This window comes from Pseudomonas sp. TWI923 (assembly GCF_039673365.1).
Taxonomy (GTDB): domain Bacteria; phylum Pseudomonadota; class Gammaproteobacteria; order Pseudomonadales; family Pseudomonadaceae; genus Aquipseudomonas; species Aquipseudomonas sichuanensis.
Genome location: NZ_JBDJLM010000004.1, coordinates 55,933 through 171,275 on the forward strand (window position 1 = coordinate 55,933; position 115,343 = coordinate 171,275).

The 115,343-nt window shown below is 65.0% G+C and carries 89 protein-coding genes and 1 pseudogene (2 of these 90 only partly in view); 41 read left to right on the forward strand and 49 right to left on the reverse strand.

Going from position 1 to position 115,343, the window contains the following annotated elements; translation table 11 throughout:
• A protein-coding gene (locus ABE459_RS03090; protein WP_125465905.1) for a NirD/YgiW/YdeI family stress tolerance protein crosses the window boundary here: on the forward strand, positions 1-21 show its end. Its footprint begins 327 nt before the window's first position; 21 of the gene's 348 nt are visible here — the last part of the coding sequence; the start codon falls outside the window, past its left edge; the stop codon is at positions 19-21.
• A gap of 98 nt (positions 22-119) precedes the next feature.
• On the opposite strand, the gene ABE459_RS03095 is transcribed toward ABE459_RS03090, so the two are convergent.
• The gene (locus ABE459_RS03095; protein ID WP_323830776.1) at positions 120-1,361 is read right to left on the reverse strand and encodes an MFS transporter; all 1,242 of its coding nucleotides are present in this window, start codon (positions 1,359-1,361) and stop codon (positions 120-122) included.
• 111 nt (positions 1,362-1,472) lie between these two features.
• On the opposite strand from ABE459_RS03095, the gene ABE459_RS03100 reads away from it, so the two are divergent.
• On the forward strand, positions 1,473-2,375 hold the full coding sequence (locus tag ABE459_RS03100) for a LysR family transcriptional regulator (protein ID WP_125465903.1): 903 nt from the start codon (positions 1,473-1,475) through the stop codon (positions 2,373-2,375).
• A 5-nt stretch (positions 2,376-2,380) separates the two neighbouring features.
• On the opposite strand, the gene ABE459_RS03105 is transcribed toward ABE459_RS03100, so the two are convergent.
• From ABE459_RS03105 to ABE459_RS03195, 19 genes are all read right to left on the reverse strand, one after another.
• Entirely contained in the window at positions 2,381-3,184 is an 804-nt protein-coding gene (locus tag ABE459_RS03105) for a hypothetical protein (RefSeq protein WP_110995351.1), read from the reverse strand.
• A gap of 25 nt (positions 3,185-3,209) precedes the next feature.
• A complete protein-coding gene (locus ABE459_RS03110; RefSeq protein WP_125860865.1) occupies positions 3,210-4,436 on the reverse strand; it encodes a beta-ketoacyl-ACP synthase in 1,227 nt (408 codons plus the stop codon).
• Positions 4,436-5,164 carry a 3-oxoacyl-ACP reductase FabG gene (fabG, locus tag ABE459_RS03115; RefSeq protein ID WP_125465901.1) on the reverse strand — a complete coding sequence of 243 codons (729 nt, stop codon included), beginning with the start codon at positions 5,162-5,164 and terminating at the stop codon, positions 4,436-4,438. The genes ABE459_RS03110 and fabG overlap by 1 nt, the downstream gene beginning before the upstream one ends.
• Positions 5,157-5,627, reverse strand: coding sequence for a hotdog family protein (locus ABE459_RS03120; protein WP_258705280.1), 471 nt, complete (start codon positions 5,625-5,627; stop codon positions 5,157-5,159). Before ABE459_RS03120 ends, fabG begins: the two co-directional genes overlap by 8 nt.
• A complete protein-coding gene (locus ABE459_RS03125; RefSeq protein ID WP_125465899.1) occupies positions 5,624-6,817 on the reverse strand; it encodes a beta-ketoacyl-[acyl-carrier-protein] synthase family protein in 1,194 nt (397 codons plus the stop codon). Before ABE459_RS03125 ends, ABE459_RS03120 begins: the two co-directional genes overlap by 4 nt.
• A complete protein-coding gene (locus tag ABE459_RS03130; protein ID WP_323830775.1) occupies positions 6,814-7,299 on the reverse strand; it encodes a hypothetical protein in 486 nt (161 codons plus the stop codon). Before ABE459_RS03130 ends, ABE459_RS03125 begins: the two co-directional genes overlap by 4 nt.
• On the reverse strand, positions 7,296-8,036 hold the full coding sequence (locus ABE459_RS03135; RefSeq protein ID WP_323830774.1) for a class I SAM-dependent methyltransferase: 741 nt from the start codon (positions 8,034-8,036) through the stop codon (positions 7,296-7,298). The genes ABE459_RS03130 and ABE459_RS03135 overlap by 4 nt, the downstream gene beginning before the upstream one ends.
• Positions 8,033-10,354 carry a hypothetical protein gene (locus ABE459_RS03140; RefSeq protein WP_323830773.1) on the reverse strand — a complete coding sequence of 774 codons (2,322 nt, stop codon included), beginning with the start codon at positions 10,352-10,354 and terminating at the stop codon, positions 8,033-8,035. The genes ABE459_RS03135 and ABE459_RS03140 overlap by 4 nt, the downstream gene beginning before the upstream one ends.
• Positions 10,344-10,937, reverse strand: a complete 594-nt coding sequence (locus ABE459_RS03145) for an outer membrane lipoprotein carrier protein LolA (protein WP_323830772.1) — start codon at positions 10,935-10,937, stop codon at positions 10,344-10,346. The genes ABE459_RS03140 and ABE459_RS03145 overlap by 11 nt, the downstream gene beginning before the upstream one ends.
• A gap of 89 nt (positions 10,938-11,026) precedes the next feature.
• Complete coding sequence (locus tag ABE459_RS03150) at positions 11,027-11,452, reverse strand: acyl-CoA thioesterase (RefSeq protein WP_323830771.1); 426 nt, start codon at positions 11,450-11,452, stop codon at positions 11,027-11,029.
• On the reverse strand, positions 11,445-12,989 hold the full coding sequence (locus ABE459_RS03155; protein WP_323830770.1) for an aromatic amino acid ammonia-lyase: 1,545 nt from the start codon (positions 12,987-12,989) through the stop codon (positions 11,445-11,447). The genes ABE459_RS03150 and ABE459_RS03155 overlap by 8 nt, the downstream gene beginning before the upstream one ends.
• Positions 12,970-13,902, reverse strand: a complete 933-nt coding sequence (locus ABE459_RS03160) for a glycosyl transferase (RefSeq protein WP_323830769.1) — start codon at positions 13,900-13,902, stop codon at positions 12,970-12,972. The genes ABE459_RS03155 and ABE459_RS03160 overlap by 20 nt, the downstream gene beginning before the upstream one ends.
• Complete coding sequence (locus ABE459_RS03165) at positions 13,899-14,633, reverse strand: glycosyltransferase family 2 protein (protein WP_323830768.1); 735 nt, start codon at positions 14,631-14,633, stop codon at positions 13,899-13,901. Before ABE459_RS03165 ends, ABE459_RS03160 begins: the two co-directional genes overlap by 4 nt.
• Positions 14,626-16,305, reverse strand: a complete 1,680-nt coding sequence (locus ABE459_RS03170; RefSeq protein WP_323830767.1) for an AMP-binding protein — start codon at positions 16,303-16,305, stop codon at positions 14,626-14,628. Before ABE459_RS03170 ends, ABE459_RS03165 begins: the two co-directional genes overlap by 8 nt.
• A complete protein-coding gene (locus ABE459_RS03175; protein ID WP_125860845.1) occupies positions 16,302-16,847 on the reverse strand; it encodes a hypothetical protein in 546 nt (181 codons plus the stop codon). Before ABE459_RS03175 ends, ABE459_RS03170 begins: the two co-directional genes overlap by 4 nt.
• Positions 16,844-17,098, reverse strand: coding sequence for an acyl carrier protein (locus ABE459_RS03180; protein WP_110995337.1), 255 nt, complete (start codon positions 17,096-17,098; stop codon positions 16,844-16,846). Before ABE459_RS03180 ends, ABE459_RS03175 begins: the two co-directional genes overlap by 4 nt.
• Before the next feature lie 9 nt (positions 17,099-17,107).
• Positions 17,108-17,380 carry a phosphopantetheine-binding protein gene (locus ABE459_RS03185; RefSeq protein WP_125860843.1) on the reverse strand — a complete coding sequence of 91 codons (273 nt, stop codon included), beginning with the start codon at positions 17,378-17,380 and terminating at the stop codon, positions 17,108-17,110.
• Positions 17,349-18,167 carry a lysophospholipid acyltransferase family protein gene (locus tag ABE459_RS03190; protein ID WP_258643537.1) on the reverse strand — a complete coding sequence of 273 codons (819 nt, stop codon included), beginning with the start codon at positions 18,165-18,167 and terminating at the stop codon, positions 17,349-17,351. The genes ABE459_RS03185 and ABE459_RS03190 overlap by 32 nt, the downstream gene beginning before the upstream one ends.
• Positions 18,143-18,859: a beta-ketoacyl synthase chain length factor gene (locus ABE459_RS03195; protein ID WP_125465888.1), complete on the reverse strand. Its 717-nt coding sequence runs from the start codon at positions 18,857-18,859 to the stop codon at positions 18,143-18,145. Before ABE459_RS03195 ends, ABE459_RS03190 begins: the two co-directional genes overlap by 25 nt.
• Before the next feature lie 314 nt (positions 18,860-19,173).
• Here ABE459_RS03195 and ABE459_RS03200 point away from each other — a divergent pair, with 314 nt between their 5' ends.
• Complete coding sequence (locus ABE459_RS03200; protein WP_110995334.1) at positions 19,174-19,947, forward strand: ParA family protein; 774 nt, start codon at positions 19,174-19,176, stop codon at positions 19,945-19,947.
• A 347-nt stretch (positions 19,948-20,294) separates the two neighbouring features.
• On the opposite strand, the gene trxC is transcribed toward ABE459_RS03200, so the two are convergent.
• The 7 genes from trxC to betI all read right to left on the reverse strand — a co-directional run bounded on the left by trxC (position 20,295) and on the right by betI (position 31,750).
• On the reverse strand, positions 20,295-20,729 hold the full coding sequence (gene trxC / locus ABE459_RS03205; protein WP_125860837.1) for a thioredoxin TrxC: 435 nt from the start codon (positions 20,727-20,729) through the stop codon (positions 20,295-20,297).
• Positions 20,730-20,839: 110 nt separating this feature from the next.
• On the reverse strand, positions 20,840-22,300 hold the full coding sequence (locus tag ABE459_RS03210; RefSeq protein ID WP_323830766.1) for a protein adenylyltransferase SelO: 1,461 nt from the start codon (positions 22,298-22,300) through the stop codon (positions 20,840-20,842).
• Positions 22,301-22,461: 161 nt separating this feature from the next.
• Complete coding sequence (mscK, locus tag ABE459_RS03215) at positions 22,462-25,770, reverse strand: mechanosensitive channel MscK (RefSeq protein WP_258705270.1); 3,309 nt, start codon at positions 25,768-25,770, stop codon at positions 22,462-22,464.
• 35 nt (positions 25,771-25,805) lie between these two features.
• Entirely contained in the window at positions 25,806-27,548 is a 1,743-nt protein-coding gene (locus ABE459_RS03220) for a potassium/proton antiporter (RefSeq protein ID WP_110995330.1), read from the reverse strand.
• 259 nt (positions 27,549-27,807) lie between these two features.
• The gene (gene betA, locus ABE459_RS03225) at positions 27,808-29,505 is read right to left on the reverse strand and encodes a choline dehydrogenase (protein WP_323830765.1); all 1,698 of its coding nucleotides are present in this window, start codon (positions 29,503-29,505) and stop codon (positions 27,808-27,810) included.
• Between the two features lie 77 nt (positions 29,506-29,582).
• Positions 29,583-31,055 (reverse strand): betaine-aldehyde dehydrogenase, encoded by a 1,473-nt coding sequence (betB, locus tag ABE459_RS03230; RefSeq protein ID WP_125465883.1) that lies wholly within the window; start codon positions 31,053-31,055, stop codon positions 29,583-29,585.
• A 38-nt stretch (positions 31,056-31,093) separates the two neighbouring features.
• Positions 31,094-31,750, reverse strand: a complete 657-nt coding sequence (gene betI, locus ABE459_RS03235) for a transcriptional regulator BetI (protein WP_125465882.1) — start codon at positions 31,748-31,750, stop codon at positions 31,094-31,096.
• A 533-nt stretch (positions 31,751-32,283) separates the two neighbouring features.
• Here betI and ABE459_RS03240 point away from each other — a divergent pair.
• From ABE459_RS03240 to ABE459_RS03250, 3 genes are all read left to right on the forward strand, one after another.
• A complete protein-coding gene (locus tag ABE459_RS03240) occupies positions 32,284-34,230 on the forward strand; it encodes a BCCT family transporter (RefSeq protein ID WP_223277233.1) in 1,947 nt (648 codons plus the stop codon).
• A 168-nt stretch (positions 34,231-34,398) separates the two neighbouring features.
• Complete coding sequence (locus tag ABE459_RS03245) at positions 34,399-39,081, forward strand: DUF6543 domain-containing protein (RefSeq protein WP_346647913.1); 4,683 nt, start codon at positions 34,399-34,401, stop codon at positions 39,079-39,081.
• Between the two features lie 195 nt (positions 39,082-39,276).
• On the forward strand, positions 39,277-43,977 hold the full coding sequence (locus ABE459_RS03250; protein ID WP_346647914.1) for a DUF6543 domain-containing protein: 4,701 nt from the start codon (positions 39,277-39,279) through the stop codon (positions 43,975-43,977).
• Between the two features lie 17 nt (positions 43,978-43,994).
• Here ABE459_RS03250 and ABE459_RS03255 read toward each other — a convergent pair whose 3' ends face one another.
• From ABE459_RS03255 to gpmI, 4 genes are all read right to left on the reverse strand, one after another.
• Entirely contained in the window at positions 43,995-44,762 is a 768-nt protein-coding gene (locus ABE459_RS03255; RefSeq protein WP_323830763.1) for a divergent polysaccharide deacetylase family protein, read from the reverse strand.
• A gap of 9 nt (positions 44,763-44,771) precedes the next feature.
• The gene (locus ABE459_RS03260) at positions 44,772-46,106 is read right to left on the reverse strand and encodes a S41 family peptidase (protein ID WP_323830762.1); all 1,335 of its coding nucleotides are present in this window, start codon (positions 46,104-46,106) and stop codon (positions 44,772-44,774) included.
• A gap of 87 nt (positions 46,107-46,193) precedes the next feature.
• On the reverse strand, positions 46,194-47,498 hold the full coding sequence (locus ABE459_RS03265) for a murein hydrolase activator EnvC (protein WP_125465876.1): 1,305 nt from the start codon (positions 47,496-47,498) through the stop codon (positions 46,194-46,196).
• A gap of 225 nt (positions 47,499-47,723) precedes the next feature.
• Complete coding sequence (gpmI, locus tag ABE459_RS03270; protein WP_323830760.1) at positions 47,724-49,259, reverse strand: 2,3-bisphosphoglycerate-independent phosphoglycerate mutase; 1,536 nt, start codon at positions 49,257-49,259, stop codon at positions 47,724-47,726.
• Between the two features lie 206 nt (positions 49,260-49,465).
• On the opposite strand from gpmI, the gene ABE459_RS03275 reads away from it, so the two are divergent.
• The 3 genes from ABE459_RS03275 to secB are packed head-to-tail and all read left to right on the forward strand — an operon-like array spanning position 49,466 to position 50,658.
• Positions 49,466-49,879, forward strand: coding sequence for a rhodanese-like domain-containing protein (locus ABE459_RS03275; protein WP_110995320.1), 414 nt, complete (start codon positions 49,466-49,468; stop codon positions 49,877-49,879).
• 1 nt (position 49,880) lies between these two features.
• Complete coding sequence (gene grxC, locus ABE459_RS03280) at positions 49,881-50,135, forward strand: glutaredoxin 3 (RefSeq protein WP_110995319.1); 255 nt, start codon at positions 49,881-49,883, stop codon at positions 50,133-50,135.
• A gap of 40 nt (positions 50,136-50,175) precedes the next feature.
• Entirely contained in the window at positions 50,176-50,658 is a 483-nt protein-coding gene (gene secB / locus ABE459_RS03285) for a protein-export chaperone SecB (protein WP_125465874.1), read from the forward strand.
• Between the two features lie 167 nt (positions 50,659-50,825).
• Here the strand turns inward: secB and trmL are convergent, their stop codons facing one another.
• Complete coding sequence (trmL, locus tag ABE459_RS03290; RefSeq protein ID WP_054884254.1) at positions 50,826-51,287, reverse strand: tRNA (uridine(34)/cytosine(34)/5-carboxymethylaminomethyluridine(34)-2'-O)-methyltransferase TrmL; 462 nt, start codon at positions 51,285-51,287, stop codon at positions 50,826-50,828.
• Between trmL and ABE459_RS03295 the strand changes: the two genes are divergently transcribed.
• Complete coding sequence (locus tag ABE459_RS03295) at positions 51,286-51,723, forward strand: hypothetical protein (RefSeq protein ID WP_125465873.1); 438 nt, start codon at positions 51,286-51,288, stop codon at positions 51,721-51,723. The genes trmL and ABE459_RS03295 overlap by 2 nt on opposite strands.
• Before the next feature lie 448 nt (positions 51,724-52,171).
• Here ABE459_RS03295 and ntrC read toward each other — a convergent pair whose 3' ends face one another.
• The 3 genes from ntrC to glnA all read right to left on the reverse strand — a co-directional run bounded on the left by ntrC (position 52,172) and on the right by glnA (position 56,563).
• A complete protein-coding gene (ntrC, locus tag ABE459_RS03300) occupies positions 52,172-53,608 on the reverse strand; it encodes a nitrogen regulation protein NR(I) (RefSeq protein ID WP_125465872.1) in 1,437 nt (478 codons plus the stop codon).
• Positions 53,605-54,690, reverse strand: coding sequence for a nitrogen regulation protein NR(II) (glnL, locus tag ABE459_RS03305; RefSeq protein WP_258705261.1), 1,086 nt, complete (start codon positions 54,688-54,690; stop codon positions 53,605-53,607). The genes ntrC and glnL overlap by 4 nt, the downstream gene beginning before the upstream one ends.
• Positions 54,691-55,156: 466 nt before the next feature.
• Positions 55,157-56,563, reverse strand: a complete 1,407-nt coding sequence (glnA, locus tag ABE459_RS03310) for a type I glutamate--ammonia ligase (protein ID WP_110995313.1) — start codon at positions 56,561-56,563, stop codon at positions 55,157-55,159.
• 585 nt (positions 56,564-57,148) lie between these two features.
• Between glnA and thiI the strand changes: the two genes are divergently transcribed.
• The 3 genes from thiI to ABE459_RS03325 all read left to right on the forward strand — a co-directional run bounded on the left by thiI (position 57,149) and on the right by ABE459_RS03325 (position 61,317).
• Positions 57,149-58,603, forward strand: a complete 1,455-nt coding sequence (gene thiI, locus ABE459_RS03315) for a tRNA uracil 4-sulfurtransferase ThiI (RefSeq protein ID WP_346647915.1) — start codon at positions 57,149-57,151, stop codon at positions 58,601-58,603.
• Positions 58,604-58,730: 127 nt separating this feature from the next.
• A complete protein-coding gene (gene typA, locus ABE459_RS03320) occupies positions 58,731-60,551 on the forward strand; it encodes a translational GTPase TypA (RefSeq protein WP_110995311.1) in 1,821 nt (606 codons plus the stop codon).
• A gap of 166 nt (positions 60,552-60,717) precedes the next feature.
• The gene (locus ABE459_RS03325; RefSeq protein WP_323830759.1) at positions 60,718-61,317 is read left to right on the forward strand and encodes a hypothetical protein; all 600 of its coding nucleotides are present in this window, start codon (positions 60,718-60,720) and stop codon (positions 61,315-61,317) included.
• A gap of 176 nt (positions 61,318-61,493) precedes the next feature.
• On the opposite strand, the gene ABE459_RS03330 is transcribed toward ABE459_RS03325, so the two are convergent.
• The gene (locus ABE459_RS03330; RefSeq protein ID WP_016712459.1) at positions 61,494-61,898 is read right to left on the reverse strand and encodes a YkgJ family cysteine cluster protein; all 405 of its coding nucleotides are present in this window, start codon (positions 61,896-61,898) and stop codon (positions 61,494-61,496) included.
• 185 nt (positions 61,899-62,083) lie between these two features.
• On the opposite strand from ABE459_RS03330, the gene ABE459_RS03335 reads away from it, so the two are divergent.
• From ABE459_RS03335 to ABE459_RS03345, 3 genes are all read left to right on the forward strand, one after another.
• A complete protein-coding gene (locus ABE459_RS03335) occupies positions 62,084-64,549 on the forward strand; it encodes a glycogen/starch/alpha-glucan phosphorylase (RefSeq protein WP_323830758.1) in 2,466 nt (821 codons plus the stop codon).
• A 233-nt stretch (positions 64,550-64,782) separates the two neighbouring features.
• Positions 64,783-65,793 carry a class 1 fructose-bisphosphatase gene (locus tag ABE459_RS03340; protein WP_125465868.1) on the forward strand — a complete coding sequence of 337 codons (1,011 nt, stop codon included), beginning with the start codon at positions 64,783-64,785 and terminating at the stop codon, positions 65,791-65,793.
• Positions 65,794-65,796: 3 nt separating this feature from the next.
• On the forward strand, positions 65,797-66,393 hold the full coding sequence (locus ABE459_RS03345) for a DUF924 family protein (protein WP_323830757.1): 597 nt from the start codon (positions 65,797-65,799) through the stop codon (positions 66,391-66,393).
• A gap of 96 nt (positions 66,394-66,489) precedes the next feature.
• Here ABE459_RS03345 and ABE459_RS03350 read toward each other — a convergent pair whose 3' ends face one another.
• Complete coding sequence (locus ABE459_RS03350; RefSeq protein ID WP_125465866.1) at positions 66,490-68,382, reverse strand: methyl-accepting chemotaxis protein; 1,893 nt, start codon at positions 68,380-68,382, stop codon at positions 66,490-66,492.
• A gap of 229 nt (positions 68,383-68,611) precedes the next feature.
• Between ABE459_RS03350 and bamE the strand changes: the two genes are divergently transcribed.
• Positions 68,612-68,866 (forward strand): outer membrane protein assembly factor BamE, encoded by a 255-nt coding sequence (gene bamE, locus ABE459_RS03355; RefSeq protein WP_125465865.1) that lies wholly within the window; start codon positions 68,612-68,614, stop codon positions 68,864-68,866.
• Positions 68,863-69,435, forward strand: coding sequence for a lipocalin family protein (locus tag ABE459_RS03360; protein WP_125465864.1), 573 nt, complete (start codon positions 68,863-68,865; stop codon positions 69,433-69,435). Before bamE ends, ABE459_RS03360 begins: the two co-directional genes overlap by 4 nt.
• 177 nt (positions 69,436-69,612) lie before the next feature.
• On the opposite strand, the gene ABE459_RS03365 is transcribed toward ABE459_RS03360, so the two are convergent.
• The gene (locus tag ABE459_RS03365) at positions 69,613-70,977 is read right to left on the reverse strand and encodes a formimidoylglutamate deiminase (RefSeq protein WP_323830756.1); all 1,365 of its coding nucleotides are present in this window, start codon (positions 70,975-70,977) and stop codon (positions 69,613-69,615) included.
• 145 nt (positions 70,978-71,122) lie between these two features.
• On the opposite strand from ABE459_RS03365, the gene hutC reads away from it, so the two are divergent.
• The 11 genes from hutC to mdoH all read left to right on the forward strand — a co-directional run bounded on the left by hutC (position 71,123) and on the right by mdoH (position 85,984).
• A complete protein-coding gene (gene hutC, locus ABE459_RS03370; RefSeq protein ID WP_189654580.1) occupies positions 71,123-71,833 on the forward strand; it encodes a histidine utilization repressor in 711 nt (236 codons plus the stop codon).
• On the forward strand, positions 71,830-72,402 hold the full coding sequence (locus tag ABE459_RS03375) for a HutD family protein (RefSeq protein ID WP_323830755.1): 573 nt from the start codon (positions 71,830-71,832) through the stop codon (positions 72,400-72,402). The genes hutC and ABE459_RS03375 overlap by 4 nt, the downstream gene beginning before the upstream one ends.
• Before the next feature lie 201 nt (positions 72,403-72,603).
• Complete coding sequence (hutU, locus tag ABE459_RS03380) at positions 72,604-74,277, forward strand: urocanate hydratase (RefSeq protein ID WP_038706939.1); 1,674 nt, start codon at positions 72,604-72,606, stop codon at positions 74,275-74,277.
• A gap of 108 nt (positions 74,278-74,385) precedes the next feature.
• A complete protein-coding gene (hutH, locus tag ABE459_RS03385; RefSeq protein ID WP_258705257.1) occupies positions 74,386-75,918 on the forward strand; it encodes a histidine ammonia-lyase in 1,533 nt (510 codons plus the stop codon).
• 151 nt (positions 75,919-76,069) lie between these two features.
• Positions 76,070-77,473: an amino acid permease gene (locus ABE459_RS03390; RefSeq protein ID WP_258705256.1), complete on the forward strand. Its 1,404-nt coding sequence runs from the start codon at positions 76,070-76,072 to the stop codon at positions 77,471-77,473.
• A 15-nt stretch (positions 77,474-77,488) separates the two neighbouring features.
• Positions 77,489-78,694 carry an imidazolonepropionase gene (gene hutI / locus ABE459_RS03395; protein ID WP_323830754.1) on the forward strand — a complete coding sequence of 402 codons (1,206 nt, stop codon included), beginning with the start codon at positions 77,489-77,491 and terminating at the stop codon, positions 78,692-78,694.
• Positions 78,695-78,704: 10 nt separating this feature from the next.
• Entirely contained in the window at positions 78,705-79,520 is an 816-nt protein-coding gene (hutG, locus tag ABE459_RS03400) for an N-formylglutamate deformylase (RefSeq protein WP_346647916.1), read from the forward strand.
• Positions 79,521-80,030: 510 nt separating this feature from the next.
• Positions 80,031-81,002, forward strand: a complete 972-nt coding sequence (pip, locus tag ABE459_RS03405) for a prolyl aminopeptidase (RefSeq protein WP_125465856.1) — start codon at positions 80,031-80,033, stop codon at positions 81,000-81,002.
• On the forward strand, positions 80,999-81,436 hold the full coding sequence (dtd, locus tag ABE459_RS03410) for a D-aminoacyl-tRNA deacylase (RefSeq protein ID WP_323830752.1): 438 nt from the start codon (positions 80,999-81,001) through the stop codon (positions 81,434-81,436). The genes pip and dtd overlap by 4 nt, the downstream gene beginning before the upstream one ends.
• A 263-nt stretch (positions 81,437-81,699) precedes the next feature.
• Positions 81,700-83,424 carry a glucan biosynthesis protein G gene (locus ABE459_RS03415; RefSeq protein ID WP_309474906.1) on the forward strand — a complete coding sequence of 575 codons (1,725 nt, stop codon included), beginning with the start codon at positions 81,700-81,702 and terminating at the stop codon, positions 83,422-83,424.
• A complete protein-coding gene (mdoH, locus tag ABE459_RS03420; protein ID WP_323830751.1) occupies positions 83,417-85,984 on the forward strand; it encodes a glucans biosynthesis glucosyltransferase MdoH in 2,568 nt (855 codons plus the stop codon). Before ABE459_RS03415 ends, mdoH begins: the two co-directional genes overlap by 8 nt.
• Positions 85,985-86,047: 63 nt before the next feature.
• Here the strand turns inward: mdoH and treS are convergent, their stop codons facing one another.
• Positions 86,048-89,365 carry a maltose alpha-D-glucosyltransferase gene (treS, locus tag ABE459_RS03425; RefSeq protein WP_125463531.1) on the reverse strand — a complete coding sequence of 1,106 codons (3,318 nt, stop codon included), beginning with the start codon at positions 89,363-89,365 and terminating at the stop codon, positions 86,048-86,050.
• 129 nt (positions 89,366-89,494) lie between these two features.
• On the reverse strand, positions 89,495-91,513 hold the full coding sequence (locus tag ABE459_RS03430; protein WP_323833721.1) for an alpha-1,4-glucan--maltose-1-phosphate maltosyltransferase: 2,019 nt from the start codon (positions 91,511-91,513) through the stop codon (positions 89,495-89,497).
• Between the two features lie 139 nt (positions 91,514-91,652).
• Between ABE459_RS03430 and ABE459_RS03435 the strand changes: the two genes are divergently transcribed.
• Positions 91,653-91,820, forward strand: coding sequence for a hypothetical protein (locus ABE459_RS03435; RefSeq protein ID WP_323833719.1), 168 nt, complete (start codon positions 91,653-91,655; stop codon positions 91,818-91,820).
• A gap of 164 nt (positions 91,821-91,984) precedes the next feature.
• The gene (locus ABE459_RS03440; RefSeq protein WP_258706166.1) at positions 91,985-92,251 is read left to right on the forward strand and encodes an acyl carrier protein; all 267 of its coding nucleotides are present in this window, start codon (positions 91,985-91,987) and stop codon (positions 92,249-92,251) included.
• On the opposite strand, the gene ABE459_RS03445 is transcribed toward ABE459_RS03440, so the two are convergent.
• Positions 92,226-93,896 carry an AMP-binding protein gene (locus ABE459_RS03445; protein ID WP_323833716.1) on the reverse strand — a complete coding sequence of 557 codons (1,671 nt, stop codon included), beginning with the start codon at positions 93,894-93,896 and terminating at the stop codon, positions 92,226-92,228. The two genes, ABE459_RS03440 and ABE459_RS03445, sit on opposite strands and share 26 nt — an antisense overlap.
• A gap of 281 nt (positions 93,897-94,177) precedes the next feature.
• On the opposite strand from ABE459_RS03445, the gene ABE459_RS03450 reads away from it, so the two are divergent.
• From ABE459_RS03450 to ABE459_RS03465, 4 genes are all read left to right on the forward strand, one after another.
• Positions 94,178-95,341 (forward strand): isovaleryl-CoA dehydrogenase, encoded by a 1,164-nt coding sequence (locus ABE459_RS03450; protein ID WP_125858161.1) that lies wholly within the window; start codon positions 94,178-94,180, stop codon positions 95,339-95,341.
• A 114-nt stretch (positions 95,342-95,455) separates the two neighbouring features.
• Complete coding sequence (locus tag ABE459_RS03455) at positions 95,456-97,063, forward strand: carboxyl transferase domain-containing protein (protein ID WP_323833714.1); 1,608 nt, start codon at positions 95,456-95,458, stop codon at positions 97,061-97,063.
• A gap of 3 nt (positions 97,064-97,066) precedes the next feature.
• Positions 97,067-97,882 (forward strand): gamma-carboxygeranoyl-CoA hydratase, encoded by an 816-nt coding sequence (locus ABE459_RS03460; RefSeq protein ID WP_125858160.1) that lies wholly within the window; start codon positions 97,067-97,069, stop codon positions 97,880-97,882.
• Entirely contained in the window at positions 97,879-99,834 is a 1,956-nt protein-coding gene (locus ABE459_RS03465; protein ID WP_323833712.1) for an acetyl/propionyl/methylcrotonyl-CoA carboxylase subunit alpha, read from the forward strand. The genes ABE459_RS03460 and ABE459_RS03465 overlap by 4 nt, the downstream gene beginning before the upstream one ends.
• A gap of 354 nt (positions 99,835-100,188) precedes the next feature.
• Here the strand turns inward: ABE459_RS03465 and ABE459_RS03470 are convergent, their stop codons facing one another.
• Entirely contained in the window at positions 100,189-100,842 is a 654-nt protein-coding gene (locus ABE459_RS03470) for a S24 family peptidase (RefSeq protein WP_125463520.1), read from the reverse strand.
• Positions 100,843-100,972: 130 nt separating this feature from the next.
• On the opposite strand from ABE459_RS03470, the gene ABE459_RS03475 reads away from it, so the two are divergent.
• The 3 genes from ABE459_RS03475 to ABE459_RS03485 all read left to right on the forward strand — a co-directional run bounded on the left by ABE459_RS03475 (position 100,973) and on the right by ABE459_RS03485 (position 103,613).
• The gene (locus tag ABE459_RS03475; RefSeq protein ID WP_125463519.1) at positions 100,973-101,287 is read left to right on the forward strand and encodes a hypothetical protein; all 315 of its coding nucleotides are present in this window, start codon (positions 100,973-100,975) and stop codon (positions 101,285-101,287) included.
• A 432-nt stretch (positions 101,288-101,719) separates the two neighbouring features.
• On the forward strand, positions 101,720-102,235 hold the full coding sequence (locus ABE459_RS03480; RefSeq protein ID WP_323833710.1) for a DUF4880 domain-containing protein: 516 nt from the start codon (positions 101,720-101,722) through the stop codon (positions 102,233-102,235).
• 229 nt (positions 102,236-102,464) lie between these two features.
• Positions 102,465-103,613 (forward strand): M14-type cytosolic carboxypeptidase, encoded by a 1,149-nt coding sequence (locus ABE459_RS03485; RefSeq protein WP_323833708.1) that lies wholly within the window; start codon positions 102,465-102,467, stop codon positions 103,611-103,613.
• A gap of 108 nt (positions 103,614-103,721) precedes the next feature.
• On the opposite strand, the gene ABE459_RS03490 is transcribed toward ABE459_RS03485, so the two are convergent.
• From ABE459_RS03490 to ABE459_RS03520, 7 genes are all read right to left on the reverse strand, one after another.
• Positions 103,722-104,654 carry a spore coat U domain-containing protein gene (locus ABE459_RS03490; protein ID WP_258706599.1) on the reverse strand — a complete coding sequence of 311 codons (933 nt, stop codon included), beginning with the start codon at positions 104,652-104,654 and terminating at the stop codon, positions 103,722-103,724.
• Between the two features lie 38 nt (positions 104,655-104,692).
• Positions 104,693-107,026 (reverse strand): fimbria/pilus outer membrane usher protein, encoded by a 2,334-nt coding sequence (locus ABE459_RS03495; RefSeq protein WP_346647918.1) that lies wholly within the window; start codon positions 107,024-107,026, stop codon positions 104,693-104,695.
• Positions 107,027-107,094: 68 nt separating this feature from the next.
• Positions 107,095-107,832 carry a molecular chaperone gene (locus ABE459_RS03500; protein WP_258706597.1) on the reverse strand — a complete coding sequence of 246 codons (738 nt, stop codon included), beginning with the start codon at positions 107,830-107,832 and terminating at the stop codon, positions 107,095-107,097.
• 79 nt (positions 107,833-107,911) lie between these two features.
• The gene (locus tag ABE459_RS03505) at positions 107,912-108,415 is read right to left on the reverse strand and encodes a spore coat U domain-containing protein (RefSeq protein WP_323833706.1); all 504 of its coding nucleotides are present in this window, start codon (positions 108,413-108,415) and stop codon (positions 107,912-107,914) included.
• A 3-nt stretch (positions 108,416-108,418) separates the two neighbouring features.
• Positions 108,419-108,952 (reverse strand): spore coat U domain-containing protein, encoded by a 534-nt coding sequence (locus ABE459_RS03510; protein ID WP_125463515.1) that lies wholly within the window; start codon positions 108,950-108,952, stop codon positions 108,419-108,421.
• 17 nt (positions 108,953-108,969) lie between these two features.
• The gene (locus ABE459_RS03515; protein ID WP_125466171.1) at positions 108,970-109,503 is read right to left on the reverse strand and encodes a spore coat U domain-containing protein; all 534 of its coding nucleotides are present in this window, start codon (positions 109,501-109,503) and stop codon (positions 108,970-108,972) included.
• 29 nt (positions 109,504-109,532) lie between these two features.
• The gene (locus ABE459_RS03520) at positions 109,533-110,060 is read right to left on the reverse strand and encodes a spore coat U domain-containing protein (RefSeq protein WP_323833725.1); all 528 of its coding nucleotides are present in this window, start codon (positions 110,058-110,060) and stop codon (positions 109,533-109,535) included.
• 261 nt (positions 110,061-110,321) lie between these two features.
• On the opposite strand from ABE459_RS03520, the gene ABE459_RS03525 reads away from it, so the two are divergent.
• The 3 genes and pseudogenes from ABE459_RS03525 to ABE459_RS03535 form a co-directional block, all read left to right on the forward strand.
• A complete protein-coding gene (locus ABE459_RS03525; protein ID WP_323833704.1) occupies positions 110,322-112,568 on the forward strand; it encodes an ATP-binding protein in 2,247 nt (748 codons plus the stop codon).
• A 14-nt stretch (positions 112,569-112,582) separates the two neighbouring features.
• A complete protein-coding gene (locus ABE459_RS03530) occupies positions 112,583-113,032 on the forward strand; it encodes a response regulator (protein ID WP_125463512.1) in 450 nt (149 codons plus the stop codon).
• 10 nt (positions 113,033-113,042) lie between these two features.
• Positions 113,043-115,343, forward strand: a pseudogene (locus ABE459_RS03535) (response regulator) (it continues 108 nt past the right edge of the window).

Below are 115,343 nucleotides of genomic sequence, written 5' to 3' on the forward strand. Positions count from 1 at the left end.
ATCGTCGAGATCATCAACTGATCTGCTGGCCTTTTCGCGGGTAAACCCGCTCCCACAGGGATCGCGCCTCACCCGAAGTCGGCGCCGTACCTGTGGGAGCGGGTTTACCCGCGAAGGCTTCACACCGATTTCGGCGGTAACTTGCTCAAATGCACCGCCACCAGCAGCGCCACCGCCAGTAGGCTGCCGATGAACAGCCCGATCCCATTCCAGCCCCACTGGTGCCAGAACACCCCGCCCGCCGTCCCCGCCACGCTCGACCCTGCGTAATAGCAGAACAGGTACAGCGACGACGCCTGCCCCTTGGCCTTCAGCGCCCGCCGGCCAATCCAGCTGCTGGCCACCGAATGCGCGCCGAAGAAACCGAAAGTGAACACCAGCATGCCGATGATGATCAGCGTCAACGGGCTGGCCAGGGTCAGCAGCAGGCCGCCGGCCATCACCAGGATGCTGGCCCAGAACACTTTGCGCCTGCCCAGTTTGTCGGCCAGCGCGCCGACCTGCGCCGAGCTGTAGATCCCCGACAGGTAGACCACCGAGAGCAAGCCGACCAGCGCCTGGTTCATGTGATAAGGGCCGGCCAGCAGGCGGTAGCCGATGTAGTTGAACAGGGTGACGAAGGCGCCCATCAGCAGGAAGGCTTCGAGGAACAGCCAGGGCAGCCCGGCGTCCTTGAAATGCATGACGAAGCCGTCCAGCAGGCTGCGCGGGTTCATGGCCTGGGGGCGGAAGTTGCGCGACTCGGGCAGCACCTTCCAGAACACCACCGCCGCCGCCAATGCCAGGCCACCGATCACCAGCATCGCCGTGTGCCAGCTGACGAAGTCGATCAGCACCCCGGTGATCAGCCGCCCGCTCATGCCGCCGATGGCGTTGCCGCCGATGTACAGGCCCATGGCCAGGCCGATGTGCTGGGGGTGGATCTCCTCGCTCAGGTAGGTCATCGCCACCGCCGCCAGGCCACTCAGCGCCAGGCCCACCAGCGCGCGGCTGGCCAGCACCAGCTCCCAGCTCGGCATCACCGCGCTGGCGAGGGTCGCCAGGGCCGCGCAGAGCAGCGCGCAGACCATCACCGGCTTGCGCCCGATACGGTCGGAAATCGGCCCGGTCACCAGTAGCCCGATGGCCAGCATGGCGGTGGACACCGACAGCACCAGGCTGCTCTGCGCCGCGTTGATGGCGAACTCCTGGGACAGCAGCGGCATCATCGGCTGCACGCAATACAGCAGGGCAAAGGTGGCGAAGCCGCCGCTGAACAGCGCCAGCACGGTTTTCATGAAGGCGGGCGTGCCTTTCTCGATCCAGATGTCGTTGCAGGCAGGTTCGGGTTCGACGGGCAGGGGGGCGACGGCGGATCTCACGGAAGGTACCTCGGGGCGTTGCGATGGAAAAATCATATAGCTGGCTAATGATTACATCCAATATATTGTTCGACCTGTTTAAGACGTTTAACGACCTGTTCGGAGCCGATCATGGAGCTGCGTCACCTGCGTTATTTCATCGCCGTGGCCGAAGAGCTGCACTTCGGCCGCGCCGCCCAGCAACTGGGTATCTCGCAACCGCCGCTGAGCCAGCAGATCCAGGCCCTGGAGCAGGAACTGGGCGCGCGGCTGTTCGAACGCACCAACCGTCGGGTCGAGCTCAGCGAGGCCGGGCGGCTGTTCCTCGACGAAGCCCGCCAGGTACTGGCCCAGGTGGAAAAGGCCGCCGACGTGGCCCGGCGTGCGCAGTTAGGGGAACTGGGGGAGCTGAAGATCGGCTTCACCTCCTCGGCGCCCTTCACCTCGAAGCTGCCCAAGGCGTTGCACGCGTTCCGCCAGCAGTTCCCGGCGGTGCACCTGAACCTCAAGGAAATGAGCAGCCGCGATGTCGCCGAAGCGGTGCTCGACGAGTCCATCGAAGTCGGCCTGATGCGGCCGATGCCCTTGCCCCCGGGGCTGGAGGTCAACGAATTGCTGCGCGAGCCGTTGGTGGCGGTGATCAATGCCTCGCACCCGCTCGCCGCAGGCAGCGAGCAGGGCCTGTACATGCAGGCGCTGGCCGACCAGCCGTTCGTGTTCTTCCCGCGCAGCTATGGCAGCGGCCTGCACGCCCAACTGCTGAGCCTGGCGCGCCAGGCCGGCTTCAGCCCGCACTTCGCCCAGGAAGCGGGCGAGGCGATGACCATCATCGGCCTGGTGTCGGCGGGGTTGGGGGTGTCGGTGCTGCCAGCGTCGTTCCAGCGCATGCGCATCGACGGGGTGGTCTACAGGACCTTGCTGGATGAGGGCGCCGACACCGCCGTGTGGCTGGTACGGCGTGCTGGCGAGGGCTCGGCGATGGCGCGCGCCTTCGCCGAGCTACTGGGCGGGCAGCGGATCACGCCGCCCGCCTGAGCCGGTCAGTCGACGTGGGCCAGCTCGCCGCGCAGGGCCACCGCGCTGACCAGCATGCCGGCGCGGCACTGGAACTTCTCCGGGTCCTTGTACAGGTCGCGCTGGTCGACGCTGGCGATGTTCACCACGGCGTTGGCGTCAGCCTCCTGGGCGGCACGCTGCAGGGTGGCCAGCGCCGATTGCAGGGCCCAGAAGCAGGCCTCGCTGTCGCTCTTGTTGCTGCCGTTGGTCTTGCGGCTGCTGCTTACCGTGCGCAGGGTGCGCACCGAGGTCGGCAGTGCTTCGCCGGCCAGGTAGAACTTCACGCTGCCATCAAGCAGCCCGGCTTCGGTGGCGCGTTTCACACCCTCGCGAAAGCTCAGGTAGGTCGGACCGTCGACGCCCTGGTTGACGATGCCCAGCGCGTTGACCGCCTCGATGTCAGGGTTGAACGACAGCTCCTTGAGCACGTTGTCGCGCAGGCGGTTGATCCAGCGGTTGTAGTTGCCGTGGATCTTGCCGTCCTTGTAGTCCAGGCCCCAGCTGCTGCGGTAGACGATCTGGAACTCGGTGGGGCTGTAGGGGATGTCGACCTCGGCGTGGTGGCGCCCGCGCACGGTGATGGCCGCCTTGACCATGCCCGGGCGCACCGACTGGACGATCCACTGGCGGTCGTTGAGCGCGGTGACGATCGCCCGTTTCATCTGGTCGTCGCTGAAATTCAGGCTGCTGGCGAAGTCTTCCTTGGCGTTGTACACCGGCTTGCTGGTGCACCCGCTGAAGACCAGGGCCATGGCCAGCAAGGCGAGGGTGCGGTGGATCCGAGTCATTCCTTTCACTCCGTGGTTTTGCGTGTCAGGGCCAGCGGCGGAAGATCAACGAGGTGTTGACCCCGCCGAAGGCGAAGTTGTTGTTCATCACGTATTCGTGGCTCATGGCGCGGAAGGCGCCTTGCAGGTAGTCGAGTTCGCCGCACTGCGGGTCGACATTGTCGAGGTTGAGCGTGGGGGCGTACTGCTCGCGGTTCATCATCTCGATGCTGAACCACGATTCCAGGGCGCCGCAGGCACCCAGGGTGTGGCCCAGGTAGCTCTTCTGCGAGCTGATCGGCATATGCGGGCCGAACAGGCCGCTGGTGGCCAGGGTCTCGGCGATATCGCCTTGCTCGGTGGCGGTGCCATGGCCATTCACATAACCGATCGCCTCGGGCGCCAGGCCCGCGTCCTCCAGCGCCAGCTCCATGGCCCGGCGCATGGTCACTTGCTCTGGCCGGGTGATGTGCTGGCCGTCGGCGTTGCTGCCAAAGCCCACCACTTCGGCGTGGATCCGCGCGCCACGGGCCAGGGCATGCTCCAGCTCTTCGAGCACCAGCATGCCGCCGCCCTCGCCGATCACCAGGCCGTCGCGGTCCAGGTCGTAGGGGCGTGGGCTCAGGTGCGGGGTGTCGTTCTTCAGGCTGGTGGCATAGAGCGCGTCGAACACCATGGCCTCGGTGGGGCACAGCTCTTCGGCGCCACCGGCGAGCATCAACGGCAGGCGCCCGAACTTGATCGCTTCATAGGCGTAGCCGACGCCCTGGCTGCCGCTGGTGCAGGCGCTGGACGTAGGGATCAGGCGCCCGGTCAGGCCGAAGTAGATGCTGATGTTGGCCGCCGTGGTGTGCGGCATCATGCGCACGTAGGAGTTGGCGTTGAGGCCCTCCGAGGTGGAGTTGAGCAGCATGTTGCCGAAGGTCTTGATCTCGTCGGTGCTGCCGGTGGACGAACCGCAGGCCACGCCCATGCGCCCATCACGGATGCTCGGGTCGTCGAGCAGCCCGGCGTCGGCCAGTGCCCGCTCGGCGGCGGCCACCGCCAGGCGCGACACCCGGCCCATGCTGCGCAACTGCTTGCGGGTCCAGTGCGCGGGCACCTGGAAGTCATCGATGGGGCCGCCCAGGCGGGTGTTGAGTTCGCTGTAGCGGTCCCATTCGTCCATGCGCCGAATGCCGCTGCGCCCGGCGGCGAAGTGCGCGGCGATGCTGGCCCAGTCGTTGCCCAGGGCGGTAATGCCGGCCATGCCGGTGACCACGACGCGGCGCATCAGCACAGCCCTCCGTTGACCGCCAGCACCTGGCGGGTGATATACGCCGCCTCAGGCGACATCAGGAAATTCACCGCGCCGGCCACTTCTTCCGGGGTGCCCATGCGCCCGGCCGGGATCATCTTCAGCAGTTCATCGACCGGCACGTTTTCGTCGAGCATGGCCGTGTCGATCAGGCCAGGGGCCACGCAGTTGACCGTGATGCGGCGCTTGCCCAGCTCGATCGCCAGGGCCTTCGCGGCACCGATCAGGCCGGCCTTGGAGGCGCTGTAGTTGACCTGGCCACGGTTGCCGATCAGCCCCGACACCGAGGTGATGCAGACGATGCGCCCCGGCGCGCGGCGGCGGATCATCGGCATCGTCAGTGGGTGCAGGACGTTGTAGAAGCCGTCGAGGTTGGTGCGCATCACCTGGTCCCAGTCGTCCTCGGTCAGCGCCGGGAAGGCGCCGTCGCGGGTCAGCCCGGCATTGCACACCACGCCGTAGTAGGCGCCGTGGGCTTCGACATCGGCTTCAAGCACCGCCTTGCAGCTGGCGCGGTCGGCCACGTCGAACTGCAGCACCCGGGCCTGCTGGCCAAGTGCGCGCACTTCGGCGGCCACGGCATCGGCCTCGGCACGGCCGCTGCGGCAGTGCAGCACCAGGTCGAAGCCGGCCTGTGCCAGGCGCAGGGCAACGGCCCGACCGATGCCACGGCTGGAGCCGGTAACGAGAATGCTGTCAGTCATGCTGGGGTTCCTCTGGGCCGGCTTCGGCCAGGTAGCGGTCGGGCTGTGGCGGGCGGTACACATTCAGGCGGGCCGTGGCATGGATGCCGGGGCCACGCAGGTGGCATTCGAACACGCCCATGCCGTTGTCGTCTTCCAGGGAGCGCTGCGCGTGGATCAACAGTTCGGCGCCGGCGGGGAAGTGCTCGACGGCGCATTCGAACTTGCGCGTGCCCAGCAGAAAGCCCAGCTCCACCGGCAGGCCCTGGCGACGGGCGCGGCAGCCGGCGAAGGCGGCCACGCTCTGGGCCATCAGCTCCAGGCCCAGCCAGGCCGGCAGGCTGCCATCGGCGCGGTTGAACAGGCCGCCCGGGCGCACCGTGGTGCGGGTGTGGATCTGCTCGTCGTCGCAGCTGTCGATCTGCTCGATGAGGATCATGTCACCGGCATGGGGCAGCAGCTCGGCCAGGGGCCAGGGGATCATGGGGCGTCTCCGAGAATCAGGCTGACATTGTTGCCGCCAAAGGCGAACGAGTTGCTCATCAGGTAGCGCGGGCGTTGCGCGGTCAGCCGCTGGCTGCCATCGACCAACGCCAGGGCCGGCAACGCCGGGTCCTGCTGGCCATCCCAGGCATGTGGCGGCAGCAGGCCCTGCGGGTTGTGCCCGCTCAGGGCCAGCCAGCAGAACGCCGCTTCCAGCGCGCCGGCGGCGCCCAGGGTATGGCCGGTCATGGGCTTGCTCGACGAACAGGGCAGGCCGGCGCCGAACAGGCTGTGCACGGCCAGGGCTTCCATGGCGTCGTTGTGTACGGTGGCGGTGCCGTGCAGGTTCAGGTAGCCGATCTGCGCGGGCGCAAGGCCAGCATTGTCCAAGGCTTTGCCCATGGCCTGCAAGGCGCCTTTGCCGGTGGGCTCCGGCGCCGAGATATGGTGGGCGTCGGAGCTGGCGCCAGCGCCCAGCAGGGCGATGCGCGGGCCTTGTGGGTTGGCCTCGCGGGTCATCAGCAGCAACGCCGCGCCTTCGCCGATGTTGATCCCGGCGCGGTTGCGCGAGAACGGGTTGCAGCGGGCGTCGCTGACCGCCTCCAGGGCACTGAAACCGTTGAGGGTCAGGCCGCACAGGCTGTCGACGCCGCCGCACAGCACGGCGTCGCACAGCCCCAGGTCGAGCAGGCGGCGCGCGCTCATCAGCGCCCGGGCGCTGGAGGTGCAGGCGGTGGAAATCACATAAGCCGGGCCGCTCAGTTGCAGCCAGTCGGCGAGGAAGTTGGCCGGGGCACTGAGCTCTTGCTGGGCGTACTGGTAGCCCTCGGGAAAGCGCTGCTCGCGCAGGTAGTGGGCGATGCCGTCGCTGGCCTCGGCGATCCCCGAGGTGCTGGTGCCCAGCACTACGCCGAGCCGATGGGCGCCGTGGCGATCGATCGCTTCACGGATAGCCGGCTCGATCTGCAGCGCGGCGCTGTACAGCAGCTGGTTGTTGCGGCTGTGGTGCTCGGGCAGCGGCAGCTCGGGCAGCGGGCTGCTGACGGCGCCCACCGGCAGGCTGCGCTCGGGCACCCAGCCCGCTTGCGCCAGCATGCCCGAACAGTCGCCGGCAAACAGCCGGCGGGCGATGTCGGCCTGGCCGTGGCCGAGGGCACAGACCAGGCCCAGGGCATTGAGATAGGCGCTCATGGAGTGTTCTCGTCGGGCAAGGGGCTGACGTGATAACGCAGCCCTTGGCCCAGGTTCAAGGTAAAGGTATCGGCGCCCTGATAGCGCACCCGCCAGCGTTCGCCGAGCCAGCGTCGGTCATCCTGCTGGCGGGCCTGAGGGTAAGCCCGTGGCAGTTGCTGCGCCGGGGTCAGGGCGAACAGCACGGCGGCGAACAGTTCGCGCGCCGCCGGGTTCGGCGGCAGCAGCCCGTCGGCCTGCCACTGCTGGCCATCGAGTAGCTGGCGGGCCTGGGGGATGCCCAGCAGATCAAGCAGCGACCAGCGCAGGCGGGTGTCTTCGCGCTGGATCACCAGCAGCCAGTCCTGGCGTTGCCCGGCCTGCTCCCGTTCGACGTGCAACTGGCGTGGCAGTTCCAGCGCGGGCGCTTGCTCAGGCAAGGGCGGCCGCGCGGCGCAGGCGCCGAGCAGCAGGCAGCAGAGCATGGCCAGCAAGGCGTTCATGGCGTCTCCAGCGCTTTGCGCGCGACCACGTTGAGCAAGGTCTCTTCGCGTTGCCCGACCGGCGGCGGGTTACGCAGCCCCAAGCGTTCGAGCAGGCCGAAGTCCTTGGCGCGGCTCCACCACAGGTACGGGTACGAGACATGCCGTGGCGCGAACTCGAAGCCCTGGGCGCTGAGCATCTGCAGGTAGCCCTCGGCGCTCTTCTGCACGTGCATCGGGTGACGGAACAGCCAGCGGATCACCCAGGTATCGATATACGCCTCGGTGGACTCGGCGAACAGCAGGTAGCCGCCCGGCTTGAGCACCCGGTGGAATTCGGCCAGGGCTTTTTCCTGCTCCACCAGGTGGTGGAAGGTCTGGTGGCAGAACAGGATATCGACGCTGGCGTCGGCGTAGGGCAGCGCGGCGCAGTCGCTGCCATGCAGTTCCACCGTGATGCCCAGGCGTTCGGCCTCGGCGGCGCTGAGCGCCAGGCTGTGCGGGTCGGCGTCGGTGCCCAGCAGGCGCGAAGGGGCGAACACCTGGTGCAGGTGGCGGAACGACTTGCCCTGGCCGCAGCCGACATCCAGCAGCACTGGCGCGGCCGGCGGGTTGCCGTCGAACAGCCGGCGCAGGTCGTTGATCGCCACCCGCAGCACATGGTGCTGCCAGGTGTGGCTGCGCAGGAACCAGAAGCCGAAACGGGTTTCCTCGACATAGGTGTCGCTGAAAAAAGCCTTGGGCGTGCTGCTGTTCATTGCGGTGGATGCGCTCCTTCGCGGGTGGCGGCCCAAGGGGCCAGCAGGAAACTGAAAGCCAGGCCCAGGCTTACCGCCAGGCCGAAGTTGCTGACTGCCGGGGTGCTCGACAACGCCAGCAGGCCGAAGGACAGCCAGGTGGTCACTGCTGCCAGCAGGGTGCCCAGCAGGCTCACGGCGGCGCCGCCGATGCGCTCGTGCATGAGGATGGCGTAGTCGACGCTGATGGCCGTCACCAGCAGCAGGCCGAACAGGCTGAACAGGGTCAGCGGCTGGCCCAGCCAGCCGAGGCTGGCCAGGCTGCACAGCGCCGCCAGCAGCGGCAGGGCGACGATGCGCAAGGCGCCGCGCAGGCCGAACGGCAGCACCAGCAGCACCACGATCAGCAGGCACGACAGCAGCTTGAGTTCGGCGGCGCTGAGCTGGGTGGCGGCGAACAACTGGTTCAGCTCGCCGAGGCGGTCGACCAGTTGCACGCCGGGCAGGTCATCGGTCTGCAGGCGCAGCAAGGCGGTGTCGCCCAGGCCTTGCAGGCTGACGATGGCCGCCACGCCGTCGCCGTCCGGGCCCAGCCACAAGGGCCGCCAGGCTTCGCCCAGTGGCCCGGCCAGCATTTCGTCGATGCTTTGTGGCGGCAGTTGTTGCAGGTGCTTGAGCTCGCTTGCCAGGGCGGCCTCGGGCACGCCCAGTGCCAGCAAGGGTTGCCAATGGGCTGGCAACTGACCGAGGGCCTGTTGCAGTTGGGTCTGTTGCGCAGGGCTGGCGATCAGCTGGCTGAGGCTCATGTAGCCCTTGAGCTTGCCCAGCTCGACCAGTTCGCCCAGCTTGCCGCTCAGCGCCTGCAGGCGTTCGAGCAGTTGCTGCGGGTCGTTGCCGCGCACCAGGTAGAACTGGCTGGTGGGCTGGTAGCCGGTGATGCGCGCCACGGCCTGGGCTTCTTGCAGCAACTGCGGCGGGCTGCCGACCCACTGGCGGATGTCGTTGCGGCTGTCCAGGCGCCACAGGCCGGCGGCGCAGAACAGCAGCACGAGGATCAGCAGCACCCCGCTGGGCACCTTGGCCAGCAGGCGTTCACGCAGCGTGGTCAGGGTTTGCGCGATGCGCAGCGGCCACTGCGCCGGGCGCAACTCGACGCCGGCAAGCAGCGCAGGCAGCAGGCACACCGCGCTGAGGTAGGCGCCCAGCAGCCCGGCGGCGGAAAACGCGGCGATCTGGGTCAGCGCCGGGAACGGCGTGAACGCCAGGGCCAGGTAGCCGATGGCGCTGGTCGCCAGGCTCAGGCTCAACCCCGGCAGGGTCAGGCGCAGGGCCGGCCAGCTGTGCCAGGGCTTGAGGCTCCAGCTCTTGGACAGGTAGTGCAGCGGGTAGTCCACCGCCACGCCGATCAGGCTCGAACCCAGCACCAGGGTCATCACGTGCATCTGCCCGAACAGCGCCACGCACACCACCGCGCCGAACAGCATGCCCACCAGCACCGGCACGAAGGCCAGCAGCACGCGCCAGCGGCGGAAGGCCAACAGCAACAGCAGCAGGATGCCCAGCGTGGCGCCACCGCCGACCCAGGTGATCTCGCGGCTGGCCTGCTGCTGGCCGGCGGCGGCGTACAGCAGGCCGCTGGCCGCCAGCAGCCGGGCGCCGTGCTGGTCGGCGTCGAGGCGGCTGGCGGCGAGCAGCTCGGCCACTTGCAACGGCAGCTGCATGTCGAAGGCGTTGCCCTGGGTGCGGGCCCGCAGCAGCACCCACTGCTGGCCGTCGGCCTCGGCGACCAGCGCACCGCTGGCGGTGTCCAGATGCACGTTGACCGGCATCGGCTGGCTGTTCTGGATGCGCCCGGTCAGGCCCAGCCAGTCGTCCTGGCTGGGCACCAGGCTGAAACCGGCGAAGGGGTCGAACAGGCTTTGCACGCGCTGTTCGATGAAGGCCTGCGGCTGGGTGATCAACTGTTCGCGGTCGTTCGCCGAGAGCAGGGCCAGGCGGCCTTGCAGCAGTTGCGCGCGCAACGCCGACAGGTCGGTCTGCAGGCTCCACTGGACCTTTTCGAACAGGCCACTGCCTTGCCAGCGCGCGGCCAGGCGCTCGGCCAGGGCCAGAGCCTGTTCACGCTCGGGGTGGCCGACCAGCACCAGCATTTCGCGGTTGAGCGGCTCCTGCATGCGCTGTTCGGCCCGCTTGACCAGCAGGTCCTGGGTGGCACCGGGCACCAGGGTCATCAAGTCGGCCGACAGCGGCGCGCCGCGGTGCCACTGCCAGCCGGCGATGGCCAGCATCACCAGCAGCAGCCCGAGGAACAGGCGCGGCAGCAGGCGTTCAGTCGGCAAAATCGCTGCGCTCCGTGTCGCTCAGGGCCGCTGCCGCCGTGCTGGCCGGCATGCGCAGCACGGTGCTGTCGCCCTGGGTTTCGCTCAGCTCGATGCGCTCCACGTACTGCCCGCCGGCGATGTCGATGCGCGTGAATACCTGCTTGAGCAGCAGCGAGCGCGGCGTCAGGCGCAGTTGCCAGTGCCCGGCGTCGCCGGACAGGGCCAGTTCGAAATCACGTTGCAGGCCACTGCTGTCGCCTTGCAGCACGGCGAAGAACAGGCGGTTCTGCTCGGCCCCGGCGCTGCGGCTGGGCAGGGTTTGCCAGCCGTTCGGGTCGCGTCGGGCGATGCCTTGGGCGTCGATGCGGTAATCCTGGCGCAGCGGGGTGTCCAGCAGCCACAGCAGGCCGTGGTCACGGGCGAGGACGAAGCGGCCCTTGCTCAGCAGCGGCTGGGGCAGGGCGCGCAGGTGTTTTTCCTGGATGAACGGGCCCTTGACCACGGCGGGCTGGCTGAGCTGCTTTTGCAGGTCGTCGAGGCTGAAGGCCAGGGTCAGGGGGCTGGCGAGCAGCAATGCAAATGCAGCCAGCAATCTGTGCATCACTGCCGAAAACCTGGGGCCGCTGCGCGCCCCTTTCGCGGCACAAGGCCGCTCCCACAACAGCCTGCGCAGGCTCAAGAAAGCGCGACTCATGGCAACACCTTGGCAACCGCCTCGAGCATCACCTGCGGCGAGGCCAGTTGCATCTCGCCGCTGTCGATATGCACGGCTACCTGCACGGTGCTGGCACGGGTCATGCGCTCGCCGGTTTCGGCATCGCTGATCAGGTAATGGATCTTCAAGCGGTTCTCCCACTCCACCAGGCTTGCGCGTACGGTCAGGCGTTGGCCGAAGGTGGCACCGCGGATGTAGCGCAGTTGCAGGTCGATCACCGGCCAGTGGTAACCGGAGGCCTGCATGCCTCGGTAATCGTGCTGCAGGCGCTCGAGCAAGGCGCAGCGGGCGACTTCCAGGTACTTGACGTAATGCCCGTGCCAGACGATGTGCATGCTGTCCACATCGAAAAACGGCACGACGATTTCGCTGTCGACGTGAAACACCCCGGGGTTACGCATGCAGCCTCCAGTGGCGCTGGCCGATACGGGTCAGGCACAGGCGCAGGTCGTGATCCAGGGCGCGGTCCTCGATGACCGGGGCGAAGTCGGCCAGCAGCAGCTGGTGCATCTGTTCCAGCGCTGGCGGCAAAGGCCGGGCGTCGGCCTGGCGGGCCCGCAGCCAGACGCCCTGGTTGGCCGCCAGCAAGGTGGCGGCGGCGACCTGCTCGGTCAGCTCCAGCACCCGCAGGGCATCGCGCGCGGCAATGGTGCCCATGCTCACCTTGTCCTGGTTGTGGCATTCGGTGGAGCGCGAGAACACGCTGGCCGGCATGGTCTGCTTGAGGGCTTCGGCAGTCCAGGCGCTGGCGCCGATCTGCACGGCCTTGAAACCGTGGTTGAGCATGGCCCGCTCGGCTTCGGCGCCGGACAGGTTGCTCGGCAGGCCGTGGTTGTAGCGCACGTCCACCAGCAGCGCGAGCTGTCGGTCGAGCAGGTCGGCGACATTGGCCACCAGGGTTTTCAGGCTGTCCATGGCGAAGGCGATATGCCCGCCGTAGAAGTGCCCACCGTGCAGCACGCGCTCGGCGTCGCCGTCGATGATCGGGTTGTCGTTGGCGCTGTTCAGCTCGGTTTCGATGAAGCCGCGCAGCCAGCCCAGGCTGTCGGCCAACACGCCGAGCACATGGGGCGCGCAGCGCAGCGAGTAGCGGTCCTGCAGGCGGTGCAGCGACGGCAGCGGCGCATCGATGGCCAGGTCCTGGCGCAGCCAGGCGGCCACCTGGGTCTGGCCCGGGTGCGGCTTGGCGGCGAACAGGCGCTCGTCGAAGTGCTCCGGGTTGCCCTGCAGGGCAATCACGTTGAGCGCGGTGATGCGCGTGGCCAGTTGCAGCAGGTAGTCGGCGCGGGCGAAGGCCAGGCAGGCCAGGCCGGTCATCACCGCGGTGCCGTTCATCAGCGCCAGCGCCTCCTTGGGGCGCAGCACCAGCGGCTGCCAGCCCAGTTCGCGGTGCACCTCGGCACTGCTGCGGCGCTCGCCCCGGAACAGCACCTCGCGCTCGCCGGAGAGGGTGGCGGCCACGTAGGACAGCGGCGTCAGGTCGCCGCTGGCGCCCACCGAGCCCTCTTCGGGGATCAGCGGCAGGATGTCGTGTGCGAGGAACAGTTGCAGGCGCTCCAGCAGCTCCATGCGCACCCCCGACACGCCATGGCTCAACGAGCGCAGGCGGGCCGCCAGCACGGCGCGGGTGGCCGCTGCATCGAGCAGGCGGCCCAGGCCGCAGCCGTGGAAGGTGTACAGGTGACGCGGCAGGCTTTCGACATGCTCCAGCGGCACGGCCACCACGCAGGAGTCGCCGTAACCGGTGGTGACCCCGTAGATCACCCCTTCCTGGTCGAGCAGGGTGTCGAGAAAGCGCGCCCCACGGGCGATGCGTTCGCGGTACTCGGCGTCGTCCTGCAGGCGGGTAGCGGCACGGCGCTCGGCCACTGCCAGCACGTCCTCGATGGCCAGCGGCGCTTCGCCGAAGGTGACAGGCTCATGGGGTTGCATCGTCATCGCTCTTCCAGAAAGGGTAGAAATTGAACCACTGCAGGGGCGCCTGGCGGCAGTAATGGGCCAGGCGTTCGGCGTAGCGAGCCGTCCATTGCTGGATCACCTGGTCACGCTCGACACGCCGCCATTGCAGCTGTTCGGCGAAAGGCTCCAGGGTGATCTGGTAGCGGCCGTTCAGCTTGAGGCAGAACAGCAAGTTGACCGGGCAGCCGAGCAGCCCGGCCAGCAGCCACGGGCCTTGCGGGAACGCGGCCGGCTGGCCGAGAAAGTCCACGGTGGCGGTGCGCGCGCCATGCAGCGGCACGCGATCGCCGGCGATCGCCAGCCACTCGCCGCGCTCCAGGCGTTGCGAGAGCTGCAGCATGATGGCCGGGTCCAGCTCGCTGACCTGAATCAGCCGCAGGTGGGTGGCCCCGGCCTCGCCGAGCAGGCGGTTGAACTGCTCGGCATGGCGGGTGTGCACCAGCACGTTCATGGTCACCTGCTCGCCCAGTTCGGCCAATGCCCGGCATACCTCAAGGTTGCCCAGGTGGGCGCCCACCAGCAGTTGCCCGCGCTCGCCGCGCAGTTGCCCGCGCAATCCGGCCGGGTCGACGATATCGATGTCTTCAAGGCGCAGGCGGCCGTTCCATACGTCGAGCTTGTCCAGCAGGGCGTCGGCGAAGGCCATGAACTGGCGAAACACCTGCCACTGGCTGGGCGCTGGCGTCTGCCCGGCGCTGTACCGGTGCAGGCGCTGCTGGTACTGCCAGGCGCTGCGCCGGGCGCGCCGGCCAAACAGGAAGAAGTAGGCGACGATCACATGGATCAGCGGGCTGAGCAGCCGGCGCCCGAGCAGGCGTGCCAGCAGCGCGGTCAGCTGCATCAGCCGAAAGCTGCCGCGCTCGCGTTGCGCGGCCCAGTGCTGCTCGCTCATCGCCGCCACCGCCGCCAGAGAATCAGTGGGCTGCGCAGGAGCATGCCGAAGAACAGCTTGGCGTGCATCTTCGAGATCAGCGCGTTGTCGTGCACCAGGCGAAAGTGCGACAGGCCGTCCTGCGGGTAGTGCACCCGGGTCGGCAGCCAGCGCATCGGCTGGTTGCGCCAGGCCAGGCGCACCAGGATCTCGGGGTCGAAGTCCATGCGCCGGCCCAGCTTGACGCTGTCGATCAGCGCCAGGGTGGGCGGCAGCGGGTAGACGCGAAAACCGCACATGGAGTCGGGGATGGCCAGTGACAGGCTGTTGATCCATACCCACACGTGGGTGAGGTAGCGGGCATACAGGCGCCCCTTGGGCACGCTGTCGTCGTACTGGGGATAACCGCACACCAGCGCCTGTGGATAAACCTGCGACTGGGCCAGGAAATGGTCGACATCGGCCAGGTCGTGCTGGCCGTCGGCGTCCACCTGCAGGGCGTGGCTGAAGCCCAGCCGCGCGGCCTCGCGCAGGCCGGCCATCACCGCGCCGCCCTTGCCCTGGTTGACCGCCAGTTGCACCAGGTGCACATCCGCGTGCTCGGCCAGCTGGCGCAGCACCTCGGCGCACGGGGCATGGCTGGCGTCATCCACCAGCACACAGGGCAGGCCGGCGCGCAGCAGGTCGTCGACCACCTTGGGCACGGCCTGTTCGTGGTTGTACACCGGGATCACCGCGCAGGGCTTATGCACCGACGGCCTCCAGCAGGATACGGCCGCTGGCGCAGGCTTGGCCGGCGCGGCTGTAGCTGAAGTACAGCTTGCCGCGCTCCGGCTCGAAGCGCAGGTCCAGCTGCAGCGCGTCGCCGGGGCGTACCAGTTGCTGGAACTTCAGCACTTCCATGCCGGCGAAGCGCAGGTTGGCGGCCAGCAGTGGTGCAGCGAGGGCGATGGCCCAGTCGAGCTGGACCACGCCGGGCAATACCGGGGTCTGCGGGAAATGGCCGGTGAAGCAGGGCAAGTCCAGTGGCACGGCCAGGCGCAGTTGCAGCTGGTTGTCTTCACGGGCCTGTTCCAGCACCTCGGGGGCCTGGCTGCGAGCGGCCAGCAGCAACGCCGAGACCTCGGCCTGGGGCAGCTTGCCCTGGGCGTTGCATGGCAGCTGACGCAGCAGGCGCCAGCGCCGGGGCAGGGCGATGGCCTCGCAGTGTTCGGCCAGGTGCGCACGCAGGCCCTCCAGCAGTGCGCGGCGCCCCTGGTTGCGCAGCACATGCAGGCCTTCGGCGCTTGGCACCAGCAGGGCACCGAGGAAGGCGCGGCCTTCTTCGATCACCCCCAGGCGCGCCTCGGCGACCCAGGCGTGGGCGCACAGGGCCTGTTCGAGCATGGGCAGGGAGATGCGTTTTTCTTCCAGCTTGACGGTGCGGTCGAGGCGGCCGAGCAGGCGGAAGCGCCCGTCGCTGGCGAACTCGGCGGCATCGGCGCTTTGCTCGACGTGGCCGGCGGGCAGGTAGGGCGATGCGATGCGCAGGGCGCCGTCGGCATCCTGGCTGAGTACCACGTCGGCGAACGGTTGCCACAGGGCTTCACCCTGGCGCCAGGCGATGCCGCCGGTTTCGGAGCTGCCGAGGATTTCCGTCGGCCACTGGCCGAGGCGCTGGTGCAGGCGTTCGGCGGCTTCGGCGGGCAGTTCGCCGCCCGAGGAGAACACCCGCCGCACCGCGCTCAGCCCGGGCCAGTCGAGGTTGTCGCCCATGCGCTTGAGCAGCGCCGGGCTGGCCACCCAGGCGAACGCCGGGTGTTCGCGGCTGGCGCGTTGCAGGTCTTCGGGGAACGGCTGGGCCCGGCGGGCGAAGCCGCGCCCGGCGCACAGCGGCCACAGCACACGGAACAGCAGGCCGTAGATGTGCTGGGTGGCGACGCTGCCGAGGATGTGCGCATCGCCCAAGGATGCGCCCCACAACTGCTCCAGGGCGATGACTTCGTTGCCCAGTTGGCGCAGGCATTTGTCGATGCGCTTGGGCTCGCCGCTGGAGCCCGAGGTGCACAGGCTGATGCGGCACTGCTCGGGGTCGAGGTCGGCGCTGGCCAGTGGCTCGCCCAGCAGGTCGTCGAGCTGTGGGTCGCCTGGCTGGTCGCTGAGCCACAGGTCGACCTGGGCCTGCCAGCGGGCGCGGGTCTGCGCTTGCAGGTCGGCGGTCAACAGCACCTGCGCCCCGGCGCGCCAGGCGCCGAGCAGGGCGATGGCCAGCGTCGCGGCGTCGTCCACATGTACCGCCAGGCGGCGCACGCCGCGGGCTTGCAGGCCGCCGGCCAGACACAGGGCTTGCCGGCACAGCGCGGCGTGGTCCAGGGCCGGCGCTTCGGTCACCGGGCGCGGAGTGGCCAGCGGGCGCAACAGGTGTTCGAGGTTGATCCAGTTCATGAGCGTCCTCGCACACGTTGACGTATCAGCCATTCCACGGCGAACAGCAGGCCCATCGCGGCGTAGGCGATCAGGCCGTTGTACAGGGTCCACCAGGCCAGTGGCGCCCACAGGGTCAGGCCGGCGGCGATCAGGCCGTTGACCAGGAAGAACAGGCACCAGGCCTGGGTCACCCGCCGGGTGTAGCGTACCGCTGCCGGTGGCAGTTCGGGTTCGCGCAGCCGGGCCAGGCGCTCGGCCATGGGCATGCCCTGCAGCAGGCTGGCGCCGAACAGGGCGAGCATGAAGCTGCTGATCAGCACCGGGTACCAGCGCAGCAGTTGCGCGCTGTCGGACAGCGCCAGCAGCGCGCAGAAGCCCAGCGCCGCCAGGGCCATCCACAGGCCACCGGGGCGTTGTGGCGCGCTCAGTGCGCGGGCCAGCCACAGGCCGCCGAGCAGCAGGGCGAACTGCCACGGGGCGAAGTGGCCCAGGCCGTAGTGCACGGCAAACGGATACAGCACGCCGGCCAGCAGCAGGCCGAGGCCGACCAGGCGTTTCATGCCGCGCTGTTTACCAGGCGATGAACCGCTTCGACCACATCGTTGACGGTGCGTACCGACTTGAAGTCCTCGGCGCTGATCTTCTTGCCGGTCTTGCGCTTGATGTGGTCGAGCAGGTCGATGGCGTCGATGCTGTCGATTTCCAGGTCCTGGTACAGGTGCGATTGCAGGCTGATGCGTTCGGGCTCGAGCTCGAACAGCTCGACCAGGGCGTCACGGAGGGTGTTGAAGATGTCTTCGCGGGTTTGCATGGTGCGGTCTCAGGCGGCCTGGCGGGCGGTGATGAACGCCGCGAGGGTGGCGACGTTGGTGAAATGGTTGCGGGTGTCCTTGGCATCGGCGTCGATCTTGATGCCGTAGCGCTTCTGGATCGCCAGGCCCAGTTCGAGGGCGTCCACCGAGTCCAGGCCCAGGCCTTCGCCGAACAGTGTCTGCGCGTCGTCGATGTCCTGCACGCTGATGTCTTCCAGGCCCAGGGCGTCGATGATCAGTTGCTTGATGTCACGGTTCAGGTCGTGTTGTGCATCGCTCATCGGTGGCGAGCTCCTTGTTGTAGTACTGGTGCAGGTAATCATTGAGTTTGCGCGACGCCAGGGGCGCCGGGCCAAGGCTGGCGAAGGCCTGGGGGTCGATGTCGGCGCCGACGCGCAGGCTGAAGTGCACGCGCCGCCGGGGGATGCGGTACCAGGGCTCGTGCTTGGTCAGGGTGGTGGGGCTGACCTGGATGATCACCGGTGTAATGATTTTCGCACCGCGCAGGGCGATCGCGGCGGCGCCACGATGGAAGGCCGGGGCCTGGCCGGGCGGGGTGCGGGTGCCTTCGGGGAAGATCACCAGCGGCTGGCCTTGCTGCAGCGAGGCGGCGGCGCTGTCGAGCATGTCCAGGCTACCGTCGTTGCCGATGTACTGCGCCTCGCGCACCGGCCCACGGGTGAAGGGGTTGCCGAACAGGCTGTGCTTGACCACGCAGTTGGCGTCGCGCACCCGCCCGAGCAGGAACACCACGTCGATCAATGAAGGGTGGTTGGCGATGATCATCTGCCCGCGCCGGCCCAGGCGTTCGGCGCCGCTGATCTCGAAGGTGAGCACACCGAGGCCGCGCATGATCAGGATGAACCGCCAGAACAGCCAGCCGATGGTGCGCCGGGCGCGTTGGCGATGCTGTTCGCCACTGCCTGGCAGGCAGGCCAGCAGCGGGAACACCAGCAGGCGCAGGCACAGCCCGCCCAGGCCGAACAGCAGGAAGCTCAGGGCGGTGGCCGTCAGGCGCCACAGGTAGGCGTCGCGGGGGCGGTTCATGGCTGACGTTGCCAGTTCCATGTGCGACGGCTCCAGGTGTGGGAAAAGGCGTTCTGGCCGCTAAGCGAGGCGTGCAGCCAAGCCAGGGCATGGGGCAGCTCGGGGGCTGGCGCCATTTGTGCCGGCCCAAGGGTCAACTGCCATTGCTGGCCGGGTGTGAGCAGCAGCGCCACGGCGTAGGCGAACGGCACATCGCTGATGCAGGGCGCGTAGGCGGCCGGGGGTTGTTCCTCGGTGACGATCAGCAGCACCGCTGGTGCGCCTTCGGCGAGCAGCGCGGCGGCTTCCACGGCGCCTTGCTCGAAGCCGTCGCCGGCGGCGGCCAGGGCGGTCATCTCGCAGGTTTGCCCGCGCATGATCGACCACAGGCCGATCATTGCGTTGTGCACCGACAGGCTGAACTGGGTGGGCGACAAGGGCTGCTGGCTGGCCAGTTCGCTGAGAATCGAGAAGGTGCGTGGGGTTTCACCATGCCGCGAGACGAACACCAGTGGCAGGTTGGCGTGACCTTCGGCCAACGGCCAGCCGACGGCAAAGGCCATGCGCGCCATATGGCTCAGGCGGCGGCGCTGCAACGCCGGCAGGAACGCCACGTCTGGCGCCTGCTCGGCACAGGGCTCGCGTTCGGCGCCGTCCGCCCAGGCCTGCCAGTCGGCAGGGCTCTGCAGGCCCGGGGCCCAGGCACGCCATTGGCTGATATCGAAGGTGATCATGATGAGTGTGACGATTCCGCCCTGAGGGAGTTCCTGTCCGTGGGAATGACTCGGAGCACGCGCCGTGCGGGCTTGGCGCACGGGAAGGTGGCGCGCATTATCCCGGTGCACGGGACCTGTATCAATCCACATGATGGCTATCGGACAACATCCACACGCATATGCGTCATGTCCTCTTGCATGGCGGCACAGTTTCCGACAATCGGTTACTCGCAGGTTGTCGGGCTGCTTGCCGTCAACTTGAGCGAACAACGCTGGCCAATGGCGCAGTGTCGCCACATACTCGGGCATTCGTTGATACACGGAGGTCTGACATGCGGCGCGTGGTGTTCAATCAGAAAGGTGGCGTGGGCAAATCGAGCATTGCCTGCAATCTCGCGGCCGTGAGTGCCAGCGAAGGCTACCGGACCCTGCTGATCGACCTGGATGCCCAGGCCAACTCGACCCAGTACCTGACCGGCCTGACCGGCGACGACATCCCCATGGGCATCGCCGACTTCTTCAAGCAGTCGCTGTCCAGCGGCCCGTTCGCCAAGAAGAACAAGGTCGATATCTACGAAACACCGTTCGACAACCTGCATGTGGTCACCGCCACGGCAGAACTGGCCGATCTGCAGCCCAAGCTCGAGGCCAAGCACAAGATCAACAAGCTGCGCAAACTGCTCGAAGAGCTGGACGAGGACTACGAGCGGATCTACATCGATACCCCGCCGGCTCTCAATTTTTACGCCGTTTCCGCGCTGATCGCCGCTGATCGCGTATTGATCCCCTTTGACTGCGACAGCTTCTCGCGCCAGGCCCTGTATGGCCTGCTGGCCGAGATCGACGATTTGAAGGAAGACCACAACGACGAGTTGGTGGTCGAAGGCATCGTGGTCAACCAGTTCCAGTCACGTGCCAGCCTGCCGCAGCAGATGCTCGACGAGCTGCTGGCCGAGGGGCTGCCGGTGCTACCGGTGTATTTGAGCAGCTCGGTGAAGATGCGTGAGTCCCACCATGCCAGTTTGCCGCTGATTCACCTGGAGCCACGGCACAAGCTGACTCAGCAGTTTGTTGAGTTGCATGATTTGCTGGAGCGCAGTGCGTGAGGGCTTTCAGGGGTTCGCCGGAAGTTCTTCAGCGCCTATGAGATCGAGCGCCGCCCGCGCGGCGCATCGCTGGCAAGCCAGCTCCCACATCTGTTTCGGGCCAGTTACTCCTGCATGTTCATCACTGTCCGCCTTGTTGGTACGACGCGGTTTCAGTGTGGGCGTTGCCGCCGCCCCACATGACTCAAGACATGCACCAAGGCAGGCGCCGGTACTTTCACAGGAATAATTGGCCCGAAACAAACTGTGGGAGCTGGCTTGCCAGCGATGCGCCGCGCGGGCGGCGCTCGATCTCAAGAGCGCTGCATATCTATCGGCGAACCCCTGTCAGCCCCGACGCAATCCCCTCAAACCCCTTGCCCGCGCAACCACTCCAGCAACGACTGCAACGGAAACGCCCCAGCCTGCCGCGCCACTTCGCGCCCATTCCTGAACAGAATCAAACTGGGGATCGAGCGAATGCCCAGTTGCCCGGCGAGGTTACGGTTGGCTTCGCTGTCCAGCTTGGCCAGGCGGCAACGGCCAGCCAGCTGGCGGGCGGCCTGTTCGAAGGTGGGGGCGAAGCTCTTGCACGGGCCACACCAGTCGGCCCAGACATCCAGCAGCAGCGGCAGGTCGCCCTTGATCTGGGCGGCGTAGTTGCTTTCGCTGAGCTCGAACGGGGTGCTCAACAGCACATCCTGTTTGCAGCGGCCGCATTTCGGGCTGTCGCCCAGGCGGTCGGCGGGGATGCGGTTGAGGCCGTTGCAGTGGGGGCAGGGGATTACCAAGGGTGCACTCATGTATAACTCCTTTGGCCATCGTGGGAGCGGGCTTGCCCCGCGATGGCGTCAGATCAGGCAGTGTTGTTGTAGCGGCTGACGCTATCGCGGGGCAAGCCCGCTCCCACAGGTCAGGATGAGCAACTGATCTCCAGATGCTTGCCCCACTCCGGCGGCCGCTCGGCATAAGCCTGCATTCCAGCCTGCTCCTCGAATGGCTTGCTCAACACCTGATGCAGCCGCCGCACCTCACTGTAGTCACCCGCCTCAGCCGCTTCGATGGCCTTCTGCGCCAGGTAGTTGCGCAGCACATACAACGGATTGACCGCATGCATCCGCTCACGCCGCCCCTCGGCGTTACCCGGCTCGCGTTGGCAGCGCGCCAGGTACTCGGCGCCCCAGGCGTCGAAACCGGCCAGGTCGATGAAATCGTCGCGTACCACTTGCAGGGCTTCGGCTACAGGCCGCTCGCCGAGCTTGCGGAAGAACAAGGTGTAGTCCACGCCACCGCTCTGCATGCGCTGCAGCAGGCGTTCGACCAGCGCCATGTCGTCATCTTCGGCCGTCGTCAGGCCCAGGCGGCGGCGCATCAGGTCGAGGTAGTGAGCCTGGTACAGCGGCAGGAACAGCGCCAGCACTTCCTTGAGCGGCTCGACCTCGATCACCGTGGTCAGGGCCTGGGCCAGGGCGCTGAGGTTCCAGTGGGCAATCGGTACCTGGTTGGCGTAGCTGTAGCGGCCACGGTCGTCGGAGTGGTTGCAGATGAAGTTGGCGTCGAAGTCGTCGAGGAAGGCGTAAGGGCCGAAGTCGAAGGTGATGCCGAGGATCGACATGTTGTCGGTGTTCATCACCCCATGGCAGAAGCCATAGGCCTGCCAGCGGGCGATCAGCTCGGCGTTGCGCTCGACGATGGTGCGGAACATGGCCAGGTAGGGCTGCTCGGCGTCGCGGCATTCGGGGTAGTGCTGCTCCAGTACATGGTCGATCAGCACCCGCTGCTGCTCGGGCTGCTTGGTGTAGTAGAAGTATTCGAAGTGGCCGAAGCGCACGTGGCTCTGTGCCAGGCGCAGGAGCATGGCGGCACTTTCGCGGGTTTCGCGCCACACCGGGGTGCTCGAGCCGATCACGCACAGTGCGCGGCTGCTGGGGATGCCCAGGGCGTGCAGGGCTTCGGAGGCGAGGAATTCACGGATCGACGAGCGCAGCACCGCGCGGCCGTCGCCCATGCGCGAGTAGGGGGTCTGGCCGGCGCCCTTGAGGTGCAGGTCCCAGTGCTCACCGGCGTCGTTGACTACTTCGCCCAGCAGCAGGCCGCGGCCATCGCCCAGGCGCGGGTTGTACGAGCCGAACTGGTGGCCGGAATAGACCATTGCCCGCGGGTCGGCCTGCTCCCACAGCTTGTGGCCGCCGAACAGCTCGGCGAACACCGGCAGTTCGGCCTGGGCCGGGTCGAGGTCGAGCAGGGACATGGCCGATGTGCTGGCGACGACCAGGCGCGGCTCGGCAATCGGCTCGGGCAGGACCTGGGTGGAGAAGGCGTCGCCGAGTTGGGCGAAGCGGTTGTCGAAGCTGAGGTGGTCGAGGGACTTCACGGGCTGCTCCTGGATTCGGTGCGATTGGGGCCGCTTTGCGGCCCTTCGCGGGTAAACCCGCTCCCACAGGGATCGCGCTGGCTGTGTGGGAGCGGGTTTACCCGCGAACGAGGGCGCAGCCCTCGCAACAATTCTCGACAGGATAAAGGATCTGAGGCCGGTCAGGCCGGCTCAGTGCCGTCCGGCTTGGGTTTATCCATCGGAATCAACTGCTGCTTGCCGCCTTTGGTATCCATCAAGAACACCTCCACCTGGCGTACCGAGATCTTGATGTCGTGCGCCTTGAACTCGCGATTGATGTAGCGGTTGAGCTCATCGAGCGTCGGGTTGCGGTCGCCCAGGTCGCGCACATGCATGCGCAGCTCATGGTCCAGCGAACTCTCGCCGAAGTTGAGGAAGTACACGATCGGCTCCGGGTCCTTGAGCACCCGCGGGTTCTCGTGGGCGCCCTTGAGCAGGATGTCGCGCACCAGGTCCAGGTCCGAGCCGTAGTCGATGCCCAGTTTCAGCGTTACCCGGGTGACCGTGTCGGTCAGCGACCAGTTGATCAGCTGGCCGGTGATGAAGGTCTTGTTGGGGACGATGATGTCCTTGCGGTCGAAGTCGGTGATGGTGGTGGCGCGGATGCGGATCTTGCTTACCGTGCCGGACAGGTTGCCGATGGTGATGGTGTCGCCGATCCGTACCGGGCGCTCGAAGAGGATCATGATGCCGGAGATGAAGTTGGCGAAGATCTCCTGCATGCCGAAGCCCAGGCCCACCGACAGCGCCGCCACCAGCCATTGCAGCTTGTCCCAGCTGACCCCGAGGGTCGACAGGGTACTGACGATGCCGACCCCGACGATGATGTACGACAGCAGCGTGGTGGTGGCGTAGGCGCTGCCCTGGGCCAGGTTCAACCGCGACAGCACCAGCACTTCGAGCAGGCCCGGCAAGTTGCCGGCCAGGGCGAAGGTGATGCCGACGATCACCAGCGCCCCCAGCAGGTCGCCGAGGCTGATCGGCACCATGCTGGCGGCGGCGCCAGTGCCGCTGGTGTATTCGTAGAGGGTGAAGTTGTTGAGGTACGAGAACACCGAAATCAGGTCTGCCCACACCCAGTACAGGCCGGCGATGAAACCACCCAGCAGGGCCAGGCGGATCAGGCGCAGGGACTGCTGATTGACCTGTTCGATGTCCAGGGTCGGCTCTTCGACCGGTACTTCGCCGTCCAGGCCTTCCTTGACCGCCTGGCGTTTGCTCAGGGCGCGCTGGTAGGCCAGACGCCGTGCCGCCACCGACAGGCCGCGCACGAAGGCAGCCTCGATCACCAGCCAGAACAGCAGCAGGTAGAGGGTGTAGATCAGGCGGTCGGTGAGCTTGAGCGCGGTGTAGTAGTAGCCGAAGCACACCGCCACGAACAGCGCGATAGGCAGTGCGGTGAAGGCCACCCCGACCGCGCGGCGGAACAGCGAGGTGTCGCGGTGCGCCGGGCTGCTCAGCAGCAGGCGGCTGAGCAGCCAGGCCATCAGGGCATAGCAGGCCAGCACCACGCCGATGCCCAGCACGTCGTCGGCCAGTGCCGAGGGCTGGTGCTCGGCCACCGCCACCACGCCCACCAGGGCCAGCACCACGGTACCCAGGCGGCGCACCCAGCCACGCAGGAACTCGACCTGCGGCTTGTGCCAGCGGAAGTGGATCTCGGCCACGCCGCCCGGGGCGAGGATGCGGTAGGCGGTGTAGAACACCAGCCAGGCCTGGGCCAGTTGCCAGAGCGCGGCGCCGAGGTTGGCGTTCTGCCCGCGGGCGTCGATCTGCAGGGCGTAGCTGCCCAGCGCCAGGGCCAGGGCCACCGGCATGGCCAGGAGGATGTTGATCAGGATCGCCTGGGGCGTGTGCCACTGGCTGTCACGCTTGAAGTGGCCGATGTCCTGGTGAACCTTGCCCAGGCGCTGGTACAGGTACTTGCGTCGCCACAGCAGGGCGCCGATCACCAGCAGCAGCGGCAGGAACAGCAGCGGGCGCTGGCTGAGGCCGTCGGCCAGCTCCTTGATCCCCGAGCCCCAGGGCAGGCTGGCGACCTGTTCGGCCAGGCGCTCCGGCACGAAGCGCAGCCATTCCCAGTCCAGCGGCTTGTTGCTGGGGATCCAGAACATCTGCTCATCCAGGGTGGTGCGCAGGTTCTGGGCGGTGCTGAGCAGTTGCTTCTGGTTCAGTTGCAGGGTGATCGATTCGTTGAGCAGCGCGGAGAGTTCGCGGTTCAGGCGCTCTAGCAGGTCGCCGCGGGTGATCGCCACTTCCAGCAGGGCCTTGCGCAACTGCGGTGTGGCCTCTTCCTGCGGCTGGTTGGCCAGCAGCTTGTCCACGTAGCTGGACGGGCTGCTCATCTGCTCGCGTTGCTGGTTGATCTCGAATTGGTACAGGCGGATATCGGCGATCTGGTCGGCCAGGTCGCGGTCGACTTTCAGGTGCGGCAGGGCCTGTTTCTGTTTGTAGAGGATCTTCGACAGCAGCAGGCTGCCCTTGAGCACGTTGATCTGCTCGTCCAGCGCCTGGTCGGCCTGGGTCAGGCTGTCCAGCTGCTGCTTGGTCCTGAGGTTCTGCTGGGTCAGCTCGTTCAGGCGGTCGGTGCTTTTGAGCAGGTAATCCGACAGCTTGAGGTTGGCGGTGCTCTCGTTGGCCAGCACGGTGCTGCCGCCGGCCTTTTGCGCTTCGATCGACTGCTGGGTGACGGCCTGCTGGGATTGGGCCAGGCGCTTGTCGTTGATCAGCGTCTGCAGGTCCTGGATCTCTTGCTCAAGCCGCGCAGCACGGGCGATCAGCAGGTCGTGCCGGGCGTTGCCCAGGTCTTGCAGCTGGCTGTTGGCGGCCAGTTCCTGGCGGCGCAGCAGGGTCAGGGCGTTGAGCGAGGCCAGTTCGGCGTTGAGCTGGTTGCGCAGGTCGCTGGTCAGCGCCTTGCCGCCGTCCTTGCCGCTCTTGAGGCTGTTGTTGATCTGCTGGGCGCGGGTCTGGTTGCTGCTGATCTCGGCCTGGGCCCGTTCGGGCCGGGTCTGCGAGTTGATGATCAGGCTGTTGGCTTCGGACAGGGCTTTTTGCAGCTCGCCCTGCTGGGTGCTGCGCTCGCTGAGCATCTGTTCGAGCTGCGGCACCGTAAGGTTGGCGTAGCGTTGGGCCACGGGTATGGCGCTGGCGCCCTTGAGCTTGATCAGCTCGCGCTGGCTGTCGCGGGTTTCCTGGGGGGCAGTGGCCAGTTGCTGCTTGAGGGCTTCAAGCTTCTGCTCGCTGTCCTCCTTGCTGGCCAGCAGCGCCAGGGTCTGCTCCAGCACTTGCTGCACGGCTTTCTGTTCGGCTTCGGGCAGCTTGCGCTCGGCGATCTTGTCGAGGCTGTTCTGAATGCCCGAGGTGGTCGGGACCTCCGCCGCGGCGGCCGCGAACGAGAGGGTCAGGCACAGCCCCAGCAGGGCTGCGCGGCAGTAATGGCGCAGGGACATAGGCAGGATTCTTGTGCTACGGGGCAAATCGGAGTTTAGAGGAACAAGCCGGGGCCAGGCCGGGTACCTTCGGGGAATCTGACGCCGACTTTCTGGATCTTGTTCCCGTCCATGACCGCGACGGTCCAGATCGTGCCGTGCCATTCGATCTGGTCGCCTACTACTGGAGCGCCTCCGACCTTCTGTCGGATGAACTGCGCCAGCGGCATTTTCGCGTCCAGGCCGTCGAGTTTCAGGCCATAAAGCGCGGCCACCGCGCCCAGTTCGGCATCGCCTTCGAGGACGAAGTCGCCGAAGAAGCGCAGGTCCAGGCCACGTTGCGGTGCCTGGCTGAACAGCTTGCCCAGCGCCGGCAGGTTGTGTTCGTGGCCGATCACGCAGAGCATGTCGCCGACTTCCAGCACGGTACTGCCCGAGGGGTGCAGCAGTTGTTCGCTGCGAAACAGCGCGGCGATGCGCGTGCCCTCGGGCATCTTCAGTTCGCGCAGGGCGGCGCCGATGCACCACTTCTCGGCGCCCAGGCGGTAGACGAACAGTTCCCACTCGCTGGTGATGTGCACTTCCAGCGCCGAGCGCGAAATCGGTGCCGGGTCTGGCGGTACCGTGACCTTGAGCAGCTTGGCCATCCACGGCAGGCTGGTGCCCTGCACCAGCAGCGACACCAGCACGATGAAGAACGCCAGGTTGAAGAACAGCTGCGCGTCCGGCAGGCCGGCCATCAGCGGGAACACCGCGAGGATGATCGGTACCGCGCCGCGCAGGCCGACCCAGCTGATGAAGCCCTTTTCACGGCCGTGGAAGGCCTTGAACGGCAGCAGCGCGGCGACCACCGACAGCGGCCTGGCAACCACGATCATCCACAGCGCCAGGCCCAGTGCCGGCAGGGCGATGGGCAGCAGGTCGTGGGGCGTGACCAAAAGGCCCAGCACCAGGAACATGCCGATCTGCGCAAGCCAGGCCATGCCGTCGAGCATGTGCAGGATGCCGTGGCGGCTGCGTACCGGCTTGTTGCCCAGCACCAGGCCGCACAGGTAGACGGCGAGGAAGCCGCTGCCGTGCAGGGCGTTGGTCAGCGAGAACACCGCAAGGCCGCCGGCTATCACCAGGATCGGGTACAGGCCGCCGGCCAGGTTGATGCGGTTGACCAGTTGCAGCATCAGCCAGCCGCCGCCCAGGCCCAGCAGCGTACCGATGCCGAATTCGCGCAGCAGGTGGGTGAGCAGGCTCCAGTGCAGGCCGGTCTGGCCGCTGGCGATCATGTCGATCAGGGTGACGGTGAGGAACACCGCCATCGGGTCGTTGCTGCCCGACTCGATTTCCAGGGTGGCCGTGACCCGTTCGTTGAGGCCTTTGCCGCCGAGCAGCGAGAACACTGCCGCAGCGTCGGTGGAGCCGACGATGGCGCCGATCAGCAGGCCCTGGATCATGCTCAGGTTGAACAGCCAGGCGGCGACCATGCCGGTCAGCGCGGTAGTGATCATCACGCCCACCGTGGCCAGCGACAGCGCCGGCCACAAGGCTACGCGAAAGCTGGCTACCCGAGTGCGCAGGCCGCCGTCGAGCAGGATCACCGCCAGCGCCAGGTTGCCCACAAGGTAAGCGGTCGGGTAGTTGTTGAAGATGATGCCGCCGCCATCCACGCCGGCGACCATGCCGACGGCGAGGATGATGACCAGGATCGGGATGCCCAGGCGCGATGACAGCGAGCTGACCAGGATACTTGCACCCACCAGCAATGCGCCGATCAAGAACAGGCTGTTGATGGTGCTTGCATCCAAAGGCAGGTACTCCGGGACAGCGGGGGAATGAGGGACGTGCAGCCGTGAACTAGCAGGTCGCGTGCCAATCGATTCTAACCTGATGAATTGGCAGGCTGTAAAGCGTTTCCGCATATGAAAAAAGGCACCTCGAGAGGTGCCTTTTCTTGTGTTGCGTGAAGCTGTGGGAGCGGGCTTGCCCCGCGATGGCGCCCGTCAGGACAGCGGCGTCGCCAGATCCTACGCTATCGCGGGGCAAGCCCGCTCCCACAAAGGCCAATCAAGCCTGCTTCACTTCACGCATCGGCTTGCCCTTCACCGGTGCATCGCCCGCCACGTAGTACTTGGCGGTGCTGCGCGGCAGTGGCTTGCGGCCACGGATCTTGTCGGAGATTTTCTCGGCGATCATGATCGTGGTGGCGTTGAGGTTGCCGGTGATGATCAGCGGCATGATCGACGCGTCGACCACACGCAGGCCCTGCATGCCATGCACGCGGCCTTCGCCATCCACTACCGCCATGTCGTCGGTGCCCATCTTGCACGAGCAGGACGGGTGGAAGGCGGTTTCGGCGTGCTCGCGGATGAACTTGTCCAGCTCTTCGTCGGTTTGCACGTGGGCGCCCGGGCTGATCTCACGACCGCGGTACGGGTCCAGCGCTGGCTGGGCCATGATTTCGCGGGTCAGGCGGATGCCGTCGCGGAACTCTTGCCAGTCCTGCTCGGTGGACATGTAGTTGAACAGGATGCTCGGGTGCTGGCGCGGGTTCTTCGACTTGGCCTGGATGCGACCACGGGCAGGCGAGCGCATGGAGCCCATGTGCGCCTGGAAACCGTGCTCTTTCACGCCGTTGGAGCCGTTGTAGTTAATCGCTACCGGCAGGAAGTGGTACTGGATGTTCGGCCACTTGAACTCAGGGCGAGTACGGATGAAACCACCGGCCTCGAACTGGTTGCTGGCGCCGATGCCGGTGCCGTTGAACATCCACTCGGCGCCAATGGCCGGCTGGTTCCACCACAGCAGCGATGGGTACAGCGACACCGGCTGGGTGCAGGCGTACTGCAGGTACAGCTCCAGGTGGTCCTGCAGGTTCTCGCCGACGCCCGGCAGGTCGTGGACCACCGGGATGTCGAGGCTTTCCAGCAGGGCGCGCGGGCCGACGCCGGAACGCTGCAGCAGCTGCGGCGAGGCGATGGCGCCGGAGCTGACGATGACTTCCTTGCGCGCACGGGCTTCGACACGCTCTTCGCTGTCGCCGACCAGGTAGGTCACGCCAACGGCGCGCTTGCCGTCGAACAGCACGCGGTCGCTCAGGGCGTGGGTGACGATGGTCAGGTTCGGGCGCTTCTTGGCCTGGTCCAGGTAGCCACGGGCGGTGCTGGAGCGGCGGCCGTTCTTGGTCACCGAACGGTCCATCGGGCCGAAGCCTTCCTGCTGGTAGCCGTTCAGGTCTTCGGTGCGCGGGTAGCCGGCTTGCACGCCTGCTTCGACCATGGCGTGGAACAGTGGGTTGTTGCCGGCCTTGGGCGTGGCAACGCTGACCGGGCCTTCGCCGCCGTGGTAGTCGTTGGGGCCGATGTCGCGGGTTTCCGCTTTGCGGAAGTACGGCAGGCAGTCCAGGTAGGTCCAGTCTTCCAGGCCCGGCAGTTCAGCCCAGCCGTCGAAGTCCATGGCGTTGCCGCGGATGTAGCACATGCCGTTGATCAGCGAAGAGCCACCCAGGCCCTTGCCACGGCCACATTCCATGCGGCGGCCGTCCATGAACGGCTCCGGGTCGGTCTCGTAGGCCCAGTTGTAGCGGCGGCCCTGCAGCGGGAAGGCCAGGGCGGCCGGCATCTGGGTGCGGAAGTCGAAGCGGTAGTCGGGGCCGCCGGCTTCCAGCAGCAGGACGGTGACGCTGGCGTCTTCGGTCAGGCGGGTGGCCAGGGTGTTACCGGCCGAGCCGGCACCGACGATGATGTAATCGAATTCATGGGACATGAAAGTACCCTCGTTTGGCGGTGATCAGGGAGCGGAAACGCCCGTGCGCAAGGGCACGGGCGTGGCTGGACAGGGCCTTAGAAGACCGAGTTGTAGCCGCCCAGCTCGACCTGGACCGACTTGATGCGAGTGTATTGAGCCAGCGAGCTGACACCGTTCTCACGGCCGACGCCCGACTGCTTGTAGCCGCCAACCGGCATTTCTGCCGGCGACTCGCCCCAGGCGTTGATCCAGCAGATGCCGGCTTCCAGCTGGTGGATGATGCGGTGGGCGCGGCTGATGTCGTTGGTGCAGACGCCGGCGGCCAGGCCGTATTCGGTGTCGTTGGCACGGCGGATGACTTCTTCCTCGGTCTCGTAGCTGAGGATGCTCATCACTGGGCCGAAGATCTCTTCCTTGACGATGGTCATGTCGTCGGTGCAGTCGGTGAACACGGTCGGGGCAACGAAGGCGCCCTTGGCGAAGTCACCCTCGGTCAGACGCTCGCCGCCGCACAGCACGCGGGCACCTTCTTCTTTGCCCTTGGCGATGTAGCCCAGCACGCTTTCCATGTGGGCGAAGCTGACCAGTGGGCCGAAGTTGGTGTTCTCGTCTTCCGGGTTGCCGACGCGGATGCGGGCAACGCGCTCGGCGATCTTGGCTTCGAAGGCCGCTTTCATCGAGGCAGGGATGAACACGCGGGTGCCGTTGGTGCAGACCTGACCGGAGCTGTAGAAGTTGGCCATCATGGCGATGTCGGCGGCCTTGTCCAGGTCGGCGTCGGCGCAGATGATCAGCGGCGACTTGCCGCCCAGTTCCATGGTGACTTCCTTGAGCGTCGAGCTCGAAGCGCTTGCCATGACTTTCTTGCCGGTGGTGGTGCCGCCGGTGAACGAGACTTTCTCGATGCGCGGGTGTTCGGTCAGCCAGGTGCCGACTTCACGGCCGCTGCCGGTCAGGACGTTGAACACGCCGTTCGGCAGGCCGGCTTCGGTGTAGATCTCGGCCAGTTTCAGGGTGGTCAGCGAGGTGACTTCCGATGGCTTGAAGATCATCGCGTTGCCGGCGGCCAGGGCCGGGGCGGATTTCCACAGGGCGATCTGGATCGGGTAGTTCCACGCGCCGATACCGGCGGTCACGCCCAGCGGCTCGCGGCGGGTGTAGACGAAGGACGACTCGCGCAGCGGGATCTGCTCGCCTTCGATGGCCGGTACCAGGCCTGCGTAGTACTCCAGCACGTCGGCGCCGGTGACGATGTCGACGTAGCGGGTTTCGGAGTACGACTTGCCGGTGTCCAGGGTTTCCAGCTGGGCCAGCTCGTCGTTGCGCTCGCGCAGAATGTCGACGGCGCGGCGCAGGATGCGCGAACGCTGCATGGCAGTCATGGCAGCCCAGACTTTCTGGCCGCGTTCGGCGCTTTCGACGGCCTTCTCGACGTCCGCCTGGGTGGCGCGCTGCACGTGGGCGAGGACTTCGCCGGTGGCCGGGTTGATGGCTTCGAAGGTGGCATCGCTGCCAGCGTCGACGTAAGCGCCATCAATGTAGAGTTTTTGCGTTCCGAAACGGGCCATAGTGTCCTCGCAAGTGCAGTGTGTGGTTGGCTGCCGCGTCACGCTCCTGCCGGTTGGCCAGTGGCTGTGCGCGGTGTTTCAGCGGCCTGGTCGTTGGTGCCCAGGGTGTGCTGTTTAGCCAGTTGTAGATCCATGTATTCGTAAGCAATCCGTATTGCCTGGTCGGTGTCGAATGCGTCACCCGACAAGGCGCCACGCAACCATAGGCCGTCGATCAGGGCCGCCAGCCCGCGGGCAGCCTTGCGCGCATGGTAGAGCGGCAGGGCGCGGCGGAACTGGCAGCACAGGTTGGAATACAGGCGGTGATCGTTGATCCGCTGCAACCTGTGCAAAGACGGCTGGTGCATGCTGGAGGCCCAGAAGGCCAGCCAGGTTTTCATTGCCGGGCCGTTCACCTGGCTCGCATCGAAGTTGCCTTCGATGATCACCTTCAGGTGAGCGCGCGGGCTGTCGTCCGTCAGGGCCTGGCGACGTGCGGCCACGCCCTCGTTGAGCATGCTCATGATGTAGCCCATCGTCGCTGCGATCAGGCCGTTCTTGTCCTGAAAGTAGTGACTGATGATGCCGTTCGACACGCCGGCCAAACGGGCAATCAGCGCAATGCTGGCGTCCCCCAGTCCGACCTGATCGACCGCCTGCAGGGTGGCTTCGATCAACTGCTGGCGGCGGATGGGTTGCATACCGACCTTGGGCATCTTGCTATCTCCTCAGGCCTGCGAGCAGACGACGGGCGGCTGACTCGGCGAAGGCCAGTCTATTTTGTTTTGATTGAACGTTCAATCAATAAAGAATAAGCTCTGCGACAATTTGTGCCATTGACAGTTTTCAAGCGGTCAACGGGACACGGATTGACACCCCAGGAAATCGCGTAACCCCCGGAATACAAGGCGTTGACGGGCATGAGCGATGCAAAGACAGATTCTGCCGAGCGGTCACAGGCTGCGCGGTCGGCCCTTGGAGCGGGCCTGGTGGCTGTGGCGAATGCGCACACTCCTCAACGGAGATGCGGATCGGCGACAGGTCACCCGTCTGTTTTCTTGCAGCGTTTCTAATCGGGATCACGGTTTCCAGGGTGCCTTTTATAACACCTGACGCTGTAGGGCTATTGCACCAATTGCGTCGGACATAACTGTTTAGCCTCCACTGCCGCACTGCCCGGAGCATTCGTGCAATGAGTTCTGCTTCCCTAACCAACCCCCCTGCCGAGCGGGTACGGGTCAACCGCGTGGTGTTCTACACCTCGGCGCTGCTGATCCTCGTTCTGACGGCCTTGCTGATCGCTGTACCCGAAACCGCCGGCCAGGTGCTTGGTGTCGCCCAGAAATGGCTGACCCGTACCTTCGGCTGGTACTACATGCTGGTAATCTGCGGTTACCTGCTGTTCGTCGTTTACCTGGCCTTCTCCGACTACGGCAAGCTCAAGCTGGGCGGCAAGGACGACACCCCCGATTTCAGCTACGGCGCCTGGGCCGGCATGCTGTTCTCCTCCGGCATCGGTATCTCGCTGCTGTACTTCGGCGCGTCCGAGCCGCTGGACCACTACTTCAACCCACCGGAAGGCACGCCTGCCAGCCTCGAGGCCGCGCGCCAGGGCCTGCAACTGACCTTCCTGCACTGGGGCCTGCACGGCTGGGCGATCTACGCCCTGGTGGGCCTGGCCGTGGGCTACTTCGCCTACCGCCACAACCAGCCGCTGGCACTGCGCTCGGCGCTGTACCCGCTGGTCGGTGAGCGTTGGGTCAAGGGCGGTGCCGGCCATGCCGTGGACATCTTCGGCATGTTCGTCACCCTGCTGGGCCTGGTGACCAACCTGGGGATCGGTTCGATGCAGGTGGCCTCGGGCCTCGAGTACCTGTTCGGCATGGACCACAGCAAGACCAACCTGCTGGCGGTGATCCTGACCATGGCCGGCGTGGCCACCATCGCTGCGGTGTCGGGCGTGGAGAACGGCATTCGTCGTTTGTCCAACCTGAACATCCTGCTGTTCAGCGGCCTGCTGATCTTCGTGCTGCTGGCCGGCAACACCTTGCACCTGTTCAACGCCTTCGTGCAGAACATCGGCGATTACCTCAACGGCATCGTGCTGAAGACCTTCGACCTCTATGTGTACGAAGGCGCAGGTGACAAGTCCGAGCGCTGGCTGGGCCTGTGGACCGTGTTCTACTGGGCCTGGTGGATCTCCTGGGGCCCGTTCGTCGGCATGTTCATCGCCCGTATTTCCAAGGGCCGTACCGTGCGTCAGCTGGTCAGCGGCGTGCTGCTGATCCCGCTGGGCTTCACCCTGGCCTGGCTGTCGATCTTCGGTAACACCGCGCTGGACCTGGTGATCAACCAGGGCGCCGTGGAGCTTGGCAAGACTGCGCTCGAACAGCCGTCGATGTCGATCTACCAGTTACTCGAATACTTCCCAGCGTCGAAAATCGTCATCGGTGTAGCGGTGTTCGTCGGCTTCGTGCTGTTCCTCACCCCGGCCGACTCGGGCGCGGTGATGATGGCCAACCTGTCGTGCAAAGGCGGCAAGGTGGACGAAGACGCTCCGCACTGGATGGTGGTGTTCTGGTCGGTGGTGATCACCCTGGTGACCATCGGCCTGCTGTTCGCCGGTAACTTCGAAGCCATGCAGACCATGGTGGTGCTGGCTGGCCTGCCGTTCTCGGTGGTACTGGTGCTGTTCATGTTCGGCCTGATGAAGGCGATGAAGCAGGACGTCGCCGTCGAGAGCGAGCGCGCCGAACTGGCCGCCCGTGGCCGTCGCGGCTTCAGCGAGCGCCTGAGCCAGCTGGACCTGCAGCCGACCCAGGCCGTGGTGCAGCGCTTCATGGACAAGCAGGTCAGCCCGGCGCTCAAGGAAGCCGCCGAACAGCTGCGCACCCTGGGCTTCGAGGTCGAGACCCGTGTTGGCCAGTCGCGCAACATGATGGGCCTGCGGGTGATGATGGAAGAGGGCAACCCCTTCGTCTACGAAGCCAGCCTGGACGGCTACCTGGCCGCGCCGAGCGAGGCGCCGGTCGAAGGCGAGCCAGAGGTGCAGCAGCGCTTCTACCGCGCCGAGGTGTACCTGCACGACGGCAGCCAGGAATACGACCTGATGGGCTTCACCCGCGAGCAGATCGTGCGTGACGTGCTTGATCAGTTCGAAAGCCACCGCCAGTTGTTGGGGCGTGTGTACAGCTGATTGCTGTTGCTGTGAGGCAGAGGCCCGGTTCGAAAGAACCGGGCCTCTTTTGTTTCTTGCAGGTGATCGTTCAGCTGGATGATTAACCTGCGCAGCATTAAGTAGTGCCTCCCGTCTTTCGCGAAATCGCACCCTCGGTGATCCATTCATCACCAAGGGTGACCTCGCATGCCAATCGAAACCAGAACCACACCGGACTACCAGCGCGCGGTGTCGCTGGCGTTCGCTGATCGCCCGACCTTGCGCCAGTTGGCCTCGCAGCAGGCCTTGCAAGTGCTTGCTGCGCGACTACGTGGCATTGCCGACGCCCAGTTACCGGATGCAGGCCCTGTCATCCTGGACATACCCTACGACGGGGCTGTCACTGGCCAGTACCGCCCTTATGATTCCTGGGTCTCGCGGCCACTGGTTGATGCTTTGCTCGATGCCCTGCGTCAGGGCTGCAAGCTGGAGGCGCTGGGATTGGCAGGGGGAAGTTTCTCTGTCCGGGTTGCACCGCCATATTTCATGCGTGATGCCGCCGGCGAGTCGTTGGAGTTTGTCTCGGTAGCTGTGGACGGTGTGCTGGCTGAGCTGAACCAACTGGTGTCGACACTGCCAGACCGGTTTCGCCAGGCTCAGGTCGACTACTGGGCGGCCGTCGGCTTCCATGGCGTTAGCCGGGATCGCTGGCTTGCGCAGGTCATCAAGTCGACCCTGCTGCAAAGCCTGCCTCTGCAAGACCTCAATGCCCAGCAACGTGACTGCGTGTTGGGGCTGCTCAAGGGAGGGGCTCAGCTACCTTCGGTGTTCAGCGTCGAAGTGCAACTGAACGATGGCGGTGACAGCGTCAACCAGTTGCAGACGCAACTGCTCGTGCGCGGCGAGTGGGATGAAGGCGAGCAGGTGCTGTGGTGCGCCCCCAGCGGGGTGGTCAAAGGGTTTTCCGGCTACGATGCCTTCGCCATGGCATTGCGCGATGAGTTGGCCGAGACCCAGCGTTTCACCTCGTTGACTTGGCGCCGCCATGAATGCACTGGCGATGTGTTTGCCGTGCAATGCGCCCTTTTGCTTGAGCGCATGCTAGGCCAGGTGGATCGCTGGCAGGTTTCGACGTTCGATGATGTGGCGTCGATGGAGCAATTCTATTTGGGCGTCAGCGACCCTGCGCAGTGGTTCATCGCCGGTTATCACGCTGCGGACGAGGCCGGCGTCTCGACGCCATTTGGGCTCTACCGCGCGCAGGCACAAGACAAGTTTGCGTTCCAGTGCGGGCTGTTCGAGCTGGCTCTGGCGCAGGCCGAGTCGCTAGGCAGCTCTGCCCTCGATGGTGTCGAAGACCTGCACAGCTACACCGATGCGCAGCTCAGGCAGCAGATGTTGCTGGATCAACCCGATGAAGCGAACTACCACGGCAACGACCTGCTGCTGACCCTGACCACTGCGCGGGGCGTGCCGGGAGGGGCGGGCGTGGGCCCTGGGGATGGCGTCATCGAAACCCGCAGCATCACGCTGACCGAGTTCGCCATCGGCAACCTGAGCGCGCTGGGCGATGCAGTGATCACCAAGATCGAGCATCGTGAAAAGCAACTGATCGCCCCCTGGTTGACTGCCGACTATCTACGATCACTGGTCGAGCGCGTGGACATCGGCGCTCGCTACCCCAGCTATGTGTCCGAGCAGCTCGACCCTGCCCTGCAGCCGGAGCGGGTCACCCGCTTTGCCCGCGAATGGCGCTGCTCCCTGCTGTTCACTGCCCTGGGCGCCAAGCTGGGCGGCACGCTGGGTGAGGCAGGCCTGCAAGCTATCGTCGACTATTGTGCTGGGCGGGTAGATGCCCAGCGTCCCAGAACCACGCTTATGCCGCTGGCGTTTCAGCGCGCGGAGGATCATCCGGCCCCGGATCTGGTCATGGGCATGTTCGTGCTGCACTCGGTCGAGCCGTTTTCGTTGGTGCTTTATCGGCCGCTTTACGGCCAGCAGGCCTTGACCGAGTTCTCGGGGTTCGAGGCGCTGATGGCGGCGATTCGCGACGATAAGGCGCTTGGCGAAAGTGTCCTGCAATGGCTCGATCCCCAGGCTCGTCCGGTGTACGACCATGGTGGGTTCTTCGAGCCACACCTGGGGACACCGATCATTGATACCTCGCTGTCACCGGCCCGGGCAGATCCGCCGACCTTGGCCCGGCTGCCCTGGGTCGTGGAAGTCGATCGGCTGATGTACGACGCCAACCGTCGCTTGCTGGTCGAGTTGGCTGGCCGGCAATCGGTCTCTACTCGCCAGAGCCGCTGGGCCTTGTTACAGCGGGGCGCCTGGTTGCTGTTCGATGTGGCCACGCTGTTGCTGCGCGGGCCGATTGCCACGGTCGCCTGGCTGGCGCAGTCGGTGCTGGGGGTTGTGCACGATACGCAGGCATTCTCCGAGGGCAGCGAGTTCGAGCGCAGCGCGGCGGTGGTGGATGTGCTGCTGAATCTGGGCATGGCGCTGGCGCATGTACGCTTGCCGACGACCGATCTTGTCGGGCCGCCGCACGTGGTTAAACCACTGCCACGGCTTGCCTTGGCCAGCACTGACAGCCGGCTGGCGGTAATGCCCGTACAAGGCGAGGCGTCCCAGCTGGCCAGCCGTTCGAGTCAGGTGCTGGATTTCTCCTGGCGAGGCGCACAGGGGGTCAATGTGCTGACCTCCCAGGAGCGCAGGTCGCTTCGCGGTCTGGCTTCGGTCGTGGATCTGACGGGGGTGTCGCAGGAGGCCTCGGGGACCTATCAGGTGCAGGGCCGGCATTACCTCTTGCTTGCCGGTGATACCTACCAGGTCGAATTGCTGGGAAGCGCTGCACGCATCGTGGGGCCGCAGGATGCGCATGGGCCCTGGCTTGTACGGGAGCAGGGAGACTGGCGCATCGATACCAGGTTGCGACTGGCGGGGGGCGGGCCTAAGGGGCGTCTGGAGCTGACGCAACAGAAGAACAAGAGCGACTTCGAGCAGTTGAACCAGCGCCAGAACGCGTTGCTTGCAGAGCGCAACATCCTGGGTGATTTTTTCGCAGCGAGCAAGGACAAGTCCAAGGCCAAGGAAGCAGAACTCGATCGACTGCGTCAGCAGGCCAAGTTGATCACCGATCCTGGCCTGGCAGATAAGTTCGATCAGCGGATCGCCAGGGTCAAGGGAGAAGTTGCCAGTGCGAAGGCGCTTGTCATGGATGACCTCAAGAAGTTGCTGGACTACACCGTAAGGTTGGATGACGTGCTGACTTCAATGACTGAGCAGCGCTTTGCATCTCAGGCTTTGATCGCTGTGCTTCCCCGTCAGCGTGGCGTCATACGTCATGATTTGATCAGTTACGGCGTGGCGCTCTACAACGAGACCGTGGAGCGGGTTAACGAGGTAGATCTGCCTGGTGTGCTCAATGGTATGGCCGCCAAGCCGGAGGGTGCCGAACAGCTGGAGCGTTATCGGTTTGCCAGGGCGCAGTTGGAAAAAGTGCTGAGCTGGCAGCTGGATCTGATCGAAATCTCCGAGGTGCTGGATGTGCTGGCCGAGAGCTTGCCGAAAGACGGTATCGTGCTATGGGACGCGGCGCTTGATGCGAGGGTGGAGAAGCGTGAAGTCCTGCAGTCCCTGCAAGAAAGCCGCAAGCTCAGCGGCGTCGGTTTGCGCCTGCGGAGCTTGCTGGATCTTGGTGAGCTGAGCCTGGATCGTGTGGCCCCGGTGGAAGAGCGGGAATTGATCCAGGCGCTGGATTATCTGGCCGGGGACGAGCTCAAGAGCGCAGGCGCCGCCCATGAAAGGGTGATCACTGCCGACGGCCTGTCATTGACCACTCAACAGCAGGTGCTGGGTAGCACCTTGCAGACCTACCGGAGCACCCGAGTGCGCTTGGATTATCTGGCCGAAACCTGTCCCGAGCTGTTGGTAGAGGCCAAGGTCGGGCAATACAAGGACGTGCTGCACAGGCTGACCAGCCAGGCCGAACAACTGCTTGCGCAGGTGGTGCGCGAGCTTGAGCTATCGATACCGGCGCAGCCCAGGACGCGTCTTTATGCCCAGCGCCCTGGCACCTTGCGCATGGCGCGTACCTATGACGGGCGCAGTGTGGTGGGCGCGGAAGTCGAGGTCTCTGGCGAGCGGGTTGTCCAGCAGCATGATGTCACTGGTCGGCAGGTGCTGCGCACGTTCCGCCAGGACGGCGATACGTTCGTCGAGCAACGTCCTGCCGTGGAGGAGGAGCAAGGCAGCGAGGCAACGGTCGATACTGGTCACGCCAGGGGTAAAGCCAGGGCCGCGTTGAGGCAGGTCAGCGGTGTGATCAGCCTGGTGCGCCAGTATGCCGAGGCACTAGACCCCTTTGGTATCCGTACCATCATCGCCAATCATGTCAGCCAGCTAAAGGAGGCTGAGCAGCTGCTGGCGCGGGCTGGCATCGAAAGTGAGTTCGGCAGTCGTCTGGCCGACGACATCGAGCGGCTGGAATCGGTGCAGCGGGACTACCTGATTTCCACTTACACCTCGACCAGTCATCCTTCGGCCAGCGGCCTCAGGTTCCTGGTTGAACAGGAGCAGGTTCGTATCACGCGGACCGTGAGCCGCAAGCCACTGGGGGGCCGTGATTTTCTCGACGTGTTCGAGATCAGACGCGTGCCTGCGCCCGGCAAGGCCAAAGGTATGGGGCTATGGGAAGCGCACTTCCACTACCCGGCCGCCGACACGCCTGCGCGGGCGTTCAGCAAGGGGCACCTCAAACTGTGGGCGCAGCGCGCGCTGGGGCGAGAGGCGCAGCTGCGCGCGGCTGCCAGCACCGGTGAACTGCTGGCCATCTATCGCGGTAACCTGCGCTGGGCGGATGTCGAGGGCGTGATTCCTTTCGAGTGAAGGGCTGGCGCGTATTAGGGCGCGTGTACAGTTGACGCCCGGCGGCTGAAAGCAACAAGGCCCTGTGCGTGAGAACAGGGCCTTGTTGCTTTCGAGATCGCAGGGCGTAAACCTTCATCCGGCTTGCCATATGTAATACCTGCAACGGGAGCGCGCGACTGCATTCTTGAGCCTTTCTCGAGAAGGAGCCGTTCGATGCCCACTCCACCTATCGCCAACTTCAATCTCAAACATGCCTGCGCCAGGCAGTTCGCCGCTCGCCCCACGTTGCGCCAGGTTGCCAGTCAGCGAATCCTCACGCTACTGGTAGAGCAACTGCCTTGGCTCGCCAGCGTTGAGCCGGCGCTGACCGACGCGGCGCCGTTCATGCTCGACAGCCCGGATCCCGAAACCGCGTACTGGACGACGGCGCCACTGGTCGACGTGGTGCTGCACTCGTTGCTGAGCGGCACGAAGCTGGACCTGGAGCCGCTTGGCAAGCGTACCTATAACCTGGGGTTGAGCAGTCCCTATCGCTTTGCTGGCTCGCAGAGTGAACTCGATACTCGCTCGTTGATGGGGATGTCGGGCCCGCTCAACGATTTGGTAACGGCGTTGCCTGAGTACTTCTGTCAGGCGCAGATCGATTACTGGAATGGCGCGCCTTACGCGGCCCCCGATGGCTACGCTGTCAGTCGGCATTGCTGGATGCAGCAGGCGTTGCGTATGGCCCTGCTGGGCAATGTCGGTCAGCAACGGCTGACGGATGCAGCCAGGACCTGCGTCTACGAAATGCTGTCGGGTCGATTTGTCAGCATTCAGGCCCAGGCCATCGAAGTAGTCATGCGCAGTGCGCAGGCTGATCGCAGCGTCCTGCTCCCGGATTTGCTGGTGGCCCTTGAGCGCGATGAGGACAGTCTGCTGCTGTGGAGCCCACCTTCGGGCAAGGTGCGCGCCTATGCCGACGCGCAGGCCTTTGGCGAAGCCCTGCGGGACTTCATGGCCCGCGAACATCGCTTCGACAGCCTCACTTGGAACACCTACGCCCTGCAAGGCGATGCGTTCATGCAACAGTCGGCGTTGCTGCTTGGCTGGTTGCTGACTCGCCTGGACCACATACGCTGGTCCAGGCTTGCCAGCGTTGAGCAGATGGAGGCGGTGTACTGGCAGTTGTCCGATCCGTCCGAAGTGTTCTTCAACGAGTCGTACTTTTGCGATCCGGGTGTTGAGCTGGCAGTGCCTGACTGGCTGTCTGGCGCTACCTCCGAGGATCGTTTCGACTACCAGGCGGCCGTGCTGGATTTGGCTGTCGATCAGGCGCTGTCCGGCTCAGCCTCGTCCCGGGACGGTCTGCTCGACCTGCAGGCCTATGCCCGTCAACGCCTGCGCGAACAACTGCTGGCTGATTATCCGGTGGAGGCCAATTACTTTTCCGACGACTTACTGCTGACTGTGCGAGAAAGCTACGGTGTGCCAGGTGGCGTGGGTGTCGGACCTGGCGATGGGGTCATCGTTACCCGCACCATGACCTTGACCGAGCTTGCCATCGGCAACCTGAGCGCGCTCGGACATTCGACCATCACTGCAATCAAGCATCGCACCGGCCAGGAGATCATGAGCTGGTTGACGCCCGGTTATCTCAAGGACCTCGTGGAAAAGGTGGATATCGGCGCTGGCTACCCGACCTATGTCCAGGCCACTTTGGATGATGCGCAAAAGCGCGACGAGCGGATCAGTTTGTTTGCTCGCGAGTGGCGCAACCGGCTGCTGTTCGATGCCCTGAGCTTGAGGATCGAAGGCGGGCTGAGCAAAGAAGCATGGCAGGCATTGGCGGAGTTCTGTCGGAGCAACCGCGATCTCAAGGCCAACGTCGATATCGCTGCGCTGGCGTTCTCTGTCCCGGCCTTCAGGGCCCGCGACACGGTGAGTGGGATGTTTGTCATACGCCTGGCGCATCCTGCGGCGTGGCTGCTCTATCGGCCCCTTTACGGGCAAGACTCGCTGCGCCAGTTCAGCGACGCCACGGCGTTGATGGCAGCAATTGCCGACGAAGATGCGCTGCAGAGCACTGTGTTGACCTGGATGGAGACAGACGCCAGGGCGGTGTACCAGAACGGAGGTTTCAAGCACCCCCATCTGCTCGGCGAGGCACTGGAAGGCGTTCTGGAGGTTGCGGTACCAGGGGGCTCGGCGGTAGTAGAAGGTACCTCCGAGCCGGCAAGGATCAAGTTCACGCCTTGGTTGGCAGACGTCGATACCCATCTGTTCGTCGCCGGCAAGCAGGTGCTCGTGACACTGGCCAAACGCGACTCGGTGTCGACGCGCGAGAGCCGCTGGGAGCGCCTGAAGGAAGGTGCCTGGTTGCTGTTCAATGTGGTGGCGCCAGTGCTGAAAGGGCCGGTGGCGACCGTGACGTGGTTGGCACTGGCGCTGGAATCGGTCGAGGACGATGTAGCGGCATTGAAGCGCGGCAACGGTGCCGAGAAATCCCTGGCGATCCTGGACCTGGTGAGCAACCTTTCCATGATGTTATTGCATGGCGTTGTACCGAAGATCGAAGGCGCGAAGGATGAGCCAGAGGCCTTGGAGCCTATCGAGATGCTCGGCGGCGATGCGATTGGCGTGGCAGCGGCGGGGCCGGAACCGGTGGAAAAAGGCCGGGTGTACCTCGGTGGCGCGCTTCAGGAATCCGAAAGCAGTGTTGTCGAAATCGTCAGCGGCTGGGGCTCTGGCCCGGTGGCGAGCAGTCAGGCATTACAGCCGTTCGTCGCTACGGTGGACCTGCATGGGGTGATGGAGGACAGCCACGGTTTTTACCAGGTGGATGGGCAGCGTTATGTCGAGTTGTACGGCGAGCGCTATCAGGTGCGCCTGGACAGGGATGAGGTACGTATCGTCGGCCCGGGCGGGCGCGAAGGCCCATACCTGTGGCGTGGGCTGTCGTGGACGGTTCGCAAGGGGCTCTTCGGTGGCATGCCTAAGAAGTCGCGGACGCTCGCTGCGAAACAGAAGGAATTTGAAAGGTTGGTGGAGCTGGAAAGTCAGAACACCAAGGCCAACAACGTTTTGAAGGCAGAGACGGCGGCACAGGGACAAAGAGCCCGCACCCTGGAAGAGCAGTTGAATACGCACAAGGCCGGACTGCTGTCGGTGCAGGAAAATGCCGAGGGCAAGTTCAGCCAGGAGCAGATCGGCAAGTTGAGCGATTTTCACCAGGCGCAAATTGCCCAGAAGACCAGCGAGTTGCTTGACCTGCGCAAGCAGATGGCCATTCAGCGCGAGGCGTCCAGCGAATATGAGCGAAACAGTCTTAAGACGCTCGAGCAAATCAGCGAGCTACAGCGCCACCCTGGTATTGAGCGGCCGGTCAATTCACAGTTTCTGGAAGATAGCCGCCAGGACGGGCTGAAGGCATTGGCGGCCAACAGTTGGAACCTGTTCGAAGAGCTGCGCGAAGCCGTGGCGTATGAGCAGATCAAGAGCTTGATGTCGGCTTTGGATGGGCGTCGGATACACGAGGTGCTCGTGGAGTACCGTGCACTGCTCGGTCACCTGAAAAATGCGGTAAGCCTTCAGGAGCGTATGATCCAGGCCAGCCTCGATCTGGATTTCAGCTTGTCCCGTCTCGATCCGCAGACGCTCCTGTACGCCGCGCAAGAACCCTATACGGCCGCCAAAGTCGCCACGCTACGCAAACTCACCACAGAGCGCGTGCGTTTTCACCAGGCTTCGAACTACGTCGAACTTGCGTTACCGATGGACAAGACCAAGCAGCTCGAGCGGCAGGCGCGCTACCGAAAACAGCTGGGTAGTGATGGCTTGCGCAGTGCTGCGAGCAGTCACGGCTTGCTGCCTTTGAGCAACCTGTCGGCAGCGCAGCGGATCGAAATCCTGCAAACCGCCTGGGATGAGTACTCCACTGCAATCGTCAATGGCCTCGATATTGGCAGAGAGGGGGGCGCAGGGCTTGAGCGCGGCATGCTGGATGGCTATATGCGGCAGTTGCAAGCCCTGAAGGACATGGCCAGCGAACAGCTGAGCGAAGCCATTGCCGAGCAGGATAGCGGCCAGTTGTCCACTCGGCGGCAGGCCTACGGCAGAAGTGCTGCACCCCAGCATGCCGTGCGCACCGTGGATGGCGAGCTGGTGATCGCAAGCGAGCAAAAGGACGGCGATGTCATCCGGCTGAAGGTGGACGAGCCGATTACCGGCGTGCGTCTGCACACTTTCGAAAAGAGAGGTGATGCCTGGGAGGAGGTTGTCGCCGAGGTGCCAGAGCCTTCGGGGGAGGGAGCTGTTGCCAGCGATGCCAGGATACAGGCCGAGGCGTTGCTGGCCGAGGACCAGCAGGTCGAGGTCAAGGCCATGCATTACGTTGCAAGCGATGTGCGAGACAGCGAGTTGAAGAGGTTGCTGGACGAGCATGACAAAGCCCTGCGCAGTGCCAGCGCCGCACTGGCCAGGGTAGGCGAGGATGACGCCAAGGCCGTGATGGCGCGTTTGAGTGAGCGCATCGAGTATTGGACGGCACGACGCACGGCCTTGCTCACCCAACACTATCTGCAAACACGCTACCCAGGTGCGCGGGCGCTCGCGTTCCTGCACCGGCAAGGGCTGATCAAGGTGACGTACGAGGGGCCCCGACAGCGGATTGCCAACGGTACAGCCATGGACGAGTACAGCATCAAGCACTTGAGATACCCCGGGGACGTCCAGGGCGTACCGCTCTGGGCTGCGCACTTTCACTTCAGCGATCAGGCCGCTCCAGCCCATGCGTTCACCCGGGCGCACCTGAAAACCTGGCAACAGCGCTTCTACGGTCGTGTCGAAGCCCTCGAGCTGGCCAGGCAAGGTGAGCGTATACACCGGGGACCGCTCACCTACGAGCAGGTGAAGGGCATCATCCCGTTCGCTTGATTGAATGCAGGCAGGGGTCAGCGGTTATGGTAAAGCCCGTGCCCGCCATGGGCAGGCATGGCCTGGTTGCCACGTTCGGCGATCATCTGGCGCAGCGGGATCAGTTCGATACCCTGGCCCTTGAGCCGGGGTATCTCACGCTCCAGCACTTGCAGGGTTTGCGGGTAGGGGTGGCCGATCAGCACGGCGGAGCCCTGCTTGTGGGCCAGGGCCACGCCTTGCTGCAATTGAGCCGTGATCGCCTCGGGCGTGCGCACGTCGTCCAGGAATACATCCCGCGACACATGCGCCAGGCCGATGCGCTGGGCCTCGGCCGCCGCCACGGTGGCTGCGCTGGTGCGGCTGTCGACGAAGAACAGGTGGCGTTGCTGCAGTTCGCCCATCAGCCAGGCCATGGGTTCACGCTGGGCCGTCATGCGGCTGCCCATGTGGTTGTTGATGCCCGCTGCGTAAGGGACCTTGGCCAGGGCGGCTTGCAAGCGACTGGCCAGTTCCGGCAGTGGCGTACCGGGGTGCCAGGCATAGGGGCCGGTGGCCGGGTCCATGGGCATGTGCAGGATCACCGTCTTGCCGGCCTTGTGGGCCTGGCGGGCGAAGTCGCAGGCGTGAGGGGTGTCGGGCATGATCGCCATCGTGACCGGGCCAGAGAGGGCGAGGGTACGGCTGTCACGCTCGCTGCTCTGGCCCAGGTCGTCGATGATGATGCTCAGGTAGGCCTTGTTGGCTGGTGCCGCTTGCGCGACGCCGGCCAACAGGCAGCACAGCAGTAACAGCAGATAACGCATGGCCGCAGGTCAATCGCCCTTGGTGATGTTCAGGCCCTTGAGCAGGCTCAGCGCCTGGCTGAGCTGGAAGTCGTTGTCCTGCGGGCGCTCCTTGCGCTTGGCGCTGCCGGTCGGGCGGTCGGCGCCGCCGTTGCCGTTGCCCAGGTGGCCCTGCAGGTCGGCTTCCTTGAAGTTCTCGGTGTCGGTTTCGGCGGTGAGCTTGGCCGGGCGCACTTCGATGTCGGGGACGATGCCCTGGGCCTGGATCGAGCGGCCGTTGGGGGTGAAGTACAGCGCGGTGGTGAGCTTGAGCGCGCGGTCGTTGGCCAGCGGCAGCACGGTCTGCACCGAGCCCTTGCCGAAGCTGTCGGTGCCCATCAGCACGGCGCGCTTCTGATCCTGCAGGGCACCGGCGACGATCTCCGAAGCCGAGGCGCTGCCGCCGTTGATCAGGACCACCAGCGGTACGCCCTCGCTGGCGTCGGCCGGGTCGGCCGAGAAGCGCAGTTCGGAGTTGGCGATGCGGCCTTTGGTGTAGACGATCAGGCCCTTGGTGAGGAAGTGGTCGGCCACTTCCACCGCGGCTTGCAGCACGCCGCCGGGGTTGTTGCGCAGGTCGAGCACCACGCCGCGCAGCTTCTCACCGTTGTCCTTGCGCAGCTTGGCCAGGGCCTTGCCCACCTCTTCGCCGGTCTTGACCTGGAACTGGGTGATGCGGATATAGCCGTAGTCGTTCTCCAGCAACTGGCTCTTCACGCTCTTGACCTGGATCACCGCGCGGGTGAGGGTCACGTCGAATGGCGTGCCGCCGTCGCGCACCAGCGTGAGGACGATCTTCTCGCCGACCTTGCCGCGCATCTTGTCGACGGCTTCGGTCATGGTCTGGCCACGGGTCGGGGCGCCGTTGATCTTGACGATCAGGTCACCGGCCTGCACGCCGGCGCGGGAGGCCGGGGTGTCGTCGATCGGCGAAACGACCTTGATGAAGCCGTCTTCCTGGCCGACTTCGATGCCCAGGCCACCGAATTCGCCGCTGGTGCTTTCCTGCAGCTCCTGGAAGTCTTCAGGGCCGAGGTAGGCCGAGTGGGGGTCGAGGTTGCTGAGCATGCCCTTGATGGCGTTTTCCAGCAGGGTCTTGTCGTCGACGGGCTCTACATACGCGGCCTTGATGCGGTCCATGACCTCGGCGAAGGTGCGCAGCTCCTCCAGCGGCAGTGGCGCCTTGGCGGTCACCTCGGTGGCCGGCACCGTGGCCGGCTTGGCGGCAACGGCAGGCTTGGCCGGCTCGGCGGCGAGCGCCAGGGGCGCGCCGATGACCAGGGCAATGGTCAGGGCCAGCTGGGTGAGGCGAGGCGAGTGCAGCATGTCGAACGAACTCCTGATCCTGTAGGCGCCCCTTGCGGGAGCATCGGCCCGGCGTTTTCACGCGCCGTGCCGTAAAAGTAGTCGGTGTTAGCCGCGGCACCATTGCGCAGGGTCGGTGGGCCGGCCCTGCTGGCGAATCGCGAAGTACAGACCGGCGCTGTCCTGGCCGCCGCTGTCGCCCACGGTGGAGATGGCTTCGCCGGCCTTGACGATGTCGCCGGCGCTCTTGAGCAGGCTCTGGTTGTGGCCGTACAGGCTCAGGTAACCATTGCCGTGGTCGAGAATGACCAGAAGCCCGGCTCCGCGCAACCAGTCGGCGAATACCACGCGCCCGCCGTGTACGGCGCGTACCTGGGTACCGGCGCTGGCGCTGATCATCACGCCGTCCCACTTGGCCCGGGCATCGCTGCCGCGCATGTCACCAAAGCGTGCCAGCAGTCGACCATTGACTGGCCATGGAAGTTTTCCCCGGGCTGCGGAAAATGCACCGCCGTAGTTGGCGCCGTCGCTGGAAACCACCGGACCAAGCGTGGTGCGGGCCTTTTTCGGGGGCTCTTCCGGTTCGGCTTGCTGGTTGCGGGCTGCGGCGGCCAGGGCCTGTTCCTTGCGGCGCTTTTCTTCTTCCTGCTTGGCGAGCAGGGCGCGCTGGCGCGCTTCTTCTGCCTCGCGGGCCTGGCGTGCGAGGGTCTCCTCGATGGTCTTGAGCACTTTGCCCAGGTCGGCCTGGTCCTGCTCGCGGGACTGCAGCTTCTGGTCGCGCTCTTTCATGTCGCTGTTGAGCTTGGCCAGTACCTGCTGGCGCTTGTCGCGTTCGCTGACCAGCGCCTGGCGGCGGCTGTCGAGGTCGGCGCGCTGAGTGAGCAGTTGCTCCTGCTGGCGGCCGATGTCCTGCTCGACATTGGCCAACTGGCGCAAGGTCTCGTTGAAGGTGCGCAGTTGCTCGGTGCGCGCCTTGCTCAGGTAGTCGTAGTAGGTGAGAGTGCGGGCGAATTTCTCGGGGTTCTGCTGGTTGAGCAGCAGCTTGAGGTATTCCTCGCGGCCGTTGTTCTGGTAGGCCGAACGGGCCTGGACGGCAATCAGGCGTTGTTGCTCAACGCGGGCGCTCTGGAGTTTTTTTTTCTCGTGATCAAGGCGCTCCAGCTCGCCCTCGGTCTTTTTTAGTTCTTGCTGCAGTGCCTCCACCTGTTTTTCCAGGTTGCCGATGTCGGTCTCGGTGGACTTGAGGTCTTTCTGCACGCCGGACTTCTCCTCCTGGAGCTTGCCCAGCATCTTCTTCAGCTCGGCGATGTCCTGGCGGGTGGCGTCCAGCTGTTGCTGGGTCTGTGCGCGCTCGTCGGCGTAGGCCGGGGCGAGCAGGCATGACAGGGCGAGTAGGAACAGGGCGCGGAGCATGGGGTTGGGCGTACCAAGGATGGAGACTGGCCTAGTATGCCCGCGCGGGCTTGCAAAAAAAACGCCTCGCGGCATGTGCGGCGAGGCGTTTGTCTGGAATTCATCTGTTTTGGGCCTGCTGCGCAGGCCTATCGCGGCTCAAGGCCGCTCCTACAGGGGGACGCGATCTGCTGTAGGAGCGGCCTTGTGTCGCGATAGGGCCGCAAGGCGGCCCCAGTACACCGATCAAGCGTCGAGCAGAATCGACGTCCCGGTCATTTCGGCAGGCTTCTCCAGCCCCAGCAGCTTGAGCATGGTCGGCGCCACGTCGGCCAGCACGCCGCCCTCACGCACCTTGACCTTGCGCTTGCCGACATAGATGAACGGCACTGGCTCGCTGGTATGGGCGGTGTGCGCCTGGCCGGTGCAGGCGTCTTCCATCTGCTCGACGTTGCCGTGGTCGGCGGTGATCAGCGCTTCGCCGTCGACCTTTGCCAGTGCCTCGACGATGCGGCCGACGCAGGTGTCGAGGGCCTCGACCGCCTTGACCGCTGCCTCGAACACGCCGGTGTGGCCGACCATGTCGCCGTTGGCATAGTTGACCACGATCACGTCAAAACGCTGCTGCTCGATGGCCTCGACGATACGGTCGGTCACCTCGGGGGCGTTCATTTCCGGCTGCAGGTCGTAGGTGGCGACCTTCGGCGACGGGATCAGGATGCGCTCTTCGCCTTCGAACGGCTCTTCACGGCCACCCGAGAAGAAGAAGGTGACGTGGGCGTATTTCTCGGTTTCGGCGATGCGCAGTTGGGTCTTGCCGTTCTTCGCCAGGTACTCGCCGAGCACATTGTCCAGGCTGGATGGGGCAAAGGCCGCTGGCGCCGGGATTTTCGCCGAGTACTGGGTCAGGCCGATGTAGGCGGCCAGTTTTGGCAGGCGGGCGCGTGGGAATTCGTTGAAGTCGGGCTCGACGAACACCCGCGACAGCTCGCGGGCACGGTCGGCGCGGAAGTTCATGAAGATGACCGCGTCGCCATCTTCGACCTTGACCGCTTCGCCGATGCGCGTGGCCTTGACGAACTCGTCGCTTTCGTCACGGGCGTAGGCGGCCTCGAGGCCGGCCACGGCGCTGTCGGCGGTGTACTGGGCGGTGCTGTCGACGATCAGGTCGTAGGCGGCTTGTACGCGGTCCCAGCGGTTGTCGCGGTCCATCGCGTAGTAGCGGCCGATCAGGCTGGCGATACGGCCCTTGCCCAGCTTGGCAAAGGTGGCGTCGAGCAGTTCGATGGACGACTGGGCGCTGCGCGGCGGGGTGTCACGGCCGTCGAGGAAGGCGTGCAGGTAGATCTTCTCGGCGCCACGCTGGGCGGCCAGTTCGGCCATGGCCACCAGGTGGTCCTGGTGGCTGTGCACGCCACCGTCGGAGAGCAGGCCGAGGATATGCACGGCCTTGCCGGCACCGACAGCCTTGTCCACGGCGCCGGTGAGCACCGGGTTTTCGAAGAACTCGCCGTCGCGGATGGCTTTGGTGACCCGGGTGAAGTCCTGGTACACCACGCGGCCGGCGCCGAGGTTCATGTGACCGACTTCAGAGTTGCCCATCTGCCCGTCGGGCAGGCCCACGTCCATGCCGGACCCCGAGATAAGACCGTGCGGCTGGGTGGCGCGCAGGCGGTCGTAGACCGGTGTGTTGGCGGCGAAGATGGCGTTGTATTCGGGGCTTTCGCTGTGTCCGAAGCCATCCAGGATAATCAGGACCAGGGGTTTAGGCGTACTCGTCATCAATCAAACTCACGGTTGTTCAAAGATGATAAAGACACGCATTTTAGGGCAAATCCGCCAGCGACGGCGAATATTCCTCCCCTTGTCCGACCAGCGCTGTCGGATATGCAACATGAAGCCGGTTTTGCCGGTGGCCCACCGGGCTTTGGCGGTCATGGGGGGCTGTGTATACTGGCCGCCATTTTCAATCGCCTGGAACACCCCCGATGGTTGCTCACCTGATTCAATTCGCGACAGATCACTTCATCCTGGTGGCGATCTTCGTCGTTCTGCTGGTCCTGCTGCTGATCAACGAAGTGCGTCGTGGTGGCCAGAGCCTGAGCAACGGCCAGCTGACCGCGCTGGTCAACGCCGACAAGGCGCTGGTCATCGATATTCGCCCTGCCAAGGAGTATTCCGCCGGGCACATCGTCGGTGCGGTGAACATCCCGCAGGACAAGCTGGTCAACCGCATGACCGAGCTGGAAAAACACAAAGAGAAGACCCTGATCGTCGTCGACGCGATGGGCCAGCAGTCCGGCACCATCTGCCGCGAACTGCTCAAGGCTGGTTACACCGCTGCCAAGCTCAGCGGTGGCGTGTCCAGCTGGAAAGCCGATAACCTGCCCCTGGTGAAGTGATATGAAGCCCGTCATCGTCTACTCCAGCGACTACTGCCCCTACTGCATGCGCGCCAAGTACCTGCTCGAGAGCAAGGGCGTGGCGTTCGAAGAGATCAAGGTCGACGGCAAGCCGCAGCTGCGCGCCGAAATGAGCCAGAAGGCCGGCCGTACTTCGGTACCGCAGATCTGGATCGGCAGTACGCACGTCGGTGGATGCGATGACCTTTATGCCCTGGAGCGCGCGGGCAAGCTCGACGCGCTGCTGGCGGCCTGACTTTGCACTGCATTCGAAAACATTAGGATAAGGATCTGCCATGACTGACCAACAGACCAACGGCGCGGCTGCAGACAACAGCCCACAGTTCTCCCTGCAGCGCATCTACGTGCGCGATCTGTCGTTCGAGGCTCCGAAGAGCCCGCAGATCTTCCGCCAGCAGTGGGAGCCGAATGTCTCGCTGGACCTGAACACCCGCCAGAAAGCCCTGGAAGGCGACTTCCATGAAGTGGTGCTGACCCTGTCGGTCACCGTGAAGAACGGTGAAGAAGTGGCGTTCATCGCCGAAGTGCAGCAGGCCGGCATCTTCCTGATCGCAGGCCTCGACGCGGCCTCGATGAGCCACACCCTCGGCGCGTTCTGCCCGAACATCCTGTTCCCATACGCCCGCGAGGCCCTGGACAGCCTGGTGACCCGTGGTTCGTTCCCGGCGCTGATGCTGTCGCCGGTCAACTTCGACGCCCTGTACGCGCAAGAAATGCAGCGCATGCAGGAAGCCGGTGAAGTGCCGACCGTGCAGTAATTGCACCGGTCATGAAAAAAGCGCCTTTCGGGGCGCTTTTTTTGTGTTGGCAGTACCGGCCCTATCGCGGGGCAAGCCCGCTCCCACGGTACTTTGGCCTGCTTCTTGGGGGCAGCTCAATCCGTGGGAGCGGGCTTGCCCCGCGATAGGCCAGAACAGGCAATGCATCAACTCCCGGCAAACCCGTTCTGCCGCCACGCCTCATACACCGTCACCGCCACGGTATTGGACAGGTTCAAGCTGCGACACCCCGGGCGCATCGGCAAACGCAGGCGCTGTTCCGCCGGCAGGCTGTCCAGTACCTCGGCCGGCAGGCCGCGGCTTTCAGGGCCGAACAGGAAGGCATCGCCCGGTTGGTAGGCGACTTCGTGGAAGGGGTGCGAGCCTTTGGTGGTGAAGGCAAACAGCCGCGGGTTGCCCAGGCTTTCCAGACATCCGGCCAGGCTTTCGTGGCGCTTGAGCGTGGCATACTCGTGGTAATCCAGCCCGGCGCGGCGCAGGCGCTTGTCGTCCAGTTCGAAGCTGATGGGTTCGATCAGGTGCAGGGCGCAGCCGCTGTTGGCGCACAGGCGGATGATATTGCCGGTATTCGGCGGAATTTCAGGTTGAAAAAGGATGACGTGAAACATGCACGGCTCCAGGCATGAAGATGACGGGCATTCTACCCCCGAACCCGATGTGCGTTCGAAGGCGTTCCCGAAGATGATCCTGTCGCTGGCCATCGTCGGCTTGATGGTGGGGCTGATGATCGGCCGCCTGACTGCCCCGGACGAGCGGGTGCTGCAGCAGGTCGAGGTGGTGCAGGATGGCCTGGACCTGTGGTTCAACGAAGAACCCCAGCTGCATGGCGAGAATGTTGAAGGCACCGTGGCGCTGGCGTTCCAGGCCGAGGGCAAGGCCCAGCGCGGCCAGTTGTTCTTGCAGGATAAACCGGTGGCCTGGCGGGTGCAGAAGGGCAAGGAAGGCCTGCTGCTGACGCTGATTGCCGCGCGCCCCCTGCAAGGGCAATGGTCAGGTGCAGAGGACGACGGGCGCTGGAAGGTGCAGGTGAGGCTGCACGAATAAAAGAGGGGATGTCCCGGCCTGCCTGTACCGAGGTCCCCAAAGCGGGTTGCTGTGGCGAATAAAAGGGGGATTTCCCGGCCTGCCTGTACCAGGGTCCCCGAAACGGTGTTGCTGCTACGAATATAAAGAGGGGCTATCCCGGCCTGCCTGTACCGAGGACCCCGAAACTGGAGTTGCAGTAGTTACTGCAGGGGGCGTGCCAGTTTTGAAATGCCCGGAAATACTGGGCTTCAGGGCGAATTGGCTGGGTTTCGAGGGGATTTGTGCCTTTATCGGGTGCGTCGGGCACAGGATCGGTGCAACAGGCGAGAAATAGCTGGGGCCGCTTTGCGGCCCTTTCGCGACACAAGGCCGCTCCTACAGGGGGATGCGATCTCCTGTAGGAGCGGCCTTGTGTCGCGAAAGGGCTGCGCAGCAGCCCCAGAAATCTTACGGGTGACCCGAAAGATCAGTGGTCTTCACCCTCGTCTTCGTCTCCCCCATCGACCTTCATCCCCAACTCCTTGATCTTGCGCGTCAGGGTGTTGCGCCCCCAGCCCAGCAGTACCGCTGCATCGCGGCGCCGCCCGGCGGTGTGCTTGAGCGCGGTCTCGATCATGATTCGCTCGAAGCTGGGCACGGCGCTGTCCAGCAGGCTCGACTGGCCACGGGCCAAGGCCTGGTCGGCCCACTGGCGCAAGGCCTGCTCCCAGTTGGTCACTGGCGCTGCGTCCTGTGGCAGGTTGAGCAACTCCGGTGGCAGGTCGCCGATCAGCACCTCGCGGCTGGAGGCCATCACGGTGATCCAGCGGCAGGTGTTTTCCAGCTGGCGGACGTTGCCCGGCCACGGCAGGTTGCGGATGAACTCTTCGGTTTCCGGCTTGAGCAGCTTGGGCTCGACCGCCAGCTCCTGGGCGGCGCGGCCGAGGAAGTGGCGGGCCAGGGTCGGGATGTCTTCGCGGCGATCGGACAGACGCGGGATATGGATGCGGATCACGTTGAGGCGGTGGAACAGGTCTTCGCGGAACTTGCCGGCCTGCACCAGGGTTTCCAGGTTCTGGTGGGTCGCGGCGATGATGCGCACATCGACCTTCACCGGCACGTGGCCGCCAACCCGGTAGAACTCGCCGTCGGCCAACACGCGCAGCAGGCGGGTCTGGGTGTCGGCGGGCATATCGCCGATTTCGTCGAGGAACAGCGTGCCGCCGTCGGCCTGCTCGAAGCGGCCACGGCGCAGGTTGGCGGCGCCGGTGAACGCGCCTTTTTCATGGCCGAACAGCTCGGACTCCATCAGGTCCTTGGGGATCGCCGCCATGTTCAGGGCGATGAACGGCGCAGCCGCGCGCGGGCTGTGGCGGTGCAGGGCATGGGCCACCAGCTCTTTGCCGGTACCGGATTCGCCGTTGATCAGCACGGTGATGTTGGAGTGGCTCAGGCGGCCGATGGCGCGGAACACCTCCTGCATCGCCGGTGCTTCACCGATGATCTCGGGGGTGCGGGCCAGTGTTTGGGGCACCTCCAGCGCTTGCTGTTCCTGAGCGTGCTGGTTGGCGCGCTTGACCAGCGACACCGCTTCGTCCACGTCGAACGGCTTGGGCAGGTACTCGAAGGCACCGCCCTGGTATGAGGCAACGGCACTGTCCAGGTCGGAGTGCGCGGTCATGATGATGACCGGCAGGCCCGGGTGCTGGTCGCGAATCTGTGCCAGCAGGTCGAGGCCGCTGGCACCGGGCATGCGGATATCGGAAATGATCACATCAGGCTGCTGGCGTGCCAGGCGGCCCATCACGCCGTCGGCGCTGTCGAAGCTCTGGGTGGTCATGCCCTCCTGCTGCAGGGCCTTCTCCAGGACCCAGCGGATGGAGCGATCATCATCGACGATCCAGACAGTTTCACTTCGGCTCATGAGGCGGTGGCTCCTTGTTCCAGGGGCAGGTAGATCGAGAAGGCGGTGTGGCCGGGGTGGCTTTCACACTCGATCAGGCCCTGGTGCTGGCTGATGATGTTCTGGGTAATGGCAAGGCCCAGCCCGGTACCGTCCGGGCGGCCGCTGACCATGGGGTAGAAGAGGGTGTCCTGCAGCTCTGCGGGGATGCCCGGGCCGTTGTCGACGATCTCGACCCGGGCCACCAGGCGATGACGCACGTGGGCGATGGTGAACTGGCGCACGGCGCGGCTGCGCAGGGTGATGCGGCCCAGGCGCAGCTCGTTCTGCCCGCCGATGGCCTGCATGGCATTGCGCACGATGTTGAGCACGGCCTGGATCATCTGCTCGCGGTCGATCAGCACGTCCGGCAGGCTCGGGTCGTAGTCGCGCACCAGGGTGATGCCGCCCTGGCTTTCCGCCTCCACCAGGCTGCACACGCGCTCCAGCACTTCGTGGATGTTGGTCATCGACAGCGACGGCAGCTTGTTCGAGCCGAGCATGCGGTCGACCAGGTTACGCAGCCGGTCGGCCTCTTCGATGATCACGTTGGTGTAGTCGCGCAGGCCATCGTTGGGCAATTCGCGGGCCAGCAGCTGGGCGGCGCCGCGAATGCCGCCCAGCGGGTTCTTGATTTCGTGGGCCAGGCCGCGCACCAGCATCTTGGTGGTTTCCTGCTTGCTCAGCTGGGCCTCTTCCTTGGTGATGCGCAGCAGGCGGTCACGCGGGTGCACTTCGAGCAGCAGCAGGGTATTGCCCTGGTGCAGGATTGGCGTGACGGCGTAGTCGACGGTGATGCTCTGGCCGGTCAGCGAGGTCAGCTGGGCTTCGCGCTTGGTGAACGGATGCGCCTCCTCCACCGCCTGGCGCAGCGAGTTGAGTGCCTCGGTCGATTCGGTGAACAGCTCGCTGATGAACTGCCCATGGCTGCGCTGGCCACTGACGGCCAGAAGCATTTCCGCCGCCGGGTTCATGTACTCAAGGCGCAGCTCGGCGTTGAGCAGGAGCGTGGCCGTGGTCAGGTTGTCCAGAAGCAGACGGTGCTGTGCATCGCTGATGGTCATAAGGCGTCGTTGACCTCTGTTGGCACTCTTTTGGCGCCCCGGCAAGGCCTGGGGCGCGCACGGATGACGTGCTGGATGCGATGAAAATGCAAGAACCAAACCAAGGCTCTGAAAAGAAGCGGAAATGGCGGATAAAAGCCTGTATTCGCGCTAATTCAGGACATAAAGCCCTGGTTAAACGATTCATGTGACCCAAAGTGGGGTGCATGCTGGGGCGTCAGGCCTTTCAGTGCACCAATATGGAGCATAGGGCGCTCGTCAGGTTTTGCACAGCTGGATGCTGGCGCGGATCAGGGCAGGGCGTTGCTCGATGGCATCGAGCAGGGTGACGAGGTTTGAAGGGGGCGGTGGCGGTGTGCTGCAGCCCGACAGTGCGAGGCAGCAGGTCGGTGAAAGCGATGCAGAAATGGAAACGGCCTCCCTGGGGAGGCCGTCCTGATGTCACCGACGCGGGGCGTCGATCAAATCAGCAGCTGTAGTACAGCTCGTATTCCAGCGGGTGCACGAAGGTGCGGACCTTGATCTCTTCTTCGGATTTCAGCTCGATGTAGGCATCGATGAAGTCGTCGGAGAACACGCCGCCCTTGGTCAGGAACGCACGGCCCTTGTCCAGCTCTTCCAGGGCTTCTTTCAGGCTGCCGCAAACCTGTGGGATCTCTTTCGCCTCTTCAGGCGGCAGGTCGTACAGGTTCTTGTCGGCGGCGTCGCCTGGGTGGATCTTGTTCTGGATACCGTCCAGGCCGGCCATCAGCAGGGCGGCGAAGCACAGGTACGGGTTGGCCGCCGGGTCCGGGAAACGCGCTTCGATGCGGCGGGCTTTCGGGCTGGAAACGTAAGGGATACGGATCGAGGCCGAACGGTTGCGAGCCGAGTAGGCCAGCATTACCGGGGCTTCGAAGCCAGGTACCAGACGCTTGTAGGAGTTGGTGGCCGGGTTGGTGAAGCCGTTCAGGGCCTTACCGTGCTTGATGATGCCGCCGATGAAGTACAGGGCGGTGTCGGACAGGCCGGCATAGCCTTCACCCGCGAAGGTGTTCTTGCCGTCTTTCCAGATCGACATGTGCACGTGCATGCCCGAGCCGTTGTCGCCGTACAGTGGCTTAGGCATGAAGGTAGCGGTGCGGCCGTAGGCGTCGGCAACGTTGTGCACGACGTACTTCAGCGCTTGAACTTCGTCGGCTTTCTTCACCAGGGTGTTGAACTTGACGCCGATTTCGTTCTGGCCGGCAGTCGCCACTTCGTGGTGGTGAACTTCGACGGTCTGGCCCATCTCTTCCAGTGCGTTGCACATGGCGGTACGGATTTCGTGGTCGTGATCGAACGGCGGAACCGGGAAGTAGCCGCCTTTGACGCCTGGACGGTGGCCTTTGTTGCCGCCTTCCACGTCCTGGTCGGACATCCACGAGCCTTGCTCGGAGTAGATCTTGAACATCGAGCCGGAGATGTCGGACTTGAACTTCACTTCGTCGAAGATGAAGAACTCAGGCTCTGGACCGGCGAACACGGTGTCACCGATCAGGGTGGCTTTGAGGTGCTCTTCGGCGCGACGGGCGATAGCGCGTGGGTCGCGGTCATAGCCCTGCATGCTGGCAGGGTCGATGATGTCGCAGGTGAGGATCAGGGTCGGCTCTTCGGTGAACGGGTCCAGCACGGCGGTGGAGTCGTCCGGCAGCAGGATCATGTCGGAGGCTTCGATGCCTTTCCAGCCGGCGATGGAGGAACCGTCGAACATCTTGCCGGTTTCGAAGAAGTCTTCGTCCAGGCCATCACGCGCCGGCATGGTCACGTGGTGCTGAGTACCTTTGGTGTCCGTGAAACGCAGATCAATCCACTTGACGTCATGATCTTTGATGAGTTGAACCGACTTCGACATGTTGTCCTCCGGATGGTCTAGAGCGCGGTGGGCCGCTGCTCTGGAAAAAGGGTGTTGCCAGGCGCGGATAGTCGGCCAAGCGTACCTGCCTCACAAGAGAGCAAATTGCATGCCAGTGCCCGAAAATGGCGAGAGTGGGATAAAAGAAGGCGTTTGCGGGCATCTGACGGTGGGGTGGCGGGGAAAGGTGCACTCTTAAGATGCGAAATTTAGTGGCAGAGCACCAATATGGTGCGCCGGCCGACTGGCGTGCTTTCTTTGGGGGCCTCTTCGCGGGTGAACCCGCTCCCACCGGGATCGCGTTAACTTCGAGGCAGCATCGTACCTGTGGGAGCTGGCTTGCCAGCGATGAGGCCAGCACTGACAACATAAGACAGTTGCTCCCACAGGGTTTGCACAGCCTATGGAATCGGTGCGGTCTCTGTGGGAGCGGGTTTACCCGCGAAGAGCCGGAACAGGCAGCACAAAAGCCCGCCCATACATTTATCTCAAAGCTTCTGATCAAAAGTTGGTCAAAACCTGAGCAATTTCCGATATAATTCGCGCCCCTCATTTTCGGCAGGCCCTGCGCGCGCTGTTAAACCAATGAAACTTATCGTCAAAGTCTTCCCAGAGATCACCATCAAGAGCCGACCGGTGCGCAAGCGCTTCATCCGTCAGCTCAGCAAGAACATCCGCAACGTGCTCAAGGACCTCGATCCTGAGCTCGCGGTCGATGGCGTCTGGGACAATCTCGAGGTGGTCACCCGCATCGAGGACGAAAAGATTCAGCGGGAAATGATCGAGCGCCTGCGCTGCACCCCGGGCATCACCCACTTCCTGCAGGTGCAGGAGTACCCACTGGGTGACTTTGACGACATCGTCGAGAAGTGCAAGCAGCACTTCGGTCACCTGCTGGCCGGCAAGTACTTCGCCGTGCGCTGCAAGCGCGGCGGCCACCACGACTTCACCTCGATGGACGTCGACCGCTATGTCGGCAGCCAGCTGCGTCAGCAATGCGGCGCCGCCGGCATCGAGCTGAAGAAGCCCGAAGTGCTGGTGCGCATCGATATCCGCGACCAGCGCCTGTACGTGATCCACAACCAGCACAACGGCATCGGCGGCTACCCGCTGGGCGCCCTGGAGCAGACCCTGGTGCTGATGTCCGGTGGCTTCGACTCCACCGTGGCCGCCTACCAGATGATGCGCCGTGGCCTGATGACGCACTTCTGCTTCTTCAACCTCGGCGGGCGCGCCCACGAGCTGGGCGTGATGGAAGTGGCGCACTTCCTGTGGAAGAAGTACGGCAGCAGCCAGCGCGTGCTGTTCATCAGCGTGCCGTTCGAGGAAGTGGTCGGCGAAATCCTCAACAAGGTCGACAACAGCTACATGGGCGTGACCCTCAAGCGCATGATGCTGCGCGGTGCCGCGCACATGGCCGAGCGTCTGCAGATCGACGCGCTGGTCACCGGCGAGGCGATCTCGCAAGTGTCCAGCCAGACCCTGCCGAACCTGTCGATCATCGACTCGGCCACCGACAAGCTGGTGCTGCGCCCGCTGCTGGCCAGCCACAAGCAGGACATCATCGACCAGGCCACCGAAATCGGCACCGCCGACTTCGCCAAGCACATGCCCGAGTACTGCGGCGTGATCTCGGTGAACCCGACCACCCATGCCAAGCGTCACCGCATGGAGCACGAAGAGAAGCAGTTCGACATGGCGGTGCTGGAGCGTGCCCTGGAGCGCGCCAAGTTCATCTCCATCGACCACGTGATCGACGAGTTGGGCAAGGACATCGAGATCGAGGAAGTGGCCGAGGCACTGCCGGGCCAGATCGTCATCGACATCCGTCACCCCGACGCCCAGGAAGACGAACCTCTGGCACTGGACGGTATCGAAGTCCAGGCCATGCCGTTCTACGCGATCAACAGCAAGTTCAAGCACCTGGACCCCACGCGCCAGTACCTGCTGTATTGCGACAAAGGTGTGATGAGCCGTTTGCACGCACACCACCTGCTCAGTGAGGGACATGCCAATGTGCGTGTTTATCGTCCGACATAAGACCCCAGGGCTGTATGGCGGCAGCATCCGCCATCGCCCTCCCGACCATCGGGCCCGCTGAGCCTCAAACCGTACATATTCGCCGCCTACACTGGCGGCAACCGAATCCTCTGATCGAGATACAGTTGTGATCGAAAATCTGCGTAACATCGCCATCATCGCCCACGTTGACCATGGTAAAACCACCCTGGTCGACAAACTCCTGCGTCAGTCCGGCACCCTGGAGCGTAACGAGCTCAACGACGAGCGCGTCATGGACTCCAACGACCAGGAAAAAGAGCGCGGCATTACCATTCTGGCGAAGAACACCGCCATCAACTGGAACGGCTACCACATCAACATCGTCGACACCCCCGGCCACGCCGACTTCGGTGGCGAGGTTGAGCGTGTAATGTCGATGGTCGACTCCGTGCTGCTGCTGGTCGACGCCCAGGACGGCCCGATGCCGCAAACCCGCTTCGTGACCAAGAAGGCTTTCGAAGCTGGCCTGAAGCCAATCGTCGTGATCAACAAGGTTGACCGTCCGGGCGCGCGTCCTGACTGGGTTCTGGACCAGATCTTCGACCTGTTCGACAACCTCGGCGCCACCGACGAACAGCTGGACTTCAAAGTCGTCTACGCCTCGGCCCTGAACGGCATCGCCGGTCTGGACCACACCGCCATGGGCGAAGACATGACCGCCCTGTACCAGTCGATCGTCGACAACGTACCGGCGCCGGACGTTGACCGTGACGGTTCGTTCCAGATGCAGATCTCGGCACTGGACTACAACAGCTTCCTCGGCGTTATCGGTGTTGGCCGTATCGCCCGTGGTCGCGTCAAGCCGAACACCCCGGTTGTCGCCATCGACACCAACGGCAAGAAGCGTAACGGCCGTATCCTGAAGCTGATGGGCCACCACGGCCTGCACCGCGTCGACGTCGAAGAAGCCCAGGCTGGCGACATCGTCTGCATCAGCGGTTTCGACGAGCTGTTCATCTCCGACACCCTGTGCGCCCCGGACGCGGTAGAAGCGATGAAGCCGCTGACCGTCGACGAGCCGACCGTTTCGATGACCTTCCAGGTCAACGACTCGCCGTTCTGCGGTAAAGAAGGCAAGTTCGTCACCAGCCGTAACATCAAGGACCGTCTGGACAAAGAGCTGCTGTACAACGTTGCCCTGCGCGTTCAGGAAACCGATTCCCCAGACAAGTTCAAGGTTTCGGGCCGTGGTGAGCTGCACCTGTCGGTACTGATCGAAACCATGCGTCGTGAAGGCTTCGAGATGGCTGTAGGCCGTCCTGAGGTGATCATCCGCGAAGTCGACGGCGTCAAGCAGGAGCCGTTCGAGAACGTCACCATCGACATCCCTGAAGAAGCTCAGGGCAAGGTCATGGAAGAGATGGGTCTGCGTAAAGGCGACCTGACCAACATGGTGCCGGATGGCAAGGGCCGTGTTCGTCTGGAATACAACATTCCAGCCCGTGGTCTGATCGGTTTCCGTAACCAGTTCCTGACCCTGACCAACGGTGCAGGCATCCTGACCTCGATCTTCGATCGCTACGACACCATGAAGTCCGGCCAGATGTCCGGCCGTCTGAACGGTGTTCTGGTTTCGGTCGAGACCGGCAAGGCTCTGACCTACTCGCTGGAAACCCTGCAGGCGCGCGGCAAGCTGTTCGTCGAGCACGGCCAGGAGATCTACAACGGTCAGATCATCGGCCTGAACAGCCGTGACAACGACCTGGGCGTGAACCCGACCAAAGGCAAGAAGCTCGACAACATGCGTGCTTCGGGCAAAGACGAAGTCATCGCCCTGGTGCCGCCGGTTCGCCACACCCTGGAACAGGCCCTGGAATTCATCCAGGACGACGAGCTGTGCGAAGTCACGCCGAAGTCGATCCGTCTGCGCAAGAAGATCCTGGACGAAGGCGAGCGTACCCGCGCTGCCAAGAAAGCCAAGAACTGAGTTAGCTCAGGCGCAATGAAAACGCCCCCGGTCGAAAGGCCGGGGGCGTTTTTGTTTGCGTGTCTTTTGCCGCATGTTGCGCTTGAAGCACTTGCTCACGAAGCCGTTTTGGCAGGGCTTTGCCCGAGCATTAGCCTGACGCCTCGGTACGTGACTGAGGTGGTGCATGAAAGGCAAGGGATGGCGGGAGCATCTGTCGGCGGGAGCAATCGAGGTATCGGGCGAACCATGGTGCTTGCAGCACCTGCGTGCGCATTCTCATGAAGTGCTACTGCCGGGTTCGGGTGTGCAGCCATCCATTGCGGTGACGCTGCACTTCGAGTATTCGAGCCACTGCGTGAGCCGCGGGAGCCAGCAAGGACTAGCGCTGGATTTCGACAGCATCGGGCTGGACAGGTTGGTAATAGATCACCGAGGGATCTACCGAGCGTTCTGCCCGACGCGGTATGGGCTGTCGTTGCAATTGCCCGCCATCATGTGCAGTTTGGCCGACCGCCAATGCTTGTTTACCGGGCACAGTAACTGGCTGACGTTGGAGGGCAATCAGTTCGGTTTCCCGGAGGGCAGCCGTTACGAGGTGTATTTCAATATGCGTCGCGAGGCCGCGAGAGGCCTCAGGATTCATGTCGAGAGCGCCTATGTACGGGATCCGGCGCACCCAGCGAGCAGCCAAAGCCGCTTCAAACGACATGAAAAAATCAAAGGCTGGTTGCTGATGCTCAAGAAGCTGAGGAACGAGCCCGTTCGCAGGCCTGGCCGCCACTGAGCGATTTCCAGAAATACGAAACCCCCAATGAAGGGGGTCGTATCGCGGATGCCCTTAGGGATTGATCCCTTCAACCGGCACGGCCGGAACCAGGTGGCGGCGTCTTGACACCTTCCCGAAGGAAAGCTCCGTATATATCCAGACGGATCAGATTCTATGGGGTTGACCGCAGAGCGTCAACGCCCGACCACCTTGGGCTTGTAGGCACAATACCCCGGCCGCGGCCCGACCTTGGGGTGGTTGCGGCAGGTGTCCGGGCGCTTGTCGTAGATGGTGCACAGCCGGCTCTTGCGGTCCAGGTACATGCAGTCATCGTTGCTCATCCGGGTCAGGGTGAAGATCCCCGACTTCTGGTTGAAGCGCTCGATGATGCCTTCCTTCTGCAGGCGCTTGGCCACGTTCTTCGGCGGTTCGTCTTTTTCGAACTCGTCCACCACGCCGATACGGATCAGATCCTTGATCTTCACCTCCACCGGCAGGGTGCAACAGGTCGAGTGGCAGCCACCGCACATGTGGCTGGCATAGCGCTGCCAGGTCTCCAGGCGGTCGACTTCGGCGGCGGCGATCAGGGTCGTTTTCATCGTTATGGGGGCGAATCACGGTCTTGGGGCGCGCGATCATACCGGAGTTGTTCAATTTGTGAACAACCTTTTGCCCGATTCCCGCCTGGCGCATGAAATCCGCGAACCGTTGCTGTCGCTCTGTGTCAGACCGTCTAGGCTGAACACTTTCCCTGCGCTTTAGCCTACTTGCCCGAGGATGCCGCATGTCCCAGGAAAACAAGGCCCGTGAGGCCAAAGCTCATCATGAGGAGGTGGCGGATTTTCGCGCCGCCGTGCTGGCCAAGCTGACCTACGCGGTCGGCAAGGACCCGGAACACGCGTTCGATCACGACTGGTTCGAGGCCATCGCCCTGGCGGCCCGCGACCACATGGTCGACCACTGGATGGACCACACCCGGCGGGCCTACCGCCGCAGCCAGAAGCGGGTGTATTACCTTTCCCTCGAATTCCTCATCGGTCGGCTGCTGTACGACAGCCTGAGCAACCTGGGTTACCTGGAAATCGCCCGCGAGGCACTGCAGGGCCTGGACGTTGACCTTGAGCGTATTCGCCTGCTCGAGCCGGATGCGGCGCTGGGGAACGGCGGCCTCGGGCGCCTGGCGGCGTGCTTCATGGAGAGCATGTCGACACTGGGCATTGCTGCCCATGGCTATGGCATCCGCTACGAACACGGCCTGTTCCGCCAGGCGCTGGTCGATGGCTGGCAGCAGGAGCAGACCGAGAACTGGCTGGACTTCGGCAACCCCTGGGAGTTCGAGCGTGCCGAGGTGATCTACCCGATCAGCTTTGGCGGCAGTGTCGAAACCGTGCAGGAAGGCACCGGCAAGCAGCGCCAGGTCTGGTGGCCGGGCGAAACGGTGAGGGCCGTGGCCTACGACACGCCAGTGGTCGGCTGGCGTGGCTCCAGCGTCAACACCTTGCGCCTGTGGCGCGCCCGGGCGCTGGAAGAGCTGCACCTGGAGCGCTTCAACGCCGGCGATCACCTGGGGGCGGTGGCCGAGGTGGCCCGGGCCGAGAGCATTTCGCGGGTGCTGTACCCGGCCGACAGCACCGAGGCCGGCCAGGAGCTGCGCCTGCGCCAGGAGTACTTCTTCGTCTCCGCCTCGCTGCAGGACCTGCTGCGCCGCCACCTGAACATGCATGACAACCTGCTCAACCTGCCGGATGCAGCGGCGATCCAGCTCAACGACACCCACCCGTCGATCGCCGTGGCCGAGTTGATGCGGCTTTTGGTCGACCAGCACGAAATCCCCTGGGACACCGCCTGGCAGGTGACCGTCGGCACCTTGGCCTACACCAACCACACACTGCTGCCCGAGGCCCTGGAAACCTGGCCGGTGGCGCTGATGGAGCGCATGTTGCCGCGGCACATGCAGATCATCTACCTGATCAACGCCTACCATATCGACGCGCTGCGGGCCAAAGGCCTGCACGACTTCGACGTGCTGCGCGCGGTGTCGCTGATCGAAGAGGACAACGGCCGCCGCGTGCGCATGGGCAACCTGGCGTTCCTTGGCTCGCACAGCGTCAACGGCGTGTCGGCGCTGCACAGCAAGCTGATGAAGAGCACGGTGTTCGCCGAGCTGCACAAGCTCTACCCGCAGCGGATCAACAACAAGACCAACGGCATCACCTTCCGCCGCTGGCTCTACCAGGCCAACGCGCCGCTCACGGCGATGCTCACCGAGGCGCTGGGCCCGGAGGTGCTGGACGACCCGGAAGGCAAGCTCAAGGCCCTGGTGCCCTTTGCCGACAAGGCCGACTTCCGCAAGCAATTCGCGGCCCAGCGCCTGCACAGCAAGCGTGCCCTGGCCGCCATCATCCAGGACCGCCTGGGGGTGACGGTCAACCCCGAGGCGCTGTTCGACGTGCAGGTCAAGCGCATCCACGAGTACAAGCGGCAGTTGCTCAACCTGCTGCACACCGTGGCGCTGTACCAGGCCATGCGTCACGACCCCGGCACCGACTGGGTGCCGCGGGTGAAGATCTTCGCCGGCAAGGCGGCGGCCAGCTATCACCAGGCCAAGCTGATCATCAAGCTGGCCAACGACATCGCCCGGGTGGTCAACAACGACCCGACCGTGCGCGGCCTGCTCAAGGTGGTGTTCCTGCCCAACTACAACGTCAGCCTGGCCGAGAGCATCATCCCGGCGGCCGACCTGTCCGAGCAGATCTCCACGGCCGGTTACGAAGCCTCTGGCACCAGCAACATGAAGTTCGGGCTCAACGGCGCGCTGACCATCGGCACCCTGGACGGCGCCAACGTCGAGATGTGCGAGCAGGTCGGTGCCGAGAACATGTTCATCTTCGGCCTGACCGCGCAGCAGGTGGAGGCGCGCAAGCGCAGCGGCGACTTTGGCGCCAGCGCGGCGATTGGGGCGTCGCACCGCTTGGGCGATGTGCTGCAGGCGATCCGCAGCGGGGTGTTCTCACCGGATGATCCGTCGCGTTATACCGGGCTGGTGGATGGCCTGATCGCCTATGACCGCTTCCTGGTGTGTGCCGACTTTGACGCCTACTGGGATGCCCAGCGGCGGGTCGAGGAGCTGTGGCATACGCCTCAGGAATGGTGGCGCATGGCGGTGCTCAATACCGCGCGGATGGGGTGGTTCTCGTCGGACCGGACCATTCGTGAATATGCCAGCGAAATCTGGAAAGCCTTGGATTAGCGTATTTGGGGCTGCGCTGCAGCCCTTCGCGGGTAAACCCGCTCCCACAGGGGATCGCCAAAAAACCGTGGGAGCGGGTTCACCCGCGAAGGGCCGCAAAGCGGCCCCAATCGACCGCCGGCCAGGTCGACGCTGAACTCAAGCCCGCCCGGCGAGTCTCTTTGCTCGCTAGCCCGCAACACTCCCTGTAAACTGCGGGGGTTTTTCTCCCCCTTTCCTTTTCGGAGCCATACATGTCCCGCGTTACCCTGAGTCGCTATCTGATTGAGCAGACCCGCAGCAACAACACCCCTGCCGATCTGCGCTTCCTGATCGAAGTGGTGGCGCGTGCGTGCAAGGAAATCAGCCATCACGTCTCCAAAGGCGCGCTGGGTGGCGTCCTGGGCAGCATGGGCACCGAAAACGTGCAGGGCGAAGTGCAGAAGAAGCTCGACGTCATCTCCAACGACATCCTGCTCGAAGCCAACGAGTGGGGCGGCCACCTGGCCGGCATGGCCTCCGAAGAGATGGACAACGCCTACCAGATCCCGGGCAAGTACCCCAAAGGCGCCTACCTGCTGGTCTTCGACCCGCTGGACGGTTCGTCGAACATCGATGTCAACGTCTCGGTCGGCACCATCTTCTCGGTGCTGCGTTGCCCTAACCAATACCTGAGCCAGAACGAAAGCCTCAACGAGAACGCCTTCCTGCAGCCAGGCACCGAGCAGGTCGCCGCCGGTTATGCCATCTATGGCCCGCAGACCATGCTGATCCTCACCCTGGGCAATGGCGTCAAGGGCTTCACCCTGGACCGCGAGCTGGGCAGCTTCGTGCTCACCCACGAGAACATCCGCGTGCCGGAAAGCACCGCCGAATTCGCCATCAACATGTCCAACCAGCGCCACTGGGAAGCCCCGATTCAGCGCTACGTGGGCGAGCTGCTGGCCGGTGAGACCGGCCCGCTGAAGAAGAACTACAACATGCGCTGGATCGCCTCGATGGTGGCCGACGTGCACCGCATCCTGACCCGTGGCGGCCTGTTCATGTACCCACGCGACGCCCGCGACCCAAGCAAGCCGGGCAAGCTGCGCCTGATGTACGAAGCCAACCCGATGTCGTTCATCATCGAACAGGCCGGCGGTGCGTCCACCGACGGTTACCAGCGCATCCTCGACATCAAGCCAGAGGGCCTGCACCAGCGCGTGTCGGTGATCCTCGGCTCGAAAGAAGAGGTCGAGCGCGTCACCGCGTACCACAAGGAGTAAACCATGCTCGCACCTTGGCAGCCGTTGCTGGAGTGGTGGTTCGGTTGGGGCAGCAGCCCCCAGGCCGTGGCTGACGAGAAGAGCACGCTGTGGTTCGGCAAGCATCACGATGCCGAAGCCCAGGCGCTGTTCGGCGACCTGATGGAGCACGCCCTGGCGGGCGGCCTCGACGAGTGGCAGCAGAGCCCGCAGGGCTGGCTCGGCTTGCTGATCCTGCTGGACCAGCTGCCACGCATGATCCACCGCGACACGCCGCGCGCCTTCGAGGGCGACCGGCGGGCGCAGGTGGTGGCCATGCAGGGTCTGCAGAAGGGTTGGGACTACCAGCTGCTGCCGATCCAGCGGGTGTTCGTGCTGCTGGTGCTGGAGCATGCCGAGGTGCTGGACTGGCAGAACCTGTGCGTCGAGCGCTATCAGATCTTGCTGGCTGAACAGCCGGAGGCGAATCGCCGGTTGTTCGAAGGCTTCCTCGACTATGCCCAGCAGCACCAGCGGGTGATTGCCCGGTTCGGGCGCTTCCCGCACCGCAACCTGTTGCTGGAGCGGCCGAGTACTAGCGAGGAGATGGATTTCTTGCTGGAGCCTGGTTCCCGCTTCTAGCTTCTAGCGGTAGCTGTGGGAGCGGGCTTGCCCCGCGATTGCGATGGTGGTTCTGACATCGCAATCGCGGGGCAAGCCCGCTCCCACATTACCTAATCAGATCCTGAAACTGCCCACCAGATGCTTCAACCGCTCCACCTGGTGCTCCAGGTCGGTGCAGGCACGCAAGGTGCTCTGCAGGTTGTGCACCCCTTCCTGATTCAGCGTATTGATCTCGGTGATGTCGACATTGATCGACTCGACCACGGCCGTCTGCTCTTCGGTGGCGGTGGCCACTGACTGGTTCATGCCGTCGATCTCGCCGATGCGCTGGGTGACGCTGCCCAGGCGTTCGCCGGCCTGGTTGGCGATGCCGACGCTGCGGTCGCTGTGCTGCTGGCTCTGGTTCATGGTGCTCACGGCCATCTGCGCGCCGGCCTGCAACTCCTCGATCAGGCGCTGTACCTGCTGCGCCGAATCCTGGGTGCGATGGGCCAGGTTGCGCACCTCATCGGCCACCACGGCAAAGCCACGGCCGGCCTCGCCCGCGCGGGCGGCTTCGATGGCGGCGTTGAGCGCCAGCAGGTTGGTCTGCTGCGAGATGCCACTGATGACATCGAGGATCTGGCCGATGTTCACCGTGTGGTTGTTCAGCGTCTCGATGTTGCCGCTGGCATCGCTGATGCGTGCCGACAGCTGGTTCATCACCTCGATGGTTTCGCCGACCACCTGCTGGCCTTCCTCGGCCAGGCCACGCGCGGCGCTGGAGTGCTGTGAGGCCAGGGCGGCGTTCTGGGCGATCTCCTGGGCGGCGGCGCCGAGCTGGTTGATCGCCGCAGCCACGCTGCTGGTGCGGCTGGACTGCTGGTCGGCATTGTGGATCGAGGCGTTGGAGGCGCTGACCACCTGGCCCGCCACGCTATTGACCTGGCCGGTGGCCGAGGCCACTTCGCGGATCGATTCGTGGATGCGCTCAACGAAGCGGTTGAACGACTGCGCCAGGCTGCCGAATTCGTCCTGGGCGTGAATCTTCAGGCGGCGGGTCAGGTCGCCTTCGCCTTCGGCGATGTCATGCATGGCGCGGCCCATCACGTGCAGCGGCTCCATCAGCACGCGGATCAGCAGGCCGAGCAGGGCGATGATCACCACTACGGCGATCAGGGTCGCCACCACCGCCGAGGTGCGCAGTTCGCCGAGCATGGCGAAGGCTGCGTCCTGGTCGAGTACCAGCGCCACGTACCAGTCCGCCGACGGCACGCCGTCGACATGGGTGAAACTGATGAACTGCTTGCGGCCATCGACCTCGACTTCTTTCAGGCCACTGCCGATGCGCGGGGTGTTGGCCGGGTAGACGTCGCTGAGGGTCTTGAGCGCCAGTTCGCCTTTGGGATGGATGAGGATCTTGCCCTCGCCGTTGACGATGAAGGCGTGGCCACGGCCGTCGAAGTCGAGGGTGTTGATCAGGTTGCTGATGGTCTGCAGGTCGGTGTCGACGCCACTCACGCCGATCAGGCGGCCGGCCTGCTGCACCGGGGTGGCCAGGGTGATCACCAGCTTGCCGGCCGAGGCCGAGATGTACGGCTCGGTGACAATGGTCTGGCCGGCGGCAGTGGCCGCCTTGTACCAGCCGCGCACGCGCGGGTCGTAGTCGGCGGCGCGGCTGCCTACCGGCACCGACTGCATGCTGCCGTCCTGGCCACCGAAGTAGCTGAGCATGAAGTTGTTGGCGTACACCGGCAGCGCCAGGCTGCGGTCCAGGCTGGCTTTGCCCGGGCCGTCCACGGCGACCTGTTGGGCCAGGGTGTTGAGCAACTGGATACGGCTGTCGAGCCAGTTGCGGATGTTACCGGCGGTGAGATTGCCCAGGTCCTGCAGAGTGGCCTCCGTGTCACTGCGCAGGGACTGGCGTTGTCGGTAATCGTTGAACAGCACGAAGCAGGTGAAGGCAACGGCCACCACCAGGGCGGCAGCCAGCAGGATCTTGTGGCTGAACTTGAGGTTCTTGGTCATTTTTAGAAAGTCTGCGCACGGGCACGGAGGAGGGCAGGTGCGGCGAAAAGCCACACCGTCGGAAGCTGTGTCGTCAGTGCTGGAAAAAACATTAATCGTTTGCGCAGATACCGACTGGCGGTGCGGCAGGAAAACCTCGGATGGCAGGGAACCGCGAGCCCTTTTTCCCTTCTAAGCTCCCAGCAGGCCTCTCAGAACCTGTGTATCCACCTCCAGGAGTGTCACTTTCATGTCGTTGCGTTCCCTCGCCCTGTTGTCCTTGTGCGTCGTCCTGACTGCCTGCAGCAAGATCAACCAGGAAAACTATTCCAAACTCAAGGCCGGCATGAACAAGGCCGAGGTCGAGCAAATGCTCGGCACGCCCACCGAGTGCTCCGGCGCGCTGGGCATGAGCAGTTGCACCTGGGGTGACGAGAAGAGCTTCATCAGCGTGCAGTACGCGGCGGACAAAGTCTTGATGTACTCCGGGCAGGGCCTCAAATGAGGCGTCTGCACCTGCTGTTGAGTGTGTGCCTGGTGATGCTGCTGGGTGGCTGCGCCACGTCCGCCACCGACCCGCTGGCACCGAAGACCGCAGGTGCGGTGGACCTCAAGCGTTATCAGGGTAAATGGTTCGAGCTCGCGCGCTTGCCGATGAAGTACCAGGAAGGCTGCGCCCAGTCCGAGGCCCATTACAACCTCAAGCCCGACGGCACGGTGGGCGTGCTCAACCGCTGCCGCACCCTGGGTGACGAGTGGCTGCGCGCCGAAGGCCATGCCACCACGCAACAGCCCGGGCATACCGACAAGCTGTGGGTGGAGTTCGACAATTGGTTCACTCGCCTGGTGCCGGGTGTGGCCAAGGGTGATTACTGGATTCTGTTCGTCGACGAGCGTTACCGCACCGCGATCGTCGGCAGCCCGGATCGCAAGTACCTGTGGATTCTCTCGCGCACGCCGTCGTTGCCGGCGTGGGAGCGCGAGAACCTGCTGGCCAAGGCGCGCCAGCAGGGGTATGACACCCGCCGGCTGATCTGGCGCACGGCGGACAAGGAAATCGTTGCCCGGCATTGAAATCGCGCTGCATGCTTCGCGGGTAAATCGCAGCGGCGAACCGCCGCTCCCACAGGCTCGTGCAAATCCTGTAGGAGCGGCCTTGTGTCGCGAAAGGGTCGCGAAGCGGCCCCAGTTTTCAGCTACGCAACAAAAATCGCCGGGGCCGCTGCGATTTACCCGCGAATGGCCCTCCAGTCAGCCCAGCAGTTGGCGTAATACCTCGCCAAACGCCAGCGCACTTTCTGCTTCCTGCCCATGCCGCCCCTGGCGCACCACCCACTGCCCGTTGACCATCACATCGCGCACCTGGCGATCGTGGCCTGCAAACAGCCAGCGGTTGAGGATGGCGTCGCCGTCCGCCACGGCCAGGTACGGGTCCTGCCCGTCCAGCACCAGCCAGTCCGCGCGCTTGCCCACGGCCAGTTCGCCGATCGGTTGGCCCAGCGCCTGGGCGCCGCCCACCAGTGCGGCGTCGTACAAGGTGCGCCCGACCATCGGCTGATCGTTGCGGTACAGGCGGTTGCGGCGCTGGTCGCGCAGGCGCTGGCCGTATTCCAGCCAGCGCAGCTCTTCGACCACGCTCAGCGACACGTGGCTGTCAGAGCCGATCCCCATGCGCCCGCCCTGGGCCAGGTAGTCCACCGCCGGGAAAATACCATCGCCCAGGTTCGCCTCGGTGGTCAGGCACAGGCCGGCGATCGCACCGCTGCGGGCCATGGCGGTGACTTCGTCGGGCTCGGCGTGGGTGGCATGCACCAGGCACCAGCGTGAATCGACCTCGGTGTGCTCATACAACCATTGCAGAGGGCGCAGGCCGCTCCAGGCCAGGCAGTCGTCGACTTCCTTCTGTTGCTCGGCAATATGGATATGGACCGGGCACTGTTTGTCGCTGGCGCCGAGCACCTCGGCGATCTGCCCGGGGGTCACCGCGCGCAGGGAGTGGAAGCACAGCCCCAGCTGTTGCGCTGGCTGCGCGGCCAGCACGGGGGCGAGTTGTTGCTGCAGCGCCAGGTACTGCTCGGTGGAGTTGATGAAGCGCCGTTGCCCGTCGTTGGGCGCTTGCCCGCCGAAGCCCGAGTGGCTGTACAGCACCGGCAGCAGGGTCAGGCCGATGCCGCTGGCGGCGGCCGCGGCGCTGATGCGCCGGGACAACTCGGCCGGGTCGGCGTAACGCTGGCCGTTGTGGTCATGGTGCACATAGTGGAATTCGGCCACCGAGGTGTAGCCGGCCTTGAGCATCTCGATGTACAGCTGATGGGCGATGACCTGCAGCTGCTCCGGGGTGATGCGCCCCACCAGGCGGTACATCAGGTCGCGCCAGGTCCAGAAGCTGTCGTTGGGGTTGCCGGCCACTTCCGCCAGCCCCGCCATGGCCCGCTGGAACGCGTGCGAGTGCAGGTTGGGCATGCCCGGCAACAGCGGGCCGGCCAGGCGCTCGGCGCCCTCGGCGCTGGCATTGGCCTCGACCGCCGTCAGCCGGCCATCGGCGGCGACCTCCAGGCGGACATTGCGGGCCCAGCCCGTGGGTAGCAGGGCGCGTTCGGCGAAATAGGCGGACATCGGTGAAATCCTGTTATTGTTTAACTTGTATATACATATACAGCCGTTTGCCTGCCGGGTAAACTCCGGCAAGCTACCGTTCACTCCAACCGTACAAGGATTCAACGCCGTGCCGACACCTCCTGTCTCCGCGCTGGTTGCCCAGATGGGCGAAGGTCCGGCGCCGCTGTATGCCCGGGTCAAGCAGATGATCGCCCAGCAGATCGAAAACGGCAGCTGGCCGCCGCATCACCGGGTACCGTCGGAGAGCGAGCTGGTCAGCGAGCTGGGTTTCAGCCGCATGACCATCAACCGTGCCTTGCGTGAGCTCACCGCCGAAGGGCTGCTGGTGCGCATGCAGGGCGTCGGTACCTTCGTCGCCGAGCCAAAGAGCCGCTCGGCGTTGTTCGAGGTCAACAACATCGCCGACGAGATCGCCGGTCGCGGCCACCAGCACAGCTGCCAGGTGGTCACCCTGGCCGAAGAGGCCGCCGGCTCCGAGCGTGCCCTGGCCCTGGACATGCGTGAAGGCCAGCGGGTATTCCACTCGCTGATCGTGCACTACGAGAACGGCGTGCCGGTGCAGATCGAGGACCGTTACGTCAACGCCGCCATCGCCCCGGACTACCTCAAGCAGGACTTCACCCGGCAGACGCCCTACGCCTATCTATCGCAGGTGGCACCGCTCACCGAAGGCGAGCACGTGGTCGAGGCCATACTTGCCGAGCCCGATGAATGCCAACTGCTGCAGATCGAGCGCGGCGAGCCCTGCCTGTTGATCCGCCGCCGCACCTGGTCGGGTCGCCAGCCGGTCACCGCCGCGCGCCTGATCCACCCCGGTTCCCGTCATCGCCTGGAAGGACGATTCAGTAAATGAGTGCGTTGCAGTTGTTGCGTGCGCAGGATTACCCGCGCATGCCCTGGAAGAACGGTGGCGGTTTCACCGAAGAGATCACCCGCGATGCCGGCGACGGCCTGGACGGCTTCGGCTGGCGCCTGTCGATCGCCGACATCGAAGCGTCCGGCGGTTTTTCCACCTTCGCCGGTTACCAGCGCATCATCACCGTGCTGCAGGGCGATGGCATGCGCCTGCTGGTCGATGGCCAGCCCAGCCGGCCCCTGCTGCCATTCGACGCCTTCGCCTTCAGCGGCGAGAGCCAGGTCAGCTGCGAGTTGTTGGGTGGGGCGATCCGGGATTTCAACCTGATCTATGCGCCGCAGCGTTATCACGCACGGTTGCAGTGGTTCGATGGCACCAGTCGGCTGTTCAGCTCGGCCTCGACGGTGTTGCTGTTTGCCGCGAGCAATCACGTGGAAGTCGGGCTGACCGGGCACGAGGCCCAGCAGCTGGGCCGGTATGACTGTTTGCGCCTGGAGGGCAACGAAGGGTTGCTGGCGCTGGACGTGCAGGGGCGGTTCTGCCTGATCGAGCTGATGCCGCGCTAAACCAGCTGCTGCACTATCGCGGGGCAAGCCCGCTCCCACGCCTTACTTTAATTGGCGTGGGAGGGGGCTTGCCCCGCGATGCATTTCGGAGGAATGGTCCGGAATTTTTGGTTGTCCATGCTTGTACATACAAGTAAAGATGTGTTTGTATAGCACCACGACACACACACATGCCGTCGCATGACCGCAGAGGACATCCCCGTGACTGACAACAACAAATACCGTGACGTTGAAATCCGTGCCCCGCGTGGCAACAAGCTGACCGCCAAGAGCTGGCTGACCGAAGCGCCGCTGCGCATGCTGATGAACAACCTCGACCCGCAGGTCGCCGAAAACCCCAAGGAACTGGTGGTGTACGGCGGCATCGGCCGTGCCGCGCGTAACTGGGAGTGCTACGACAAGATCGTCGAGACCCTGACCCGCCTGGAAGACGACGAAACCCTGCTGGTGCAGTCGGGCAAGCCGGTCGGCGTGTTCAAGACCCACAGCAACGCCCCGCGCGTGCTGATCGCCAACTCCAACCTGGTGCCGCACTGGGCCAACTGGGAACACTTCAACGAACTGGATGCCAAAGGCCTGGCCATGTACGGCCAGATGACCGCCGGCAGCTGGATCTACATCGGCAGCCAGGGCATCGTCCAGGGCACCTACGAAACCTTCGTCGAAGCCGGCCGCCAGCACTACAACGGCAGCCTGAAAGGCAAGTGGGTACTGACCGCAGGCCTGGGCGGCATGGGCGGTGCCCAGCCACTGGCCGCGACCCTGGCCGGTGCCTGCTCGCTGAACATCGAATGCCAGCAGAGCCGCATCGATTTCCGCCTGGAAACCCGCTACGTCGATGAGCAGGCCACCGACCTCGACGACGCCCTGGCCCGCATCGCCAAGTACACCGCCGAAGGCAAGGCCATTTCCATCGCCCTGCACGGTAACGCCGCCGAAATCCTGCCTGAACTGGTCAAGCGTGGCGTGCGCCCGGACATGGTCACCGACCAGACCAGCGCCCACGACCCGCTCAACGGCTACCTGCCAGCCGGCTGGACCTGGGAGCAGTACCGCGACCGCGCAGTGACCGACCCGGCTGGCGTGGTCAAGGCCGCCAAGCAATCGATGGCCGTGCACGTGCAAGCCATGCTCGACTTCCAGAAGCAGGGCATCCCGACCTTCGACTACGGCAACAACATCCGCCAGATGGCCAAGGAAGAAGGCGTGGCCAACGCCTTCGACTTCCCAGGCTTCGTCCCGGCCTATATCCGCCCGCTGTTCTGCCGCGGTGTCGGCCCGTTCCGCTGGGCTGCGCTGTCCGGTGACGCCGAGGACATCTACAAGACCGACGCCAAGGTCAAGGAACTGATCCCGGACGACGCCCACCTGCACCGCTGGCTGGACATGGCCCGCGAGCGCATCAGCTTCCAGGGCCTGCCGGCCCGTATCTGCTGGGTTGGCCTGGGCCTGCGCGCCAAGCTGGGCCTGGCCTTCAACGAAATGGTCCGCAGCGGCGAGCTGTCGGCGCCGGTGGTCATCGGCCGCGACCATCTGGATTCGGGCTCGGTATCCAGCCCCAACCGTGAAACCGAAGCCATGCGCGACGGCTCCGACGCGGTCTCCGACTGGCCTCTGCTCAACGCCCTGCTCAACACAGCAGGCGGCGCCACCTGGGTTTCGCTGCACCACGGCGGTGGCGTGGGCATGGGCTTCTCCCAGCACTCGGGCATGGTCATCGTCTGTGACGGTACCGACGAGGCGGCCGAGCGGATCGCCCGCGTACTGACCAACGACCCGGGCACCGGCGTGATGCGCCATGCCGATGCCGGTTACCAGATCGCCATCGACTGCGCCAAGGAGCAGGGCCTCGACCTGCCAATGATCACCGGCTGATTGCCGCGCTTTGGATCGCACCCCACAAGGGTGATACTGAACAACAAGAAGTGGCCTGCGGGCACCCTGAACACAGGGCCTGCGGCCACAAGCGATTGGAGTAGCGAAGTGACCGAACTGACCCTCAAGCCTGGCACCCTGACCCTGGCCCAGCTGCGCGCCATCCATGCCGCGCCCGTGCGCCTGCAACTGGATGCCGGCGCCGCCCCGGCCATCGACGCCAGCGTCGCCTGCGTCGAGCAGATCATTGCCGAAGACCGCACCGCCTACGGCATCAATACCGGTTTCGGCCTGCTGGCCTCGACCCGCATCGCCAGCCATGACCTGGAAAACCTGCAGCGCTCGCTGGTGCTGTCCCACGCCGCCGGCATCGGCGCGCCGCTGGACGACGACCTGGTGCGCTTGATCATGGTGCTGAAGATCAACAGCCTCAGCCGTGGTTTCTCCGGCATCCGCCGCAAAGTCATCGACGCCCTGATCGGCCTGGTCAACGCCGAAGTCTACCCACACATCCCGCTCAAAGGTTCGGTCGGCGCCTCTGGCGACCTGGCCCCGCTGGCGCACATGTCGCTGGTGCTGCTGGGCGAAGGCAAGGCCCGCTACAAGGGCCAGTGGCTGAATGCTACCGAGGCCCTGGCCGTTGCCGGCCTGGAGCCGCTGACCCTGGCCGCGAAAGAGGGCCTGGCCCTGCTCAACGGCACCCAGGCTTCCACCGCCTACGCCCTGCGCGGCCTGTTCCAGGCCGAAGACCTGTACGCCGCGGCCATCGCCTGTGGTGGTCTGAGCGTTGAAGCGGCACTGGGTTCGCGTTCGCCGTTCGACGCCCGTATCCATGAAGTGCGTGGCCAGCGTGGCCAGATCGACACCGCCGCCTGCTTCCGCGACCTGCTGGGCGATTCCAGTGAAGTGTCGCTGTCGCACAAGAACTGCGACAAGGTCCAGGACCCGTACTCCCTGCGCTGCCAGCCACAGGTCATGGGCGCCTGCCTGACCCAGATCCGCCAGGCCGCCGAAGTGCTGGGCATCGAAGCCAACGCCGTGTCCGACAACCCGCTGGTATTCGCCGCCGAAGGCGATGTGATTTCCGGTGGCAACTTCCACGCAGAGCCAGTGGCCATGGCCGCCGACAACCTGGCCCTGGCCATTGCCGAGATCGGTTCGCTGAGCGAGCGCCGCATCTCGCTGATGATGGACAAGCACATGTCCCAGCTGCCGCCATTCCTGGTGGAGAACGGTGGGGTCAACTCCGGTTTCATGATCGCCCAGGTCACCGCCGCCGCGCTGGCCAGCGAGAACAAGGCGCTGTCGCACCCGCACAGCGTCGACAGCCTGCCAACCTCGGCCAACCAGGAAGACCACGTGTCGATGGCTCCGGCTGCCGGCAAGCGCCTGTGGGAAATGGCTGAGAACACCCGTGGCGTGCTGGCCATCGAGTGGCTGGGCGCCTGCCAGGGCCTGGACCTGCGCAAGGGGCTGAAGACCTCCGCCAAGCTGGAGCAGGCGCGTCATGCCCTGCGCCGTGAAGTGCCGCACTATGACCGCGACCGCTTCTTCTCGCCGGATATCGAGGCAGCCGCCGCGCTGCTGGCCCAAGGCACCCTGACCGGCCTGCTGCCGGCCGGCGTCCTGCCAAGCCTGTAATGCCTTCGGGGGCCGCTTTGCGGCCCCTTCGCGGGTTAACCCCCGCCCCCAGGGTAAGCGCCACCAGTGTGGGGGCGGGGTTTCCCGGGAAGGGCTGCGCAGCCGACCCCATCCAGACATCACGACCACAAGAACAATATAGGGACGTGACATGCAACAAGCTCAAGGCCTCACCCGCGGGCTATCTGCCCGACATATCCGTTTCATGGCGCTCGGTTCGGCAATCGGTACCGGGCTTTTCTACGGCTCCGCCTCGGCCATCCAGATGGCCGGGCCAGCCGTGCTGCTGGCCTACCTGATCGGTGGCGCCGCCGTCTTCATGGTCATGCGCGCCCTCGGCGAGATGGCCGTGCACAACCCGGTGGCCGGCTCCTTCGGCCACTACGCCAGTACCTACCTTGGCCCCATGGCTGGCTTCATCCTCGGTTGGACCTACGCCTTCGAGATGGTCATCGTCGCCATCGCCGACGTGACCGCCTTCGGTATCTACATGGGCTTCTGGTTCCCCGAAGTCGCCCGCTGGATCTGGGTGCTGGGCATCGTGTTCCTGATCGGCGGCCTGAACCTGTGCAACGTCAAGGTGTTCGGCGAGATGGAGTTCTGGCTGTCGCTGCTCAAGGTCGGCGCCATCGTCGCGATGATCCTCGCAGGCTTAGGCATCATGGCCTTCGGTTTCAGCCAGGTGGGCACTGGCCACGCTGTCGGCGTGAGCAACCTGTTCGAGCATGGCGGCTTCATGCCCAATGGCGTCAGCGGCCTGATCGCCTCGTTCGCCGTGGTGATGTTCGCCTTCGGCGGCATCGAGATCATCGGCGTTACCGCCGGTGAGGCGAAAGACCCGCAGCGGGTGATCCCGAAGGCGATCAACGCCGTGCCGCTGCGCATTCTGCTGTTCTACGTGCTGACCCTGTTCGTGCTGATGTGCCTGTACCCCTGGCCACAGATCGGCAGCCAAGGCAGCCCGTTCGTGCAGATCTTCAGCAACCTGGGGATTGGTTCGGCGGCAGCGGTGCTCAACATCGTGGTGATTTCGGCAGCCATTTCGGCGATCAACAGCGACATCTTCGGCGCTGGCCGCATGATGTACGGCCTGTCCCAGCACGGCCAGGCGCCGCGTGGCTTCGGCAAGCTGTCCAAGCACGGCGTGCCGTGGATGACCGTGGTCGTCATGGGCGGGGCGCTGCTGATCGGCGTGCTGCTCAACTACCTGATCCCGGAAAACGTGTTCCTGCTGATCGCTTCCATCGCCACCTTCGCTACCGTGTGGGTCTGGCTGATGATCCTGGTCACCCAGGTGGCCATGCGTCGCAGCATGAGCCGTGAGCAGGTGGCGCAACTGAAGTTCCCGGTACCGTTCTGGCCCTATGGCCCGGCCCTGGCCATCGCCTTCATGGTGTTCATCTTCGGTGTGCTCGGTTACTTCCCGGATACCCAGGCGGCATTGATCGTCGGCGTGATCTGGGTGGTGTTCCTGGTCGCCTCCTACCTGCTGTGGTGCAAGCCGCGTGCAGGGCAGGGCGGGTCGGCCCAGGCAGCGGCCGAGCTGCACCGCTAGTTCAGGAGATTGCAAATGAGAACCCTCTGGCAGCACTGCCATGCAGCAACCATGGCCGAGGGCCGTTACTCGATCATCGAGGACGCGGCCATCGTCACCCACGACGGCTTGATCGAATGGATCGGCCCACGGGGTGAACTGCCGCCGGTTGCGGCCGAGCGTACGGTGGACCTGGGCAATGCCTGGGTCACCCCTGGCTTGATCGACTGCCACAGCCACGCGGTCTTCGGTGGCAACCGCAGCGGTGAGTTCGAGCAGCGCCTGCAGGGCGTCAGCTACGCCGAGATCGCCGCCCAGGGCGGCGGCATCGCCAGCACCGTGCGGGCCACCCGCGCGGCCAGCGAGGATGAACTGTTCGCCAGTGCCCGGCAGCGGGTGCTGGCGCTGATGCGCGATGGCGTCACCACGCTCGAGATCAAGTCTGGCTACGGCCTGGACCTGGCCAACGAGCGCAAGATGCTGCGCGTGGCCCGGCGCCTGGGCGAGGAGCTGCCACTGACCGTGCGCAGCACCTGCCTGGCGGCCCATGCGCTACCGCCGGAGTACGCGGGCAGGGCGGACGACTACATTGCCCACATCTGCGACGAAATGCTCCCGGCGCTGGCGGCCGAGGGTCTGGTGGATGCGGTGGATGCGTTCTGCGAGCACCTGGCATTCTCTCCGGCCCAGGTCGAACGCCTGTTCATCAAGGCGCGGGAGTTGGGGCTGCCGGTCAAGCTGCATGCCGAGCAGCTGTCGTCACTGCATGGATCGAGCCTGGCGGCGCGTTACCAGGCGCTGTCGGCCGACCACCTGGAGTTCATGACCGAGGAAGACGCCATCGCCATGGCCGAGGCCGGCACCGTCGCCGTGCTGCTGCCGGGGGCCTTCTACTTCCTGCGTGAAACCCAGCTGCCACCCATGGAGGCCCTGCGCCGTCATGGGGTGAAGATCGCCCTGGCCAGTGACCTCAACCCCGGCACATCGCCGGGGCTGTCACTGCGCCTGATGCTGAACATGGGCTGCACCTGTTTCCGCATGACCCCGGAAGAGGCGCTGGCCGGCGTCACCGTGCATGCCGCCACGGCACTGGGCTTGGGCGACAGCCATGGTTCGCTGGAGGCCGGCAAGGTCGCCGACTTCGTCGCCTGGCAGATCGAGCGCCCCGCCGACCTCAGCTACTGGCTCGGCGGCGACCTGCCCAAGCGCGTGGTGCGCCTGGGTCACGAGATAACTCACTGAGCGAGGCGACATGGACAAGGTATTGAGTTTCCACCAGGGCCGCCTGCCGCTGCTGATCAGCATGCCCCATGCCGGGCTTGGCCTGACCGACGCCGTGCGTGATGGCCTGGTCGACGCGGCGCGCAGCCTGCCCGACACCGATTGGCATATTCCGCAGTTGTACGACTTTGCCCGCGGGCTGGGTGCCAGCGTGGTGGCGGCGGAGTATTCGCGGTTCGTCATCGACCTGAACCGGCCGGATGACGACAAGCCGTTGTACGCCGGGGCTACTACCGGGTTGTATCCGGCGACGCTGTTCGAGGGGGAGCCGTTGTTCAAGGAAGGCCAGGCGCCCAGCGTCGAGCAGCGGGCTGTTTACCTGGAGCAGATCTGGCGGCCGTACCACGACACGATTCGTCGCGAGCTGGCGCGGATGCGTGAAGAGTTTGGTTATGCGTTGTTGTGGGATGCGCACTCGATCCGGTCGGTGATCCCGCATCTGTTTGACGGCAAATTGCCGGATTTCAACCTGGGGACCTTCAATGGCGCCAGTTGCGATCCGGTATTGGCTGAGCGGCTGCAGGGTGTTTGCGCCGAGTTCCCGGCCTATACCCATGTGCTCAATGGCCGCTTCAAAGGCGGGCACATCACTCGCCACTATGGTGATCCGGCCAATCACATCCATGCCGTGCAGCTGGAGCTGGGGCAGTGCACCTATATGAATGAGGTGGAGCCGTTCGCCTACCGCGAAGATCTGGCGCAGCCGACGCAGGTGGTGCTCAAGCGCCTGTTGGAGACGGTGCTGGCGTGGGGTGAGGAGCGGTACCGGGGTGGTTCGCGAGGGTAGGGCGGTCGACCGAGTCAGGGCTGGCAGGTGTTCGCCACGACCCTTTCGGCGCCTATGAAATCGAGCGCCGCCCGCGCGGCGCATCGCTGGCAAGCCAGCTCCCACATCTGTTTCGGGCCAGTCACTCCTGTGATTTCATCGCTGTCCGCCTTGTTGGTACGACGCGGTAGTGAGGTGGGCACTGCTGGCGCCTCGCCTGACTTGAGACATGCACCAAGGCGTGCAGCGGTACCCTCACAGGCATAATTGGCCCGAAACAAATGTGGGAGCTGGCTTGCCAGCGATGCGCCGCGCGGGCGGCGCTCGATCTCGAGGGCGCTGAAGATCCCTTGTCGAACACCTGCCAGCCCTGACGCAATCCCAAACCATGCCCTCCAAAGCATCACGCCCCACCACTCCCCCCACCGCCAACAACCCCAAAACCCCGACGATTCACACGGACACATGCTCTTCGCGCAATTCAGGTTTATGATGCCCAACGGCAGAATAATTCCTCACACGGAGTGCGCAATGCAGACCCTCTACCCGCAGATCAAACCCTACGCCCGGCACGATCTGGCCGTGGAAGCGCCGCATGTGCTGTATGTCGATGAAAGCGGTTCGCCGGAAGGTCTGCCGGTGGTGTTCATCCACGGCGGCCCGGGCGCTGGTTGCGATGCCCAGAGCCGCTGCTACTTCGACCCCAACCTGTACCGCATCATCACCTTCGACCAGCGCGGCTGTGGCCGTTCCACGCCCCATGCGAGCCTGGAGAACAACACCACCTGGCACCTGGTCGAAGACCTCGAGCGTATCCGTGAACACCTGGGGATCGACAAGTGGGTGCTGTTCGGCGGCTCCTGGGGTTCGACCCTGGCCCTGGCCTACGCCCAGACCCACCCCGAGCGCGTCCACGGCCTGATCCTGCGGGGCATCTTCCTGTGCCGCCCGCAGGAAATCAGCTGGTTCTACCAGGAAGGCGCCAGCCGCCTGTTCCCCGACTACTGGCAGGACTACATCGCGCCCATTCCGCCGGAAGAGCGTGGCGACCTGGTCCAGGCTTTCCACAAGCGCCTCACCGGCAATGACCAGATCGCCCAGATGCACGCCGCCAAGGCCTGGTCGACCTGGGAAGGGCGCACTGCGACGCTGCGCCCGAACCCGCTGGTGGTCGACCGCTTCTCCGAGCCGCAGCGCGCACTGTCGATCGCCCGTATCGAATGCCACTACTTCACCAACAATGCCTTCCTCGAAGAAAACCAGCTGATCCGCGACATCCCGAAGATCGCCCACCTGCCGGCGGTGATCGTGCATGGCCGCTACGACGTGATCTGCCCGCTGGACAACGCCTGGGAACTGCACCAGGCCTGGCCTAACAGCGAGCTAAAGGTGATTCGCGATGCCGGCCACGCCGCCTCCGAGCCAGGCATCACCGACGCCCTGGTGCGTGCCGCCGACCAGATGGCCCGGCGCCTGCTCGACCTGCCTTTGGAAGAGGCATGAAGGGCCTGATTCAGCGCGTGCGCGGCGCCCGGGTCGAAGTGGCCGGGGAGATCGTCGGCGCCATCGACCAGGGCCTGCTGGCGCTGGTCGCGGTCGAGCCTGAAGATTCGCCCGAGCACGCCGACAAGCTGTTGCACAAGCTGCTTAACTATCGGGTGTTCAGTGACGAGCAGGGCAAGATGAACCGCTCGCTCAAGGATGTCGGCGGCGGCTTGCTGCTGGTGTCGCAGTTCACCCTGGCCGCCGACACCCGCAATGGCATGCGCCCGAGCTTTTCGACGGCCGCGCCGCCGGCCCTCGGCGCCGAGCTTTTCGACTATCTTTTGCAGCAGGCACGGCGCCAGCACCCCGAGGTGGCGAGCGGTCGCTTCGGTGCAGACATGCAGGTGCATCTGGTGAATGATGGCCCGGTAACATTTATGTTACAAATATGAGGTCAAAAAACCCCTTGTTTGTAGGAAAACAAGGGGTTTTGTACGATAAATAGTTACTCCAGCCTGATGCGTTGTAACGCGACCTGCTGGATAATCGCGCGCTGCTTGAACCTGCGTTCGCAGGTTCGTTTCACTTTGACCCGAGTATTGTCTGGATCCGTTTGGGGAATCATTACGCCCTCACGGGGTCCGAACAGTGCTCGCCAACCCGGCATTGGTCGCTGGCCGTTGGTTTCATGATCTGATTTCGGCGAGGATTGCTCGTGATTGTAAGCCCCAGTTTTGCACCAAGAATTCCCAGCACACGGCTGCGCAAGGCGATGCTCGCCGGCGTCGCGCTGGTCGGCCTGATGAGCGCGGGCCAGTTGTGGGCATTCAATCTGGATGATGTTGCAGCCAAGGCAAAGGATCTGGCCGGCCAGAAGTACGAAGCACCGAAGAGCAACCTGCCGCCGGTGTTCCGCGACATGAAGTACGCCGACTACCAGAAGATCCGCTTCCTGCAGGAAAAGGCCGAGTGGGCCAAGGACAAGACGCCGTTCAAGCTCTCGTTCTACCACCAGGGCATGCACTTCGACACGCCAGTCAAGATCAACCAGATCAGCGCCAAGAAGGTCGAAGAGATCAAGTACGACCCGAGCCGCTTCGAGTTCGGTGACGTGCCGCATGACCCCGACGCCACCAAGAACCTCGGCTACGCCGGCTTCCGGGTGCTCTACCCGATCAACAAGGCCGACAAGCAGGACGAGATCATGACCCTGCTGGGCGCCAGCTACTTCCGCGTGGTCGGCAAGGGCCACCGCTATGGCCTGTCGGCCCGTGGCCTGGCCATCGACACCGCGCTGCCGTCGGGCGAGGAATTCCCGCGCTTCACCGAGTTCTGGATCGAGAAGCCGAAGCCGACCGACAAGCACCTGGTGATCTACGCACTGCTCGACTCGCCGCGCTCCACTGGTGCCTACAAGCTCACCCTGCGTCCGGGTGAAGACACCCTGGTCGACGTCAAATCGCGCGTCTATCTGCGTGACCACGTCAGCCGCCTGGGCGTTGCCCCGCTGACCAGCATGTACCTGTTCGGCCCTAACCAGCCGTCGAAGATCATGAACTACCGCCCAGCGCTGCACGACTCCGAAGGCCTGGCGATCCATGCCGGCAACGGCGAGTGGCTGTGGCGCCCGCTGAACAACCCGAAACATCTGGCTGTGAGCAACTTCAGCGTCGAGAACCCGCGTGGTTTCGGCCTGCTGCAGCGCCAGCGCGACTTCAGCGACTACGAAGACCTCGACGACGAATACGAGAAGCGCCCGAGCGCCTGGATCGAGCCGAAAGGCGACTGGGGCAAAGGCACCGTCGACTTGGTCGAGATCCCGACCGCCGACGAAACCAACGATAACATCGTTGCGTTCTGGAGCCCGGAAACCCTGCCTGAGCCAGGCAAGCCGTTCGAATACGACTACCGCCTGCGCTGGACCATCAAGGAAGACCAGCTGCACTCCCAGGAACTGGGCTGGGTCAAGCAGACCCTGCGTTCCGCCGGTGACGTCAAGCAGTCCAACCTGATCCGCCAGACTGACGGCAGCGTCGCCCTGCTGGTCGATTTCGTCGGCCCGAACCTGGCGGCACTGCCGGCAGACACCGCCGTGCGCAGCCAGGTCAGCGTCGGCGACAACGCCGAAGTGGTCGAGAACAACCTGCGTTATAACCCCGAGACCAAAGGCTGGCGTCTCACCCTGCGCCTGAAGGTGCAGGATCCGAAGAAGTCCACCGAGATGCGCGCCGCGCTGCTGCGTGACGTTCCGGTCGAGCAACCGAAGCCCGCCAAGGAAACCAAACAGGACAAGGCTGCGGCCAAGCACGCTCAGGCCAAGGCCGAGAAAGCCAAGGCCGAGCAACCCGCCGCCGACGCGGCATCCACCACCGGTACCCCGGCCACCACCGAAAAAGTGCTGACCGAGACCTGGAGCTATCAGTTGCCTGCCGATGAGTAACTCAAGCGCAAGGCCGGAATCGCTTGGCGAATACCTGGCCCACCTCCCCCTGAGCGACGAGCAGCGCGCGGAACTCGCCAGCTGCACCTCGTTCGACGAGCTGCACCAACGTCTGGCGGCCAACCCGGCCGCCGGCACCGCCGAGGCCGTGCAGGCCTCGGTGGGCTCCCGTCTTACCGTAGGCAGCGCCGCCGAGCTGGAAGAGGCCGAAATGCTCGGCGTCGACGGCAGCGGGCGGCTGTGCCTGAAGATCGCCCCGCCGATCAAGCGCACCAAGGTCGTGCCCGAGCCATGGCGCACCAACGTGCTGATCCGCATGTGGCGGCGCATGACCGGCCGCACCAACGCCCCGCAGCCGCCCAAGCGCGAGCTGCCGCCGGCGCGCTGGCGCACGGTCGGCTCGATCCGCCGCTATATCCTGCTGACGCTGATGATCGGCCAGACCATCGTCGCCGGCTGGTACATGAAAGGCATCCTGCCATACCAGGGCTGGTCGTTCGTCGACCTCGAGGAAGTGCTGCACCAGCCGCTGTGGGACACCGTGGTACAGGTGTGGCCCTACGCGCTGCAGACCTCCATCCTGATTCTTTTCGGCATCCTGTTCTGCTGGGTTTCGGCGGGCTTCTGGACCGCGTTGATGGGCTTCCTCGAGCTGCTCACCGGGCGTGACAAGTACCGCATCTCTGGCAGCAGTGCCGGCAACGAGCCGATCCCCGCCGAGTCGCGCACCGCGCTGGTGATGCCGATCTGCAACGAAGACGTGCCACGGGTGTTCGCCGGCCTGCGCGCCACCTTCGAGTCGGTGGCTGCCAGCGGCAACCTCGACCGCTTCGACTTCTTCGTGCTCAGCGACACCAACGACACCGACATCGCCGTGGCCGAGCAGCAGGCCTGGCTGGACGTATGCCGTGAGGCCAAGGGCTTCGGCCGCATCTTCTACCGCCGCCGCCGTCGCCGCGTGAAGCGCAAGAGCGGCAACCTCGACGACTTCTGCCGTCGCTGGGGTGGCGAGTACAAGTACATGGTCGTGCTCGACGCCGACAGCGTCATGAGCGGCGAGTGCCTGAGCAGCCTGGTGCGCCTGATGGAGGCCAACCCGGACGCCGGCATCATCCAGACCGGGCCGAAAGCCTCGGGCATGGACACCCTGTATGCGCGCATGCAGCAGTTCGCCACCCGCGTGTATGGCCCGCTGTTCACCGCCGGCCTGCACTTCTGGCAGCTGGGCGAGTCGCACTACTGGGGCCACAACGCGATCATCCGCATGAAGCCGTTCATCGAGCACTGCGCCCTGGCGCCGTTGCCCGGCAAGGGCGCCTTCGCCGGTGCGATTCTCTCCCACGACTTCGTCGAAGCCGCGCTGATGCGCCGTGCCGGCTGGGGCGTGTGGATTGCCTACGACCTGCCGGGCAGTTACGAAGAATTGCCGCCGAACCTGCTCGACGAGCTCAAGCGTGACCGCCGCTGGTGCCACGGCAACCTGATGAACTTCCGCCTGTTCCTGGTCAAGGGCATGCATCCGGTGCACCGTGCGGTGTTCCTCACCGGGGTGATGTCGTACCTGTCGGCGCCGCTGTGGTTCCTGTTCCTGGTGCTGTCGACCGCGCTGCTGGCGACCAACACCCTGATGGAGCCGCAGTACTTCATCGAGCCGTTCCAGCTCTACCCGTTGTGGCCGCAGTGGCACCCGGAGAAAGCCATCGCGCTGTTCTCCACCACCATCGTGCTGCTGTTCCTGCCCAAGCTGCTCAGCGTCATCCTGATCTGGGCCAAGGGCGCCACCGAGTTCGGCGGGCGCATCAAGGTCACCCAGTCGATGCTGATGGAGATGCTGTTCTCCATGCTGCTGGCGCCGGTGCGGATGATCTTCCACACCCGTTTCGTACTGGCCGCGTTCCTCGGCTGGGCCGCGACCTGGAACTCGCCGCAGCGTGACGACGACTCCACGCCGTGGAGCGAAGCGGTGCGTCGCCACGGCCCGCAGACCCTGCTGGGCTTTGCCTGGGCCGCGCTGGTGGCCTGGCTGAACCCGAGCTTCCTGTGGTGGCTGGCGCCTATCGTTGGCTCGCTGCTGCTGTCGATCCCGGTGTCGGTGATCTCCAGCCGCACGCGCCTGGGCCTGGCGGCCAAGGACGAGAAGCTGTTCCTTATCCCCGAGGAGTACGCCACGCCTCAGGAGCTGCTGGCCACCGACCAGTACACCCACGAGAACCGCTGGCACGCCCTGCACGACGGCTTCGTCCGCGCCGTGGTCGACCCGCGCCAGAACGCCCTGGCCTGCGCCATGGCCACTGCGCGCCATGGTCAGTCCAAGGCGATCGAAACCTTGCGTGACGAGCGCGTGGCCAAGGCGCTGGAAGTAGGCCCCAAAGGCCTGGACGGCAACACCCGCCTGGCCTTGCTGAGCGACCCGGTGGCGCTGTCGCGCCTGCACGGGCAGGTCTGGGCCGAGCACAACGCGGCGTGGATCGATGTGTGGCGTGCGTCGATCGACAACGACCCGCACTCGCCGTTGCTGCCGTTGCATCCGGAGAACCAGGCACAGCCAGCTCTGGCTTGATTCGCTGTAGCACCATCGCGGGGCAAGCCCGCTCCCACGCCGCCGCCACAATCAGGAAAACCTTCATGACTCCCCCCAGGTGCTGATCAACCCATGCAGGCCATGCAAAGGCACGGCCAGCCAGCTCGGCCGGTTCTCGGCTTCGTAGCTGATTTCATAGGCGGCTTTTTCCAGGCAGAACAGTTCCAGTGCGGCGCGCTCGCCCTCGGCCTGCTGCCAGGCATGGGGCATGGCGGCGGTGGCCAGGCCATAGGCTTCGACGAAGGCGTGACGCGACTGGTGCAGGTACTGCCGAGCAACCCGCTGACGGGCCTGGCGCGCCGCGTCGGAGAGGTCTACCGCCGAGGCGCTGCGCAGGATCATGGCAGCAGCATAGTCGAAGGATCGCAATACGCCGCTGACATCCTTGTAAGGGCTGTGTCTGGCCCGGCGCTCGTCCAGCGGCCGCGCCGGTTCGCCCTCGAAATCGATCAGGTAGGCATCGCCCTGCACCACCAGCACCTGGCCCAGGTGCAGGTCGCCGTGTACACGCATCAACAATCCGCCCTGGGCCTGACGGGCCAGGTTGTCGATGTGCTGGCGCAAGCCTTGGCGTTGTTGCTGCAGGTCGTCGACCAGGGCCTGGCTGTCAGTGTCCAGGCTGTTGCGGTGCTCGGCCAGCAGGTCCAGGGCATGCTCGAGCTCGGTGCTGATCTGCCGGCTCCAGCGCTCGCTGTCGCGGGCATCGCTCGGCCGCGGCTGGAACGCTTCATCATCGGTGGGCGCCGCCAGCAGCAGGTGCATCTCGCCCAGGCGCTGGCCCAGCAAGGCGGCGAAGCCGGTGAGTTCGGCCAAGGCGTCGGTGTGCGCCTCCTGCTCACTGCGGGTCGGTTCCATCTCGTCGCGGATCGCCCGTTCCAGGGTGTTCTGGGTCCAGTCCCAGGCATCGCCCTGGTTGCTCAGGTAGCCCTGGGCGATCATCAGCAGGGTTGCTTGATCGCTTTCGTCGACGCGGCTGACCCAAGCCAGCAAAGGCGAGATATTGGCAAAGCCGGCAGCAGTGAGGTAGGCGCTCATCTCCAGCTCCGGGTGGATCCCCGGGTTGACCCGGCGGATCAGCTTGAGCACCAGGCTGCCGCCCACCACCACCGAGCTGTTGGACTGCTCCGCGCCCAGGTAGCGCACCTCGCTCTCTTCATCGAGCGCCAGCGCCGCCAGTTGCTCGGTGCACTGGAAACGCAGTTCGCCCAGGCCGTCGCCACAGGGCAGGCGCAGGCCGTCACGGCAGCCGCGCAGCACAGCACGGATGAAGGGCTCGAGGACGAAGGCATCGGTGATCAGCCCCACCTGACGACCACGGCGCACCCGCGACAGCGCCAGTTGCTGGGGCAGCGCGGCGTTGATCTGCTCCTCCGGCAACAACCCGAACGGCAGTTGGTAGTGGGTCACCACACCATTGCTGTGCACCTCCAGCTCGCCGAGCAATGCCGGCAAGGTCGCGGTGGCGAAGCGTACGCCGTAACGCAGGTGCACCTGGTCGATCGGCCCTTCCTTACCGGCGAACCAGCGCCGCTTGGGCAGGTACTGGGGCAGGATCGCGCTTTCCAGGGTGCCCCGGGACGGCGCTTCGAGCAGCTCTTCCATGCGCTTGCGCAGCACCAGGGTGGTCAGCTCGGGCAGGCCTTCGGTGGGCTGCACATGCCAGCTGGGCATGCGGTCGTGGGCGGCCAGCAGGAACCAGTAGAAGCCGTATGGCGCCAGGGTAAGCAGGAACGGCAACTGGCCGATGGGCGGGAACGCGCTGCCACCGAGCATCTCCACCGGCACCCGTTCGGCGTACTGCGAAAGCTCCAGCTCCGCGGCCTGGGCGGCGCGTGAAACGTTGGCCACGCACAGCACCACTTCACTGTTGCCCTCGGCATCGGTGTACTCGCGGATATAGGCGAGGATGCGCCGGTTGCTCGGGGTCAGCATTTTCAAGGTGCCACGGCCAAAGGCCTTCTGCTGGTTGCGCACCGACAGCAGGCGGCGGTTCCAGTTGAGCAGCGAGTGCGGGTCGTGGGCCTGGGCCTCGACGTTGATGGTCTGGTAGCCGTACAGCGGGTCCATGATCGGGGGCAGCACCAGGCGCTGCGGCTCGGCCTTGGAGAAACCGCCGTTACGGTCCGGCGACCACTGCATGGGGGTGCGCACGCCGTCGCGGTCGCCCAGGTAGATGTTGTCGCCCATGCCCAGTTCGTCGCCGTAGTACAGCGTGGGCGTGCCGGGCATCGACAGCAGCAGGCTGGTCAGCAGCTCGATGCGCCGCCGGTCGCGCTGCAGCAAGGGCGCCAGGCGGCGGCGGATGCCTAGGTTGATGCGCGCGCGACGGTCTTCGGCGTAGTAGTTCCACAGGTAGTCGCGCTCGCGGTCGGTGACCATTTCCAGCGTCAGCTCATCGTGGTTGCGCAGGAAGATCGCCCATTGACAGTTGGCGGGGATCTCCGGGGTCTGGCGCAGGATATCGGTGATCGGGAAGCGGTCTTCCATGGCCAGGGCCATGTACATGCGCGGCATCAGCGGGAAGTGGAAGGCCATGTGGCATTCGTCGCCTTCACCTTCGCCGAAGTACGGCCGGGTGTCCTCCGGCCACTGGTTGGCCTCGGCCAGCAGCATGCGGTCGGGGTAGTTGGCGTCGATCTCGGCGCGGATCGCCTTGAGCACTGTGTGGGTCTCAGGCAGGTTCTCGTTGTTGGTGCCGTCGCGCTCGATCAGGTAGGGGATGGCGTCCAGGCGCAGACCATCGACGCCGATGTCGAGCCAGAAGCGCATCACCCCGATCACGGCCTTGAGCACCTGCGGGTTGTCGAAGTTCAGGTCCGGCTGATGCGAGTAGAAGCGGTGCCAGAAGTACTGGCCGGCCACTGGGTCCCAGGTCCAGTTGGACTTTTCGGTGTCGAGGAAGATGATCCGGGTGCCGTCGTACTTCTGGTCATCGTCCGACCACACGTAGAAATCCCGGGCCTTGCTGCCGCGCTTGGCGTGGCGGGCGCGCTGGAACCAGGGGTGTTGGTCGGAGGTGTGGTTGATGACCAGTTCGGTGATCACCCGCAGGCCGCGTTTGTGGGCCTCGGCGATGAAGCGTTTGGCGTCGGCCATGCTGCCGTAGTCCGGGTGCACGGCTTTGTATTCGCCGATGTCGTAGCCGTCGTCGCGCCGTGGCGAGGGGTAGAACGGCAGCAGCCAGAGGGTGTTGACGCCAAGTTCGGCGATGTAGTCGAGCTTGCTGATCAAGCCGGCGAAATCGCCGATGCCGTCGTTGTTCGCGTCGAAGAACGATTTCACGTGCAGCTGGTAGATCACCGCGTCCTTGTACCAGAGGGGATCGTCGATGAAGGCTGCCGGGCGGGAACGCTTGGCCATGTGCGACTCCTTTCGGTTCTCGGTTTGACGCGCCCCCTGTGGGAGCGGGTTTACCCGCGAAACAGACTCCGCGGTGTGTGGCACCGGCGTTGCCGGTGTTCGCGGGTAAACCCGCTCCCACAAAATCGCTTACCCCATCCGTTCAATGCGCCAGATGCCGAACGGCTGGTGCCAGGGCTCTATGCGCATCCACTGGGTCTTGCCGTGCCAGGTCCAGCGGTGCCCGGTCATCAGGTCCTCGCCCTGGGTGTCGGCGTTGTCATCCAGGCCCAGCTCCCACAGTGGCAGCTCGAAGCTGGCCTCCTGGGCGTTGTGCGGGTCGAGGCTGATGGCGACGAGGATGTAGTTGTCGCGCTCGGCGGTGCGCTTGGCGAAGAACAGGATCTGCTCGTTCCAGCAGTTGAGGAAGAGCACGCCCAGGTGGGTCTGCAGGGCCCGGTTGTGCCGGCGGATGCGGTTGAGCTGGGCGATTTCGGCGACGATATTGCCGGGCTGGTTGAAGTCGCGCGGGCGGATCTGGTACTTCTCCGAGTCCAGGTACTCCTCTTTGCCGGGCAGCGGCGTGCCTTCGCACAGTTCGAAACCCGAATACATGCCCCACAGCCCTGAGCCCATGGTCGCCAGCGCGGCGCGGATCAGAAAGCCCGCGCGGCCAGAGGTGTGCAGAAAGAACGGGTTGATGTCCGGCGTATTGACGAAGAAGTTGGGCCGGTAACACAGGCTCCACGGTGGCTGGTTGAGTTCTTCGAAGTACTCGCGCAGCTCCTGCTTGCTGTTGCGCCAGGTGAAGTAGGTGTAGCTCTGGGCGTACCCCACCTTGCCCAGCCGCGCCATCATCGCCGGGCGGGTGAAGGCTTCGGCGAGGAAGATCACTTCGGGGTGCTGGCTGCGCACATTGGCGATCAGCCATTGCCAGAACGGCAGCGGCTTGGTGTGCGGGTTGTCGACGCGGAAGGTCTTGACCCCCTCCTCGACCCAGCCGACCACCACGTCGCGCAGGGCCAGCCACAGGCTGGGCACCGCCTCGGCGGCGTAGAAATCGACGTTGACGATGTCCTGGTACTTTTTCGGCGGGTTCTCGGCATAGCGGATGGTGCCGTCGAGGCGCCAGCTGAACCATCCGGGGTGCTCCTTCAACCAGGGGTGGTCCTGGGAGCACTGGATGGCGAAGTCCAGGGCGATCTCCAGGCCGTGTTCGGCGGCGGCGGCCACCAGGCGGCGGAAGTCTTCGCGGCTGCCCAGCTGTGGGTGGATGGCGTCGTGGCCGCCTTCGGGGCTGCCGATGGCGTAGGGGCTGCCGGGGTCGCCGGGCTCGGCCTGCAAAGCGTTGTTGCGGCCCTTGCGGTGTTGCAGGCCGATGGGGTGAATGGGCGGGAAGTACAGCACGTCGAAGCCCATGTCGCGGATCATCGGCAGGCGCTGGTGCACATCATTGAAGGTGCCGTGGCGCTCGGGGTCGTCGGTGACCGAACGTGGGAACAGCTCGTACCAGCTGGCGAACATCGCGGCTTCGCGGTCCACGTCCAGGGGGAACTCGGGGCTGCGGGTGAGGTAGCTGCGGTGCTCGGCCTCGCTCATCAACCGGGTGACATCGGGGTGCAGCAGCTGCGCCACCTGGTCATCCACCGACAACTCCGGCAGGCGCTGCTGCAAGGCTTGCAACTGCTCGCGCAACAGGCCTTCGTTGCGCTGGATGCCCTGCCCCAGCAGCACACGGCCCTCTTGCAGTTCGAGCTGTACGTCCTGGCCTGCGGCGTACTTCTTCTCCAGGTCGTGGCAATAGGTGGCGAACGGGTCGATCCAGGCTTCGATGCTGAACAGGTGCAGGCCCAGCTCGCCGGGTGTGAAGTCGGCCAGCCACAGGTCGTTGCCCGGCGAGTGCATGGCCACACCGTGCCAGCGACGGCTGTGGGCCTGGCGCCAGTACAGCATCACCGCCAGGCGGTCGTGGCCGTCGGCGTACACCTTGGCGCTGACGTCGACCTTGTGCCCGCGCACTGCCTTGGCGGCAAAGGTACCGCCGTCTATCACGGGCGTCGCGTCCTCGATCACGATGCGTGGCGCCAGCAACGCCTGGGAAAGGCTGATGGCCTGGTCCGGGTGGTCACCTGCCATGGGTACGCTTTCGAAGGGCTCACTACCTGTCATCGCACTCGCTCCGTGGGGATTGTGGCGGTAAGGGTTCAGAGCCGTGCTCGAGGGTGGGGTTCAATAAAATTGAGCGAATGGCGCCAGGCGTGGGTCGAAGCCTGCGACACCTCTTCATTCATCCCGCGAGGTCAGGCCCATGAGTATTCCCATTCCACCGGAGACACCCGACCCGAACATCGACGACCCGACATTGCCGCCGCCGGTGCCCGAGGAAGATCCGGACGAAGCGCCGATCAAGCCGTGCGTGCCGCCCACAGTGGGCGACCCGCCGAGCGAGGAGCCGCCGGTGAGAGGTAGAGGATAGACGGCACCCGGCGTTTCGTGCGGCGTATCTGTAGGAGCCAGCCTCGTTGGCGCCTACAGGGTGAATGCACAGAATCATGAACGGCGCACCTGGCATTTCTACCAGTAGCGCAGGCAGCATTGAGGCGCGTACAGAGGAGCCACCCTTTCAAGGCTGACTTCGGTATGCGCTCCCGGCTCTACATCTCTGCTCGCCTGCTGTGGATCATCGCCAACTTCCTCGAACAGTGGTCATACAGGATCACGCCTGACGTCTCCATGGACGAGCTGGGGGCGGACAGCTTCGACATGGTCGAACTTCAAGCGCTGATCGAGGAAGCATTCGACATCTGCATTCCTCACCAGATCCGAACCTATGTGACCTTCGTCGAGCTGGTTGAGCTGGTGTATCGGGCGATGCCGCCCACTACCCACCCAGCTCCTCGACACTGATCTCGCGCATCCGGAACTTCTGCACCTTCCCCGTCACCGTCATCGGGAACTCATCGACAAAGCGAAAATGCCGTGGTGCCTTGAAATGCGCCAAGCGCGCCTTGCACCACTGCTGCAATTCATCAGCCGTAGCGCTGTGGCCAGGGTGCAGACGAACCCAGGCCACCACCTCCTCGCCGTACTTGCTGCACGGAATCCCCACCACCTGCGCCTCGGCCACCGCTGGGTGGGTATGGAAGAACTCTTCCAGCTCACGCGGATAGATGTTCTCGCCACCGCGAATGATCATGTCCTTGTTGCGCCCGACGATGCGCACGTAACCCTGCTCGTCCATCACTGCCAGATCACCGGTGCGCATCCAGCGGGCCGGATCGATGGCGTCATGGGTGGCCTGCAGGTTGTCCCAGTAGCCGAGCATCACGCTGTAGCCGCGGGTGCACAGCTCGCCGATCTGGCCACGTGGGACGATGCAGCCGTCGGCGTCCACCAGCTTGGTTTCCAGCTGCGGCTGGGTGCGGCCGACCGTGGTCACGCGCAGCTCCAGCTCGTCATCAGGGCCGGTTTGCAGCGACACCGGGCTGGTCTCGGTCATGCCATAGGCGATCTGCACCTCGGCCATGTGCATCTGTTCGATGACCTTGCGCATCACCTCGATCGGGCAGGTGGCGCCGGCCATGATGCCGCTGCGCAGGGTCGAGAGGTCCAGCTGCGGGCGCGACGGGTGGTCGAGCATGGCGATGAACATGGTCGGCACGCCATAGAGGATGCTGGCGCGCTCTTCGGCCACGGCGCGCAGGGTGAGCTCGGCGTCGAAGGCGTCGTTGGGGTAGACCATGGTGCTGCCGTGGGTGATGCAACCGAGGTTGGCCATGACCATGCCGAAGCAGTGGTACAGCGGCACCGGGATCACCATGCGGTCGTGTTCGGTAAGGCCAAGGCTTTCGCCGACCATGTAGCCGTTGTTGAGGATGTTGTAGTGGCTCAGGGTCGCGCCTTTGGGCGCGCCGGTGGTGCCGGAGGTGTACTGGATGTTCACTGGCTGGTCGAACTGCAGGCTGTTCTGGCGCTGCTCGAAGCTGACCGGGTCGATCTCCCCTGCCCGCCCGGCCAATGCGGCCCAAGGCAGGAAACCTGCCGGCGCTGCGGCGGCCAGGCTGATCACCCCGCGCAGGTCGGGCAGGCGCTCGCTGTGCAATTGGCCAAGCGCATGGTTCGCCAGCTCCGGCACCAGCTCCTGCACCATGGCGTGGTAGTCGGAGGTCTTGAACGCATCGGCGCACACCAGCCAACGGCAGCCAGACTGGCGTAGCACATACTCAAGCTCGCCCACCCGATAGGCCGGGTTGATGTTGACCAGGATCGCGCCAACCTTGGCTGTGGCCAGCTGCAGGATGCACCACTGGGCGCAGTTGGGTGCCCAGATGCCGACCCGCTCGCCGCCGGACACGCCCAGCGCCATCAGCGCCCGGGCGTGCAGCTCGACCTGTACGGCCAGTTCGCGCCAGCTGTAGCGCAGGCCCTGGTGCCGCACCACCAGCGCCTCGCGCTCGGCATGGCGGGCCACGGTGGCGTCGAAGGCCTGGCCGATGGTCAGGGTCAGTAACGGGTGGTCCTGGCGGCCGCGGGTATAGCTTGGTTGAGGCATGGTTGTCCCTTCTTGTGGTTGTTCTGGGCATGACTGAAGCAGGCGGCGATTACTCTGGCGCAGATTTACGTTTACGTAAAGGTGATGATCTGATTGACAGTGCCGAGAGGCAGGTTTACGTTAACGTCAACCACGAACACACCGTCCCTGTGGGAGCGGGCTTGCCCGCGATGAGGCCGGACCAGGCGATACCGCTGGCCGTTCTGACGGGCATCGCGGGCAAGCCCGCTCCCACAGGATCGGTGTGGTACCTCGAACTTCAAGAACAAGAAGGTGCCCACATGCATTACCCCAGCCTGAACTTCGCCCTGGGCGAAACCATCGACATGCTCCGCGACCAGGTGCGCACCTTCGTCGCCGCCGAGCTGGCCCCGCGCGCCGCACAGATCGACCACGACAACCTGTTCCCCGCCGACATGTGGCGCAAGTTCGGCGACATGGGCCTCTTGGGCATCACGGTTTCGGAAGAGTACGGCGGCGCCGGTCTGGGCTACCTGGCCCACGTGGTCTCGATGGAAGAAATCAGCCGCGGGTCGGCCTCGGTGGCCCTGTCCTACGGCGCCCACTCCAACCTGTGCGTCAACCAGATCAACCGCAACGGCACCCACGAGCAGAAACTCAAGTACCTGCCCAAGCTGATCAGCGGCGAGCACATCGGCGCCCTGGCCATGAGCGAACCCAACGCCGGCTCCGACGTGGTGTCGATGAAGCTGCGCGCCGAAAAACGCGGCGACCGCTATGTGCTCAACGGCAGCAAGACCTGGATCACCAACGGCCCCGACGCCAACACCTATGTGATCTACGCCAAGACCGATCTGGACAAGGGCCCCCACGGCATCACCGCGTTCATCGTCGAGCGCGACTGGAAGGGTTTCAGCCGCAGCAACAAGTTCGACAAGCTGGGCATGCGCGGCTCCAACACCTGCGAGCTGTTCTTCGATGACGTGGAAGTACCGGAAGAGAACATCCTCGGCCAGCTCAACGGCGGTGTGCGGGTGCTGATGAGCGGCCTGGACTACGAGCGCGTGGTGCTCTCGGGCGGCCCGACCGGCATCATGCAGAGCTGCATGGACCTGGTGGTGCCCTACATTCACGACCGCAAACAGTTCGGCCAGAGCATCGGCGAGTTCCAGCTGATCCAGGGCAAGATCGCCGACATGTACACCCAGCTCAACGCCAGCCGCGCCTACCTGTACGCCGTGGCCCAGGCGTGCGACCGCGGCGAGACCACCCGCAAGGACGCCGCCGGGGTGATCCTGTACACCGCCGAGCGCGCCACGCAGATGGCCCTGGAGGCGATCCAGATCCTCGGCGGCAACGGCTACATCAATGAGTTCCCGGCCGGCCGCCTGCTGCGCGATGCCAAGCTGTACGAAATCGGCGCCGGCACCAGCGAGATCCGCCGGATGCTGATCGGTCGCGAACTGTTCAACGAAACCCGCTGAAGAAGCTTCAAGCAGCAAGCTACAAGCGGCAAGTAACAGCCCTGCACGCTTGTAGCCACAACACTGAACCATCTTGCAGCTTGAAGCTTGAAGCTTGATTCTGCGCGAGGAGTCATGATGATCCTGAAGTCACAGTTGAACGTTAAGTCACCAGAGTTCGCGCAGAGCCGGGCCGCCATGGCGGCGCAGGTCCAGGCCCTGCGCGGCCTGCTCGCCCAAGTCAGTCAAGGCGGCGGGCCCAAGGCCCAGCAGCGGCATACCTCACGGGGCAAGCTGCTGCCGCGCGAGCGGATCGACCGCCTGCTCGACCCGGGTTCGGCGTTCCTCGAGATTGGCCAGCTGGCCGCCCATGAGGTGTACGGCGAGGACGTACCCGCCGCTGGCGTGATCGCCGGTATCGGCCGCGTCGAGGGCGTGGAGTGCATGATCGTGGCCAACGACGCCACGGTCAAAGGCGGCTCCTACTACCCGCTGACGGTGAAAAAGCACCTGCGCGCCCAAACCATCGCCCTGCAGAACCGCCTGCCGTGCATCTACCTGGTGGACTCCGGCGGGGCCAACCTGCCACGCCAGGACGAGGTGTTCCCCGACCGCGAGCACTTCGGGCGGATCTTCTTCAACCAGGCCAACATGAGTGCGCTGGGCATCCCGCAGATCGCCGTGGTGATGGGCTCGTGCACCGCCGGTGGCGCCTATGTGCCGGCCATGGCCGACGAGGCGATCATGGTGCGCCAGCAGGCGACCATCTTCCTCGCCGGCCCGCCATTGGTGAAAGCGGCGACCGGTGAGGTGGTCAGCGCCGAGGACCTCGGCGGCGCCGACGTGCACTGTCGCACCAGCGGCGTGGCCGACCACTATGCCGACAACGATGAACACGCCCTGGCCATCGCCCGGCGCAGCGTGGCCAACCTCAACTGGCACAAACTCGGCAAGCTGCAATGCCAGGCACCGATTGCACCGCTGTATGGCGCCGAAGAGTTGTATGGCGTGGTACCGGCCGATGCCAAGCAGCCATTCGATGTGCGCGAGGTGATTGCGCGCCTGGTCGACGGTTCGGTGTTCGATGAATTCAAGGCACTGTTCGGCACCACCCTGGTCTGTGGTTTCGCCCACCTGCACGGCTACCCGGTGGCGATCCTGGCCAACAACGGCATCCTGTTCGCCGAAGCTGCACAAAAAGGCGCGCACTTCATCGAGCTGGCCTGCCAGCGCGGCATCCCGCTGCTGTTCCTACAGAACATCACCGGCTTCATGGTCGGCAAGAAGTACGAAGAAAGCGGCATCGCCAAGCACGGCGCCAAACTGGTAACCGCAGTGGCCTGTGCCCAGGTGCCGAAGTTCACGGTGATCATCGGCGGCAGCTTCGGTGCCGGCAACTACGGCATGTGCGGCCGCGCCTACGACCCGCGCTTTTTGTGGATGTGGCCCAATGCGCGGATCGGCGTGATGGGTGCCGAACAGGCGGCCGGCGTACTGGCCCAGGTCAAGCGCGAGCAGAGCGAGCGCAGCGGCGAAGTGTTCAGCCTGGAAGACGAGAAGAAGCTCAAGCAGCCGATCCTCGACCAGTACGAGCACCAGGGGCACCCCTACTACTCCAGCGCCCGGCTGTGGGACGACGGCGTCATTGACCCGGCGCAGACCCGCGACGTGCTCGGCCTGGCGCTGTCCGCCGCGTTGAACGCCCCGATCGAACAGAGCCGCTTCGGCATTTTCCGGATGTGACCCATGACCGATTTCGCCACTATCGAGCTGGAACACGACCCCCGCGGCTTCACCACCCTGTGGCTGAGCCGGGAAGACAAGAACAACGCCTTCAACGCCCAGATGATCCGCGAGCTGATCGTCGCGCTGGACCGGCTGGCCGAAGACGGCAGCCTGCGCTTCCTGCTGCTGCGGGGCCGTGGCCGACATTTCAGCGCCGGCGCCGACCTGGCCTGGATGCAGCAGTCGGCGCAACTGGACTTCAATACCAACCTCGATGACGCCCATGAACTGGGCGAACTGATGTATGCCCTGCATCGCCTAAAGGCCCCGACCCTGGCCGTGGTGCAAGGCGCGGCCTTTGGTGGCGCGCTGGGCTTGATCAGTTGCTGCGACATGGCCATCGGCACCGAAGACGCGCAGCTGTGCCTGTCGGAAGTGCGCATCGGCCTGGCCCCGGCGGTGATTAGCCCGTTCGTGGTCAAGGCCATCGGCGAGCGCGCCGCACGCCGCTATGCCCTCACCGCCGAGCGATTCAGCGGAGTACGTGCCCGTGAACTGGGCCTGCTGGCCGAGGTGTACCCGGCTGGCGAACTGGACGCCCAGGTCGAAGCCTGGGTGGACAACCTGCTGCACAACAGCCCCCAGGCCCTGCGCGCCACCAAGGACCTGTTGCGCGAAGTGGATGACGGCGAGCTGAGCCCGGCCCTGCGCCGCTATTGCGAAAACACCATCGCCCGCATACGCGTCAGCGCCGAAGGCCAGGAGGGCCTGCGCGCCTTCCTGGAAAAACGCCGCCCCGCCTGGCAAACCGAACAGAAGAAGGAACCGCGCCCATGAGCCGTCCCACGTTGACCACCCTGCTGGTCGCCAACCGCGGCGAGATCGCCTGCCGGGTGATGCGCACCGCCAAGGCCCTGGGCCTGACCACCGTGGCCGTGCACAGCGCCACCGACCGTGACGCCCGCCACAGCCGCGAAGCCGACATCCGCGTCGACCTGGGCGGCAGCAAGGCCGCCGACAGCTACCTGGTGATCGAAAAGCTGATCGCCGCGGCCAAGGCCAGCGGCGCCCAGGCCATCCACCCCGGCTATGGTTTTCTATCGGAGAACGCCGGCTTCGCCCGCGCCATCGAACAGGCCGGGCTGATCTTCCTCGGCCCACCGGCCAGCGCCATCGACGCCATGGGCAGCAAGTCGGCGGCCAAGGCGCTGATGGAGGCTGCCGGCGTGCCGCTGGTACCGGGTTACCACGGTGAAGCGCAGGATATCGACACCTTCCGCGCCGCCGCCGAACGCATTGGCTATCCGGTGCTGCTCAAGGCCAGCGCCGGCGGTGGTGGCAAGGGCATGAAGGTGGTCGAGGAGGAAAGCCAGCTGGCCGACGCCCTGGCCTCGGCCCAGCGTGAGGCACAGTCGTCGTTCGGCGATGCGCGCATGCTGCTGGAAAAATACGTGCTCAAGCCACGCCATGTGGAGATCCAGGTGTTCGCCGACCAGCACGGCAATTGCCTGTACCTGAACGAGCGCGACTGCTCGATCCAGCGTCGCCACCAGAAGGTCGTGGAGGAAGCGCCAGCCCCGGGCCTGTCCCCGCAACTGCGCCAGGCCATGGGCCAGGCGGCGGTGCGCGCGGCCCAGGCCATCGGCTACGTGGGTGCCGGTACCGTGGAGTTCCTGCTCGACGCCCGTGGCGAGTTCTTCTTCATGGAGATGAACACCCGCCTGCAGGTGGAGCACCCGGTCACCGAGGCCATCACCGGCCTGGATCTGGTGGCCTGGCAGATTCGCGTCGCCTGTGGCGAAGCGCTGCCGATCACCCAGGAACAGGTACCGCTGCTCGGCCATGCGATCGAAGTGCGGCTGTACGCCGAGGATCCGGCCAACGAATTCCTGCCGGCCACCGGCACCCTGGCGCTGTACCGCGAGTCGGCGCCGGGTGAAGGGCGGCGGGTGGACAGCGGGGTCAGCGAGGGCGATGTGGTGTCGCCGTTCTACGACCCGATGCTGGGCAAGCTGATTGCCTGGGGCCAGGACCGCGAGCAGGCGCGCCTGCGGCTGCTGGCGATGCTCGATGAGTTCGCCATCGGCGGCCTGAAGACCAACATCGCCTTCCTGCGCCGCATCCTCGCCCACCCGGCGTTTGCCGCGGCGGAGCTGGACACAGGGTTTATCCCACGTCACCAGGACGTCCTGCTGCCAGCGGTCGAAGCCCTGCCCGCGCCGTTCTGGGAAGCTGCCGCCGAAGCCTGGCTACAAAGCGCGCCGGCCCTGCAACGCGAGGACGACCCGGCCTCGCCGTGGGCCGCCCACGAGGGGCTGCGTCTGGGTCTGCCAGCGCGTAGCAGCCTGCATTTGCAGTGTGAGGGGCATGAGCAGGCGGTCGCCCTGGAGCGCACTGCGCCGTCTGCCTACCAGCTCGTTGGCGAACAGCTGTGCCACGACCAGGACGGCATCCGTCGTCGCCATCTGGCCGTGCGCCGGGGCGGCACACTGTACCTGCAATGGCACGGCGAGCTGCATGCGGTCAGCGTGCATGACCCGATTGCCGCTGCTGAAGCCAGCCATGGTCATCAGGGTGGCCTGGGTGCGCCAATGAACGGCAGCATCGTGCGTGTGCTGGTCGAGCCGGGGCAGGTGGTGGAGGCAGGCACTGCGCTGGTGGTGCTTGAAGCCATGAAGATGGAGCACAGCATTCGCGCGCCCCATGGCGGGACGGTGAAGGCGTTGTTCTGCCAGGAAGGGGATATGGTCAGCGAGGGGACAGTGCTGGTGGAGTTGGAGGCGGAGTGATGGCGGCAATGTGTTCGCCGAAAGAGTTTTGGCGCCTATGAGATCGAGCGCCGCCCGCGCGGCGCATCGCTGGCAAGCCAGCTCCCACATCTGTTTAGGGCCAATTACTTCTGTTGTTTCATCGCTGTACGCCTTGCTGGCACGACGCGGTATTGAGGTGGGCACCACTGGCGCCTCGCTTGACTTGAGGCATGCGCCAAGGCGGGCAGCGGTACCCTAACAGGCAAAATTGGCCCGAAACAAATGTGGGAGCTGGCTTGCCAGCGATGCGCCGCGCGGGCGGCGCTCGATCTCAAGAGCGCTGCAAAGCTACCGCCTGGCACCTGGCCGCCCCAACGCGGTCCCCGCGCAAACCTAGAGCACCCCGTGCATCCGCACCACAACACCAAGGAACTCGCACCCCTCCTCGCACAGCACGGTGGGATACAAGGTATTGAGCGGCCTGAGCATCCGCTGCCCGCCCTCCTCGATCAACTCCCTCAGCACCGCGGGCTTGCCCGGTTGCCGGGCCACCACCAGCCTGCCTGGCGCAACTTCGATCCCGGCATCCACCAACACCAGCACGCCCTGCGGCAAGCTCCTGCCACGGGTGGCGTTCATCGAGTCATTCTCCACCGGTAACCAGAACGCATTGCCGGCAGGCATATAGCCAGTCAGTTCCTGGGTTTCACTGGACTCGGGCAATGGCCCCTGCAGATCGGCCCAGCTCAACACCGGGAAGCGGAAACTGGCATGGCGCAATGCGTTCACCGGCAACGGCCGGTCCACCGCATAAACGCCTCTACTTTCGCGGGTGATACTCCGTTCGACCACCATCACCCTGGCCTCCAGGGACACCAGCCCAAGCTGCTCCAGCTTCTCGTTGACGGTCTCCAGGGTCGGCCGGCGCGTGCCACGCAACCAATGGCCGAGACCGCCCTGGGTCATCCCTAAGCGTTCGGCCAGTTGATATTGCTTGAGGTTGTGCTCGCGCTTGTAGCGCGAGAGAAATTCGATCCAGTTTTCCATGGCTGTGAACGATACGGACTGGATGAATGGCTTCAATACACATCCTGAATTATCTTAACAGATATCAATAATACAGAATGACCTAACATCATTCGCTCATTGTCCTGGAACGGATTTCATAGGTGCAGTCATGAGCAATTCGAAAAAAGAAGAAACAGATCTCGACGAAGAGGCCGCCCGCCGCGCCCTCGACTTCTACCTCAACCCCACCCCTACCCCGTCGGAACTGCAGCGCCCACTGTGGACCCTGCGCGAAGGCGTCACCGGCGAGCAAGCAAACGAACACGCCATGGCCCTGCTGCGCTGCGCGGCAGCCACCGCACAGGAAACGGGCGCCCATCTGCAGGGCACGACACGGGATGTGGTATTTGCCCTGATGCACATGGTCAACATGGCGCGGGCCCTGCTGGAACAGCGCAAAACCACGGAACAAGGGGCGATATAGAAGGGAGAACGTGACAGCCGACGAACGGCAAAAGCCCCGATTGCCGGGGACGAGGAGCGCAACAGGAAGATTATTTTACCGATAACCGGAAAAATCATTTGACTGGCAAATGATAACGATTATTATTGCACTCAGCAGGTCGCGAGACCCGCTGGATAACCTGCAACGTCCTCAGGTCGGACGCTCAGATTATCTCCTCATCAGGCTAATCACGGTTTTTGACCCGGCTTTTTGCCGGGTCATTTTTTTTGGCTCTTCAGGCTAATGAAGATCGTTAATGCCGGCGATGATAGCAAAACTGTGTCAGGACGTGAACGCTCATTACAAATCTTTGCCGAATCAGCACTTGAGAATCAATCTCGTTAAGCTTAAGCTGATCTCGCGTCAAGGAAGATGCCCCCACCCCCTCCCCCAATGAGCAAGGAGCTGTTCATGACCCGCTTGCTACTGCCCCTTGAGCATGACCCTCAAATCGCCAAGCAGCATGATCAGGACAACCTGATGCATGCGCTCAAACGCCTGCCGCGCCGGGTGCAGCAAGTCTTTCTGCTCAACCGTCTCGACCAACTGGGCTTCGCCGCCATCGCCGAACGCCTCGACCTGCCCTTGATCAGCATCGAGCGCCACATGAACCAGGCCCTGCAGACCACCCGCGCACAAGGCGACGCCGTGGCCAGCATTGCCGGGCAATGGTATGTGCGCCTGCAAAGCCCTGAAGTGACCGCCAGCGAACGCATCGACTTCCGCCGCTGGCTGGATGCGGCCCCCGAACATCTGCACGCCTTCCAGCAAACCGAACTGCGCTGGCGCAGCCTGCTCGCGCCGGCACGCCAACTGGGTGACGACGGCTGGTATCGGCAGGGGCGCGCCGCATTGTCGTTGGGTGGGTGTTCAATTGCGCTCGGGCTGGGTGTCGCCGCACTGGTGGCACTGGGTTTGTGGGCCTGAAGGATTCGCGATCATTGTAGGAGCGGCCTTGTGTCGCGATAGGGCCGCAACGCGGCCCCAGGATCTCAGCGTCCCCGCGTAGATTGCTGAGGGCGCTACGCGCCCCTATCGCGACACAAGGCCGCTCCTACACAGGGATCGCGTCAGCCCGTGAGAGCATTCGCTGCACAATCCCGCCACCATGCGGTGTACAGTACCGTCACAACAACGCCAAGACAGGAGCCTGGCAATGACCGTGACGCTGTCCCCGCTGCAGATCGACTGCGACTTCGACTCCGGCAACATCCTGGTGCTGGACGCCAGCAACCCCGCGCAGGTCCACCTGAACATTCGCCCGGACACCAACAGTGGCCACTTCCAGTGGTTCCACTTCAAGGTCAGCGGCCTCACCCCTGGCCAGGTCCATCGCTTCAGCCTGGATAACGCTGCCGAGTCCTCCTACAAGAATGCCTGGACCGGTTACCACGCCGTGGCCTCCTACGACCAGCAGACCTGGTTCCGCGTACCCAGCCAGTTTGACGGCAAGGCACTGAGCTTCGAATTGAAGGCCGAGCAAAGTCAGGTGTGGTTCGCCTACTTCGAACCCTACACCCGCGCCCGCCACAACCAACTGATCGAACGTGCCCGGCAGATCCCCGGCGTAACGCTGCTGGCCAACGGGCGCAGCGTGCAGGGCCGTGACATCCCGCTGCTGCGGGCAGGCGACGGCGCCGTCGGCAAGCGCAAGCTGTGGATCATCGCCCAGCAGCACCCAGGCGAGCACATGGCCGAATGGTTCATGGAAGGCGTGATCGATCGCCTGCAGGCCAACGATGAAGTCATCCAGCAATTGCTGACCAAGGCCGACCTGTACCTGATCCCCAACATGAACCCGGACGGCGCCTTCCTCGGCCACCTGCGCACCAACTTCAAGGGCAAAGACCTCAACCGCGCCTGGCAGGACGCCAGTGTCGAACTGAGCCCCGAGGTGTTCTTCGCCCAGAGCCAGATGAAACTGCATGGCGTGGACGCCTTCGTCGATGCCCATGGCGACGAGGAAATCCCCCACGTATTCACCGCTGCCTGCGAGGGCAACCCGGGTTACACGCCGCGTATCGCCAAACTGGAAGAGCAGTTCCGCAGCACGCTGTGCAGCCTGACGCCGGACTTCCAAACCAAGTACGGCTACACCCGCGACGAACCCGGCCAGGCCAACATGACCTTGGCTTGCAACGCCGTGGGCCAAGCCCATGACTGCCTGTCGCTGACCCTGGAGATGCCGTTCAAGGACCACGACGATGCGCCGAATCCGCGTACCGGCTGGTCCGGCGAGCGGTCGAAGGCACTGGCGGGCGCGGTGCTGGAGACGTTGCTGAAGATGGTCGACGATCTGCGCTGAACCACCGTGGGAGCGGGCTTGCCCCGCGATTGGCGTCGGAATTGATCTGAAGCCAATCGCGGGGCAAGTCGCAGCGGCGCACCGCCGCTCCCAGGCCCCCCGGCCAGCTCAGAACTGCACATCCAGGATCACATTGTCGAGATAGCTCCCCGCCGGCGGCGTGGCCTGGTCGGTATACACCTTGGCGTTGTAGTTGAACGTCTGGCTGCCCGTGCCGGTGCCATTGCCGGGATTCACATCGGCATCGCTGCTCGAGCGCCGCGCCGACGACAGTACCCCCCAGCGCACGCTGCCACCACTTTTGAAGATGTCGTAGGCCAGGTAGTTGCCGGCGCTGGATTTCATCCGCCGCCGCCCGCCCGCCACGTTCTGCCCGTCATCCAGCCCCACCGTGTAGCTGCTGCCCTTGGTGCACGACAGGCCGATGCTCTGGTTCACCGTGCCGAACCCGGCCACCACCGGCGCGCTGGCGAAGCTGATGTTGGGGCTGGTGATCTGGCAGTCGTTGCTGACCGTGAGGGTGACGGTGAGGGTCTGGTTGCCGCTGCCAATATCGCGCCCCAGCACACAGGCGCCCAAGGCGCCGACGCCCGCGCAGTAGTTCCAGCTCCAGGCGATGTTCAGCGTTTCCTGATACAAGCCTGCCGCCACGTTGGCGCCGATCACGGTTTTGAGGTACAGCGGCACGCTCTTGGGCGTGGTGCCATTGAGCAGCCCCAAGGCGTCGATGATGCCGTTACGGGCGAAATCGAACTGCACACCACGGCTGATCGGGTAGCTCGTGGTGGCGTTGGCATACAGCGTGTAGGGGATCACGTCGCCCGTCGGCCCTACCAGCCCGCTGGTGCTGGAGGTGATGGTGGCATAGAAGTGATCGTTGGTAGCCAGCAGCGACAGCAACGAGCCGGTGCACTGCAACCCGGCGTTGCTGGATGAAGCGCTCTGTATCGTGGTGCGCACCAGGGTCGAATTGATCGTGCCGAACGCCGCCGGCGCCGTCGCCACCGAGGAGCACAGGGCCCAGGCCGCGCCCGGCAGCATCCAACCGGCCAGCAACCACAGGCAACGCGCCGCCGCCCTCACTGGCACACCAGCGGGCCGATCAGCGGGATCGGCCCCTCCCCGTCGGGCAGTTCGAACGCGACCTGGCATTGCCCGCCATCGGCCTTGCTCACCTGCAGATGATTGCTCGGCGACAGGTTCTCCAGGTACACCAGGCCATCCCAGCCCACCACCGCTTCGGCGCCACTTTCCCGGTGCAACACCCGGCTGCCCAGCTTGAGTTCCTGCTGGTTGCCGTCGACCAGCACCAGGCTCGCCGCCAGCACGCGCTTGAGCGGGAACTCCAGCAGGTAGCCGCTGCCGCGGCGCACCGCCACGCGTTGCTCCACCTCCGGCGCCAGCACATCGGCCGGCAGCTCCATCGGGTCGATCTCGTATTTGCCGCGGTAGTAGCCGCTGCTGTAAGGCACCAGCAAGTGGCCGTTGCGGTCGGTTCGGCCAATTTCCTGGTTTTCGTAACGCACCGGCACATCGGCATAACCGTTGGTGCTGACCACCACGAATGCGTCGTCGATGCGGTTGGCGGCGAACAGCCCGGCATCCATCAGCACCACCGAGCCGCTGGCGTCAGCCCAACGGGTCATCTGCTCGGGGTTGCCATACAGCCCGGCCTGCAACTGCACCGACTGCAGCCGCCAGGTCAGGTCGGCCTGACGATAGTCACCGCTGGTACCGCCCGTGGCATAGCCGAGGTTGTAGCCGACGCCGCCGCCCACCGGCACCGCGTGGCTGTAGTTGACCCGTTGCAGGTCCTGGCCGTCCTTGCTGCGCTCGGCGCTGAAGGCCAGGGTGCCGTGCAGGTCGAAGGGGATCACCAGTTGCGCCTGCACCGCCCACTGGCTGTCGCCGACATCGCGGTTGGCCGACAGGTACAGGCTGCTGTTACCCCACAACGGCTTGCTCCAGCTCAGGTTGATCAGCCGGGTGCGCGTGCCATCACCGGCACGTATGTCGAAATAGCCGGCGCCCAGGCTGCCGTAGCTGTCCAGGTTGAGGCTCACGGTGGCCTGTTCGCTGCGTCGGCTCAGCCGGGTGTAGGGGTTGTCCACCAGCGACAGGTCGGCGTAGTCGCCATGGCGCTCGATGCGCTGGTAGTTGAAGCCCAGCCGGCGGCTGTTGTACTGGTAGCCCAGCGCCACCTGCTGGCCAGTGTCACCGTCGAAACGGCTCTGGGCCACGGCGGCGTTGAGTACCCCGAAGGTGCCCAGTTGCAGGTTGCCGCCCAGGCCGGCAAGCATCATCGACGCGGCGGTTTCGGCATGGGTCTCGACGGTGAAGTAGTCAGACAGGCCATGGCGCAGGCTCGCCGAGGCGACGCCCGGCCCATAGGCAAAATCGCGGACGGCGTAATCGCGGCGCAGGCTGCCGGCGGCCACCGAGTAATCGGTCAGGCCTTTGGCCAACAGGCTGCTGGTGACATAGAACGGCAAGGTGGTCGATACCTGCCGGCCCAGGGCATCGGTAGTCACCACCACCGCCTCGCCGGCGCCGTTGATGAACGGCACATTGGTCAGGGTGTAAGGGCCCGGCTGCAGCTCGGTGGTACTGCTCTTGTAGCCGTTGATGAACAGGTCCAGCGAGGTGGGCACCGCCGCCTCACCGGCAAAAGCCGGCAGCGGGTAGGTGACCAGGTCGGGACGCGCCCCGAAGTCGCGGGACAACTGCAAGCCACCGATACGCACCGAGGTGCTCCAGGGCAAGGCGCCAGTGACCAGGTCGCCGGCTTCATAGGTCAGCAGCCGCTGCTCGTCGGTGTAGCGGAAGGTGGTGTCGTAGCGCAAAAAACCCTGGCGGGTATCGCTTTGCGCACCGTTGAACGCCTGACGCCACTGCCCGGTGGTGGACAACGTGCCCCAATCGTCGAACAGGCGCAGCTCGTTCCAGGCGGCCAGATAAGTGCCACCGTCATCGGTGTCGTTGAGGTAGGCATCGTAGTTGAACAAGGCACCGAAGCTGGTGCGGGTATCGCTGGCCGGGTACAGGCTGCGCCCGCCCACCTGCTGGTCGGGCAGCCAGGCCGCTGGCACCTGCAGCAGCAAGCGCTGGTTCTGGCTGTCGTAGTCGGTGTGCAAGCCGGCAATGGCGTCCAGCGCCACCTCGCCCTGGGGCTCGCCGGGCAGCTTGATGCCGGCCGCGCGCAACACCTCGCTGTCCAGGTACAGGCGCCCGGCGCGCTGCTGCACCGGCACCAGCTCAGCCTTGCCCACCTGGTTCACCAACAGGTCGAGGTACAGCGTGGCATCGGTGATGGCGGCCTGCTCGGTGGGTGGCGGCGGCAATTCGTCGGCCACGCCCACACCGGGCACCAGTACCGCCAGGCCCAGCCACACACGGTGCGCTGCCACCCGCACCCAACTCACGCACGATGTCCAACCATTGTCGGGTCCTCCCTGGCCCCTGTCGTTCGTTCAATGCCGCGTCACTGCCCTTGCCGGATGGCTTGCGCAACCTCCTGACCGTTGACCCGCCCCTTGAGCACACTGGCCGCACCGGGTGCGGCCGGCACCGGCCAGCGCATGCTCGCACCCGGCAGCACATACCCCAGCAGCCCCTCGACCAGGGGTTTGTCTTGCCCGCCTTGCTGCAACACCACATCGGTGAGCCGGGCGTGCACCGGGCCGGTGTTGCGCAGTTCGACATAGGGCTTGCCCTGCACCGTCACCGCGCGCCAGCTCAGTTGCGGCTTGCCCACGCCCTCGGCACTGCGCTTGCCGTCCGGGTCGGGCTTGCCCCACAACCCTTCGCCATAGACGAACAACGGCACCGAATAGCGCATCTGCAGGCGGATTGCCGCCTTCGGCCCGTCGCTGGCGGTGTCGGCCGGCATCGGCGACGGGATTTCGTCGATGATGATGCGGTAGGCCTGCTCCTGGCCGACCGGCGAACTGCCGGTGCGGGTCAGGCGAATCAGCTGCTTCTGCCCCGGCGCGATGTTGGCCACCGGCGGGCTGCCGATGATTTCGCGCTGGGCCTGGAACTGCTCCTGGTACTCCCCCTGGCGCCAGGCGAATACCCGCACCTGCAGGCTGGCCGGCGCCGTGCCACGGTTTTCCAGCCACAGCGCGCCAGCCTTCTGCTCGGCCTCCAGCACCGGGTCGATCGGCCAGATCAGCACCGACGTCGCCGCCATGGCCTGGGTACCGGCCAGCAGCAACATCCCGAATAGCGTTTGCGCCAGTTTCGCGCTTGCCCCCATGCCCCTCTCCTTCTGCATCCAATGGTTCACAGCGCCGGCTTCACCAGCTCACCGTCACTTGCACCACATCGGTATAGGTCCCCGCCGGCAGGGTGCCGGGCAAGGCAGTACGGCCGTAGACCGGCAACTTGATCGCGGTCGGGTCGCTGTAGCTCACGGTGACGCTGCTGCCGATGGCCAGGCTCTGGCTGAAGGCGGCGTCGCGGTACAGCTGGTAGGCCAGCAGCTGGCTGCCGCCGCTGCGCTTGAGGTTGCGGGTGCCGCTGGCGCTGTTCTGGCCGCCGTCCAGGCTCATGCTCATGGCCACCCCGGGGGTGCACTGGAAGGTCACCGTGGTGCCGCCGAGCGAAGTGCTCAAGGTGGCAGTGGACAATGCCGAACTGGTGCCGAAGTCCAGCACGCCATAGGTAGTCACCCCGCCAACCACCAGGCAGCCGGCAACGATCTGCGCGCTCACCTGGAAGGTGCTGCCGGTCGCGGCCAGCGCGCCTTGCGCCAGCAGCAGGCCCAGCCCGACACCCGGCAGCCGCCATGCGCCAGGCATGGCTCAGAAGCTCAGCTCGACCGCCACCGTGTCGGTGTACACCCCGGCCGGCAGGCCCGCCTTGCCGCGCGCCTGGCCATACAGGTTGACGGTCTGCGCCACGCCGGTGCTGGTCGGCAGGGTGATGGTGCCGTCGATGGCCAGCAGGGTCGTATGCCCGGCGTCGGTGTAGAAGTCATAGGGCACGAAGTTGCCGGAGCCATCGGCCAGCGCGCGGGTACCACCGGCTGACTGCCCATCATGGGAGCCGCCGCGCACCTTGATCACCGGTATCGTGCCCGACGAGCAGAGGATGCTCATGGCGCCGCCGCCGCCACCGAGCACTTGCCCGTTGGCCGTGGTGAACAGCGAATCCTGGGTGCCGAAATTGAGGTTGCCGAAGTTCAGCCCCGAAGTGCCGCCAGTGCCGTTGACCTGGCAGGCAGCGGTCAGCGTCAGGGTCGAGTTGATGGTGCCGGTAACCGTGGCCGCCTGGGCCTGGGCTGTCAGCGCCAGGCCAAGGCCGACGAGGATGCAGCGGGTCATGTGCTTGGGCATGAGGGTCTCCTTGCGTGTTACCAGTCCAGTGTCACCCTGAGGGTGTCGCGATACAGCCCGGCAGGCAGCGCGCGCGGTTGCGCGACCACCACGCCGTAGATAGGCACGGGCACCTGCTGCGTGCCGCTGATGGTGAAGGTACGGGCCTGGCCGACCACATAGCGGCCGTTGCCGCTTGGGTCGACCGCCAGTTGGTAGGGGATCAGTTCACGGCCATTGCTCAGCCGGCGCACGCCGTCGCTGCCATTGAGCCCGCCATTGATCCGCACGCTGAAGGCACGCACCTGCGGCGAGCAACTGATCTGCAGGCTGCCCTCGCCGCCCGCCTCGTCCACCCGACTGGTCAGCGCCTGGTCCCAGGTCGGGCCGCGGGCGCCGAAGTCGATCAGCCCGGGGTTGCCCAGCGACGCCGGCTGCTGGCCGCTGTCGATCTGGCAGGCCGCACTGATCACCAGGCGGGCCTGGATGAAGCCGGTGCTGGTGCCATGGGCGGCGCCACTGGGCAGCAACAGCGGGCCGAGGGTGAGCAGCAGTAGCGAAGTGCGTTGCAGCGCGTCCTTGTGCATGGTGGCGTGTCTCCTCACCAGGTGACCGTGACTTTGAGCAGGTCGGTGTACAGGCCAGCGCGTGGCACCCAGGCCAGGGTGTCGATCCGCGCAAACAGGGGCAGCTCCACCGAACCGCTGCCCGGCACCCGCGCCGACTGCGCCACCCCCACCTCGAGCGGCTCGCGCCAGGCAGCGTCGCGGAACAGGCGGTAAGGGATCGGCTTGCCCTGGCGGTCGTCGCTGGCCAGGTAACGCAGCGCACCGATGCCGCCATGCTGGCCGCCATCGACGCGCACTTGATAAGGGGTATCGGGGTTGCACTCCAGGCGCGGCGGACGCTGGCTGAACAATGCGCCACTCAAGGGCGCGCCCGGCCCGTCCAGCCGGGCTGCGCTGCCCAGGTCGATCACCCCGAGGGCCTGGGCACCTGCCTCGCGCTGCTGGCCGACCAGCATGCAGCCGCGTTGCACGCGCACCTGCACGTCCACGAGAAACTCTGCAGCCACGGCACTGCCGCTCAACCACAGGCCCAACAGCGCGGCCATCAAGCGTTGCATCAGCTGTCGATCCTTGTCTGGAAGGGTTGAGCTTGAGCGTAGCAGCGCGATCGGATCCGAACAGCCGTGGGATCCCCCTCTTTGGCATTAATGAAAAGGGCTGGCAACGCGCGGGAAACACGCAACAACCTCTGCGGAAATTCACCTTGAACGCCGGGGGGCATCAATACATCCCACACCCCAAAACACCTTGTTCCGACAAAAACAGCCAGCCTTCTGTTACCGTCATGCCTCATGCATGGACGGAACCAGCAGGAGATAACTTTGAGCACTACCGCCAACCCGCTCGACCAAGCCATCGAGCGTTGCGCCGAGGAGCCGATCCAGGTGCCTGGCAGCATCCAGCCCCAAGGCTTTCTGCTGGTACTGGACGAACATGACCTGCGCATCCTGCAGGCCAGCGAAAACATCGACCAATGGCTGGGCACGTCAGCCAGCGAGCTGCTTGGCCAGGCCCTGCCTGCGCTGCTCGAGAGTACCTTCGACCTGCGTGGCCAGCTGGGCCGCCTGCCCGTCGACGAGGTCTTCCCCTTTCATGTCGGTGATGTGCGCCTGCACGCGCAAGCGCCCTGCCAGGCCACACTGCGGATACTGGCCCACCGCCACGACCAGGTACTCATCCTCGAATTCGAAACCTGTCGCGAAACGGATGCCCAGCAAGGCGACTACTACCCGCTGGTACGTGCCTTCATCAGCACCCTGCACCAGGCCACCAGCATCGAAGAACTGCTGCAGCGATCGGTGCGGCAGATCAAGCGCATCACCGGCTTCGGCCGGGTCAAGGCCTACCGTTTCGATGCCCAGGGCATCGGCACGGTGCTCGCCGAAGACGCCGACCCCGGCTACCCGCGCTATCTGGGCCTGTGCTTCCCGGCCTCGGACATCCCGCGCCAGGCCCGCGAGCTGTACCGCATCAACCGCATCCGGGTGATCGAGGACGCCGACTACCAGCCCTCCCCGCTGCTGCCTGCCGCCAACCCGCGCACCGGCAGGGCCCTGGACATGAGCTTCGCGGCATTGCGCAGCGTCTCGCCGGTGCACCTGCAGTACATGCGCAACATGGGCACCCAGGCCTCGATGTCGCTGTCGATCGTGGTCGATGGCCAGCTCTGGGGGCTGATCTCCTGCCACCACGACCAACCCCGCGCAGTAGGCTTCCAGACCCGCACCGCCTGCGAGCTGCTGGCCAATGTGCTGTCGCTGCAGATCGAAGCCCACGAAAAGCATGCCAGCACGCGTCGGCTGCTCGACCTGCGCCAGCACATCGTGCGCATGCTTGCGTCGATGGCCGACCACGACAGCGTCAGCGCAGGCTTGCTGGCCCTGCCCGAGGTGATGCTGCAGTTTGCCGGGGCCTCGGGCGCGGCGATCATCAGCGCCGAGCGCTGCGACCTGATTGGCAAAACGCCACCGGCGGCGCAGGTCAACGCCCTGGTGCGCTGGCTGGCCGAGCGTGGCGACGAGACGCTGTTCCACACCGACAACGCACGCCGCGACGTCGAGGGGCTCCCAGAGCTGGCCGAGCATGCCGCCGGCGTGCTGGCGGTGGCCATCTCGCAGCTGCATTCGCACTACCTGCTGTGGTTCCGCCCCGAACAGGCACACACGGTGAACTGGGCCGGGCGCCCGGATAAACAGGCAGGCCCGCTGGGCAACCTCAACCCGCGGCACAGTTTCGACTGCTGGCAGCAGGAGGTCCGTGACTTCAGTGCCGCCTGGGACCCACTGATCATCGAAGGCGTGACCGAACTGCGCGGCGCGGTGCTGGGCATTGTCCTGCGCAAGGCCGAGGAGCTGGCGCAACTGGCGGGCGAGCTGAAGCGTTCGAACCAGGAACTCGAGGCGTTCTCCTACAGCGTGTCCCATGACTTGCGCGCACCGTTGCGGCATATCGCCGGCTACAGCGAGTTGTTGGGCGAGATCGAAGGCGGTCAGTTGACCGAGCGTGGCAAACGCTTCCTCGGCCATATCGAGGAAGCCGCGCAATTTGCCGGCACCCTGGTCGACAACCTGCTCAACTTCTCGCAGATGGGCCGCTCGGCGCTGCGTCTGTGCGATGTCGACTTGAATGCGCTGGTCGAGGTGATCCGCACGGAGCTGGCACCGGACTACGCCGGGCGGACGATCACCTGGGCGGTGGCGCCGCTGCCCAAGGTGATCGCCGACCCTGCGTTCATCAACATGGTCCTGCACAACCTGATCGCCAACGCCATCAAGTACAGCCGTGGCCGCGAATCCGCCCATATCGAGATCGGCGCCGTGCGCCACCGCCACGAAACCGAGGTGTACGTGCGCGATAACGGGGTAGGCTTCGACATGGCCTACGTCGACAAGCTGTTCGGCGTGTTCCAGCGCCTGCACCGCATGGAGGAGTTCGAAGGCACCGGGATCGGCCTGGCCAGCGTGCGGCGAATCATCGAGCGCCACGATGGCCGGGTGTGGGCCAACGGCCAGCCCGACCAGGGCGCCAGCTTCCACTTCACCCTGCCCCACCAACCGACGACTGCCTGAGGCCGCTGACGATCATGCTCAAGCCCATCCTGCTGGTCGAAGACAACCCCAGGGACCTGGAGCTGACCCTGCTGGCACTGGAGCGCAGCCAGCTGGCCAACGAGGTGATCGTGCTGCGCGACGGTGCCGATGCCCTGGACTACCTGTTGCGGCGCAACACTTACGCCGGGCGTGCCGAGGGCAACCCGGCCGCTATGCTGCTCGACCTCAAACTGCCCAAGGTCGATGGCCTGCAGGTGCTGGCGCAGGTGCGCGCCCACCCGCAGCTGCGCAGTATCGCGATCGTCATGCTGACCTCGTCCCAGGAGCAGCCCGATCTGCAGCGCGCCCATGAACTGGGCGTCAGCGCTTATCTGGTCAAGCCCGTGGAGTTCAAGGACTTCGTCAGCGCGATCGCCGGCCTCGAGGTGTTCCGGGCACTGCTCGACGAACCCGCGCCCGGCGCGAAGCACCTGGACCACTGAGGCCGGCACGATGCAACAAACACCGTTGAAACTGCTGATGGTCGAAGACAGCAGCATGGATGCCGAGCTGATCCTGATACGCCTGGAGCGCAGCGGGCTGCAGGTGCAGCCAACGCAGGTGTTCGAGCATGTCGGTGCCGAGCAGGCTCTGCGTGAGGGCCGCTTCGACCTGATCCTCTGCGACTGCGTGCTGCCGGGTTCGTCCGGCGCCGACGTGCTGGCCACGGCCCAGCGCCTGGCACCGGACGTACCGTTCATCTTCCTGTCCGGAATCTACGGCGAAGAACACGCGGTAGAGATGATCCGCCTGGGCGCCACCGACTATGTGCTGAAAAAGAACCTGACACTGCTGCCCAAGGCCGTGCGCCGGGCCTTGGGCGAAGTGCAGGAGCGTCAGCGCCGGCGCCAGGCCGAACAAGCCCTGGCGGATGTCGAGGCGCGCGCGCGTATCGCCATCGATGCCGCTGGCATGGGTACCTGGGACTACCACCCGCAAGACGGCCTGATGCGCTGGGATGAACGCTGCAAGTTGCTGTTCGGCCTGCCGCTCGACGCCACAATGAGCCTTGACCTGTTCTATGCCGGCATTTACCCCGATGACCTGCCGCGGGTGCGTGAGGCGGTCGAGCAAGCCATGCACCCGGACAGTGATGGCAGTTACCGGGTGGAGTTCCGCATTGCCCAGGCCGGCAGCCCGGAGCCACGCTGGCTGCTGTCCAGCGGCCAGACCCAGTTCAGCGAGGGCCGCTGCGTGCGGTTTTCCGGGGTGCTGCAGGACATCCACAGCCAGCGCCAGGCCACCCGTGCCCTGGAGCAACTCAATGAAATGCTCGGTGAGCGCGTCGAGCGCCGCACCCGCGAACGCGACCGCGCCTGGGAGCTGTCCCAGGACTTGCTGGCGGTACTGAACAAGGACCTCACTCCCGTGGCGCTGAATCCGGCCTGGGAGGCCTGCCTGGGCTTCAGCCGTGAACGCCTGGGGCAGATCTCGCTGCTGCAGTTGCTGCCCGAGGATGATCAGGACGCCTTGCTCACGCAGCTCGCCGCCTTGTCGCTCGGCCACAGCAGCGCACGTTTCATCGGCCGCATCCTGCACGCCAGCGGCCAGCAGCGCTGGTTGTCCTGGGTGGTGGTAGCGGACGACACGCTGTTGCACGTGGTAGCCCGCGACATCAGCAGCGAGCGCGAAGCCGCCCTGGACCTGGCCAAGGCCAACGAACGCCTACGTGAGCAAATCGCCGAGCGTGAGCGCGTCGAGGCCGCGCTGCAACAGATGCAACGGCTGGAAGCGGTTGGCCAGCTCACCGCCGGGGTGGCCCACGACTTCAACAACCTGCTGACGGTAATTCTCACGGGCGCCAGTTTCCTCCAGAACGAGCTGGACAACGGCCGGCTGGACAAGGCCGCCAAGCGCCTGCAGAACATTCGCGAGGCCGGCGAGCGCGGCGCCAAGCTGACCGCGCAACTGCTGGCCTTCTCGCGCAAGCAGCGCCTGGAGCCCGTGCCGTTGAACCTCAACCGGACCCTGTCCGGACTCGAGGAGTTGCTGCGGCGCACCCTGGGCGGCAGCGTCTCGGTACGCCTGGAGCTGGACACCTAGCTGTGGCAAGCGCTGACCGACCCGACCCAGACCGAGATGACCATCCTCAACCTGGCGATCAACGCCCGCGATGCCATGCCCGGCGGCGGCCAACTGACCCTGGCCACCCGCAACACCCGTATCAGTGCCCCGCCGCGCAACCCGCAAGACCCAGAGCCCGGTGAGTACGTGATGCTGAGCATTCGCGACACCGGTTGCGGCATGAGCGAAGAGGTCGCGGCCAAGGTGTTCGAGCCATTCTTTACCACCAAGGGCGTCGGCAAGGGCTCGGGGCTGGGCCTGGCCCAGGTGTTTGGCTTCGCCAAGCAATCCGGAGGCGGCGTGAGCCTGCAGACTACACCCGGGCGCGGCACTCAGGTCAGCGTGTACCTGCCCGCCGTCCGGGCACAGGCCAGCGCCACGCTGCCAGCCCCGCCCAGGGTTGGCAGCCAGCTGGCCGACGGCGGCAACCACCACATCCTGCTGGTGGATGACGACCATCTGGTACGTGAACTGATCGGCGACCTGTTGCGCCGCCTGGGCTACCAGGTACGCGAGGCGCACAGCGGCGAACAGGCCCTGGCCCAGCTCGACGAGCGCACCGACCTGCTGCTCACCGACTTCGCCATGCCCGAATTCAATGGCGCGCAACTGGCCCTGGCGGCCCGCGAGCATTTCCCGCAACTGCCGGTGGTGTTCCTCACCGGCTACGCCGAGCTGGACAACATGGAG

What these genes read in the sequence shown, in the direction of transcription:
- ABE459_RS03260 (WP_323830762.1), bottom strand. Translation starts at nt 46,106, where the DNA reads ATGCTGCACTCGCCTCGCCTCACCCAGCTGGCCCTGACCATTGCCCTG.
- ABE459_RS03435 (WP_323833719.1), top strand. Translation starts at nt 91,653, where the DNA reads ATGAGTATTCCCATTCCACCGGAGACACCCGACCCGAACATCGACGAC.
- betA (WP_323830765.1), bottom strand. Translation starts at nt 29,505, where the DNA reads ATGTCCCATGAATTCGATTACATCATCGTCGGTGCCGGCTCGGCCGGT.
- ABE459_RS03330 (WP_016712459.1), bottom strand. Translation starts at nt 61,898, where the DNA reads ATGAAAACGACCCTGATCGCCGCCGCCGAAGTCGACCGCCTGGAGACC.
- betI (WP_125465882.1), bottom strand. Translation starts at nt 31,750, where the DNA reads ATGCCCAAGGTCGGTATGCAACCCATCCGCCGCCAGCAGTTGATCGAA.
- mdoH (WP_323830751.1), top strand. Translation starts at nt 83,417, where the DNA reads ATGAGTAACTCAAGCGCAAGGCCGGAATCGCTTGGCGAATACCTGGCC.
- ABE459_RS03530 (WP_125463512.1), top strand. Translation starts at nt 112,583, where the DNA reads ATGCTCAAGCCCATCCTGCTGGTCGAAGACAACCCCAGGGACCTGGAG.
- ABE459_RS03145 (WP_323830772.1), bottom strand. Translation starts at nt 10,937, where the DNA reads ATGCACAGATTGCTGGCTGCATTTGCATTGCTGCTCGCCAGCCCCCTG.
- ABE459_RS03200 (WP_110995334.1), top strand. Translation starts at nt 19,174, where the DNA reads ATGCGGCGCGTGGTGTTCAATCAGAAAGGTGGCGTGGGCAAATCGAGC.
- ABE459_RS03485 (WP_323833708.1), top strand. Translation starts at nt 102,465, where the DNA reads ATGACCGTGACGCTGTCCCCGCTGCAGATCGACTGCGACTTCGACTCC.
- ABE459_RS03125 (WP_125465899.1), bottom strand. Translation starts at nt 6,817, where the DNA reads ATGAGCGCCTATCTCAATGCCCTGGGCCTGGTCTGTGCCCTCGGCCAC.
- ABE459_RS03375 (WP_323830755.1), top strand. Translation starts at nt 71,830, where the DNA reads ATGAGTGCGTTGCAGTTGTTGCGTGCGCAGGATTACCCGCGCATGCCC.
- ABE459_RS03445 (WP_323833716.1), bottom strand. Translation starts at nt 93,896, where the DNA reads ATGCCTCAACCAAGCTATACCCGCGGCCGCCAGGACCACCCGTTACTG.
- trmL (WP_054884254.1), bottom strand. Translation starts at nt 51,287, where the DNA reads ATGTTTCACGTCATCCTTTTTCAACCTGAAATTCCGCCGAATACCGGC.
- ABE459_RS03105 (WP_110995351.1), bottom strand. Translation starts at nt 3,184, where the DNA reads ATGACTCGGATCCACCGCACCCTCGCCTTGCTGGCCATGGCCCTGGTC.
- ABE459_RS03455 (WP_323833714.1), top strand. Translation starts at nt 95,456, where the DNA reads ATGATGATCCTGAAGTCACAGTTGAACGTTAAGTCACCAGAGTTCGCG.
- ABE459_RS03460 (WP_125858160.1), top strand. Translation starts at nt 97,067, where the DNA reads ATGACCGATTTCGCCACTATCGAGCTGGAACACGACCCCCGCGGCTTC.
- ABE459_RS03430 (WP_323833721.1), bottom strand. Translation starts at nt 91,513, where the DNA reads ATGACAGGTAGTGAGCCCTTCGAAAGCGTACCCATGGCAGGTGACCAC.
- ABE459_RS03250 (WP_346647914.1), top strand. Translation starts at nt 39,277, where the DNA reads ATGCCCACTCCACCTATCGCCAACTTCAATCTCAAACATGCCTGCGCC.
- ABE459_RS03360 (WP_125465864.1), top strand. Translation starts at nt 68,863, where the DNA reads ATGAGGCGTCTGCACCTGCTGTTGAGTGTGTGCCTGGTGATGCTGCTG.
- glnA (WP_110995313.1), bottom strand. Translation starts at nt 56,563, where the DNA reads ATGTCGAAGTCGGTTCAACTCATCAAAGATCATGACGTCAAGTGGATT.
- ABE459_RS03345 (WP_323830757.1), top strand. Translation starts at nt 65,797, where the DNA reads ATGCTCGCACCTTGGCAGCCGTTGCTGGAGTGGTGGTTCGGTTGGGGC.
- ABE459_RS03135 (WP_323830774.1), bottom strand. Translation starts at nt 8,036, where the DNA reads ATGAACAGCAGCACGCCCAAGGCTTTTTTCAGCGACACCTATGTCGAG.
- pip (WP_125465856.1), top strand. Translation starts at nt 80,031, where the DNA reads ATGCAGACCCTCTACCCGCAGATCAAACCCTACGCCCGGCACGATCTG.
- thiI (WP_346647915.1), top strand. Translation starts at nt 57,149, where the DNA reads ATGAAACTTATCGTCAAAGTCTTCCCAGAGATCACCATCAAGAGCCGA.
- ABE459_RS03450 (WP_125858161.1), top strand. Translation starts at nt 94,178, where the DNA reads ATGCATTACCCCAGCCTGAACTTCGCCCTGGGCGAAACCATCGACATG.
- ABE459_RS03160 (WP_323830769.1), bottom strand. Translation starts at nt 13,902, where the DNA reads ATGAGCGAGCAGCACTGGGCCGCGCAACGCGAGCGCGGCAGCTTTCGG.
- ABE459_RS03390 (WP_258705256.1), top strand. Translation starts at nt 76,070, where the DNA reads ATGCAACAAGCTCAAGGCCTCACCCGCGGGCTATCTGCCCGACATATC.
- bamE (WP_125465865.1), top strand. Translation starts at nt 68,612, where the DNA reads ATGTCGTTGCGTTCCCTCGCCCTGTTGTCCTTGTGCGTCGTCCTGACT.
- ABE459_RS03440 (WP_258706166.1), top strand. Translation starts at nt 91,985, where the DNA reads ATGCGCTCCCGGCTCTACATCTCTGCTCGCCTGCTGTGGATCATCGCC.
- ABE459_RS03275 (WP_110995320.1), top strand. Translation starts at nt 49,466, where the DNA reads ATGGTTGCTCACCTGATTCAATTCGCGACAGATCACTTCATCCTGGTG.
- dtd (WP_323830752.1), top strand. Translation starts at nt 80,999, where the DNA reads ATGAAGGGCCTGATTCAGCGCGTGCGCGGCGCCCGGGTCGAAGTGGCC.
- ABE459_RS03340 (WP_125465868.1), top strand. Translation starts at nt 64,783, where the DNA reads ATGTCCCGCGTTACCCTGAGTCGCTATCTGATTGAGCAGACCCGCAGC.
- ABE459_RS03110 (WP_125860865.1), bottom strand. Translation starts at nt 4,436, where the DNA reads ATGCGCCGCGTCGTGGTCACCGGCATGGCCGGCATTACCGCCCTGGGC.
- betB (WP_125465883.1), bottom strand. Translation starts at nt 31,055, where the DNA reads ATGGCCCGTTTCGGAACGCAAAAACTCTACATTGATGGCGCTTACGTC.
- ABE459_RS03475 (WP_125463519.1), top strand. Translation starts at nt 100,973, where the DNA reads ATGAGCAATTCGAAAAAAGAAGAAACAGATCTCGACGAAGAGGCCGCC.
- ABE459_RS03185 (WP_125860843.1), bottom strand. Translation starts at nt 17,380, where the DNA reads ATGAGCGATGCACAACACGACCTGAACCGTGACATCAAGCAACTGATC.
- ABE459_RS03470 (WP_125463520.1), bottom strand. Translation starts at nt 100,842, where the DNA reads ATGGAAAACTGGATCGAATTTCTCTCGCGCTACAAGCGCGAGCACAAC.
- ABE459_RS03120 (WP_258705280.1), bottom strand. Translation starts at nt 5,627, where the DNA reads ATGATCCCCTGGCCCCTGGCCGAGCTGCTGCCCCATGCCGGTGACATG.
- ABE459_RS03180 (WP_110995337.1), bottom strand. Translation starts at nt 17,098, where the DNA reads ATGCAAACCCGCGAAGACATCTTCAACACCCTCCGTGACGCCCTGGTC.
- ABE459_RS03505 (WP_323833706.1), bottom strand. Translation starts at nt 108,415, where the DNA reads ATGCCTGGCGCATGGCGGCTGCCGGGTGTCGGGCTGGGCCTGCTGCTG.
- ABE459_RS03365 (WP_323830756.1), bottom strand. Translation starts at nt 70,977, where the DNA reads ATGTCCGCCTATTTCGCCGAACGCGCCCTGCTACCCACGGGCTGGGCC.
- ABE459_RS03350 (WP_125465866.1), bottom strand. Translation starts at nt 68,382, where the DNA reads ATGACCAAGAACCTCAAGTTCAGCCACAAGATCCTGCTGGCTGCCGCC.
- mscK (WP_258705270.1), bottom strand. Translation starts at nt 25,770, where the DNA reads ATGTCCCTGCGCCATTACTGCCGCGCAGCCCTGCTGGGGCTGTGCCTG.
- hutC (WP_189654580.1), top strand. Translation starts at nt 71,123, where the DNA reads ATGGGCGAAGGTCCGGCGCCGCTGTATGCCCGGGTCAAGCAGATGATC.
- ABE459_RS03490 (WP_258706599.1), bottom strand. Translation starts at nt 104,654, where the DNA reads ATGCTGCCGGGCGCGGCCTGGGCCCTGTGCTCCTCGGTGGCGACGGCG.
- hutG (WP_346647916.1), top strand. Translation starts at nt 78,705, where the DNA reads ATGGACAAGGTATTGAGTTTCCACCAGGGCCGCCTGCCGCTGCTGATC.
- ABE459_RS03465 (WP_323833712.1), top strand. Translation starts at nt 97,879, where the DNA reads ATGAGCCGTCCCACGTTGACCACCCTGCTGGTCGCCAACCGCGGCGAG.
- hutI (WP_323830754.1), top strand. Translation starts at nt 77,489, where the DNA reads ATGAGAACCCTCTGGCAGCACTGCCATGCAGCAACCATGGCCGAGGGC.
- ABE459_RS03100 (WP_125465903.1), top strand. Translation starts at nt 1,473, where the DNA reads ATGGAGCTGCGTCACCTGCGTTATTTCATCGCCGTGGCCGAAGAGCTG.
- ABE459_RS03190 (WP_258643537.1), bottom strand. Translation starts at nt 18,167, where the DNA reads ATGGAACTGGCAACGTCAGCCATGAACCGCCCCCGCGACGCCTACCTG.
- ABE459_RS03295 (WP_125465873.1), top strand. Translation starts at nt 51,286, where the DNA reads ATGCACGGCTCCAGGCATGAAGATGACGGGCATTCTACCCCCGAACCC.
- ABE459_RS03245 (WP_346647913.1), top strand. Translation starts at nt 34,399, where the DNA reads ATGCCAATCGAAACCAGAACCACACCGGACTACCAGCGCGCGGTGTCG.
- ABE459_RS03510 (WP_125463515.1), bottom strand. Translation starts at nt 108,952, where the DNA reads ATGCCCAAGCACATGACCCGCTGCATCCTCGTCGGCCTTGGCCTGGCG.
- fabG (WP_125465901.1), bottom strand. Translation starts at nt 5,164, where the DNA reads ATGACTGACAGCATTCTCGTTACCGGCTCCAGCCGTGGCATCGGTCGG.
- ABE459_RS03155 (WP_323830770.1), bottom strand. Translation starts at nt 12,989, where the DNA reads ATGACGATGCAACCCCATGAGCCTGTCACCTTCGGCGAAGCGCCGCTG.
- secB (WP_125465874.1), top strand. Translation starts at nt 50,176, where the DNA reads ATGACTGACCAACAGACCAACGGCGCGGCTGCAGACAACAGCCCACAG.
- ABE459_RS03255 (WP_323830763.1), bottom strand. Translation starts at nt 44,762, where the DNA reads ATGCGTTATCTGCTGTTACTGCTGTGCTGCCTGTTGGCCGGCGTCGCG.
- trxC (WP_125860837.1), bottom strand. Translation starts at nt 20,729, where the DNA reads ATGAGTGCACCCTTGGTAATCCCCTGCCCCCACTGCAACGGCCTCAAC.
- ABE459_RS03480 (WP_323833710.1), top strand. Translation starts at nt 101,720, where the DNA reads ATGACCCGCTTGCTACTGCCCCTTGAGCATGACCCTCAAATCGCCAAG.
- ABE459_RS03500 (WP_258706597.1), bottom strand. Translation starts at nt 107,832, where the DNA reads ATGTTGCTGCTGGCCGGTACCCAGGCCATGGCGGCGACGTCGGTGCTG.
- gpmI (WP_323830760.1), bottom strand. Translation starts at nt 49,259, where the DNA reads ATGACGAGTACGCCTAAACCCCTGGTCCTGATTATCCTGGATGGCTTC.
- ABE459_RS03150 (WP_323830771.1), bottom strand. Translation starts at nt 11,452, where the DNA reads ATGCGTAACCCCGGGGTGTTTCACGTCGACAGCGAAATCGTCGTGCCG.
- treS (WP_125463531.1), bottom strand. Translation starts at nt 89,365, where the DNA reads ATGGCCAAGCGTTCCCGCCCGGCAGCCTTCATCGACGATCCCCTCTGG.
- ntrC (WP_125465872.1), bottom strand. Translation starts at nt 53,608, where the DNA reads ATGAGCCGAAGTGAAACTGTCTGGATCGTCGATGATGATCGCTCCATC.
- ABE459_RS03325 (WP_323830759.1), top strand. Translation starts at nt 60,718, where the DNA reads ATGAAAGGCAAGGGATGGCGGGAGCATCTGTCGGCGGGAGCAATCGAG.
- ABE459_RS03265 (WP_125465876.1), bottom strand. Translation starts at nt 47,498, where the DNA reads ATGCTCCGCGCCCTGTTCCTACTCGCCCTGTCATGCCTGCTCGCCCCG.
- ABE459_RS03335 (WP_323830758.1), top strand. Translation starts at nt 62,084, where the DNA reads ATGTCCCAGGAAAACAAGGCCCGTGAGGCCAAAGCTCATCATGAGGAG.
- ABE459_RS03130 (WP_323830775.1), bottom strand. Translation starts at nt 7,299, where the DNA reads ATGAACGCCTTGCTGGCCATGCTCTGCTGCCTGCTGCTCGGCGCCTGC.
- ABE459_RS03195 (WP_125465888.1), bottom strand. Translation starts at nt 18,859, where the DNA reads ATGATCACCTTCGATATCAGCCAATGGCGTGCCTGGGCCCCGGGCCTG.
- grxC (WP_110995319.1), top strand. Translation starts at nt 49,881, where the DNA reads ATGAAGCCCGTCATCGTCTACTCCAGCGACTACTGCCCCTACTGCATG.
- glnL (WP_258705261.1), bottom strand. Translation starts at nt 54,690, where the DNA reads ATGACCATCAGCGATGCACAGCACCGTCTGCTTCTGGACAACCTGACC.
- ABE459_RS03175 (WP_125860845.1), bottom strand. Translation starts at nt 16,847, where the DNA reads ATGAAACGCCTGGTCGGCCTCGGCCTGCTGCTGGCCGGCGTGCTGTAT.
- ABE459_RS03170 (WP_323830767.1), bottom strand. Translation starts at nt 16,305, where the DNA reads ATGAACTGGATCAACCTCGAACACCTGTTGCGCCCGCTGGCCACTCCG.